The sequence below is a fragment of the Peribacillus sp. NPDC097264 genome (assembly GCF_050277925.1).
GTDB lineage: Bacteria > Bacillota > Bacilli > Bacillales > DSM-1321 > Peribacillus.
In genome coordinates this window covers 403,700-519,042 of record NZ_JBNNSR010000002.1, presented here as the reverse complement: position 1 = coordinate 519,042, position 115,343 = coordinate 403,700, and the positions used below count along the sequence as shown (strand labels likewise).

The following is a 115,343-nucleotide window of genomic DNA, read 5'->3' as shown; positions in this document are numbered from 1 at the left end:
TACGGAACAAATTAAGAAACATTTCCTTAGCAGTAAATTTGGTTTGACGGAAATATTGATCGTCCCGAACTCGGACTATGAAAATCAAACTCTTATTGATGTTCATTTTCGTGAAAAATACCAATGTAACGTGCTTGCAATCAATAGGAATGGTGAATATATCCAGGCGGATGTCGGAACAGAGCGTTTGAAACCTGGCGATGCGATATTGATTCACGGTGAGTGGGAGAATATCGAGAGAATTTCTTCCGATCTAGAGGATGTGATAGTGATAGGTACAACCTCAGAAGAAAGTTCCGCTGTGGATTCAAAATCCAAAACGTGGATTGCCTTGACCATAATGGGCATAATGATCGTTCTATTATCGATTGCTTCAATTCCTCCTGCTTTGTCGGTCCTTACCGCCGCCTTGCTGATGATCGTAACTGGCTGTGTCCGTTCCATGGAAGATGCCTATCAAAAGATAAATTGGGAACCTATCCTATTGATTGCGGCCATGCTGGGGCTGACCGCTGCTTTTGATGATACAGGTGGTGTCAGGATGATAAGTGATTGGATGGCTTTATTATTCAATAATATTGGTGCACATGGATTATTGGCGGTCTTTTATCTCTTGACCCTGATCCTGAGCCAATTCATCCCGTATGGGGCAGCTACAGTCGTTATGACGCCCCTGGCATTAACCTCGGCAGTCAATCAGGGAATCGATCCCGTTCCGGTTTTCCTCTCACTGGCGGTCGCAGGAAGCCTGGCCTTGGCGACACCAAGAGTGGCGACTACAAATGCGTTGGTCATGACTGCGGGCGATTATAAATATGAAGATTTCACCGTCATAGGCATTGCGACACAAATCTTCATCGGTGTCATCGTGGTCATAACGATTCCATTGTTCTTCCCATTTTAATCGTGCATTAAAAAGGCCATTGTTCGATTTTAGAACAATGGCCTTTTACTATATCCGAGTAAAATAATAGAGATTCCTTCCTATATTTTTACCCATATAAAGGGTGAAAAGGGAGGATTGCGAAAGTTAGTATTATCAACGCCAACAACTAATGGTATAATTTTTGCATATTGATGTTTCGTAATTAGGGGGAATACATCATGGATGCAGAAAAAATATTAAAGAATTTAGACAGGGTAACACCTTTTTTTCAACCCATTTTCAGTGCAGATCAACATCAGGTCATCGGGTATGAAATACTAGGGCGCTATGAGGAAAAGGGCGAATATGAAAGTCTTGGTACTTTTTTTCACGATTCTTCCGTGCCTGAAGAATATCGGATAGAAGTGGATAATTATGTGTTGGAAATAGCTCTCGAACGAATAAGGGATTATGGTGAGGATTTTCTCATTTTTATTAATCGCGATCCCAATTTGCTTATGCTCGATCATGGCGAAGAATTTATGGAAATTCTCCATCGTCACTTTCAACCGGAGGAAATGAATAGAATCGTTCTTGAACTATCGGATACGATCAGCCCGGAAAACTACGAACCATTACAACATGTACTCGCCTATTTTAAAACATACGGCATTAAAATAGCATTTGATCATCTTGGGGAAGATAGTCAACTCGATCATATTGCTCAGATTTCTCCGAATATTTTAAAAGTGAATTTGAATCAACTTCGAATATCAGGGGGAGACGCATACCAGGTCATTCTCTTCTCGCTCAGTATGCTAGCACGTAGGATAGGGGCCAATTTACTGTTTGAAAATATCGAGTCTGAGTACCAGCTCCGTTTCGCTTGGAAGAATGGGGGGCGTTATTATCAGGGGTATTTCTTAGCAAAACCTGACGGGGAATTTATTGATAAAGATTTACTTCGAGAAAAATTTCATCAGGAATGCCAATCTTTCATATCTCTGGAAACAAAAAAGATGGAAGCCGTTTATCAAAAAACCCTGCAGTTTAATGAAGGGATGCAAGATTTCATCAAACAACAAAAAGGAAAAGGTTCGCATGAGGAATTCCTCGGAATCCTGGCGAAAAAATTGGATTCAGTATGTTTTCGGTTATATATTTGTGATGAAGAAGGGTATCAGAAATCGCCTAATATTCTTCATAAAGACGGACAATGGGTGGTCCAACCTAAATATATGAATCATAATTGGAGCTGGCGCCCTTATTTCCTTGAAAATATCGTTAAAATGCGCAATGAAAAAAAAGGCATTTTATCTGATCTGTACAGTGATATCGAAACGGGGGAGACGATTAGAACCTTTTCATATCCGCTGAATAATAAAGAATATATTTTCTTTGATTTGTCCTATAGCTTCCTCTATGAAAACGAAGCCTTGTTATAAAAGCGGATGCAGGTATAATATTGTTCAAAATGTGTAACGATAAGCAAAAATAATGCTTGGAGGAGACATATTTTGAGTACATATATTTGGATTCTACTCATTGTCGTAATCATCATGTCGATATATTTACTCTTTTATACCTATTCTGTTGCAAAAGGGCAGAAAGCGGTCAAAGGGAAGTACGATTCGTCTCTCGATGATTCAGTAAAAGAGCATCCATATTTGTGGAATCCGATTTTTATTTCTTTATTGGTTGCAACGGTCTTGATTGCTGGTTTCATTTTTTATTATGCATTTAAATAATTCATAAGAAGGAAGATTTCGGAAAGTGTGAAATCTTCTTTTTTTATGGAATAGCGAGAAGAAAACTACCAATATTCGGGTAGTTTTCCAATATGGTATTTTTTTCAGTTTGGTCTTATCCATGGCGGGTAAGGAAAAGTATAGACAAAAACCGGTATGATTCGGATATTATACTACCTAGGAGATGAAACTATGAAAAAATATTTAGTTGCTTGCGTCGTTAGTGCTCTTCTTTTAATCGGAGGCTTACCTGTTACTGCAGAAGAAGGCATACATAGGGAACAAGTATTTTCGTTAATGCAGGAAGCATTAAATGATCAAGGTTCACTCAGTGAGGAAATAAGAACGGAGAAAGACATTAAAGGAAAACTGAATGATCACTTCACGGAAGAGTTCATAGATAAGTTTTATAAAGCCAATGTCGTGCAAGTCGAGGGAGGTTATATGGCCTTCGGTTCGGATTTCGCACCCTATTATATTCCTTTCTTTAGCTATGATGATCATACAGAAGTAATCTATGGGGAAAACTTGGACTACATGTATGTACAAGAGTCATTTGAGGCATCAGAAGGGGGCCCGAAACATGTAGAGACAGTTACCTTGAAAAAAGAAAATGACGTCTGGAAGGTTGCCGACGTTTCATATGAAAGCGCAAATCAAAAAGAACAGGCAGATAAGTAATATAGTTGATTGGATAATCGAATATCCAGCATGAAAAAAGTCTAAAGAAGGATGATCTTCTTTAGACTTTTTTAAAATTAAAGATTCAATTCCTTTTCAATGGCATCGATATTAAAACCAATGATGGCTTTTCCATCGATGACTACTGTAGGTGTGGAATATGATCCATATTTATTAGTTAATTCTTTGCGGGCATGCCCATCTGCTTTAATATCTTTTTCCTTATATTCGATATTGTTATCATCCAGAAACAATTTCGTTATCTTGCAGGGAGGGCATTCGGGTTGTGTATATAGGGTAATGTCTTTCATGATTTCCTCCAAATAATCTTTAATTGAGTTCTTATTCATTATAAAGAATGGCACTACTTTTGGATAGGATTATATCCTGGGTTATCACGTTTGACCAAATAGTCGATTAACCCCATGGAACAGACTTCCAGGTCCATCCTAATAATCTCGAACACGGGATGGTCCCCCGTTATGCCCATTGATGCAAGGTGGGTGGTGACTTTATCGAAAATCATTTCTATAGTTGCATCGACTTGTTCCTTGAACGTTTTGTATTCGTTGAAGGCAGTTTCAGCTGTTTGAACGAAAATGGGCAACCAGTAACGCAATTGTTTATATACTTCCGTTGGATTATCCGAAACGCCGTAATGGCCAAAATATATCCGATTCACATCCAAACTTTCATACAAATCCGCAGCGGCAAGCATCGCTATGGGATTAAATTGATTAGGTGATGTAGAAGGTAAATATAATTCGATGCCATCTGGTTCAAGTTCACGATAGTACACACCGACCGTATCACCGGAAAACATTCCTTTTGAAACTGAATCGTATATGCTGAGATGGTGGTTTGCGTGGCCTGGGGTATCATAAAAGGTCAAGGTACAGTTGTCGCTCGTTTCAAGGGATTCCTTGTTTCCCTTAATAATGATTTTTTCGTGCGGAACTGGAAGGATGGGGTTGAAAAGTTTGTCGAAATCCGCACCGTAGACCTCTTTTGCCCCTGCAACCAATCGCGTTGGATCTTCAAGATGGCGCGCACCTTTTGGATGGACAACCACTTTTGCGTTCGGGCAATGCTGTAAAAAAAGGCCAACCCCCCCTGCATGGTCCAAATGAATATGGGTTAGAATGATATATGTAATGTCTTCTAAAGCTATCCCCAGCGCTTGCAACCCCTTGAGTACATGAGGGATGGAGGGGCTGGCGGATGTCTCAACTAAAGTAATGACCCTATCGGCCATTACATACGTACCAGTTCGGTTCTCCCTACCTAGATCAAAACCGTCAATGAGAGAAACACGATAACCGAGATCACTAACCTTAACCAATAAAATGCACCTCCGGAAAATTTTTTGTGTACAAAATTCATTCCTTATTTTATTCTGATAATAGTAGCATGTAAAGAATGAAGGTTTTAATTATTCTGAATTTATTTCAGCGTGGCTACTGTATAGAAAAGTATGGTATAGTGAAACCTATCGAAAAGGTTTTATTCAGAAAGGAGAGGGAGTATGTCTCAATTACAGGGCATTCTTACCAGATTGAAAAGTCTTCAAGAGCAAGCAAAGGAATCTGAATCTGCTCAGCGTTTTTTTGAAATAGATGGTGTGAAAAAATGCCAGGTTACATATTTCAGCAAAACAGAAATGTTCGAGCTTGAAGTATACAGTGATAAAGGGAAATCATCAAAATATCAATTCGATAATGTTGATATGATTACCATTGAAATCTTTGATCTTCTTCAATCTTAATTTAATTTGTAAAAGCTGCATTCCATTAGGAAAGCAGCTTTTTTATTTTGTTTATTAGTGTGATTTAGGGAGCCAGGTGGTTTGAATGAATACAATGACTTTATGACACATTATAAAGAGGAGGGATGAAGATGAAAAAACCAAAAGCGATATGCCCTGTTTGTTCCGATGAGAGGATATTAGAGGATGTTTTAACCGCCCAGTCCAATCAAAATGTTATTTATCGATGCCCTGAATGTGGTTATGAAAAAGGTGATATCAAAACAAGCAAGGGGTAATCGACCTTTTAAAAGGTCCCTTTTTTTGGAATTGAAGGGGTGTTTGATTGGGCCTTTTCTGCGTGTTTATGTTAAACTAGAATAAGGGATATATATATAAAAACATATGGTAAGGGGTTTTAACATGATCGGTACTCATGATGGGGATTTATTGGAATCCAGCGTGAAAGACTTAATGATTTCTTCTGAACGCGTGGCCCACGTGCAGGTAACCAATAATTTAGAACATGCGCTTTTGGTATTAACGAAGAGCGGTTATACGGCCATTCCTGTGTTAGATCCAATGTACAAACTGCATGGCTTAATCAGCACACCAGTCATTCTCGACTCTATCTTGGGACTTGAGAGAATTGAATTTGATAATCTGGAGAATAAAAAAGTTTCCGAAATTATGAATATAGATATACCTCGTCTGAATATAGACGATCCATTGATAAAAGGGGTAGAAATGTTAATTGATCATCCATTTGTCTGTGTTGAGAATGACGAACATCTATTTGAAGGCATTCTTACGAGAAGGGCGATTTTGAAGAAAGTCTTTAAAGAACAATTGTTGCCTGAATGAGGAAATATCCATAGTAAATGAACAGTTTACCTCAGACTCGCCAAGTGGCGAGTTTTCTTATTCTACATAAATCACTAAAAATGGGTTAACCATAGATATCATATTAGTTGAGAGGATGCGTAACTTGGTACAAGCAATAAATACTTCGAACGGTCAAAACTTAAAATTAAAGCGGCCATTCATCCTTGCGGCGATCATGATGGCGATGTTCATGAATGCAATTGAAGGTACCATTGTGTCGACGGCCATGCCTGCCATTGTCAGTGACCTGGGTGGCTTTTCATTATATAGCTGGGTTTTTTCCGGCTATTTACTTATGAATGCCGTGACGGTCTTGATATATGGAAAGTTATCCGACATAGTCGGTCGAAAGCCTGTTCTTTTATTTGGCATTATCGTCTTCCTGATTGGTTCGGTTCTATGTGGCTTTGCTGACTCGATGACGGAGCTCATATTTTATCGATTTCTGCAGGGGTTTGGTGCCGGGGCGGTCGCGCCAGTAGCCTCAACCATTGTCGGGGACATTTATAAGAATGAAGAGAGGGCCCGCATCCAAGGATACCTCTCAAGCGTATGGGGTATTTCTGCTGTCATGGGACCGGCATTGGGCGGGTTGATTGTCGAGTCTCTTTCTTGGAGACTTGTATTCTGGATCAACATTCCCCTGGGTTTACTATCATTTGTTGGAATCTGGATGTTCCTTCATGAAAATATTGAAAAGAAAAAACGTGATATTGACTATATAGGGGCGGCATTGTTAACTTTATCGATATCAACCTTGATGGTGGTCCTTGTCCAAGGTGGAGTAAAATGGTCCTGGGCTTCTACTCCAGCCATTTCACTTGTTGGAATTGCCGTCGTTTCGTTTGTTTTATTCATCGTTCAGGAAAAAAGGGCTTCCGAGCCAATGATGCCATTTGAAATATGGAAAGAGCGCTCAATTTTAATAGCGAACCTTGTTTCCCTGACAACAGGGGTGATGATGATTGGGTTGTCGAGTTTCCTTCCAACGTTTGTTCAAGGGGTAATGGAACGCTCACCGACAGTTGCAGGTTTTACACTGACTGCCATGTCCATTGGTTGGCCAATTGCTTCGGTTTTTGCTGGTAGACTCTTGTTAAAAATAGGGTTTAAGGCTACATCACTCCTTGGTGGGGTTTCTTTGATTCTTGGAAGCGCGATTTTAGTTTTGATGAAGCCAGAAGCTGGTCCACTTATTGCAGCAATGGGATCTTTCTTTGTTGGGGTGGGGATGGGTTTGACATCGACATCTTTCATCGTCGTCATACAAAAGACGGTCAGTTGGGAACGCCGGGGGATTGCAACTGCCTCGAATATGTTCATGCGGAATCTTGGGAATACTGTGGGAGCCGCTTTACTCGGGGGAGTCATGAATACAAGGCTGCAAGCCTATTTGAATGAACATGCAGCAGTTGAATCAAAAGTGACGATTGACACAGCCAATAAATTATTGGATAGTGAAGAGCGTGCTATGCTGCCTAAAGATGTAGTAGAGGTATTACAGGAAGGACTTACGACGTCCCTGCACACCATTTATCTCATCGTCCTACTTTTTGCCGTTATCAGTCTAGTGACTCTGACAAGACTAAAGAGAAGGGAAAAGGGAACTGAATAGTTAGAAAGAAGAGGCAATCTACACATGGGTTGCCTCTTTTTTTGGATGCTCAAGGTCATGCCTACACGAGTGACAAGATGAATCACTGAGGCGTTGGTCACGCCATGTAAAATGAATTTGAACTGTTGGGTGGGGGGGTTCTTTCGAGAATTTAGATCATGGCACTCTAGACGCCGCAAACCCGATGATGAGCAATAAAACATCATCATGAGTATCATTCCATTTCTTTTCTCTTGTAATATAGGTGATCTTTGTTGATAATTAAATTTATATAAAATGAATCAATGTGATAAGAATTAATTATCAAGAGGTTGGTGTGTATGTCTTTTTCAGAATATCATTTATTATCCGTTTTGGCCCAGGAGATGAATATGAGGAAAGCTGCGGAGCGTTTATTCGTTTCCCAGCCTGCGCTTTCACAACGTCTGCAAACAATAGAGAAGGATTGGGGATCAAAGTTGTTCCTGCGTTCGCAAAAAGGGCTTTCCTTGACACCTGCTGGTGAAGCGGTCATTCGATTGGCTAATGATATATTGGCCAAGGAAGAAACGGTGAGGGAAAGTATCCAGGCAATGGATCATGAAGTATATGGTACCTTGAAAATTGCTTGTGCTTCAATAGTCGGACAGAACTGGTTACCACAAGTTTTGAAAAAGTTCGTACAAAAATATCCCTATGCCAAAATTTCTTTAATCACTGGCTGGAGCAGTGAAATTTTAAAGTCCTTATATGAGGGGCAGGTACATATCGGCATCATCCGTGGGGCACCAGATTGGAAAGGCGTAAAACAGCATTTGTTTACGGATATGCTTTACCTGGTGGACACAGAGATGAAGGAACTGGACCAGGTATTCGAAACGGATCGCCCTTTTATCCAGTTTAAAAGTGATTCGAATTATTATCAGGAAATACAGGATTGGTGGCATCGTCAATTCAAGACCACCCCTAAAAATACGATAGTCGTCGATCAAATTGAAACATGTAAGCAAATGGTATTCAATGGGATTGGCTATGCGATCCTACCTGCCATCACTTTACATGATAAAGACACGAATATCTTTAAGATTCCCCTCTTGGATGGACAAAACCATTCAATCGAACGGGATACATGGCTTTGTGGATATGAATCTGCTTTTCAGCTTAAACAGGTACAAGCCTTCACGGAAGTGGTCAAAGAACATATACGTGATCAAGGCATGTTGTGAGTCTTCGAAAGATGGTGTCACGCTAGTAAAAACCATTTATAAAAAGATATTCATTCCTTGTCTTGTAAGCTGTTGTCTGTTAAATTTAAAACGAGTAACGATACATAATTAGGAGGTTTTACCGAGCATGAACAAAATGGATGCAAATGAAATTATTTCTTTTATCTCCAATAGTAAAAAGTCAACACCAGTAAAGGTATATGTCAAAGGTGAATTAGATGGCGTAGATTTTGGCCCTGCTGCTAAAACTTTCATTACAGGCAACACCGGCGTTGTATTCGGTGAGTGGTCTGAAATTGAAACGGCTATCGAAACAGCTGGATCGAAGATTGAAGATTATGTGATTGAAAATGATCGTCGCAATTCTGCTATACCACTATTAGATTTAAAAGGCATCAAGGCCCGCATCGAGCCAGGTGCAGTGATTCGTGACCAAGTTTCAATTGGTGACAATGCGGTTATCATGATGGGAGCATCAATCAATATCGGTTCTGTTATTGGTGAAGGTACAATGATCGACATGAATGCAACTCTTGGAGGACGTGCAACAGTGGGCAAAAACTGTCATGTGGGGGCTGGAGCTGTCCTTGCTGGTGTCATTGAGCCACCTTCAGCAAAACCTGTCGTGTTGGAAGATGATGTGTTAATTGGTGCTAACGCAGTCGTTCTGGAAGGCGTTACAATCGGGAAAGGTTCAGTTGTTGCGGCAGGAGCCATCGTCACGAAAGATGTCCCTCCATACTCAGTGGCTGCTGGTATACCGGCTAAAGTCATTAAACAAATAGATGAAAAAACAAAATCAAAAACTGAAATCATGCAAGAGCTTCGTCAACTTTAATTCCAACCTGAAATATGTTCAAGAGCGTGGATACCTATATCCACGCTTTCTGTATAGGGAGTGAAAAAATATGGAACAGAGCCCGTTTGTTACGATACGGCGCGATTTACATCAAATACCGGAAATAGGTTTTCAAGAATTCAAGACGCAACAATATTTGCTTACATACATAATGAACTTGGCTTCAGAACGAATGGAAGTCGAAACTTGGAAAACAGGGATCTTCGTGAAAATCAAAGGAAATAATCCCAATAAGGTAATTGGCTACCGAGCTGATATCGATGGTTTGCCAATTATAGAAGAGACAGGATTGCCATTTGCCTCTACACATGACGACTATATGCATGCGTGTGGACATGATTTCCACATGAGCATAGGCCTCGGTCTACTGACACATTTTGTTGAATATCCAATCGATGATGACTTAGTATTCATTTTTCAACCGGCTGAGGAAGGGCCTGGCGGGGCTGAACCGATGTTGAAATCCGAGACTATGAAAAAATGGAAGCCTGACATGATACTTGCTCTCCATGTGGCACCTGAATACCCGGTTGGGACGATTGCGGTTAAAGAGGGGCTTTTATTTGCAAATACATCTGAACTATTCATCGATCTGGAAGGCAAGGGTGGACATGCAGCCTATCCGCACAATACTAATGATATGGTCATCACTGCCTGTTCACTTGTGGGACAATTGCAAACCATTGTTTCCCGTAATGTGAACCCATTGGATTCAGCGGTAATCACCATTGGAAAGATTACGGGAGGAACCGTTCAAAATATCATTGCGGAGAAGGCTCGTTTAGAAGGCACTATAAGGACCCTGGACCCTGAAACGATGGTTAAGGTTAAGTCACGGATCGAAGCCCTTGTAGAGGGCATTAAAGTAGGATATGAGTGTAAAACGACAATAGACTATGGCTGCATGTATCATCAAGTATATAATGATGAGAAGTTGACCAGTGAATTCATGGATTTCACCGAACAATCATCAGAGGTTCAATTGCATCGCTGTACAGAAGCGATGACGGGGGAAGACTTCGGTTATATGTTGAAGGAGATTCCGGGCTTCATGTTCTGGCTTGGTGTAGCATCCGATTATGGGTTGCATCATGCCAAGTTAATGCCCGATGAGAAAGCCATTCAACTTGCCATCGATCATTTAGCAAAGTATATAACGTATAAAGGTAAAAGAGCATAACAGTAGAGGGTATGACCATGGTAAATGATGATATATCCTGTAAGACGAATGGAAGAGTTTGGAGGGCTTACTGTGAAAAAGGAATTTGCAGTGATAGGGCTTGGCCGTTTTGGCGGCAGTATTGTTAGGACCTTGGCAGAAGAGGGAATGGGTGTGCTAGCCATCGATGTGGATGAAGACCGCGTTAATGAATATGCCAGAATAGCTTCGCATGCCGTCGTTGGAGATACGACTGATGAAAACGTACTTAGAAATATCGGTATCCGGAATTTTGAACACGTCATTGTCGCTATTGGGGAAAATATTCAGGCAAGCATTTTAACGACCCTCATGCTTAAAGAACTGGGTGTCAGCAATGTTACGGTCAAGGCCCAGAATGACTATCATGAGAAAGTGCTCCGAAAGATTGGAGCGGATTTCGTGGTTCATCCAGAACGGGATATGGGAAGGCGTATTGCCCATAACATCGGTTCTAATAACATCCTGGATTATCTTGAGCTTTCCGATGAACATTCCATTGTGGAAATCGTGGCAAGCCAAAAGATGAACGGAAAATCGATATTCGATCTAGACATCCGGGCCCACTACGGGTTGAATATTGTCGGGATTAAAAGAGAAAATGAAATTAATGTTTCGCCCCAGGCCAATGATTTGATCCATAAAGGGGATATCTTGATAGTCATTGGAGCCGATTCTGACATCAATCGGTTTGAAAAGAAAATCGTCGATTAAAAAAAGGAGGACCTGCCGATTTCTGCAGGTCCTCCTTTCCTTTAAACTAAAAAAAACCCCAGCCATTCGGCTGGGGTTTCTTAATTATTGTACCTCCATGATGATCGGAAGGATCATCGGGCGGCGTTTTGTTTTTTCATATAAGAATGGTGATAGAGTATCTGTAATCTCATTTTTGATTTCAGACCATTGAGTGGTCTTGCGCTCCATCACTTTATTCAGGTGCTTGGTGATGAGGGACTGAGCATCATTGATCAGGTCTCCAGATTCTCTCATGTAAACGAAACCACGTGAAATGATATCCGGACCGGAAGCGATTTTGAATTCCTTCATATTGATGCTGACAACGACAACAACAAGTCCTTCTTCGGAAAGGATTCTACGGTCACGTAAAACGATGTTCCCGATATCGCCGATGCCGCTTCCATCGATATAAACCGATCCAGAAGGGATTTTCCCGGCGATTTGAGCCGTATTTTCACTTAATGAAAGTACCTCACCATTATCCATGATAAAGCAATTTTCCTCAGGTACACCGCAATCCATTGCATGACCTGCATGAAGTTTTTGCATACGGTATTCACCATGAATCGGCATGAAGAATTTTGGCTTGATTAAACGAAGCATTAATTTTTGTTCCTGTTGACCGCCATGACCGGAAGTATGAATATTATTCAATGGACCGGAAATGACATCTGCGCCCGCACGATATAATTGGTTAATGGTTCTTGATACGCTGATCGTGTTACCTGGAATTGGTGAAGAAGAGAAAACGACAGTATCTCCAGGTATAATTTGAATTTGACGGTGAGTTCCGTTTGCAATTCTTGAAAGAGCTGCCATTGGTTCACCTTGGCTACCTGTACAAAGGATGGTCACCTTGTTTGCAGGCATCCGGTTCAATTGCTGTACATCGATAAATGTATCTTTAGGTGCAACGATATAACCAAGTTCTTGACCGATAGCGATAGCTGAATCCATACTACGTCCAAAGACGGCAATTTTACGGCCATTTTCAACAGCTGCTTCAACGACTTGTTGAAGGCGATGGATATTGGATGCAAAGGTTGCAAAGATGATTCGACCATCTACTTTACGGAAGATATCTTGAATCGTATCGCCTACGCGGCTCTCTGACATCGTAAAGTTCTGCACTTCACTATTCGTGCTGTCGGATAGTAAGCACAATACGCCTTCTTTTCCGATTTCGGCCATTTTTGTCAAATTGGCCGGTTCTCCTACAGGTGTAAAGTCGAATTTGAAATCACCAGTATGGACAATTTGTCCAGGAGGAGTTTTAACCACGATTCCGTAAGAATCCGGGATACTGTGAGTCGTACGGAAGAAAGAGACAGAAGTCTTCCGGAATTTGATGACTTCATCTTCACTGATTTCAATCATCGTTGTCTGGCGTAATAGACCATGTTCTTCCAATTTATTGCGAAGTAGTCCAAGTGCCAGCTTGCCGCCGTATACAGGGACATTCACTTTTCTTAGTAAATATGGAATTCCGCCAATGTGATCTTCATGACCATGTGTGATGAAGACACCTTTAATTTTATCTACATTTTTTTCTAAATAGCTGTAATCTGGTATCACATAGTCTATTCCGAGGAGTTCGTCTTCCGGGAATTTAATTCCCGCATCGATGACGATGATCTCATCTTGGAATTGAACAGCATATGTGTTCTTACCGATTTCGCCTAAACCGCCCAAGGCGAATACAGCAGTTTGATCGTTTTTCACAAATTTCATAAATTATCCTAGCTCCAATACTTTAAAATCTTCACTTTGTTTTTCGTATTCCAAATATGCGCCAGCTACTGGTGCTACTAACTCTACGTTATAAGGTTTTTCCTTTAGCTTTAAACGGACGTCGCGGACGGATTCACCTTCCACATACATCGTTTGCGTATTCTCCCTGATGGGAACCTCAGATATGGTTACTTGATAGTATACCTTAAAAACCATTTTAATCTCTCCTCACTTGTTTACATTGCTTTTTTCATTATATATAAAAACAACAATTTTTACATGTTTTTCAACATCATGGAAAAACAAACCCAACTTACCTTTTGGAAGAGGGGTTTTTATTTAACTTATTATACCAATACGGAATAGTATATAAAAATAAATAGCTGAATTCGTAGTTTAACCGACCTCTATCCTTTATCCTTTCCGTTTTTACTACATGTAAAACTTAATTGGATAAAGAAATGTTCCGGAATGGGCCTCTTTAAAAGGAACATCTATGTATTTAAAAAATAATCCTTCAATCAATGCTTGGTGAAATCGGTTTCTTGCTAAAAGAAAGGGGATCACCGATGTGTGAACCTGTGCAAAGATATGGATATTATAGTATGTACATGTAATCTTTCAAAGTAGGCTTAATAAGAACTGTACAACAAGGAAGAAGCCCTCCGCAAGTTTTTGAAGGGCTGTACAAAAAAATCTCGCAAATGGATGACGGCCATTGGCAGAATGAAAATGGCATCATGCGATTGATTTTTTTCTTAGAAGATCATTCCATTGTTTTACAAGCTTTTTACGAAGCTTCTTTAACATGGCGATCACGCTCCCTTAGTTATTATTGTATAGGATTATTCAATAAAGTAAATACGTCTTTACAGGTAAAAGGCTTATTTATGAAAAAAAGACCGTCATTTCTACCATATGCTTGGTTATCTTGGGAGAGGGCGAAGGGGGATTTAGATGTCTCATATATAATATATGCTGAACCACGAATGAAAAACCTGGATAAATGTGGTGTTTTGAAAAGGAGTTACTTGACTTATTTTAATGACAATTATTAAATGGGTACATATTAAAAAAAGGTAAACTGAATGAATTGGAAGTGAATAGTCAGTGAAAATCGTATTCTTTGATATTGATGGAACATTACTGGATCATGAAAAAAAATTACCGGCTTCAACAAAGAAAGCAGTGAAGCAACTGCAGGATAGCGGAGTCTTCGTAGCCATTGCGACGGGACGTGCACCATTCATGTTTGAAGACTTAAGAGAAGAACTTGGTATCGATACATTCGTTAGTTTTAATGGACAATATGTCGTTTTTGAAGGGGAAGTCATCTATAAGAACCCGTTGAATCTATCTGAAATCAGAAGGCTGCATAAGGCTGCGGAGGAAAATGAAGTGCCTATCGTATTCATGAATGAGGAAACGATGCAATCAAGCGTTCCGTATCATAATCGGATTGAAGAAGCCTTGAGCACTCTAAAATTCCCACATCCGGGGCATCAGGCGGATTTTTATGAAAATAATGACATTTATCAAGCCTTATTATTTTGCTCTGAGGATGAAGAATCGGAGTACGTGGGTATGTACGATAAATTTAACTTTATTAGATGGCATACCTATTCAACGGATGTTTTGCCTTTTGGGGGTTCAAAGGCTGAAGGGATAAAGACTTTGATGAAAAAGGTCGGATTTGACCTAGAGGATGTATATGCATTTGGAGATGGCTTAAATGATATAGAAATGCTTAAAGCTGTGGGGTATGGAGTGGCTATGGGCAACGCAGGACAGCTAGTCAAACAGGAAGCTGATTACGTGACAACGGACGTCGATAAGGACGGCATCCTCCATGGGCTAAAAGAACTTGAATTGATTTAATGTAAGGCAGGTAGCAAAGACCCCCACTTATATAAACAGTGGGGGTCTTTGCTGCCTTTACTGGGATGAAACTCATCTTTCAATTGGAATGTAAGTTTCTGGGACGTTGAAAGGATCATCATGATTGATGTGATCATAAAACATAATGCCATTTAAATGATCGATTTCATGTTGGAAGCAGATGGAGGCCAAACCTTTTAACCGGAGCTGAACATCTTCTCCTTCTATGTTTGTACCTGATACCTTTATACGGGCATAACGAGGTACATAACCAGAAATGGGCCGATTAACGGAGAGGCAGCCTTCGCCGGCGGTAAGATAGGACCTTTCAATGGAATGGCTTACGAGTTTTGGGTTGAATAGAGCATAGCTAATTAATTCGCCTTTTTCATTTTTAAGATGTACGGCGATCATGCGTTTGGATATATTCACCTGTGGTGCGGCCAAACCAATTCCTGCCCTCAAACCATATTTCAAAGCGATTTCAGTATCCTGGCTATTTTGTACATACTCCATTAAGTCGGCCAAGACCTTTTTGTCCTCTTCAGAAGCAGGTAGTAGAACTTCTTCAGCCACTTTCCTTAATATTGGATTGTCTTCTTCAACAAAATCATCCATTGTAAACAAGTTCTTTCACCCCACTAAGTTTCATAAATATATGTATGGGATTATTTTAACAAAAATATGCTCGGAAGTTAATATAAGAGACAATGATAGGGAAGAAGGACCATCCCTATCATTATATTATTTACGGCATTATAGTCTGTTTCTTTTTCATTTTCATTTATAATTTTCTTTAATAAGGGTATTTAGATGATATTTTGGGTAAAGGGAGAGGGTGATTATCTGTTTAGCATAAGCATGCGCCGACAATGATCAGTAGTATGAATAAGACTACGATTAAAGCGAAGCCGCCGCCGAAACCACAACCGCCACCGCCACCGCCGTAACCTCCATAACCATAACTTGGTGCAGCGGATACTGGATAACAACAATCTTGGGTGTAACCTCCATAATACATAATTATACCTCCGTTTTATATTTTGGGATTCAACCATCTTGATTTGAAATGGTTTAATACAGCCTATGCGGTAGGGGTTGAATCGTGTAGGCTCTAACCCAGACTTGAAAAATATCCTGTTTTCGGTAGTGGAACGCGTGTAGTGACTGCTATTAAATTCAGATGTGGGAATTTCTTAAAAACATCCTAATAGAAGGATCAGAGGGAGTGTTAGTTTTGAAGCTTTATCGTCTATACGTCGTTTTGTTAGTTTCTGTCATAATGATGACCGGATGTATGAATAGCGGTTCACCTGAGGAAAGAGTCGTTAAAATTCTAGACAAGACAGTTGAGAAAGAAAGTAATTTTACAGAGAAACAAGAGCCTTTAAATGATTTGGAAAAAGAAGAAAAAGAAATATATGAAAAGATCATCAAACTCGGGATGAAAGAGTATGACCAAATCGTGGAACTTTCCGACGAAGCATTAAAAAATATCGAAAAACGAGAAGAGTTAATTGAAAAAGAAAAAGATAGTATGGATGCCTCGAAAAAGCAATTCGACAAAATGGAAGGGCAAACTGATAAAATTGAAGATCAAAAGGTAAAAAAAGAAGCTGTCAAAATGGAAAAGACAATGAATGAACGATATGAAAAATATGAGGACGTATACAAAACCTATCAACAAAGCTTAGCGAATGATAAGCAACTATATGAACTATTCAAAAAAGAGGATTTAAAAATGGATGAACTCCAAAGTCAAATTGATAAAATTAATACAACATATGAAAAAGTTGTGAAAGCCAATGAGAAATTCAATGCAGTAACAACAAAATATAATCAAGAAAAAGATAGCTTTTATGAAACGGCAGGCATAAAAAAAACGGACTCTGACAAAGATTAAAGAAGAGGAATAAGGCTATGGGCATTGCTCATAGCCTTATGTGCGTTTGGGTAAGAAAATAAAATGATCAGATTTCCGTTAAAAAGTGAAAAAACTCAACGAAAATATTTACTGACCTGTACTAAGGGAAAATAAATAAAGAAATTCTAACAGTTGAGACGATTGAAAGCATATAAAGTTTTCTTACAATACTATTCAAAAGTTGGAAATGCCTTTAGATAAAGGTCATGATTGATTCTTTAGGAATAGGAGTTGAAGCGAAATACTATCCTTTGGCACCTTACGGGAGCTAAAAGTGGCAAAGCTTATAGTACAGATGTATAATGAAAACTATAACAGAGGGTCGATTAGTGGAAAATAAAACTAATAAAATTTTGAATGTAGGGAAGTATAAGTGATTGACTTGATGTTAATTCATCTTGTACACTAAATTTACCAAAGTTCTTGTATCATATTTCTTGATTATTTTATTGGTACAGCTTAAGATTAAGACATAAATACGATTCCCTTGTTTGAGAGATTATTCTTAAGGGGAAAATAAAACAATAAGTTCTTGAAGAAACTATAAGACAAATCATTTTGCTTTATAGAATAATAATTACTAACCTTTTTAATGAAAGGATGAGGTGCCAAATGGCTCAGAAAACTAAACAGGCTAAAATTAATGTTCAAGACCAGCTGAAAAAAGTTGAAGAACAATTTGAAATGTTTCAAATCTTAAATGAAGAGGGAGAAGTCGTGAACGAAGCGGCAATGCCTGACTTAAGTAATGAACAATTACAGGAATTGATGCGCCGTATGGTATATACACGGATATTGGATCAACGTTCTATTTCCCTTAACAGACAAGGAAGATTAGGTTTTTATGCGCCTACCGCAGGGCAGGAGGCCTCTCAGATAGCTTCTCAATTTGCTTTGGAGAAAGAGGACTTCATTCTTCCAGGGTATCGTGATGTTCCACAAATCGTTTGGCATGGCCTGCCACTTTGGCAAGCTTTCTTATTCTCAAGAGGACATTTTAAAGGGAATCAAATACCGGAAGATGTGAATGTCCTTTCACCACAGATCATTATCGGCGCCCAATATATTCAAGCTGCCGGCGTAGCACTTGGTCTTAAGAAGCGTGGTAAAAAAGCTGTCGCGATAACATATACGGGCGATGGAGGAACTTCACAAGGGGATTTCTATGAAGGAATCAACTTTGCCGGAGCATTTAAAGCGCCAGCTATATTCATTGTACAAAATAATAGGTTTGCAATCTCAACACCTGTCGATAAGCAGTCTGCAGCTAAAACATTGGCCCAAAAAGGGGTGGCTGCTGGTATTCCAGGCATTCAGGTAGACGGCATGGACGCATTAGCGGTTTATACTGCAGTGAAAGAAGCACGTGAGCGCGCCATAAATGGAGAAGGCCCAACACTGATTGAAACCTTGACTTACCGTTATGGACCTCACACTATGGCTGGGGATGATCCAACGCGTTACCGGACAACGGATTTGGATAATGAGTGGGAACAAAAGGATCCACTTGTTAGACTTCGGAAGTTCTTGGAAAATAAAGAGCTTTGGAATGAAGAATTAGAGAATGAAACGATAGAGAAAGCAAAAGAAGATATAAAAGAAGCAATCAAAAAGGCTGACGCAGAACCAAAACAAAAAGTGACAGACCTTATTTCAATCATGTTTGAAGAAATGCCTTACAACCTAAAAGAACAATATGAAATTTATAAAGAAAAGGAGTCGAAGTAAGCCATGGCTCAATTGACGATGATTCAAGCAATTACAGATGCATTACGTACAGAACTTAAAAATGATGAGAATGTACTCGTTTTTGGAGAAGATGTCGGCGTTAATGGAGGAGTGTTCCGGGCGACTGAAAATCTTCAAAAAGAGTTCGGTGAAGAACGTGTTTTCGATACACCCCTTGCAGAATCAGGCATCGGTGGATTGACAGTCGGTCTTTCCTTACAAGGTTTCCGCCCTGTTCCTGAATTACAATTCTTTGGATTCATTTATGAAGTAATGGATTCAGTCAGTGGACAGCTTGCTCGTATGCGTTACCGTTCAGGCGGTCGCTACAATGCACCGGTTACCATTCGTTCTCCATTTGGCGGTGGAGTTCATACTCCAGAAATGCATGCGGATAGTCTAGAAGGATTAATGGCTCAGCAACCTGGATTAAAGGTAGTTATTCCTTCCACTCCATACGATGCAAAAGGTTTGTTGATTTCAGCAATTCGCGACAACGATCCTGTCATCTTCCTTGAACACATGAAATTATATCGCTCTTTCCGTCAGGAAGTTCCTGAGGAAGAATATACGATTCCATTAGGAAAAGCAGATGTAAAACGAGAAGGAACGGACTTATCCATTATTACGTATGGTGCGATGGTGCAGGAATCCATCAAGGCTGCGGAAGAATTGGCTAAAGAAGGACATTCGGTAGAAGTGGTCGACCTTCGTACTGTTTCTCCATTGGATATTGATACGATTATTGCCTCTGTTGAAAAAACGGGACGGGCCATTGTCGTTCAAGAAGCCCAAAAACAAGCTGGTGTAGCAGCACATGTTGTAGCAGAAATTAACGAACGTGCTATTTTAAGTCTGGATGCTCCCGTTTTACGAGTGACGGCTGCCGATACAGTTTTCCCATTTTCTCAGGCTGAAACGGTATGGCTTCCAAATTATAAAGATATTATCGAAACAGCGACAAAAGTGTTGAAATTCTAATTACTTTTAATGAGAAGAATGAAAGTAAAGGCTTTGGAGAGTCTTTCTCATTAGTAGAAATACATGACAAAGGGCTTTATTCAAAGCCCTAAGTATGATTTAATATAGGAGGTTGAATTCAGTGGCATTCCAATTTAGACTCCCTGATATCGGAGAAGGTATACACGAAGGTGAAATAGTAAAATGGTTTGTTAAACCAGGAGATACGATTCAAGAAGATGACGTACTTTGTGAAGTTCAGAACGATAAAGCTGTAGTCGAAATTCCATCACCGGTGAAAGGTACCGTTGAAGAAATTCTTGTTCAAGAAGGAACGGTGGCTGTAGTCGGAGATGTACTTGTCACTTTTGATGCTCCTGGGTATGAAGATCTTCAGTTTAAAGGGGATCATGGGGAAGAAGCGAAAGCAGAAGGTGATAAAGATACTGAAGCTCAGGTTCAAGCTACTGCTGAAGGCGGACAGAAAGTCAATAAAGAAGCTGCACCGGTTCAGGAAAATAGTGAAGAAACGGGCGCAGGAGCTCAACCAAAGGCGGGATCTCAGCCACAGGTTGAAGCAGATCCTACACGACGTATCATTGCCATGCCTTCTGTTAGAAAGTATGCACGGGAACAAGGGGTAAATATTCGCGAGATTACTGGCTCAGGAGATAATGGCCGCGTCATGAAAGAAGATATAGATGCTTTCAAAAATGGCACATCCGCTTCAAAAGAACCAGCTCGTCAAAGTGATGATGCTTCACAACAAATAGATTCGGATACGAAAGAAGATAATACGAAAGTGGCAATTCCAGAAGGGCAATACCCTGAAACGCGCGAAAAAATGAGCGGCATGAGAAAAGCGATTGCCAAGGCAATGGTTAAGTCGAAACAGACGGCTCCTCATGTTACATTAATGGATGAAATTGATGTGACGATGCTAGTTGCCCATCGTAAGAAATTCAAGGATATTGCTGCAGAAAAAGGAATCAAGCTTACATTCCTACCTTATGTTGTTAAAGCCTTAACTAGTGCATTACGTGAATTTCCTATGCTTAATACATCATTTGATGATGAAACAAGTGAGATTATCCATAAACACTATTACAATATCGGAATTGCGGCAGATACAGAAAAAGGTCTGTTAGTTCCAGTTGTAAAAGATGCAGATCGAAAATCAACTTTTGCTATTTCACAAGAAATTAATGAATTAGCTGCGAAAGCTCGTGATGGTAAGTTGGCTTCCAATGAAATGAAAGGCGCTTCTTGCTCCATCACGAATATCGGTTCCGCAGGCGGTCAATGGTTCACACCTGTAATCAATCATCCAGAAGTTGCCATTCTAGGGATTGGACGCATTGCCGAAAAAGCAATTGTTCGCGACGGGGAAATTATCGCCGCTCCAGTTCTGGCATTATCACTTAGCTTTGATCACCGTATTATTGACGGGGCCACTGCTCAGCATGCATTAAATCACATCAAAAAGTTATTGAACGACCCAGAATTATTGTTAATGGAGGCGTAAACAATGGTAGTAGGAGATTTTCCGATCGAAACAGATACATTAGTAATAGGTTCAGGACCTGGGGGGTATGTTGCCGCAATTCGCGCAGCACAGCTTGGACAAAAAGTAACAGTTGTTGAAAAAGGATCAATTGGCGGAGTTTGTTTGAACGTAGGTTGTATCCCTTCAAAAGCGATGATCTCAGCAGGTCACCGTTTCCATAATGCTCAGCATTCAGAAGATATGGGGATCTTTGCGGAAAAGGTTTCTGTTGACTTTTCTAAAGTGCAAGCATGGAAACAATCTGTTGTAAATAAATTGACAGGTGGCGTAAGTAGCCTATTAAAAGGAAATAAAGTTGAGGTCGTGTCAGGAGAAGCTTACTTCGTAGATGAAAATAGCATCCGTGTCATGAATGAAGACTCAGCTCAAACATATACATTTAAAAACGCGATTATCGCAACTGGTTCTACACCAATCGAAATCCCGTCATTTAAATATACTAAACGTGTACTTAATTCTACTGGTGCTCTTGCTTTGGAAGAATTACCAGGTTCAATCGTCGTTATCGGCGGAGGGTACATTGGTACAGAGCTTAGCGGCGCATTAGCAAGCTTTGGAACGAAAGTAACGATCCTTGAAGGTACAGAAGAAATTCTTTCTGCAGGTTTTGAAAAACAAATGGCAGCCCTAGTTAAAAAGAACCTTAAAAACAAAGGTGCTGAAATTGTTACAAAAGCTCTTGCTAAAGGCGTGGAAGAAACTGAAACTGGCGTTACGGTTACTTATGAAGTAAAAGGCGAAGAGAAAAAAGTTGAAGCGGATTATGTGTTAGTGACAGTAGGTCGCCGTCCGAATACATCTGAAATCGGTCTTGAACAAGTCGGCATCAAAATGACGGACAGAGGCTTGATTGAAATTGATAAACAATGTCGTACAAATGTGAAAAACATTTACGCGATTGGTGATATCGTTTCTGGACCTCAATTAGCACATAAAGCTTCTTATGAAGGAAAAATCGCAGCGGAAGCTATCGCTGGCGAGTCTTCTGAAATTGACTACCTAGCGATTCCGGCTGTGGCATTCACTGAACCGGAACTTGCTTCTGTAGGTTATAATGAAAAAGACGCGAAAGAAGCAGGAATCGAAGCATTAGCTTCTAAATTCCCATTCGCTGCAAATGGACGTGCTCTTTCATTGAACAGCACGGACGGTTTTGTGAAGCTTATTACCCGTAAAGAAGACGGATTGGTAATTGGAGCACAAATCGCAGGACCAAACGCTTCTGATATGATTGCAGAACTTGGTTTAGCTATCGAGGCAGGAATGACTGCTGAAGATATCGCGATGACAATTCATGCGCATCCAACTTTAGGGGAAATCACAATGGAAGCTGCTGAAGTAGCCCTTGGAACTCCTATCCATATCATCAAATAATTGTTTTCCCAAAAAGCATACTGCCCTTCCTGGGCAGTGTGCTTTTTTTTCGTTATAAGTTAATGTTACCGATCCGAAATACTTAATGAAATGTGAAGACGGGCATATATTTATAAAGAACATGATCCGTTTTAATAGGGAAAAAGGTTTGAAATTTGTAGAATAGGATAAAAAAATAGCAGGAGCGGTGTGACTTGAGAACAAGTTTGCCGAAATAAAGCAACGGCCAATTGTTCATATAAATGGGGTGGATCACTTGAAAGATTATCTTGTCATCCTTTTTCAACTAATTGTTTGGAGTGGATATACGGTGGTTGAATGGCTGTCGGTCAATGATCGTTTTGTTTTTAAAGTATTCATGTTTTTGGTCTTTTCTTATTTAGCCATTTATATCGGAAAAATGATACTGAAATCCAATAGAAGGACGCTGCTTGTCACCGTTATCAGTTTACTCTGTTATGGTGTATTGCAAATCCTTTTAGAAACATTAGTACCTGTTTATTGAATGAGGTTTAAGCCGTGATGCGACTTATACCAATGGAGGAATTATGCTTAACAGACCCTTGTGCATGTTTGCGATGATATCACTTGTATTGATGGGGTGTAATGGAATGGATGTTACCCGTGTACAAAATCAAAAAACCGTCGAAACATCGAGCCATATCAAAGATGAACAAAAAGAAGTAGAGCTGAGTGAGAAACAGGAGAAACCAATTGAAAAAGGGAAGGCAGAAGGGGAGAAGGTTCAAGTCCAATATCGTTTGAATGAGGCAAATTGGTCATTTGAACCAATTAAAGATGCTGATCCGAAAGTTGTCCTTTTGACATTTGATGATGCACCTGATAAATATTCACTAGACATTGCTAAAACGCTCCATGAGCTTCAAGTGCCAGCTATATTTTTTGTGAATGGCCATTTTATTGAAGATGATGAAAAGAAAAAAATATTGAAGGAAATCCATGATATGGGCTTCCTAATTGGGAACCATACATATTCTCACGTTAACTTGAAGGAACAGACTGATGTGGTTCAAAAAAAAGAAATCGTTAAATTAAATGATTTGGTAGAAGAAATCGTTGGGGAGCGGCCCAAATTCATCCGGGCTCCGTTCGGGACGAATACCGAATATTCCAAAGGAATTGCGAAAAAAGAAAAAATGTTGGTTATGAACTGGACCTATGGCTATGATTGGAAAAAAGAGTATCAAAATGATAAGGCTTTAACGAATATCATGTTAAATAGTCCATATTTATCGAATGGAGCGAACTTATTGATGCATGATCGGAAATGGACGCATGACGCGATTGAAGATATCGTAAATGGTTTTCAAAAGAAAGGCTACACATTCCTTGATCCCAGATTAATAGAAACCCCTGCATAAAGTATCTATTAATCATTCGAAATCGGTCTCATTGATTATATTACTTTGCGATTAAAAAGGCACTCGGGAAATATTCCGAATGCCTTTTATGATGAACAACCAGCTCATCGGACTTTGCATTTATAGAATCTTATTCGCTTGTCTATAGCTGTCAATCATTGCACATATTATCACAATAGGGGCAAGAATGAACCCTATGGAAACGAACGCAAGTAAGCAAGACACTAAATATGCCAAAGCAAAAAATATACCTCTTTTAAATAGCTTTCTGTCTCTTGATGCCCATTCCCAACTAGGATGTAAACTTAAGAATAGATGCCCAGCACCAGGAACCCAAAAAGATATTATGAGTGTGATTAGTTTCTTCAAACCATTTCCTCCTAATAATACAACTAATACATCCATCAAGATTAAGTTAATTCACTTGATAGGTCAATAATCATGACTCATTATTATTGTAACCAAAAGAAAAAAGCATTCAAGGAGAATGCTTTTGGTTCCTTTTTCGAATAATCTACCCGTTTTGATAAGTTGAGATTCGAAATAATGCTCATAAATTATTATTGCAGAAGTATAACCATCCATTAAATAATGATTCTTTCACGTACCTTACCAAAGAAAAAATGATTGGAAATTGTGACTATTTTAGACTTATCCTTAATATAGATGTCTATATCCTTATACGAATGCCTTAAGTGGTGTTCATTACTTTCTGGGATAATAATACATGATTCGTTTATTAAAGAGGTGGAGTTGGCCTTGCAATTTTTTTGCGAGGAATTTACATAATTCATTAGCTTTGCCTTTATCCCCGAATGTAGCTGTTTCAGGAAGAGTGAATTGGATATATGATTGAATCCGTTCCATGCCGTCCTCATCTTGAATGATTTCTTGGTCGACCCCAATTAATATCATATGATAACGGTCGACATTGGACTGTAAATAAATCATGTTCCCCTTCATTTCATCCGGCTCTTTCATATCATAAGGAAAGGCTTTTTTATCATAGTCCCAATCCAGTTGCTTTCCTGTTTTTGAGGTGACCATTTGGTAATAGGTGAGTAATTCCTTCACGTCCTCAATCGTGACATTGGTTTTCACAGACTCCGGGACTAGTTTGATATAGGCATTTTCAATCATTATTCAGCCTCCTTTTCCTTGTTTTCTTTATAATAGATTAACATTAAATGGATATTTTATATACCTATCTATATGTAACTGTAATTGGGATAATTCCTTCCTCACATTCTCAAACCAGATACAGTTTTATGGTAAAATATGTAATAACAGGTTGACAAATAGCCTTTTTTATTTGTAAAATTTAAACAATTAATATTCTTCCAGGAGTGAGATGAATATGACTATACATGGTATCGATTCAATTGTAGTTGCTACAAAAAAAGGGGCTGTATCGCTTTATTTAAAGTGATGCAGCTCCTTTACTATGTTAAAGGGGTGTAGGGCATGATTCTTACTGGTGAGGATTTAACGGTAAATCTATCAAAAAAGGTCATATTTGAGAAGGAAAAGGTCACCCTCTCCCAAAATGCTCTGGAAAATGTTTTGAATAGCAGGAAAGCAGTCGAAAAAATTGTCTTGGATAAAAGCATAATATACGGGATTACGACTGGGTTTGGGAAATTCAGTGATGTATTTATCGATACCGAAGATGTAAAACAACTACAATATAACCTCATCCAATCTCATGCCTGTGGAGTAGGAAGCCCATTTCCCGAAAGTGTTTCCAGAGCTATGCTACTACTTCGGGCAAATGCTCTGGCTAAAGGCTTTTCAGGCGTGAGACTTGAAGTCATCTCTACTTTATTGGCCCTTTTACATGCAGAGATACATCCGGTTATCCCACAGCAGGGATCTCTTGGTGCAAGTGGGGATTTAGCTCCACTTTCACATTTAGCGCTTGCATTAGTGGGGGAGGGAGAGGTCTTTTATAAAGGAGAGATTGTGAATGCTTCCGTGGCCATGAAACTGGAAAGCATTTCACCAATCGAGTTGGAAGCCAAAGAAGGGCTCGCACTAATCAATGGTACGCAGGCCATGACGGCGATGGGGGTGGTGGCCTTTCTGGAAGCGGAAAAAATCGGATGGTTGTCTGAAGCGATTGCCGCGATGACTGTCGAAGCATTAAATGGGATTATAGACACGTTTGATGAAAGGATTCACCTAGCAAGAGGATACCCGGAACAGATCGCTGTTGCCAAGAGAATGAGGAAGTGGCTCGAAGGAAGCAGGCTTACTTCCAGGCAAGGGGAAGTTCGGGTGCAAGATGCATACTCGCTCCGGTGCATCCCCCAGGTCCTAGGGGCCTCCTGGCAGGTATTCGGATATGTAAAAGAAAAATTGCAAATTGAAATGAATGCAGCCACCGATAATCCGCTGATTTTTGATGAAGGTGACCATGTAATATCCGGGGGGAACTTTCATGGACAGCCGATTGCCTTTGCCATGGATTTCTTAAAGTTAGGGGTTGCGGAAGTTGCAAGCATATCGGAAAGAAGGATTGAGCGGCTCGTTAATCCCCAATTGAATGATCTCCCTCCCTTTTTAAGTGCCAGACCTGGACTGGAGTCAGGTGCGATGATCATGCAATATTGTGCAGCATCACTCGTCTCGGAAAACAAGACGCTAGCTCATCCTGCGAGTGTCGATTCCATTCCCTCATCAGCTAATCAAGAGGACCATGTGAGCATGGGGACCATCGCTGCTAGACATGCTTATGCAATAATCCAGAATACATGGAGGGTCTTGGCGATTGAATGCATTACGGCGATGCAAGGCGTTGAATATAGGGGTACAGAATATATGAGTCCAAAGACTTTTCAATTTTATGAAAAGGCCAGGGAAATTGTACCGACCATTAAGTCTGACCGAATGTTTTCCACTGATATTGAAGCCTGTACCACGTGGTTGAAAACGTATGACTTTACGGAATGGATGCATGACTTTTAGATAAGGGGTGAAAAACATGGGAGCTAAGGAACAAAGGGAAATTGTGAACTACAAAGGCTCTACTCTTCATGCGAAGGGATGGATTCAAGAAGCGGCGATAAGGATGCTGATGAACAATCTTGACCCTCAAGTAGCTGAAAATCCAGAAGAACTGGTTGTATACGGAGGGATAGGCAAAGCAGCTCGAAATTGGGAAAGCTATGACAAAATCATGAAAACGCTACATGAATTGGAGACGGATGAAACCTTATTGGTTCAATCAGGGAAACCTGTGGCCGTTTTCAGAACACACCCGGATGCGCCTCGAGTTTTGTTAGCTAATTCCAACCTCGTGCCGGCCTGGGCCAATTGGGATCACTTTCATGAACTCGATAAAAAAGGATTGATGATGTATGGACAAATGACTGCTGGCAGCTGGATTTATATTGGTAGCCAAGGAATCATTCAGGGGACGTATGAAACATTCTCGGAGCTTACCAGGCAACATTTCCAAGGGTCATTAAAACATACCATCACCTTGACTTCCGGCCTTGGTGGAATGGGAGGAGCGCAGCCGTTAGCGGTTACCATGAATCAGGGGGTCTGTCTCGCCATTGAAGTGGATGAAACCAAAATCGACCGGAGAATAAAAAATGGTTACCTCGATCGTAAAACATCCGATATGGATGAGGCGATTGCCATTGTGAAAAAAGCAAGGCAGGCGGGTGAACCTTTATCCATCGGTCTGCTTGGAAATGCAGCAGATATTTTGCCACTTCTGATTGAACGTGGATTCATCCCTGACGTATTGACGGACCAAACATCCGCCCATGACCCGTTACATGGCTATATCCCTTCAGGAATGACGGTAGCACAAGCCAGACGTTTTCGACAAGATAATCCGAAGGCATATGTTGTTGCCTCTAAACAAACGATAGCCAGCCATGTTAGATCCATGTTGAGTATGCAGGAAAAGGGGGCCATCACCTTTGATTATGGAAACAACATTCGTCAGATGGCAAAAGATGAAGGCGTGGATCAGGCATTTAGTTTTCCAGGCTTTGTTCCGGCTTATATTCGTCCGCTTTTTTGCGAAGGGAAGGGCCCATTCAGGTGGGCTGCCTTATCGGGAGATCCCGAGGATATTTATAAAATTGATGCAGTCTTGCTCGAAGAATTCAAAGAAAACCAGAATCTATGCAATTGGATAAAACTGGCGCAGGAGAAAATTCCCTTTCAAGGCCTTCCAGCCCGAATTTGTTGGCTTGGATATGGAGACAGGGCCAGGCTCGGGAAAATGATTAATGACCTGGTCAAAGCTGGGGAATTGAAAGCGCCGATTGTGATAGGAAGGGATCATTTGGATGCAGGTTCTGTTGCTTCGCCTAACCGTGAAACAGAAGCGATGATGGATGGCAGTGATGCCGTTTCCGACTGGCCAATCTTAAATGCATTAATCAATGCTGTTGGCGGGGCAAGTTGGGTCTCGGTTCATCATGGAGGCGGTGTCGGTATGGGCTATTCGATTCATGCTGGCATGGTGATAGTGGCGGACGGTACGAAGGAAGCGGAAGCAAGGCTTGAGCGGGTACTTACATCAGATCCTGGAATGGGTGTGGTGCGCCATGCTGATGCCGGTTACGAACTGGCGATTATGACAGCCAAGGAAAAGGGAATTCATATGCCGATGTTGGGAGAGAAGTAGATGAGTAGACCCATTTTCATAAAAAACGCGGCCCAATTGATCACACTCGACGGAAAGATGAAAGCCCCCAGGATTAAGGCAGAAATGTCAGACTTGCAAATCATCGAAAATGGAAGCGTCTGGCTCGAAGCCGGAATCGTTCAAGCGGTAGGTAGAACGAGTGATTTACTGGAAAAGTACACGCCTCGTCTAGCTCAAGCCGAGACCCTAGATGCAACGGGCAAGTTGGTTACGCCTGGTTTGGTAGATCCACATACCCATTTAGTATTTGCCGGAAGCAGGGAAAAGGAGTTTAATCAACGCCTGGAAGGTGCCACTTACATGGATATCATGAATCATGGCGGGGGCATATATGCGACGACCGAGGCTGTGAAAAAAGCGAGTCACACCCAGTTGCTTGAAGAGAGCTTGGAACGCATGAACGGATTTCTTCTACAAGGGGTGACGACAGTCGAGGCGAAAAGTGGCTATGGCTTGGATTGGAACACGGAGAGAAAACAGCTTGAAGTGGCAAAGTTACTTCATGAACAACATCCAATTGATGTTGTTTCAACCTTTATGGGTGCCCATGCCGTCCCCCTACATTTTAAAGAAAACCCTGAAGTTTTTGTTGATTTAATCATTAATGAAATGATCCCTGCAGTTGCACAAGCTAAATTGGCGGAGTTTAACGATGTATTTTGCGAAGAAGGCGTATTCACCCCTGAACAGGCAAAGAAAATCTTGGAGGCCGGAAAGAAATTCGGACTGAAGGCTAAAATTCATGCGGATGAAATCGAGCCGTATGAAGGAGCGGAGCTTGCGGCTGAATTAGGGGCCATTTCAGCAGATCATTTGCTAGAAGCATCGATTACGGGGATGAAGAAGATGGCAAAAGCGGGGGTGGTTGGTGTTTTACTACCGGGAACAGCCTATTTCTTAATGAAAAAATTCGCCGATGCCAGAAAGATGATTGATCTAGGTGTACCGGTCGCCCTTTCCACGGATTGTAATCCGGGTTCTTCGCCGACGGTATCTCTACCTTTCATGATGAATCTTGCTTGTATGAAGATGGGGATGAGTCCTGCTGAAGCGATAACGGCCGTCACAATCAATGCAGCCCATGCCATTGATCGTGCTGAGGAAATCGGGAGCATCGAAGTCGGCAAAAAGGCGGACATCACGATTTTTGACGTAGATCACTTTGCGAAACTTCAGTATTTTTATGGAGTCAATCACACACATACCGTCATAAAAAAAGGAAGAGTCGTTGTGAAAGGGGGAGCGCTTGTTGAGTGACGTTCATCTTCAACCGGCAACTTTTACTTGGAGGAAGGAAGCATTCCCGGCAGCCCACCCAGCAAAGGTCCACCAGTGGATTCGGACAATTGATGAGCAGAGAATGGCAGGAGATATGGATGAACCGGATTGTGTCTTTTTTGGGGCCCCACTATCCAGGTCATCCATCAGCCCATCGGGAGCATCGGAGTTCCCTGATTATTTTCGTCGTTCATGGAAAGGCTTTTCTACCTATAACATGGATTATGATGTGGATTTCTCTGGGATGCAGGTATGGGATTTAGGTGATGCACCCATGCATGGAACGGATATCAGCCTTTGTCATCAGTCGATTAGGGAGACATCCGCTGCTGTTCACGATATGTACCGGAATTCCTTGATTGGTGGAATTGGCGGTGATCATTCTACAACAGCCATGCTGGTGAAAGGAATGAAGCAAATCTATCCTGATAGTAAAATAGGTATCCTGCAATTCGATACGCATCTTGATTTGCGGGATCCTTCAGAAAACGGTCCTACTAATGGTACACCCATGCGTCAGTTGATTGAAGCGGGCATTGTCGAGGGAAAGCATATCCATAATATTGGCTTGCATGGGTTTTATAACACCAGGGATTTAATTGACTATGCAAAGAAGAAAGGAGTCAGGTATGTCCCTTTACGATTAGTCAGGAAGCAAGGTATTGAACAGGTGATAAAAGAGGCATTAGCTCATTTAAATGATCAAGTGGATATGATTTACGTGACGATTGATATGGATGTTCTCGACATGGCGTTTGCTCCTGGTGTTCCAGCAGCGACTACTGGTGGGATGCATCCAGGGGAATTGCTGGAAGCTGTATTTCTTGCCGGAAGCCATGACAAGGTGAGGGCTTTTGATATCGTATGTTTGGACCCGCTCAGGGATACGCTGAACCAGGCAACGGTACAGATTGGTACTTCTGTTTTTCTGACGATGATATGCGGTCTACAAATCAGGGGGGAATAGCAACGCTAATCAGGACTTGTTTTCCTGAAGCCAATGAAAACAATGGGGAATTTCTAATATTGGAATTTATGAAATAACGAATTGGAAAAATCTATATATGACATACTTTATAGCTTGAAATATTAAATGTGCTATATTATAATGGAATAAAGCGGTTACATTAATCGTTTCATGCATACAATATAGAGGAAGGGGTTGTAAAAATGGGAACTATCGTTTGTCAAACTTGCAACAGCACGATTGATCATTTTGAAGATGAAAAAGTAAGTGTACTTTATACACATAATCACAACTGCCACAGCTGTGATACAGCTGCCTCTAAGGAATAGGACATACAACATTGACTGATAATAGATTTTGAGGGTGTTCCAGAAAATATAACCTGGACGCCCTTTTTCCATGAGGGAAGACCCAATTAAGGAACGATTATGATTGTAAACGACGAGTAAAAACCAGAGCGTATGTCTGATTGCTCTGGTTTTTACCGTTTCTTTAATATTTAATGATCCGTAAGTATTTAATTTCTGGATCCTCAGGACCTTGGACGGGAAGGCCCACCTCGATATTTTTCTGGATATAGGCAATGTTGTCCTCGGTGATCAGTTCACCCGGTATGAAAATCGGGATCCCAGGGGGATAGACCATAATAAATTCTGCACTGATCTTTCCTACGGATTCCTCGATAGGCACCACCTCGGTTTCCGCATAGAAGGCCTCTCTTGGCGATAGGGCAAGTGGCGGAGTATCGGGAAGCAGGACTTCGATTCTTCCATGATCGGCAGCCCACTCCTTAAATTCTTCCGATAAGTCTTTAAGGGCATTGATTAATATATCCACTTCCGTTATGGAATCCCCTGGGGTGATCAAACAAAGGATATTATATAAATCAGAGAGCTCCACCTCGATATTATGTTTCTCACGCAACCACTTCTCCACGTCATATCCGGTAATGTCCAATTCTTTAATAGAAATGATTAATTTTGTCGGATCATAACTAAAGGCAGCCTTACTCGCCAATATTTCTTTCCCTACACAATATAAATAAGGAATTTCATTGATTGCGTTCCTTGCATATTCCGCAAGCCTTATTGCACCATCGATCATTTCCCTTCCGTTCGTTGCTAGTTGCCTTCTGGCTGTATCAAGTGATGCAAGAAGGATATAGGATGTCGAGGTCGTTGTGAGCATGCTTAAAATTGCCTGGACCCGATTTGCGGAAACCAGTCCGTCCTTTACATTTAAAACGGAACTGCCCGTCATCGAACCTCCAAGTTTATGAACACTCGTAGCTGCCATATCGGCTCCAGCTTGCATGGCGGATAGTGGCAGTTCTTCATGAAAATGAATATGGACCCCATGTGCTTCGTCAACGAGCACCGGCATATGGTAAGTATGTGCCAACTCCACTATACTCTGCAAGTCTGCCGAAATGCCGAAGTAAGTCGGGTTGATTACCAAAAGTCCTTTGGCATCGCTGTGTTCCTTTAGTGTTTTTTCAACGGCTTCTATAGTTATTCCATGGGAGATTCCCAGGTCTTTATCGATTTCAGGATTAATGAAAATGGGAACGGCACCGGAAAATACGATGGCTGACATAACGGATTTATGTACGTTCCTCGGAACGATGATTTTATCTCCGGGTCCGCAGACCGACATGACCATCGTCATGATTGCACCGCTTGTTCCTTGTACCGAAAAGAATGTATGGTCAGCCCCGAAAGCCTCAGCTGCTAGGTCTTGAGCTTTTTTGATTATTCCTTTTGGCTGATGGAGGTCATCAAGTGGGGAAATATTGATCAAATCTATCGATAAGGCATTTTCCCCGATGAAATCACGAAAATCGGGATCCATCCCTTTCCCCTTTTTATGACCTGGAATATGGAATTGAACAGGATTCTTTTTTGAGTGCTGTAACAAAGCAGTATATAAGGGTGTTTCATTCTGTGACAAATTCTTGTAGCCCCTTTTCAATATAATATATAAAAATACTCCATTTACTGCAGTATATTATTCTGCGTGTCAGCCTCTATTAAATCGGGCTGCGAATTATGGGTAGACATAAAACAAAAGAATTATAGCATGTCTAACAATAAATGCCTAGTTATACTTTTAAACCCTAAAATAGCAAGCTAAGGCGAAAGAATCTATGAAACTAGGCAAATGAAATGTATTAGCGATTGTTGAATGAACTTCCTGATATAGGTGAGTTTATGATTTGAATAAATAAACAGTATTTGCCATAATGATTCGTGTAGAGTATTAAAGAATGGACAAGGGGGAAGATGTTCTTGAAATGGAAAACTCGCGTGACTGATTTATTGGGGATACAGTATCCAATTGTGCAAGGGGGATTGGCACACCTTGCCTATGCGGAATTGGCTGCAGCGGTTTCGAATGCTGGGGGTTTGGGACAGGTAACGGCCATGTCGTTGAATGACCCGGATCAATTGGTTCAGGAAATCCGAAAGACAAAAGCTATGACGGATAAGCCTTTTGGCGTCAATTTCGCCATTGGTCAGCATGGCAGGCCCTATGAACATATGCTTGAGGCAGCGATGAAAGAAGGAATTGCCATTGTCTCGGTAACTGGTGGCAACCCTGCTCCATTTCTAGAATTTCTTAAAGATACGCCTGTAAAGAAGCTTGTGCTAGTTGCCGCAAAGAGGCAGGCCGTCAAAGCCGAACAATTGGGTGCGGATGCTGTGATGGTGGTCGGGCAGGAAGGCGGAGGTCATTTAGGAAGGGATGATATCGGTACATCCGTATTGATACCGCAAGTGGTTGACTCCGTGCGCATTCCCGTAATCGCTTCAGGTGGATTCGGGGATGGACGTGGGTTAATGGCTGCATTGGCCCTTGGAGCCGAAGGTATCGAGATGGGTACAAGATTCATTGCTGTCGAGGAATGCGTCCATGCCCATGAATTATATAAAAATGCCTTGGTTTCCGGAACAGAAAATGATACCGTTGTCATTAAGCGTTCAATTGGTGCTCCTGCCCGCGTCATTTCTAATAGCTGGACGGATAAGATTCTTGAAATTGAAAAAGAAAACGGTGGATACGAGCAATTGAAGGATTACATAAGCGGAGAAGCAAACCAAAGGTATATTCATGATGGAATCGAGGACGAAGGCTACGCTTGGGCAGGACAGGTCATGGGGATGATCCATGATGTACCAACGACGGCCCAGCTATTCAAACGTATCATCAGTGAGGCGGAGGCCATTCGCTCAAAGTGGGCTGAGTGAGAAAGTTACCCATTCAACAGGATTTAACTAGAAGGAGTGAATAAGTATGGATTATCAATATCCTATGGATCTTGATTGGTCAACGGAAGAAATCGTCGACGTCATTAAATTTTTTGAAGCAGTCGAGAAAGCTTATGAAAGTAAAATTGAAAAAGAAGCATTCATGAATGCCTATCGCCGTTTTAAGGTGATTGTCCCAGGTAAGGCGGATGAAAAGAGGTATACGGACGAATTCGAATCGGCCAGCACGTATTCTGCCTATCATGTTATTAAGAAAGCGAAAGCACTTGCAGATGGTGATTGGATTAAAATGAAATAAAATTTTCAATTGTTAGAAAACTTTATTGACTTCCTGCAAATTATGTTTTAACATAATAAACAAGAAAAGATAAAGGCAGTGACGAAGAATAGTACCTTAATATTGTTCTGTAGAGAGCCAGTGGTTGCTGAAAACTGGTGAACAAGTTTAAGCGAATGGACTTCCGAGCCCCAAACCGAAACGGATGACGGAGTAGGCTTTGGCGATTATCTCATCGTTAATGGAGACAGGCATGTAATGTTTTTTGTGCCGTAAAGTGAGCTATTATAGCTAATTAAGGTGGTACCACGGGTTCCTCGTCCTTTGGATGAGGGGCTTTTTTGCGTTTTTTTTAAAAAGGATAATTAAATCTTTGATTAAGAGTAGTAATCTTTCTTTAGCATCGTCACAGAGAGCCGGATCAGCTGAAAACCGGTACGAAGTAGGAAGATGAATGGACTTATGAGTGGTTTCTTGAAATGAAGTAGGGAAACCCGGTTGCCTCCGTTAAAGGGTGTGCAGGATTATATCCTGCTGTAAGAGGGAAAAAGAGTGATTTTTCCAACTTGAGGTGGCACCGCGGTATTCCGTCCTCTGCAAGCACAATATTTGTGTTTGCAGGGGATTTTTTTATATGTTCCATTTCTGACGATGTTATGACGAAGGATTAAAAAGATAAGCTCCACCTCCTATTCTGACGGCGGGAGAAAAAATAAACGTATAACGTAATTGACATAAAGGGAGGGATTGTTCATGAATTCTTTGAATGAGAAAAAGAAACTTCATTTTAAAATGGAAACAATAGAAGGGGATATTCACACACCAATCTCCATATTTCGCAAATTAAATGATAAGAAAAAATTTCTGCTCGAAAGCTCAAATTCACATCATGATAATGGTCGCTATTCCTATCTAGGGTCCAATCCTTATTTGGAGGTCACTTCATTAGCCAATCAAGTTCACGTCAAGGATTCTGTATCCGGGGAAGAGGAAGTGAAGGAAGCGAACATCATCGAGTTCCTGAAGGATCAACTGTTGGTTGAACTTGAGGGTATCCCGGTGAATATTCCCCCATTTAATGGGGGTGCAGTCGGGTACCTGGGGTATGATGTTATTCGTTTATTTGAAAAGATTGGTGATGTACCCCCTGATCCACTTCAGATGCCAGATGCCCATTTTCTATTTTTTAAGGAATTGTACATATTCGACCATGTCCTGCAAAAGATTCATCTTTTGACTGCCGAAGACGATGGAAAAAAAAGTTTAGCGGATATGAAGGAGAAAATCAATCAACCGAGTAAACCGTCACAAGAATTATCGTCGGAATTTTTGGAATTCGATTCGAACTTCAGTCAGGTGGAGTTCGAGAAAATGGTGCTTGAAGCGAAGGAAGCGATTGTAGCGGGTGAAGTGTTCCAAATCGTGTTATCACAAAGGTTCCAGGCTGACTTTGATGGAGAGCCGTTCGATGCATATCGACGACTTCGCTTAGCCAATCCATCACCATACATGTTCTATATTGAGTTTGGAGAATACACCGTTCTGGGTTCTTCGCCGGAAAGCTTAATCAGTGTTTCAGCCGGTATGGTGCATGTGAATCCCATCGCGGGTACACGACCTAGGGGAAAAACGGTTGAGGAAGATAAGGGGTTAGAAAAAAGCTTACTGATGGACGAGAAGGAATTGGCTGAACATAGGATGCTTGTAGACTTGGGAAGAAACGATCTCGGGCGGGTTTGTGAAATTGGTTCGATTCATCTTACGGAAGAAATGGAAATTCAGAGATATCAGCATGTGATGCATATTGCCTCCAAGATTAGCGGCAAGCTTAGGGAGGAATTTACGAGTTTAGATGCTTTAACGGTCTGTCAGCCTGCTGGGACTGTATCTGGTGCCCCAAAAATCAGGGCCATGGAATTGATCAATGGACTTGAAAACTGTAAGCGAGGCGTCTATTCAGGATCAATTGGATTTATTGGTTTCGGAGGTGACCTGGATATGGCCCTTGCCATACGGACGATGATTATCAAGGAGGGGCATGCCTACGTACAGGCCGGAGCGGGAATTGTATATGACTCGGATCCGAAAACCGAATATGAGGAAACACAGAATAAAGCTCGGGCGTTGATGGAGGTAAATAAAAAATGATTTTGTTGCTTGATAACTATGATTCATTTACTTACAACTTGTATCAATATTTAGGAGAAGTCGAGAAAGATTTGATTGTGAAAAGGAATGATGAAATCACCATTGCTGAAATTGAGGACATGAACCCAATGGCAATCATCATCTCCCCAGGTCCAGGACGACCTGAAGATGCGGGAATGAGTATGGAAATCATTCGTTCCTTTTATAAGAAGCTTCCTATCTTGGGAATCTGTCTTGGTCATCAGGCGATTGGCGCAACTTTTGGTGCGAAAGTGGTTGGAGCACAAGTAATCATGCATGGAAAGACATCGGTTATTGAGCATGATGGGACGGGGGTTTTTGTTAATCAGGAACATCGATTCCCAGTGATGCGTTACCATTCCCTGGTAGTTGAGAGGGAAAGCGTGCCTCCTGAGTTACTAGTTACGGCGAATGCGTTGGACGATGGAGAGATCATGGCATTGAAACACCGGGATTATCCGCTGTATGGTCTCCAATTTCACCCTGAATCAATTGGAACAAAGATTGGCAAAGAACTGTTACATGAATTTTATAAGATTGCGGATGCATATCAATTAGAGAAGGAACAATCCATTTTATAATTTTAAAACGAGTGGGGGAGTCAGTTGTGAAGGAGTATTTAGTGAAGTTAGCAGAGCGTCAAACATTGACGGAAGATGAGATGAGTAGAGCAGCCCAAGCGTTATTTTCTACAGATATTACAGAAAGCGAGATGGCGGCTTTTCTTATAGCATTAAAAGCAAAAGGAGAAACGGCGGGAGAAATCGCCAGTCTGGTCAGGGTCATGCGGAAAAAAGCAAGAAGTGTACATTCGACTAGTTTAAACGTGATGGATAATTGCGGGACAGGTGGAGATGGCTCACAAAGCTTCAACATCAGTACCACTTCTGCATTTGTTCTGGCCGGTGCCGGAGTAAAGGTTGCCAAACATGGAAATCGTAGCATTTCGAGTAAGACGGGAAGTGCGGATGTTTTGGAAGAGCTAGGGGTCAATTTATACCTTGAACCTGGAATGGTGAAAGAACTGCTGGAGGAAAACGGCATCACTTTCTTGTTTGCGCCGTCACTCCATCCAAACAGCGCCCGGATTATGAAAGTGAGAAAAGAATTGAAGATCCCAACTGTCTTTAATTATTTAGGTCCATTAACAAATCCAGTGCAACTCGAAACGCAACTATTGGGAATTAACCGTCGGGATATGCTTGAGCTATTTGCCGAGGTGCTCCACAAATTAGGCAGAAAACGTGCGGTTGTCATCCATGGAGCAGGTTCTATGGATGAAGCAAGTCTACAGGGAGAAAATTCTCTCGTCCTTTTGGAAGAAGGGGACATCATCCCCTTTACCCTGAATCCGGAAGAAGTGGATTTGCCCATCTACGGAAATGAGGAAATTCGTGGAGGAGACGCTAAGGAAAATGCTGATATTATGCTACGTGTCTTAAAAGGAGAGAAAGGGGCTTACCGGGATACCGTTTTGTTGAACGCAGGGCTGGGATTATTCGCCCATGGAACGGCGCCCACAATTAAAAAGGGCATTTCTCTGGCCAAAGATAGTCTGGACAGCGGTTCAGCTCTTGCGAAATTAGAAAATTTAATTGCCTATGGCAACCGTAATAAGGTGGTAATGTAAATGGAAAATATTTTAACGAAAATCATCGAAAGGAAAAAAGTGGAGGTTGCCCATTATAAAGAAGGAAGCGGCTTTCCACAGTCGGAGGCGGTCCGTTCAACAAGGCCATCGCTAGTGGAATCTTTGAAAACAGCCGCCTCCATTTCGGTTATAGCAGAAATAAAACGTGCTTCTCCGTCAAAGGGTACGATAAACATGGATGTTGACCCCATCAATCAAGCCCTATCTTATGAAAAAGGGGGAGCTGCTGCCATATCCGTTTTGACGGACGAGTCTTTCTTTAAAGGAACGATTGATGATTTACGAAACGTGAGCCAACTTGTCAAAATCCCTAGACTCTGTAAGGACTTCATCATTGATGAAATCCAGATTGACCGGGCCTACCATGCAGGTGCGACCATTATTCTTTTAATTGTGGCAGCTCTTTCGAAAGAGCGCCTACATGAGTTGTATCAATATGCAAAAAGTAAAGGGCTCGAAGTATTAACTGAAGTCCATGATGAATCAGAGCTAAAACAGGCGGTGGACCTCGGAGCAGAATTGATTGGGATCAACAATAGAAATTTAAAAACATTCGAAGTGGACCTGGCTGTAACGGAACGGCTTGCGAAACTGCTTGATCCGAACATTCATATGATTATCAGTGAAAGTGGAATCAAAACGAAAGCAGATGTCCTGCGTGTGAAAAAAGCGGGTGCCAGGGGGATTTTAGTGGGTGAAACCTTGATGACTTCCACCAACCTTTCGGAGACGATGAATGAACTTCAAGTGAACTTTTAAGAGGTAAGGAGATAAATATGTTCGTCAAAATTTGTGGATTGAAAACATTGGAGGATGTCCAATCGGCTGTAGGGGCAGGTGCTGATTTCATCGGGTTCATTTTTGCAGAAAGCAGCCGGAAAGTACAACCTGAGGTGGTGCGTGAAATTGGACGAAACCTCCCTGGACATGTGAAAAAAGTAGGGGTGTTTTCTAATCAGGCCGAACGGGATGTGATTAGGACGGCTGGCATCGCTGGATTGGATTATATTCAGCTGCACGGAAACGAGTCTACTAGTTTTGCCGAAAGGATGCCGCTACCTGTCATTAAGGCATTCGCCATACATTCAGAAGAGGACCTTGAAAACCTTAACGATTATCCAGCTGAGTATCTTCTGGTCGATTTGCCGAAAGGTTCCTCGGGAAAAGGAATGACATTAGATTGGGATATGCTCCAAAAAGCCAAGCTTCCACTGGACAAGGTTTTTCTTGCAGGTGGCTTAAATCCGGATAATGTGGATAAAGCGATTTTGGCCGTATCCCCATTCGGGGTTGATGTCGCTAGTGGTGTGGAGATAGATGGGGTGAAGGACGCAACAAAAATAAAGGCATTTATAAGGAAGGCAAAAAATATACAGGAGAAGAGGAATGAATAGATGAGTACGTATACACAACCTGACCAAACTGGGCACTTCGGGGCATATGGTGGCCGTTTTGTCCCTGAAACCTTGATGGCTGCAATCACTGAACTTGAAGAGGTCTATGAACAATCAAAAAATGATCCGGATTTCCAAAAGCAGCTATCCTATTACCTGACTCAATACGTTGGTCGGGAAACACCTCTTTATTTTGCTGAGAACCTGACGAAACTTGCAGGTGGTGCCGATATCTACCTGAAACGTGAGGATTTGAACCATACAGGTGCCCACAAAATAAATAATACGATAGGCCAGGCTTTATTGACTCAAAAAATGGGCAAAAAAAAGGTCATAGCCGAAACAGGTGCAGGACAGCATGGCGTAGCGACGGCGACAGTCTGTGCTTTATTGAAGCTCGAATGCATCATCTTCATGGGTGCAGAAGATATCAGAAGGCAGAAATTGAACGTATTCAGAATGGAATTGTTAGGAGCAAAGGTTGTTTCCGTTACACAAGGGAGCTCCACTTTGAAGGATGCAGTAAATGAAGCATTACGATACTGGGTTGCAAATGTAGAGGACACTCACTACATTATGGGCTCTGTTCTCGGTCCACATCCGTTTCCCGTCATTGTTCGCGATTATCAAAGCGTCATTGGCAATGAAACAAAGCGCCAGTATTCAGACTTGGTAAATGGGCTTCCTGATGCAGTGGTCGCTTGTATTGGGGGTGGCAGTAATGCAATGGGCATGTTTTACCCTTTCATAGAGGATGAAACGGTGAAGTTATATGGAGTGGAAGCTGCAGGTCATGGTCTCCATACACCATTACATGCTTCAAGTTTGACTAAGGGAAGGCCCGGCGTGCTTCACGGGGCATTCATGTATGTCTTGCAAAACGAAGACGGCCAAATCCAGGAGGCCCATTCGGTCTCAGCGGGGTTGGATTATCCCGGAGTAGGACCGGAACACAGTTACCTAAAGGATACGAATCGGGTCACATATACTTCCGTTACTGATCAGGAAGCCTTGGATGCCCTTGTATTGCTTTCAAGGGAAGAAGGGATTATTCCAGCTTTAGAAAGCTCTCATGCCCTTTCTTATGGGTTAAAACTGGCTAAAGAAATGGAAAAAGGGACAGGGTTGGTCATTTGTCTCTCTGGTCGTGGTGACAAAGATGTTGAACAAGTCCAATCCATTTTAGGGGGCAGCGATCATGAATAAGTTAACGAAAGTGATGCAAGATTGTGTGAACAAGGGAGAAAAGGCGTTCATCCCCTATATCATGGCAGGCGATGGAGGTTTGGATCGATTAAAAGGCCAGCTGATGTTCCTAGAAAAAAACGGGGCAACCGCTGTTGAATTGGGCATACCCTTTTCCGATCCAGTTGCTGATGGACCGGTTATTCAACAGGCAGGGATTCGTTCTTTGGAGAAGGGCACGACTTTGAAGGATATTTTGAAAAAGGTAACGGAAATCAAAAACGATGTGAATATCCCGATTATACTAATGGGGTACACCAATTCCATCATGGCATATGGTCTAAAGGAGTTTATAGAGGATTGCCTTCATGCTGGAATAGCAGGATGTATCATTCCTGATTTGCCGATTGAGGAAGAAACGGTGTTTTCATCCATCAAAACAGCGGGTATCACACTGATTCGACTTGTGACCCTCACGTCTTCAATGGATCGAATCACGGAGATTACAGCAGGAGCTGAAGGCTTTATCTACGCAGTTACGGTAAAGGGTATCACGGGTACCCGTGATACCTTCGGGGGCGATGTCGGTGAATATCTTAAACAGGTAAAAGAACTGAGCCCTGTCCCGGTTCTTGCCGGGTTTGGCATCTCAACGCCCGAGCATGTAAGGAATGCGATTCAATCCTGTGATGGGGTCATCGTCGGAAGCAAGATCATAGAATGCTTTGAAACGGGAAAAAAAGAACACATCACCGAGCTCATCAGCGCAAGTAAAATATTGGTTCAAAAATAAAAGCACGGAGGTACCTATAAAGGCACCTCCGTGCTTCCATCGTTTGGTCTATATTTTGTAGATATACGTCATATTACGACATAAGCGTTTATTTTAATTGATATAGGGGTAAAAGATGTTCAAACGCATCTTGAATGATTTGGATGAATTCATCTTCTTTTAATTGAATGGCCTCTTCGCGGGGGATTTGTATTCCGCAAAGGATCTCGGCCTTCTTGACCGTTTGCAAACGGGAAAACATGGAGTGTAAATCTTCACTAGAAAGCCCTTCATGTGGAATGACTTCAGGCTTTGTGTGGTCCATTGACCAAACGTAGTCAGAAGGGATATTTTCTTTTAACCGGTTAATGTTTTTCTCAAGATGCTGTCCTATTTCTACCTTATTGGGGGCCTCATAAATGACGGCGTACCATATGAACAAATGTGTCTCCCATATACCTATCTGAAAATGGGGCATCATTTTATAGCCCCGGCTATTAGCGGCAAAAGCAACCCATGTATCGTTAGGAGGGTTCACTTTCCGTCTGGCATGCCTTGCTACATGAGGAAACATTTCTTCACCAGTCATGATAGATAGCTGATGTGAAAAATGTTCGCCCAATGCATGAAGCTTAGGTTGTATCTTTTCTTTTAAAGCTTCCATTCGCGGTTCTAATCCATCAATTTTAAATACGTTAAAATCATCAGAAGTGAAACTTAATAATTTCATCATTTATCTCTCCTACCGTAAATATCTGCACATATTGTAGCATAAGTATAAGGTAATTTCGAAAATAGCGTTTTGTAACTTGATTTCAAATAAATTGATGGGTAAGAACACAAATTAGTTGCTATTTGTTGGTGGAAGACATATGATAAAATAAAATTAAATTCTGAAAATTAAGTTTATTGATGAAGGGAGAATGTTAATTATGAAACAAGTCATGAACCAAGCATTAAAAGCTAAAGAAGTAGAAAGACATAGAGCTGCAGTGTTAAGAATGGAAATGGACTATGAATTAGCAACCCTTTTTGAAGCGATCAGTGAAGAAAACGATCAGATGAGGTCACTATGCAAGCAAAGATTAGAGCGTATCCGTTTGGAGTTGCTAAAGCTTAAGGCTTTGTAAATGAATAGTTGTAAAGATCAATAAGGAGCATATGAATTAAATGGATAATGAAATCTATAATAGTTGAACGGACACTTATTTTTTTAGAAAATAATGTGTCCGTTTTTCATTATATACCTGAAGTGTTCCCAATAGCGGATTTGAATATTTCTATTGAGGAATAAAGGAAAGAAGTCTTGATGTGGTGGACTGTTCATTTAAGTGGATTGAATTTTAAATTTTTAAAAAGCTTAAAATATGAAGATGTTAAAAACTTGAAGTCATGGTATATTTGCATTACTCTTTAGAATATCTATTTAATGTAGTTTTGATGACAAAGGACGGGATATTATGATGGCATCGGTTAAAGAAATGGATACATATGCGAAGGTATGGATGAGGGAAGCGGGGGTCAAGCTTCGGGCGTCCTTTGAAACCAAGCTGAATATCGAGGAAAAAACGAATCCCAATGATTTGGTAACGAATATGGATAAGGCAATAGAAAAATTCTTTGTTGAACATATAAATGAAACATTTCCTGACCATCGTATTTTTGGAGAAGAGGGTATGGGGAATCAGATAAAGGATTTAAAGGGGACGGTGTGGATTATTGATCCCATCGATGGTACATTGAACTTTATCCACCAACAGCGGAATTTTGCCATTTCTCTCGGTGTATACCAGGATGGCATCGGGAAAATCGGCATGGTCTATGATGTTGTGCATGATGAATTATACCATGCTGTTAAAGGGCAGGGAGCTTTTATGAATGAACAAAGGCTTGCCCCGTTAGAAGAAGGTTCTGTCAGTACATCCATTCTATCGATGAATGCGAGTTGGGTAACGGAAAACCGCCGAATCGATCCAAACATCCTTGCCCCGCTTGTCCGTGATGTCAGGGGAACACGATCATACGGATCAGCTGCACTGGAACTTGCTTTCGTAGCTGCTGGACGCCTGGATGCTTATATAACGATGCGCCTTATGCCGTGGGACTTTGCTGGAGGGGCGTTACTTATTGAAGAGGTTGGTGGGGAAGTGACCAACATTAAAGGGGAGGAATTGAACTTCCTATCAGGAGATTCTCTTTTTGTTTCTAAACCTGGTCTACATAAGGAAGTGTTCGAACGATACTTGTCGGATAATTCAAGAAAGTAGTGAACGATATGCAGGAAAAACCTTTAATGGAAAATAAATTTTCGGAGTATAAAGTTATAAATAAAAAAACTCGCTATCAGCAGCGAGTTTTTTTATTTATAACTTTCCTGCTTCACGCAGTTTTTTCTTTTGAGAGAAGCCATACCCCATTATTCCGCATAGCACAACGATTGCAGCTACTATTCCGAGTATGCTCTTTATCGCGATAAAGATGCCAATGGAGCCAATACTTGCTGTAGCCAGTATCGCTAAAATTAAGAAATTCCATTTAATATTCATTAAAATCACCCCTAATAATTCTATTGTACATAATTTCGTTATTTGTTTCTACCATGTTTGTGATATAATATGTAAGTTAATACTAGTGATACGTTAAACACCAAATTTTTTTAGGAGTGAATTTTTTGAAATTAAGAGAAAATATTCGTAATATAGCCATCATTGCCCACGTCGATCATGGTAAAACAACTTTAGTGGATCAGTTGCTTAAGCAATCTGGTACTTTCCGTGAAAACGAACACGTTGAAGAACGTGCGATGGATTCTAATGCTATTGAAAAAGAACGCGGAATTACGATTCTTGCGAAAAATACAGCAGTTCAATATCAAGACACAAGAATTAATATCTTGGATACACCTGGTCATGCTGACTTTGGTGGTGAAGTAGAACGGATCATGAAAATGGTCGATGGCGTTTTACTTGTTGTCGATGCTTATGAAGGTTGTATGCCTCAAACACGTTTCGTGTTGAAAAAAGCTTTGGAACAAAAAATCACGCCTATCGTTGTCGTGAATAAAATTGATAAAGACTCTGCTCGTCCAGATGAAGTTGTCGACGAAGTTATCGACTTGTTCATCGAACTTGGCGCTGAAGAAGAACAATTAGACTTCCCAGTAGTCTTCACTTCAGGTATTGCTGGAACAGCAAGCTTGGATTCAGATCCTACTAAACAAGAAAAAGACATGACTCCATTATTCGAAACAATTATCGAAACGATTCCTGCTCCAGTCGATAACTCAGAAGAACCACTGCAATTCCAAGTGGCTTTACTTGATTACAACGACTATGTAGGACGTATCGGTGTTGGTCGTGTATTCCGCGGAAAAATGCACGTGGGACAACAAGTTTCATTGATGAAGCTTGATGGATCAGTTAAGCAATTCCGTGTAACGAAAATCTTTGGTTATATCGGCTTGAAAAAAGTTGAAATCCAAGAAGCTGTTGCTGGTGACCTAATCGCCGTTTCCGGTATGGAAGATATCAACGTCGGTGAAACGGTTTGCCCAGTAGAGCATCCTGATGCGCTTCCAATCCTACGTATCGATGAGCCAACATTACAAATGACTTTCCTTGTAAACAACAGCCCATTCGCAGGACGTGAAGGTAAATTCGTAACGGCTCGTAAAATCGAAGAGCGTTTGAAAAGCCAATTGCAAACAGATGTAAGCTTAAGAGTAGAAAATACTGATTCTCCGGACGTATGGATTGTTTCTGGTCGTGGAGAGCTTCACCTTTCTATCCTGATTGAAAACATGAGACGTGAAGGCTATGAGCTTCAAGTTTCGAAACCGGAAGTTATCGTTCGTCTTATTGATGGCGTACGTTGCGAGCCAGTTGAACGTGTTCAAATCGATGTTCCAGAAGAGCATACTGGTGCTATCATGGAATCCATGGGTGCACGTAAAGGCGAATTGTTAGACATGGTCAATAGCGGAAGCGGTCAAGTTCGTTTACTATTCACGATTCCAGCCCGTGGACTTATCGGTTATTCTACTGAGTTCTTAACAATCACTCGTGGTTACGGTATCATGAACCATTCATTTGACAGCTACCAACCAATGGCACAAGGCCAAGTTGGCGGAAGACGTCAAGGTGTATTAGTATCTATGGAATCAGGAAAAACAACACAATACGGTACTATGCAAGTAGAAGACCGTGGTGTCATTTTTGTTGAACCAGGTACTGACATTTATGAAGGTATGATTGTCGGCGAACATAATCGTGATGCAGATTTAACGGTTAATATCGTTAAAGCAAAACAAATGACAAACATGCGTTCAGCAAATAAGGATCAAACTTCTTCAATGAAGAAACCAAGAATTATGTCTCTTGAAGAAGCACTTGAGTATTTGAACGATGATGAGTATTGTGAAGTAACTCCTGAATCAATCCGTCTTCGTAAGAAAATTCTTGATAAAAACGAACGTGAAAGAGCAGCTAAAAGAAAAAAAGTGGCTGTTGAAGAAAAATAATTAGCTAGAGGAGGAGTAAAGATTGGATATCCAAGAGCGATTATCATTTTTTGCAGCGTTGTACAGAGTGGATGAGAACCCTGAAGCGGGAATGTGGTATTTGTATTTAACAATCTTTGGATTATGCATCCTTGTCTATCAGCTAGGTTTCGCCAAAAAGCTACCTTTGCTCAAAAATGTGATTATCTATGCGGTAATGGCACTTGGATGTACTCTTCTTTCTTTCTTCGCTGTGTTTCTCCCAATGGGGGAAGCGTTAGTCATAGCATCTCTTGTCCTTGGAATTTATAAGATTCGTCTTCATAATTCGAAAAAAGAAGAACAGGCTTGAGTGAGCTATGAAATCATTACAAGATGCTTTATACAATTGGCTGACGATAAGAGTTGTTTGTGATGAAAGGCCCGATGATACAGCCGCACGAGAAACAGAAATGTTTTTTATGCAGATGCTTCAGAACGACCACCAGGTGAGGATTGATTCCGTTACAAAAACAGAACCTTTTTATTTTGTTGAATATAAAGTAGGAGACGAAATGAAAAAGCAACGTTTCCCGATTGAATTAATTGATATCATGTTGGATCAGATACAACTTGAGCCAGATAAGTATAAAAATATCGAGTAATACAAAAATGACCGTGCGGTTTTCCGCACGGTTATTTTTGTATGGACAATGGAAGGAACAGAGAATAAATAAAATGTGCAAGTGCCCACAATAAGAATGTGAACAAGTCAAAAGAAGGAATAACCATGGTTTTAGAAAGGAAAGCCAATGGAAAATAAAGCAGGATGGCAGGAATGATGAATAAATTAGCAAAGGCAAATCGCTTCACAATCTTTCTTTTTTGAATCATATAGGCATAGCCATAAGTAAGGAAGATTGATATAAATAAATGAAAAGAAAATAGCCATGCTTCATTCCAAGGGATTTCCCCAAAAATAGGAATGAAATCCACGTTCAATAAAAGCTGATACACTTTTATTCCTGAGGACGCTTCAATCCATTTCGTTATAAAGCCAAGTAATAATCCATTGAACAGACCAATCAGGAGTATCCGATTGAACGATTTACCATTCATCATCTTTTTTTATCGTGCGGTAGAGATGGAAATTGCCTGTGGCAATCCGTTCATTCGTACGTTCTTCAATGCGTTGTTTACATATATCGCACATGTAGGTATGTATAGGACGGTTACGTAGCTTCTTAGCTTCTGGACTATCATCTGGTATGTCTTCGATTTGATCGCATATTACGCATTTTACCTTCATAATTATTGAACCTCACTTCGATTTCAGTATGTGTTTAAGTATACCAATAATTTCATGCCAAAACGAGGATAAAGTACAAGTCTCCCGTGTGGGATTTGCAATTGTACATAAGAAAAAACCCGAAGAAGATTCGACGGGGTGAAAAGGTTAATCTTTATGATGATTGGACTGTTCGTTTTGTTCTTTTTCTAATTGTTTTCTGTCATCTTGATTATGGGGCGAGTTCCCTTGATCATCCGTAACCTTTGCAGGGGTAGGTGTCAAGGTGTCACCAGGTACCTCAGGTATGACTCTACTTGTGATATCTGCCAACTCATTTAATATCCCCCTTACGGGTTCGCCATTTTTAATGTCTGCTGCAACTTCTTTGATTCGTGCATTTAAATCTGGATCGGCTACGACAATCGCATAGGCACCATGAGGATCATTCTTTAATGTCTCTCCAACCGAGTATTTAACGGTTCCGACTTGTGAGCGTTCGATGTCCGCGTCGATATCAATCCCCACCAGGGCGTATTTCCCAATTACAACTGCGGTGGCATCATTCACTTCAGGTACTGATTGAGCCAGATTCGTTAGCCTTTTGGATGTTTCTTGTCCGGTCCTGCGATCGCTTTCCTGAATGGTCGAGTTATGAACTTGGGTTAAGCCGTTTTTAGCCTGGTCTTTTGAATCGTCACTTGCATGATCCGTCGAACAACCTGACATCAGTAAGAGTGCAGCCAATGAAAAAATTTGTTTGCGCAAGAGTTCCATCTCCTTTTTACTCGTAGAATTCATTGATCATATTGTGTATTTCGCATCTTTATATCAAGGAAGATTTCTTTATAGTCTGTAATTGTTCTTCTATCTTTATACAAAGGGACATATATTTTATCAACAGTCTCGTCCGCTACATAACTGCTAAGAGCAGTCATTGTTAGGTATATCCGATAAAGAGCAGGCAGGAGGCGTCATATTGGACAAAATCTATGTTTTAGATACGAATGTCCTGTTGCAGGATCCGTATTCTATTTATTCATTCGGGGTTAATGAAATCGTCATTCCAGCAGTTGTATTAGAAGAATTGGATTCTAAGAAAAGGTATATGGATGAAATCGGAAGGAATGCAAGGCAGGTTTCGAAATTAATTGATCATTTTCGGGAAAAAGGGAAACTACACCAGAGTATCCCGCTTCATAATGGAGGAAGTTTACGAATAGAACTTAATCATCGTTCTTTTCATGAACTACAGGAAATTTTTGTCGAGAAAACAAATGATAATCGAATATTGGCGGTTGCTAAAAATTTGTCATTGGAAGAAGAGACGAAGGAAGAGGGGAAGACGGTCATCCTCGTTAGCAAAGATACACTAGTGCGTGTAAAGGCAGATGCTATCGGACTTGAGGCAGAAGACTTTTTAAATGACCGTGTCGTTGAATTGGACCATGTCTATGGTGGATATAAAGAGATATTTGTTTCAATTGACAACCTAAATAAATTTTATGAAAAAAGTTATTTAGAACTTGAAGAGTTGTCAGAAGATCAATACTATCCCAATCAATTTCTCCTCATGAAGGATACACTAGGAAGCTCAGCCTCGGCGATTGGGATCATCAATGAAAACTGTAAGACTGTTAAGAAGTTGATGTATGAAGGGGAACATATATGGGGAATTAAGCCTAGGAATGTTCAACAAACGATGGCTTTGGATTTGTTGCTTCGTTCAGATGTACAGCTTGTGACACTAATTGGTAAGGCGGGCACTGGGAAAACGTTACTTGCTTTGGCAACAGGCTTGTTGCAAACAGAGGATTTAGCCCATTATAAGAAGCTTCTTGTCGCAAGGCCAATTGTACCGGTCGGTAAAGATATTGGTTATCTGCCTGGAGAAAAGGAAGAAAAATTGAAGCCGTGGATGCAGCCTATATTCGATAATCTGCAATACTTGTTCAATACCAAGAAACCAGGAGAATTGGATGCCATTCTAGCAGGGATGAGTTCGATTGAAGTAGAAGCCCTGACGTATATCAGGGGAAGGAGCATACCGGATCAATTCATCATCATTGATGAAGCACAGAATCTGACGAAACATGAGGTAAAGACTATCTTAACAAGGGTAGGGGAACGAAGCAAAATCGTGTTGATGGGAGATCCAGAACAAATTGATCATCCATATTTAGATGAATATAATAATGGCTTGACGTATGTAGTCGAAAAATTCAAGACGGAGCGGATTGCTGGGCATGTCAAGCTGATAAAAGGGGAAAGATCTACATTGGCACAGCTTGCTGCAACGCTTTTATAAATAAAAAAATGGCACGGGGAAAATCCCCTGCCATTTTCTGGAGTATTGCTATTGGCGAGCTTATTTGACTGTAAAAGACGTGACATACTTGATTGGATTGTCGATATTACTTCCATCACCAAAATAAATTTCCATGGGACCACCTTCAGACACTTTAAGTGGTTGTCCATCCTTTGAAAACCCGATGAAAAATTTCATGGCATCTTCTAGCGGAAACGCCAATTCTTTGCCTTCTGAAGTAACGATAACTTCGGTTGCATCATCAGCGGGTTCGGCATTTTTTAAAAAAGGTTCAAACAGAATGCCAAAAGAACCTTCAAGCAATCGTTGTTTCTCGAATTTCCGTTCTGTTTTTATTGTAGGGGGTAGAACCGCTCCCTCTTGAATTTCTTTTTGCCAATGTCTAGAAGCTTTCTTAGTATAATCTTCTAGTTCATTGATCTGTACTCTTTCTTCACTGAAATATGTATCAATCTCAATTTTACGGTCATCGAAGATCCATACTCCAGGGTCTATTGTAAGAGGATATTTCACATTTCCGTTAATAAACACGATGGATTCCAAATATCTCATTCCTTCCTTTGCTCACATACATGTACAATTATAATCAATTACAGGAGAATTGTCACATTATCGAGCATGCATCGGCACAATTCTTCCAGGTTTCGTTATTCATTTAGTTTGTCAATATCCTTGCTTTTTAAGACAACTAAAGGTAGAATTTAAAGATAAGATTTAATCGCTCTGAGCGGGGGGATTTAACATGGCATCTGAAATGCTTGTCAATCATCGAGAAAAAGCTTTTGCTTTATTAAAGGCAGATGCTGACAAGATTCTAAAATTGATAAAAGTTCAAATGGAGAATCTCACTATGCCTCAATGTCCTTTATATGAAGAGGTACTGGATACTCAAATGTTTGGTCTATCACGGGAAATTGATTTTGCTGTACGATTAGACCTAATAGAGGAATTGGAAGGCAAATCTCTTTTAGAGACACTCGAAAGAGAATTGTCAGTATTACATGAAGCATCATTAAAAAAATAATATATAGCACATACTAACTCAAACAAATCTCGATGATTGTTTGAGTTTTTTATTTGTATACATAATCAAATGAATAGGTTATACTTATTTTAAAAGTGTTATACTAATAAGACGGAACATTCTTTGTTTAGTCCTTTTTATGTTTTTATATTAGTAATGATGTATCAAATTCATTCACAACATTTAATATTATACAAAACTTGAATACGGTTGCTGATCCAATGGCACTAAGACAAAAAGTGGATTGAAAAATACTTTTAAATATAAACGAAAGAATTTTTTATTTTTTTATTGTATTCAGTTTATTTTAGTATTATGGTTATATTAATTACTTATTAAAGTGAAAAGTACGAAAAGTTGGTATATCATAATAATAGTAATTATTTAAAAATTTCGCTTTATTCTTTTTCATTATTCACTTAATGAAATGGACGTTTAAGTTATCTCTATTAATGGAGAATGAAAAGTTGTGATATCTCTCACACTTTTTTTCTATATATTTATAAAAATACATATTGATTAGGGTGGTAGCAATGGTTAAACGTATAGAAAAGGTACTTGCGGCAAATCGCGGGGAAATTGCGATTCGAATTTTTCGGGCATGTACGGAATTAGACATTTGTACAGTTGCAATCTATTCCAAGGAAGATTACGGATCCTATCACCGCTATAAGGCTGATGAAGCATATCTGGTTGGTGAAGGTAAAAAGCCAATCGATGCATATTTGGATATTGAAGGGATTATTTCAATTGCCAAAATGAGTGGAGTTGACGCTATTCATCCTGGTTATGGCTTTCTTTCAGAAAATATAGATTTTGCTAAACGTTGCGAAGAAGAGGGAATTATCTTCATCGGACCTGAATCAAGGCATTTAGATATGTTTGGGGACAAGGTAAAAGCTAGAACACAAGCTGAACTGGCTGGTATTCCGGTCATTCCAGGCAGTGATGGACCAGTAACAAGCGTGGAAGAAGTAAAAGAATTCGGTAAGAAGTACGGCTTCCCCATTATTATAAAAGCCTCACTTGGTGGAGGCGGACGCGGCATGCGTATTGTCGAAAAACTTGAAGAAACCGAAGAAGCATACAATCGCTGTAAATCTGAAGCGAAAGCAGCCTTTGGGAATGATGAAGTATACGTAGAGAGATACATTAAAAATCCAAAGCATATCGAAGTTCAAATCTTGGCAGATTCTCATGGTAATACCGTTCATTTATATGAACGTGACTGCTCGGTGCAAAGACGTCATCAAAAAGTCGTTGAAGTTGCTCCTTCAGTTTCGCTTCCGGAGAGCCTTAGAGAAGAGATTTGCGAGGCTGCAGTCAAATTGGCCAAAAATATCGACTATGTTAATGCTGGGACAGTGGAGTTCCTTGTGGCAAATGGTGAATTTTATTTCATTGAAGTCAATCCAAGGGTTCAGGTAGAGCATACCATTACCGAAATGATTACAGGAATCGATATTGTTCAATCGCAAATCATGATTGCCGAAGGCCATGAACTACATGGTAAAAAGATCGCCATTCCAGAACAAGCGGGCATTAAAACAAATGGGTATGCAATCCAATCAAGGGTGACAACCGAAGATCCGTTGAATAATTTTATGCCTGACACTGGAAAAATGATGGTTTACCGTTCGGGTGGAGGATTTGGCGTACGTTTGGATGCAGGTAATGGATTCCAAGGTGCAGTGATTACCCCATATTATGATTCCTTGCTAGTCAAGCTTTCAACACATGCACTATCATTTGAGCAGGCTGCTTCCAAAATGGTGCGTAACCTGAAGGAATTTAGGATTCGTGGAATTAAAACAAACATCCCATTCCTTGAGAATGTTGTCAAACATAAGAATTTCATTACGGGCGAGTACGATACTTCATTTATCGATTCAACGCCTGAATTGTTTAACTTCCCAGTCAGAAAAGACCGTGGAACAAAAATGCTTTCATATATCGGCAATGTAACGGTGAATGGTTTTCCAGGTGTGGAAACGAAGAAAAAACCGGTCTTTGACCCAGCACCGATTCCGGATGTCAAGAATCTGCCGCTTACTCCAGGGACGAAGAATATTCTAGACGAACGAGGAGCAGAAGGCCTGGTTAACTGGATTAAGGAACAGAAAGAAGTATTAATTACGGATACGACTTTCCGTGATGCACATCAATCATTATTGGCTACAAGAATTAGATCAAAGGATATACTGGACATTGCAGAGCCTACGGCAAAATTACTTCCAAACCTATTTTCCATGGAAATGTGGGGCGGGGCAACGTTTGATGTAGCCTATCGCTTCTTGAAAGAAGATCCATGGGAGCGTTTGTTAAGTTTCAGGAAAAAAGCGCCTAATGTCCTGTTACAAATGCTTTTAAGAGCTTCCAATGCAGTGGGTTATAAAAACTATCCCGACAATGTCATACAGGAATTCGTTGAGAAATCAGCGGCGGCGGGTATTGATGTCTTCCGGATCTTCGACAGCTTAAACTGGGTAAAAGGGATGGAAGTGGCTATTGATGCTGTCCGCCAATCTGGTAAAATTGCCGAAGCGGCCATTTGTTACACAGGTGATTTGAATGATTCATCGCGCAGCAAATATAATATAGAATACTATAAAAACATGGCGAAGGAATTGGAGCATGCAGGTGCTCATATTCTAGCTATCAAAGATATGGCAGGTCTTTTGAAACCGGATGCGGCTTACCGTCTTGTATCGGAATTGAAGGAAACGACTTCTCTACCTATTCATTTGCATTCGCATGATACGAGCGGAAATGGTATCTTTACGTACTCAAAAGCCATTGAAGCAGGAGTGGATATTGTGGATACGGCGATTGGCTCGCTTGCAGGCTTAACTTCTCAGCCAAGTATTCAAACCCTTCATTATGCACTGGAGGGATCGGGTAGACAGCCTAAACTTGAAGTGGATTCACTTGAACGTCTAGGAGAGTATTGGGGAGAGGTACGGAAGTTCTATAAAGACTTCGAAAGTGGCATGAATGCACCCCACACGGAAGTTTATAAGCATGAAATGCCAGGTGGACAGTATAGTAATCTACAACAGCAGGCTAAAGCGGTAGGTCTTGGAGATCGTTGGCATGAAGTGAAGGAAATGTATCGACGCGTCAATGTCATGTTCGGAGATATCGTTAAAGTGACACCATCTTCAAAAGTTGTAGGCGACATGGCCTTATTCATGGTACAAAATAGCCTTTCGGAAGAGGATGTCCTTACAAAGGGTCAAGCCATTGATTTTCCTGATTCCGTTATTGAATTATTCGAGGGGTACTTGGGACAACCAACGGGAGGTTTTCCAAAGGAACTTCAGGAAGTTATCCTGAAAGGGAAAAAACCGATTACAGTTAGACCAGGTGAACTACTGGAAGCTGTAGATTTTGATGCATTAAGAGAAGAGTTGTTCCGAGAAGTGGGACGTCCTGTCACAGACTTCGATGTGCTTGCATATGCCCTATATCCTAAAGTATTCTTGGATTATAATAAAACGAAAGAGTTATTCGGCGATGTATCCAACCTAGACACAGCCACTTTCTTATATGGCATGAGATTAGGAGAAGAAATAGAAGTCGAAATAGAAAAGGGGAAAACCCTTATCGTTAAATTAGTGTCAATTGGGCAGCCATTGCCTGATGGCACACGGGTTGTGTATTTTGAATTGAATGGTCAATCTCGTGAAGTCATCATCAAGGATGAGAATATTAAATCGTCCGTGCAAACCAAAATCAAGGCTGACACCAAAAATAAAGAACATATTGGGGCTACGATGCCTGGTACGGTCATCCGCGTTGTCGTCGAAAAAGGCGATCAAGTCAAGCAGGGTGATCACCTGATCATTACAGAAGCCATGAAAATGGAAACAACTGTACAAGCACCTTTCTCTGGTACAATTAAAGACATTTATGTTAAAGACGGAGAAGCCATCAGTACAGGTGATCTATTGATTGAAATAACTAAGTAACTCTAAGAGAGTCAGAGACTAGCTTTGAAAGAGGGCGCACGGATGGGATAACGTCTGGAGTGCCCTCTTTCAGGCTATCCTTTTAACAGGTATACAAAAAGCCATCATTTTGAATGATGGCTTTTTGTATACCTGTTATTGTTTGAAAAGTCAGACGTCATCTGGCAGGAATGGTCGGTGATACAATTCCCTCATCTCGTTCATTAATAGAAGAAACTTGATTCTCCTTTTCAATAAGTAATGCGTTTTTCTTGCTTCTTGTAGTGAGAAGAAGCAAATAGCTCATCACCCCGAAAAAACAGGCTATAAATAAAGCATGTGCCAATGCAATGTATAAATTTTGTTTAGAAAAGATAATGAAAGCTCCGGCGGTTACTTGTAAAAAGACTAAAATGAATGCTGCATTCCAACCACCATATATGACCCGTTGATGTTTATAGTGTTTATGTGCCAAAAAGGTAGCGTAGGAAACCCATAAGAAAATCATCCCTGCTATCGCCCTATGACCCATTTGTATCCATTCATAGGTGTTAGTAGGTAGGAAGGTTCCATTCCCACATAGAGGCCAATCTTTACATATAAGACTAGATTCAGTATGTCTTACGAGAGCACCGGTATATACGACCAGTAAACAAAAAATCAAAATGCCGGTAATGTGAAATCCCATTCTTTTGTCAACAATCAGTTTATCAGCCTCAAACTTCTTGTCCACTTCGAAAATCAATAGGGTTAATAAAAATACGGAAGCAAAGGATATAAGGGAAATACCAAAGTGGAGAGCCAAAACAAAATCAGATTGAGACCAAAGAACTGCAGCAGCTCCGATTAATCCTTGAAGAACTAGGAAGCCGAATGAAAGAATCGATAGAAAGCGGGCTTCGCGAATATGACCTATTTTTCGCCAAGACATAACTGATAAAAGCAGGACCATGAATCCGCCTACACCTGAGACAACCCGGTGGGAGAGTTCAATAACCAATGCGAACGTAATTTTTTCGGGGATTAATTGACCATTACATAATGGCCATGATCTACCACAGCCCATGCCGGAATCGGTCTTTGTGACTAAGGCTCCCCCTATTAAGATAAAGAGCATTACAATCGTAGTTAAAACAGCAAACCATTTAAGTGACGATTTCACCAGTAGTCCCACCTTTTTCTTGGAGTCATATTAGTTAGTTTTATTAAATCCATACCATATTATCATATCATATTGTAATTGATAAATATTTGTAGAACCTCCTCGATATTACACAAAATAGTATGATTTTACAAGTTCGAAAAAAAGTGCATCCCTAAATGCTACCATCAATATGGATTGAAATTCAGAAGGGAATTTGATAAAAATTGAAGAAGTGGGGATGGTAAAAAAGAGTGAAATGGGGGAATATGTAGGATATTTCCATAATGATCGCCACATGGCGATTTAAGTGAAATTCATGATGTTTACAGTATTTTCATCGAAAAATAACTCGACACAATTTGGTCAAAAATTATTCGAAAAAATTTCACAAAAGCTTCCAAAAATGTGTTTTAATATATTGAAGAAATGATTTTACTAATTTTTACTGTTATGGATGAACACTATATAGTATAGTTGCTTTGAATGGTTTCTTAAATTGTCAATGATATAGGCAAAAAGTAAATTATTTACTTTTTGTTTGCGCTTCCTTGGTTACAAATATAGAAAAGTATGAAATAATGATTTATAGTTATGTACTAAGTGTGCTACCTTTTACTTTTGCATGTTTTTGAGTGATTCAAAGGAGGAAAACAAATGTCAGAAACAAGGGGTATGTCAGAAGCTGTCTTGAAGGACAGTAAAGCCACCCTTCAATCGGATATACCAAAAACTACAGCCTGGAAAGACTTTCTGGCACTTATTAAAGTGGGGATTGTCAATTCAAATATAATCACGGCTTTTACTGGGGTGTGGTTAGCGATTCACTTTGCAGGACTTAGCTTTTTTAGTAATCTTGATGTGGTGTTCTATACTCTTGCAGGCTCGGCTCTTATCATGGCTGGATCTTGCAGTTTTAATAATTACTATGATCGGGATATCGATCATTTGATGGAACGAACAAAAAACCGTCCTACTGTAACTGGAAAAGCACAACCTTCCAGGGTGTTGTTCCTAAGTTTTGGATTGATTATTACAGGACTTATTTTACTTGCCTTGACTAATATGACGACGCTATTGATTGGGGCGTTTGGCGTATTCGCCTATGTGGTTCTTTATACGATGATTTTCAAAAGAAGATTTGTTTCGAATACCATAATAGGCAGTATCTCGGGAGCGGTCCCACCCCTGATTGGATGGGCAGCGATCGATCCAAACCTTGATGTGATTGCGTGGGTTTTATTCGCTATCATGTTCCTTTGGCAGCCCCCACATTTTTACGCTCTTGCAATGAGGCGGGTTGAGGAATATCGGGCAGCTGGGGTTCCAATGCTTCCTGTTGTAAAAGGCTTTAAAAGGGCAAAAAAATCAATTATAGTATGGATCATTGCTTTAATGTTCATTCCATTCTTTTTAACTCCCTTAGGCACTCCATTAGTTGTCTTGGCCGCACTATTAAGTACCGGCTGGCTTATTTTGGGATTGAAGGGGTATAAAAAGAAAGATGATATTAAGTGGGCAACTTCCATGTTTGTATATTCGCTTAATTATATGACTATATTATTTGTAGCGATGGTTATCGTTACACTTATTTAAACTTAGTATATATCATAGGGTTGTAGCCCGTTTGTTAATGGGCTGCACCTTACTTGATAATAAATTGGACACTGACCGCTATACATATTATTCAGAAAAACATCATGAGATTCCATCCTTAGAGCGGTTTGATTCACTAGAGTAATCCTTAGTTTAGGGATTCTTTCTTTTAAAGAAATTGACATAGAGAGAATATTCGCAATAGCGCCCATTTTGAATTTTGTGAGAAAATTTTGATGAAAGAGGGGTTTCTGAAGCTATGAAAAAAAGGCTGCACAAATGGCGCCTAATTGCTTTGCTGGGTATAGTAGGACTTGTCCTTTCGGGCTGCGGTGAACCATTCCTATCCACGCTGAAGCCAGCTGGCGATGTTGCGCAAACACAGTTTGATTTACTGGTATTGAGCACATTAATCATGGTACTGGTGATTATTGTAGTAATCATTTTATTCGTTGTAGTTTTATTCCGCTTCCGCCGAAAGAAAGGCGACGAGACAATACCGAAACAAATTGAAGGAAGTCACAAACTCGAAATTATTTGGACTGTTATTCCTATCCTTCTTTTGATTGTTCTGGCTGTTCCGACTGTCGTTACCACTTTTGACTTAGCTGACACTAGTGCAATGGATAAGAAAGATAAAGATGGAAAAACGAAGGATGCTTTGGTGGTCAACGTTAGGGCAAACCTTTATTGGTGGGAATTTGAATATCCAGACCTAGGTGTAATTACCAGTCAGGATTTGGTCGTTCCGACTGATCAGAAAGTTTATTTCAATTTGACAGCTTCAGATGTTAAACATTCATTTTGGATTCCGGCTGCCGGAGGGAAAATGGATACGAACACTGATGGAGTCAATTCATTTTTCTTAGAATTCGATAGCGAAAAGGCAGAAAATTCTAACGATTTATTCTATGGGAAATGTGCTGAGCTTTGCGGGCCATCCCATGCATTGATGGATTTTAAGGTCGTTACGAAATCAAAAGCTGACTTCGAAGCTTGGACTAAAGATATGAAGACTGCAAAAGCACCTGTGGCAAAAGGGGATGTTGCTAAGCAAGGGGAAGAGGTCTTCAATAAAAGCTGTATCGGATGTCATGCGGTTACCCCAAATGACAGTAGACCTGAAGCAGCCCGTCAAGCTCCAAACCTGGCTACATTCGGCGAACGTGAACGAGTGGCGGGAGTATTGGATCACACGGAAGAAAACGTGAAAAAATGGATCAAAAATCCTGAAAAGTATAAACCGGGTAACACAATGACCGGTACTTACGGCGAGCTTTCTGATTCAGAAATTAATGCACTGACAGCTTACCTTTTAGAGCTCAAGGTGGAAGAAAAATAGAACATTGATTAAGGAGGTTAAATCGTGAGTACGCACGCTAATAAAAAAGGTTTTGGCGCTACGATTTGGGATTACCTAACTACGGTAGACCATAAGAAAATCGCCATTTTATATCTAATTGCAGGCGGATTATTCTTTGTGATCGGCGGTTTGGAAGCGATGTTCATCCGTATCCAGCTGGCAATCCCGAATAATGATTTTGTAAGTGCCGGGTTTTATAACGAAATATTGACCATGCACGGCACGACGATGATTTTCCTGGCGGCCATGCCGTTGGTATTTGCGGTAATGAATGCGGTTGTGCCGCTACAAATTGGGGCACGTGATGTTGCGTTCCCATTTTTAAACTCATTAGGTTTCTGGTTGTTTTTCTTCGGGGGTATCTTTTTAAATCTTTCATGGTTTTTAGGTGGAGCCCCTGATGCAGGCTGGACATCTTATGCATCTTTATCCCTTCACTCTGAAGGGCATGGTATTGATTTTTATGTACTGGGACTACAGATTTCCGGTTTGGGAACCTTAATTGCAGGGATTAACTTCCTTGTGACCATAATCAATATGCGTACGCCAGGAATGACCTATATGCGTATGCCACTATTTACATGGTCAACATTTGTTGTTTCTGCATTAATATTATTTGCCTTCCCACCACTTACTGTCGGGCTAGTATTAATGATGTTTGACAGGATGTTCGGAGCCAACTTCTTCGATGTCGCAGCCGGGGGTAATACGATTATTTGGGAGCATTTATTCTGGATATTCGGTCACCCGGAAGTGTATATCTTGATCTTGCCTGCTTTCGGTATATTCTCTGAAATCTTTGCAACTTTTTCGAGAAAAAGATTATTCGGTTATTCATCCATGGTGTTTGCAACCGTCTTAATTGGTTTCTTAGGTTTCATGGTATGGGCACATCATATGTTCACCACTGGTTTAGGACCTATTGCAAATGCAATCTTTGCCGTTGCCACTATGGCAATTGCGGTACCTACCGGTATTAAGATTTTCAACTGGATCTTCACGATGTGGGGCGGAAGTGTGAAATTCACGGTTCCAATGCTTTATGCCGTCGCCTTTATCCCTTCCTTCACAATGGGTGGCGTGACAGGTATCATGAATGCAGCTGCACCAGCTGATTACCAGTTTCATGATAGCTATTTCGTCGTTGCCCATTTCCACTATGTAATCGTCGGTGGGGTTGTATTGGGTTTATTGGCGGGGATTACGTTCTATTGGCCGAAAATGTTTGGAACGATGTTAAATGAAGGCTTAGGGAAAATCACTTTTTGGACTTTCTTGATTGGTTTCCATTTAACATTCTTTATTCAACATTTCCTTGGTCTAATGGGGATGCCACGTCGTGTATTCACATTCTTGGATAACCAAGGACTTAATACAGGAAATATGATTAGTACAGTAGGGGCTTTCCTAATGGCATTTGCTGTCATCGTTTTAGTCATAAATGTTATCATTACGTCTGTTAAAAACGTCAAGGTCGGCAATGATCCTTGGGGAGATGGCCGTACTCTTGAATGGGCCATCCCATCACCGCCGCCATTCTACAATTTCAAGCAACTTCCGCTTGTCCGCGGGTTAGATCCATATTGGGTCGAGAAAATGGAAGGTAAAAAGGAAATGACGCCAGCAGAGCCACTTGGTGATATTCATATGCCTAATAATTCTATCCTTCCTGTAGTAATTTCATTCGGTTTATTTGTAGCCGCATTTGGTGCTTTATATAATATGGATGATAAAAATTGGACCTTGCCTGTAATCATAATCGGGCTTTTGATTACATTTGGTTCCATGTTCATACGTTCTGTCAAAGACGACCATGGATATCATATTCATAAAGAAGACCTTATGGACGATGATGATAAGGAGGTTAAGGCATAATGCAAGCAGATGAAAAATTCACGGATGCTACTTGGCCTGCTTCTCCTGAGAAAGCGACTTTAGAAGGTAAAAATAAATATTTAGGATTCTGGTTGTTTCTTGGTGGAGAGACGGTATTATTCGCTTCACTTTTTGCTACGTATCTTGCATTAAAGGATAAAGTTCCTAATGAAAATGCAGCACTGGCAAAAGATCTATTCGAATTACCTCTTACGTTTGTTGCGACCATGCTTTTGCTGACTAGTTCATTAACAAGCGTGTACGCAATGTATCACATGAAAAATAATCATTTTAAACAAATGCAAGCTTGGATCGTTATCACTGTGGCATTAGGTTTTGGTTTCCTCGGTCTTGAGATTTATGAATTTAACCACTATGTTCATGAATTTAAGCATACTTTTACTAGTAGTGCATTCGGTTCGGCGTTCTATACGTTAGTCGGATTTCATGGAGGACACGTTGCCTTCGGTTTAATGTGGTTCATATCCCTGATGCTCCGAAATGCGAAAAGGGGATTGAATTTATATAATGCCCCTAAATTTTATGTGGCAAGTCTTTACTGGCATTTCATTGACGTTGTTTGGGTATTTATCTTTACAGTCGTATATTTAATGGGAATGGTGGGATAACTGATGGCGAATGAACAGTCAAATTCAGCAAACCCGAATGTCGATTTAAAATATCGTCGTAAGAAAAATGCTGAAGAGATGAAGCATCAAGTAATTACTTTTAGTCTTATGATTTTCTTAACTTTAGTGGCATTTGCCGCTGTAGGAATAGAAGGTTTTTCACATTGGTTCATTAAGCCAGTCATTTTATTGCTGGCAGTTATACAAGTCATTTTCCAGCTTTATTATTTTATGCATATGAAGCATAAAGGTCATGGCACTATTACATTGTTTCTCTTTTCCGGCCTTGCAGTCGGGTTGATTACAGTGCTAGCTTTTATCACGATTGTCTGGATATGATAGATAGGGACCGGCTATTTTTAAAATAGCCGGTTTTCTTATAATTATCGCCCAGTAAAATCCAGGTTTATCTATATTTGTTACTGCGGTTTATTTTAGGTATAATAGAAGGATAGTAATGGAAAAAAGTTTACGAACGAGGTGATTTTATGTCTATTGATATTTTTGGCTTTCGTGCTTTATGGAGTCCATTTTATTTTGCCGTCCTCGTACTTATTACCATTGGCTATTTTTTGATGGTGACAAAGTACAGGAATAGATTTGAGGATAGTTCACCGGTTCCCTTGAAACAGGTAGTCTATTTCTTAATGGCCATGATTCTTCTTTATGTGGTCAAGGGGTCGCCTATCGATTTGCTCAGTCATATCATGTTCAGTGCACATATGTTTCAAATGGCACTGCTTTACTTGGTGATACCTCCCTTATTTATCATTGCGATACCCACATGGGTGTGGAGATCTTTAATAGATATAAGGGGAATGAAGTCGCTGTTTCGCTTCTTCACGAAGCCTCTCTTTGCACTTATGCTATTTAATGTTCTTTTTTCGCTGTATCATATCCCATTGGTATTCGATTTCATCAAAACTGGCATGTTGGTCCATGCAGGCTATACGGTGATTTTATTTGTGACAGCTGTTTTGATGTGGTTTCCTTTGGTTAATCAGCTTCCTGAATATGAAAGCCTTTCGGGGGTTAAAAAAGTAGCATATATTTTTGGTAGTGGCATTTTAATGACCCCTGCGTGTGCATTGATCATTTTTGCCGATTATCCAATGTATGATACGTTCACTAATGCTGAATCTTGGGCTAGTGCCATGGAACTGTGCGTGCCTGCATCGGCATTGTCAGGCCTGACGCTCAGTGGTCCAGAAATGTTTAATGGGCTGCCTTTGCTTGAAGACCAACAGCTAGGTGGAGTATTGATGAAGGTCATTCAAGAAATCGTTTTAGGATATGTTCTAGGTGTCATTTTCTTTGCTTGGTTCAAGAAGGAGAATGGCGGTGAAAGCGAAATTGACCCTATTCCTACAGATTTCCAGACTGTAGAATGATCATTTCGTGAAAGACTTGTCTACTGAGTGGACAAGTCTTTCATTTGCCTTGTTAGGGGTTTCCGGTATTCTTACTTCAAAATATAGGCTAAACATGAAACCCAAGGAAAGGCTAGTTATTTGACTTGGTTTTTTGATAAAAGTGAGCATTGTGTTAAGTTTGCTTGCTTTTATTGAATTTTATGAATACCTCTTATAGAATAATAGATGATTAATAAATATAGAGAGGACTACATCTTATGTCTTTACCGATTCTTCCAACAATTAGCACAGCTTTCATTGTATTAAGTTCAATCACGGTTGCAATAGGCTGGTACCAAATTAAACAGCGCAGAACAGAGACACATAAAAAGACCATGATAGTGGCCGCGATTTTTGCGATAATTTTCTTCACTATCTACCTTTCTCGTACGATTTTCGTTGGTAATACATCTTTCGGAGGACCGGATGATATTAAAATTTATTACACGATCTTTTTGATTTTCCATATCACACTTGCGACTACCGGGGCAGTACTTGGAATCATTATGCTGACAACAGGTTTAAAAGGTAAGTATGCGATTCATAGAAAAATCGGTCCTACGACTAGCATTATTTGGTTTTTCACTGGAATCACTGGTTTGGCCGTTTATCTTTTACTATATGTCATTTATCACGGTGGAGAGACAACATCACTGATTAAAGCGATTCTTGGATCATAAAACTAAAAAAGGCCTGATGTGTAAAAACATCAGGCCTTTTTGATACAAGAAAAGAGGGGTGTTCAGAGATTCCTCTCTTCTGTTTGTTCAGTTTCCAGTCACTTTTACAGTCCATTAAATTGTGTAAGTTCCTCTTTAACCTGAGCCAGGATTTTTTCACACTGTTTCACTAATGAAGGGGGGAAGAACTCTCCTTCTCCATATTCAATGCCATGTGGATAATAGTGTTTTCCTAAAAGTGGAACCATTAGTTTCATTGTGGCCCTATGAGCCCCCACATCACCTTCGACGGCATAGCCTAGTATACGCAGATAAAAAGTGCCTTCTCTCAATTCGAATTTACGGTCATAACTTACTCTCTCATAGTCCCATTGTTCGGCACGTATTAAACCGTATTCCGGCATTAGGTCATCTAATCGGTTTAAGTCGGCTGTGATGTTCTCAATTCCAAAGCTTTCAAATTTCACGAGTAGTACCTCCTATTTTTGCATTTGGGAATTAAAATGACATACAAGGAAAATATTATGTAGTGAAAGTAACGAAAATTCCCCAAGCATATTTATAATATACCATTTTATCCTATATTTTATAATAGTATGAAATGATGGAAGTTGCAATGAACTCGACATTGTATTTTTATGATTCACAAAAGTTCCATTTTTGCAAAATTAAAAAATGATGTAATCTATCGTTAAATAGAAAATTATGATGGAACAATGTTATAATCAGGAAAGAAAGCTAGTATTAGATACATAAGCATAGAGAGAGGGTGTGTCCTCTGCGCAGGTTCGGAAAGGTGATGCTGTTAAGTATTGTTTTTTTCATAATCGGCATTTATACGAATATCGGTCTGGAGGAAAAGCTGAATCCTCTCATAGATGGAAACAAAGATGTTAATCCTAACGATACGATAAATGAAAAGAATCCGCATATGGAGAAAGATGAAGTAATGGCTAAAGAAGGATTAGCGATTACAATTGGGAAGAATATAAAAGAGGTCAAAAAGGAATTCGGTGAACCGGATCGAATTGATATGTCCGCATATGGATATGATTGGTGGATATATAATAAAGATTATAATGACTATTTTCAATTGGCCATGGAAAATGGGAAAGTCGTTTCTGCATACGGAATTGGGGACAATGTGAATATTTCCCCTTTTAAAATCGGCCAATCCATTGATGCTATCTATTCTAGCTTATATATAGAACCAACGGTTGATATAGAGGCTGGCGATAGCGTCTACCGTTTCGAATTGTCTGAAGAGGATATGAATATGAGACCATTGATAGAACTTGGGGATATTCATGTTCAGTTGTATTTAGATAAGTTTTCTGGAACCGTTTCGAGTGTCCGGTTTTTGGATGATTCCACTCTTTTAAAACAGCAGCCATATGAGCTGACCTATCATGGTTCGCTAGTGCCTGTTAAGGATCTTTCCGAAGAGGAATGGACTAATGTGAGAGTAGGGAATGAACGGCAAATATTTGATATTGCGAATATCATGCGTAGTAGGTTTGATTTGAAGCCATTAAATTGGAATGATTCAATTGCAAAGATTGCTTACCTTAATAGCCAAGAGATGAAAGGCACTCAGGAAGAAACACAAGTCTCTGAAACCAAAGGGGATTTAGCTGACCGATTAAAAGCGGGGAAGATCCAGTATAGTGCGGCAGGCGAAAATATTGCAGCAAATTATGTGGACGCAGCGGCTGTTATGGAAGGCTGGCTGAATAGCGAGGGTCATCGGGAAACGATGTTGAGTGAAGAGTTTACCGATTTAGGTGTAGGGGTTTATAAAAAGTATTACACACAGAACTTTATTGCGAAGAAATAAACGGATCCTTCTGGGATCCGTTTTATTGTCCTTTCATATTCACGATGAAAAAACTACCAGTGGAAACGGCACAAAGTAATCCGTCATCTCGATAAACCTTTCCTTCAAGAATGATGGTTTTATTGCCTGTATGCATAATGTTACACGTACAAGTCAACTGTTCACCGATAGCAGGTTTTACATATCGTACCTGAATGTCCGTTGTCAAAGTAGCATAACCCTCTGGGACTGTCGAGCCGGCAAGAGTGCCCATTGCTGAGTCAATTAGTGTGGCGATGATTCCTCCGTGAGTGATGTTCAATTCATTATGGGATAAAGGGGTGATAGGCATCACCATCGAAAGAGATGTGCCGTCGTGGCTAACCTGTTTGTTAAGCTTAAGGAGATTGGAGATATAGGAGTATTTTTCATTTTTTCTTTTCTCCTTCAGGCTGGAGATGATTCCTGATAATACGCGTAGATCTGCTTCATCGGCCGTGATTGCCAAGTTCTTGAAATCCTCGACAAGTGCTTCTATACTCATAAAAAACATCCTTTTTTCCAATATTATACTATATGTAGCCGGATGAATGAATAAGATCCATGCACTTTTTCATACATAGAGGCATATCGTAAAATAGGCGATGTCTTAGTGTGAGGTGAAGAGTAATGGCAAAAAAAAAACGCCCCTCCATTGATGGATTTAGGGAGTTTGTCAAGGTGCATCCATATTTAGTGAATGAAGTGAGAAATAAGCAAGCAACATGGCAGGAGCTTTTTGAAGAATGGTACCTACTCGGTGAAGATCATCCACGCTGGCAGGCTGAGGACAGTGTGCAAGCTTCTGTAGGAAAGACTGAACCGGTGGTAACCGCCACAGAAAAGGGAGAGCAGAGCTCTGAGTTACTGGGCACGGTCATGAGTGCCGTTAAAAACATGGATATCGGACAAATACAACAATATATTTCAAGTGCCAACCAAGCAATTGGAGCCATTCAAGGTGTGCTATCGGCTTTCCAGGGAAATAAATCGGGCGGGGACTCCACTCCTCCGCCAAAAGTACCTGAGCAGAGAAGTAATCCATTTTTATTTAACAAGGATTAAGTAGCGGGAGGGAGGAAGGATTCCATGCGTCAAAATGTGTATGACTTCATCCAGACTAATGAGGATATGAAAAAGTATTTAAGGATTCAGCCTGCTTGGTATAAAAGGTTAATGCGTAATCCCCATGAGTTGGATAAATTTGAAACAGAAGCAAAGTACTTTTTTGAAAAATCAATTCCCCATCGAATCTCTAAATTCTCCGATAGTGTTCAGGTTGCTTCGATGATGCTCCATATGTTCCAAGCGATGAATGTACCAAGCGAATGAAGAAAAAAAGAGTAAATTACTCCTTTTGGCAAATAATATTGACAAAAGGGGGACGATGTCATGAAGAGAATGATTATAGTTCTAACAGTGCTGATAGCAGCAACAGGTTGTGGAAAGAAAATCCCTGAACCCAAAAATGTCTCGGCTGCTAGTGTTTCTGACCTTAAGGCTGCCACCACTGTACAAAGCGCCCAAACGATGGATGAGGATTTTCAAGTGAAGACTTTTGTCAAAGGAAACTCTGTATATGTGGAATGTTACCTGAACGACTATAGTTTTTCAGGAGATACTTCAAAACAGTTGGCCACTGTTTCTGTCCTTTTAGATGATAAAAAGAGAATCAATAAGCATACGGCAGCCTTTATCCTAAAAGATATTCCACATGGCGCGCATAAGATCAGGCTGGAGATATTGAATGACTCGGGTCAAAAAACGGGTCTGAATAAAGAGATCGAAGTACATATCACGTCCACCATGTAATCATAGCAATGGCATATGAAAAGAATAAATGGTAAAATGATGGTGGAGGTGAGCTTATTTATGCTTGCTACTATGGAAATTGTTGATATTTTACAACATGCAGACGGATTAGCAGAAACGATCCTTCATTCTGATATAGGGGAAAATTATCTTCTTAGTTTATATAAATTACAAAGCGATAAAGAGGCGCAAACAAAAATCTCCAAGTTTACTTCTCTAAAGGATCTTTTTGAAGATGTACAAAGGTTCGGTAAGTATCATCCGGACTATAAGCGCATCAATATGGAGACCCGAGAGGCAAAACGGGATATGGATATGCACCCTACCATTGCTGAGTTCAAGATGGCAGAAACGGAATTGCAGAGTATCCTAGATGAAATTAGTGGCTTAATCGGCCATGCTGTTTCGGAACAAGTGAAAACACCTGCAGGAAATCCATTTTTCGTATCTTCAGGCGGCTGCTCGTCAGGAAGTTGCGGAACAGGTGGAAGCTGTGGTTGTTCTGCATAAGATGATGAAAGTCTGGACATTTCACCAGGCTTTTTTTTTCGGCAAATGTTCATTTCACTCACGAGCAAGATACAGTCTGGACAATCATTACTTCTTAGTCCCAATGGTTTTCATCCCCTTTTACTCATGACCCCGAAATGATTCATAATAGTAAGAGAATTTTGTTTATAATCATTTTTCTTGGTTGAAAGAAAGGATTCTGCTATGCTAAAATTAGTTAAAGCCTTTATAAAAGGGAGTTATTGATATGCTTGGAGCAAGACAAGGAATTATCGTCTATTTACATACATTAAAACAAGCCAAAATGCTTAGGAAGTTTGGAAATATCCATTACGTTTCAAAGAAGCTGAAATATGTCGTCCTTTATACGAACATGGATGAAGTTGAACCATTGGTTGAAAAGCTGAATAATTACTCCTTTGTCAAAAAGGTTGATCTTTCTTATAAACCTTTCCTTAAAATGGAATTCGAAAATTCTAAACCGGATAAGGCTAAGGAATACGATTATAAAATGGGTATCTAAAAAGTGCTGACTCGAGGAGTCAGCACTTTTTTTCAGTGAGCCTGGCATGGGTGCAATCTATGTTCTACACAAAACCCTCGACAATGCTTATTGGCATAATCAAGGGTTAGAAAGTTTAAATGAACGATATATAAAACTACATCAGACTTAAACTGAACCGTCGTATACCGAACGGTACGTACGGTGGTGTGAGAGGCCGGAGGCTAGGTGCCTCCCCCTACTCGATTCTCTTCAGCCCAATGGCGGTAGGTATCTATTCATACGCAAAATACCTATCAAGTGCTGATAGTACAATTCTATTTCGGCGAAAAGTTTTGAAGACTTCACATCTATTTCTATAATTGGTCTGTCTAGTTCTTTAGCCAGATCTTCAAATAGTTGATATCGTTTATTGGCGGTAAAATGAGGGTTTGGGATCCCCTCACGGCAAATATATAGAGGTTGGAATTTTCCCGGATCTGTTGGTTGCATGACGATAACCAATGAAGTTACCTTTTTATCATCAAGCGTAGTATGCATGGCCAGCATCCTAGCTACACGGTGTTGCTGATTGCGCCCTACCTCGATCAGTTCATATATATCTGAATAACCTTGTCCAAGTTCTATAAAACGTTGAATCAATTAAACCTCTCCTCACTAACTTATCTTTCATTACTTTATCATTTTATCCCGTAAAAGAGAAGAGCCAACTTAAAGCTGAATCGGTTCTAAAAAGCCCATGATAACGGCAGTTTCATAAAAAAAACCCTGCACTTTCATGCAGGGTCCTTCTATGTCTAATTAAGGACCAGAAGGCAAAGGGAGAGGAGAAACCGGAGGAAGACTTATGGGGAAACGTAAGCCTTCTCCGCGGTTGGCAACAACACTTAATAAGTCATGTTGTTATTTTCATTATGACCAAAATCAGCTTATCTATTCAAACTATTAGAGATTTTAATGAGGAGGATATGCCCTTTTTATTTAAAGGGGGAATGTATTTAAATTGTTCTCGCTTAAACGGGTGTATTTGGCTTTTGTTATTGGCTAGTAATTTCTAATATGTTAGGATAGGAAAGTAACAGAAATTTGTCATAAAATGTGGTGAGAATGATGAGGGTCGTTTCCGGAAGTTGCAAAGGAAGACCACTTAAGGCTGTACCGGGTACAGGAACCCGGCCGACTACGGATAAAGTCAAGGAATCCATTTTTAACATGATTGGTCCTTATTTTGAGGGCGGGATTGTTTTAGACTTGTTTGCCGGCAGTGGTGGATTGGGAATCGAGTCCTTGAGCAGGGGGATGGATCGAGCTATCTTTGTAGACCGCGATTTTAAAGCTAACCAAACTGTCAAGGCGAACTTGGAACTATGTAAATTCACGGACTGTGCTGAGGTTTATAAAAATGATTCAGAACGTGCATTAAAGGCGTTGGTGAAAAGAGAAATGATCTTTGATTTGATTTTTCTTGATCCACCTTATAAAAAGCAAAAGCTCGTGGATTTATTGGAAGAGATACATAAAAACCGCTTGCTCAGCGATATGGGGTATATTGTTTGTGAGCATGGCGATGATGTTTCGTTGCCAGAACAAATTGGCGACTTTACAATCAAGAGAAAAGAAGTATATGGGAGTATTGCGGTAACGATTTATCAGTGGGGGAACGTACACGAATAGGGGGAACGATGAATGTCGAAAATAGCGATTTGTCCGGGAAGTTTTGATCCGATTACTTTTGGCCATCTTGATATCATTCAAAGGGGAGCTAACGTATTTGATGAGGTCTATGTAGTTGTTGTGAACAATTCAGCAAAACATTCACTGTTTACTGTAGAAGAGAGATTGAAGTTAATCACTGAAGCAACGGCTCATATGCCGAATGTTAAGGTGGATTCCTACCAGGGATTGACGGTCGATTATGCTGAAAGCGTTTCCGCCAATGCAATTATCAGGGGCTTGAGGGCGACTTCAGATTTTGAATATGAGATGCAAGGAACCTCGATGAATAGATTTTTGAACAACAATATTGAGTCATTTTTCATCATGACGAAAAATCAATATTCATTCTTAAGTTCCAGTATCGTAAAAGAGGTAGCGAAATATGGTGGGGATATAACAGAATTAGTACCGCCTGTTGTTCAGAAAGCTTTGACACAAAAGTACGAAGAACAAAAATCATAGGAAAGAGAGCATGGCCCGCTTTGTGGACTGTGCTCTTTTTTATTTATGAAAGTCGCTGATGAGACGTTTAGCGAATAAGATGATGTAAATCATGAGAAAAGCGAGTGTGAGAAGCGGACCAAAATCCAACATGTATTGGTAAAGAGAATGTGCACGTTCTCCTGTAAATCCATTGACCGGGAAATCATTAATTACATTTCCATTGTAATCAGTGCCTCTATAGAAGGGTTCCCAGAGTATAACGGTAAAAATGGCGGCAAAGAAGCCATGTGCAATTCTGGCCAGGAAAAATGGCATAAAACGAATATCGGTCGTTGCGATGATACTGGCCACTTGGGCTTGAATGCTAAATCCATTGAAAGCAAGGATGAAACTAGTCATGATTGTCTGTTGCAGGAGGGTCGCATTTTCTATCTTGCTGGTTAATTTAGATCCAAGAGTCATTTCAAACATGCCTGAGATGAATGGAAGGCTTAAAGAATCGGGAAATTTCATGAGATGCAATATCCCTCCGATTCCTGTCGCAAGCAGGCTGGTTATATTCATATGAAATAAAAGTCGATTGACAACAGAAAATAGTATGATGAATCCACCTATCATAAGGAGCGTTTGAATGGAGGATAGAACGGCATCACCAAGCAACGTTCCAAACGGCCGGGTTTCTTTTAATCGTGTGCGGTGCATTTGACTAAAGGCTTGTCTGATGGAAGGCAGTTTAGCTGTGCTTTTGGGCTGGAATTTCCCCTTTTCCTCTTTTCTCCGATAAAAGCGCATCAAAATCCCTACACACAGATTGCCTAAATAATGGGCAAGTGCCAGGATGATGCCCAAGTGGGGATTGTGGAAAAATCCTACGGCAACTGCAACGAATAGGAACAGAGGGTTGGATGAATTAGTGAAGCAAACGAGTCTTTCCGCTTCAATTTGGCTGACTTGTTTCTCTTGACGGAGCCTTACCGTGAATTTGGCTCCTGCCGGAAAACCTGATGCAAGCCCCATAGCCCATACAAACCCTCCAACACCGGGTACGCGGAATAAGGGTCGCATGAAAGGTTCGAGTATCACACCGATGAACTTGACTACGCCAAAGCTAATTAATAACTCCGAAAAAATCAAGAAAGGAAGGAGGGAGGGAAAAACAATTTTCCACCACATATTTAATCCACCTTTAGAAGCGTCAAAGGATTCCTGGGGGAAGATGACTAAGCCAACTGCCATCATGGTAACCGTGATGGCTAATACTATTGTTTTAGATTTTGATTTAAGCAAGTTCTGAGCCTCCTCCTAAAAGGGTTACGAATAGCGTAGGGTCTACTGGTAAAACATGATAAAATGTAGATAATAGATACAGTGAAAGGCTATATGCTCGGGAAGTTATCTGAATCTTCTGTTGCTTGGCTTGTTTTACTGTCAATATAAACAATATGCTTCTATAAAACTGTTTAAGACCATAACTTTGTATGAGTACGATTTTGAAAAGAATTGAACTTTTATAGTGAGGGGAGATTTTTATGCCGCATCCAAAGATCGGGTTAGCACTCGGGTCGGGGGGAGCGAGAGGTTTTGCACATATTGGGGTAATTAAGGTGTTGCAAAAAGAAGGCATTCCAATAGATATGATCGCCGGAAGCAGCATGGGAGCGATGGTGGCTACCTTTTATGGCGCGGGTTCAGATATTGAGAGGCTTTATACACTTTCGCGAGCATTTAAACGTAAATATTACTTGGATTTTACGATACCAAAAATGGGCTTTATTTCAGGTAAACGAACGAAGGATTTAATCCGGGTTTTCACATACGGCAAGAATCTTGAAGATTTGGATATACCGGTGGCTGTTGTTGCCACGGATATCAGGACGGGGGAAAAGGTCGTATTTCGTGAAGGACCGCTAGCCCCTGCGGTAAGAGCCAGTATCTCGGTCCCGGGAATTTTCGTTCCTGAGAAAATTGGAGATCGACTCCTTGTCGATGGAGGGGTAATTGATAGGGTCCCGGTTTCGGTCGTAAAGGAAATGGGAGCGGATATTATCATTGCTGTGGATGTTGCACATGTGAAACAGGACGTAGAAATAAATTCGATATATGACGTTATCATGCAAAGTCTCGACATCTTGCAAATGGAATTGGTCGAAAGTAGAGTAGTTGCCTCGGATGTCATGATCCGACCGAGAGTGGAAAAATACAGTTCAAAGGCATTTACAAATATACAGGAAATAATTAGTATTGGAGAAGATGCTGCTAGGGATAAGGTAGATCAGATTAAGCAAAGTATTAGTGCTTGGAAGGAGTCTTATGTAGATGAATCGTAAAATGTTTGTACGCACTATCCTGGTGGCCGCTATACTCCTTATAGCCTCGGCGCTATATTCTCTCCCATATTATGTGACGAAACCAGGAATGGCTAAAGAATTGGAGCCGATTATTCAAGTATCGGGTGCGGACGAAGAGCAAGGGAGCTTCATGTTGACTACCGTAAGGATGGGGAAGGCGAATATTTACTCCTATTTATTAGCTAAGTGGAGTAAGTACCAGGAAATTTATCCGGAGACCTCGATTCGTAGTCAAGATGAAACAGACGAAGAATATAATGTCAGGCAGTTGCATTTAATGGACGGGTCTAAAAATAACGCAATTAAGATTGCTTATGATAAAGCGGGCAAAGAGGTAGATTATCAATACTTAGGTGTATATGTTCTGGATGTACTCGAAGAAATGCCGGCAGCGAAGGAATTGAAGGCGGGAGATCAGATTATACAAGTCGATCGTGTGAGATTCAAGTCAGCCCAAGAGTTCATGGACTATATCAATGGTAAGAAAGCTGGAGATGAGATTGATTTGGTGTTTAAAAGGGAAGGTGAAGAGAAAAAGGTCACGATTCCTTTAAAAACATTCAAGGATGATTCCAGTAGGGTAGGAATAGGCATCTCCCTTGATGATTATCGTAAGGTTATCACGAAGCCGACCGTTACGATCGATACGGATCAAATTGGTGGGCCCTCAGCTGGATTGATGTTCTCCCTTGAAATTTACAACCAATTAACAGAGGGGGATATTACAAAAGGCTACGATATAGCGGGGACAGGAACCATAACGGATGATGGGACGGTTGGTCCAATCGGCGGAATCCAGCAGAAGATTGTCGCAGCTGATAATTCCGGAGCCGAAATCTTTTTTGCCCCTAATGAAAATGGCGCGTCAGGGTCGAACTATGAAGAGGCGATGATAGCAGCGAAGGACATTAAAACGAAAATGAAAATCATCCCCGTGGATAGTTTTGATGACGCATTAGAGTATTTATCCAAGATCAAGGAAACGAAAAAATGAAAAAAAGCGCAAGCAGTCTAACTGTTTTGCGCTTTTTTGTGTGATAGGGAGAGGATTTGCCTTTCATGTGTCCAACGAATTGGTTTTTATGATTGGAGCTTCAAACTCCCTCTTCATTAACGCCGTTTGATAAGGTTCGCGTAGCCCCATTGCATATACCTGTGCAGCTCGCATGTCCGTATCGATATGACGATCTTGATAGGATGAAAGCCTGGATATGAGCGGGACCGGCAACTCTTTTTTTACTTTCCGAAGGTAAGCTTGCCCCCTATGATTCATGCCAAGCAACCTGATATAAGAAGGTTCCTCGGCATGAATCATGTCTTCTTTTAACGTATTGGTCAAAATATGGACACACATCCGTTGAATTCGGGTCCAGGTATAGCGTTTTGTTTTCATGGCGGTCATGAAGTCATGAAAGTTCATAGCTTCCTTTGCCATTTCCTTCATCCGATACTCGATTCCTTCCTCTATTTCATAGATGTCGGCCAACTCTGTCAGGGAGGATGCGAGAATCCGATACTTCAATAAAGGCCAATACATATTCCATTCATGTAAAGCATGATAGGTGGCTAGGTAATGTTGAAGCCCATGCAAGGTTGAAGGGGGGATATAATTCCCCACTGCCTCTAATTCCTGTTTTTGTTCTAGTAGCGCCTTGCGGATCCCTGTAGCGCTCGCGATGGGGCTTGAAGATAGCTGGACATCATGGTAGCCAGCGGCCACCCGTTGTATCGTATAGGGTTCAATCGAGAATCCATTGGATAGGGCCGTACTAACATACTCTTTACCAAGGATATTATTTGGCTTTGTTAAATCCAACATCTCCGTGTTCTTGCTTATCGCTTGGAATGCCTTTGATGCACTTGCAGGGTAACTGTTTCCCTTTTCCATCAAAGATTTAAGAGTTTCGTTATATGTTTCGGCATTTTCAGATAGAATGCCATGGGCCTCGATGAAGGGTTCGATTCGGCCATCTTCACTGCCGAAACAGAAGGAGTCACAGCCCAAATATTCGAGAAGGGATATGGAACCTTTCGCGAATAGTTCCGCTTTTTGGACAGCAAAGGAATAGGGAAGTTCAATGACAAGGTCTATGCCACCCAGTAGGGCCATTTCCGTTCGTGACCACTTACTGACAAGCGCCGGTTCACCTCGCTGTAAAAACGGTCCGCTCATCACAGCAACTACTATATCCGACTCTGTCTTTTTTCTGCTTTCTCTGGCATGGAGTGCATGGCCATTATGAAATGGATTATATTCGACTACTAAACCGCAAGATTTCATTCAATCACCTCAGAGAAAAACTTTGTATTTTTCCAACTTAGTGCTAAAATAGTATTTCAAGTAAGAGAACTAGAATGTTTCGTCCTGATTTTTTGTTTGAAATGATTTTAAACTTGGCAAATCAGTTAGGATGACTACATTATAGTGTAAAGAAAAAATATTGACAAACTTATAATTGAAAGCTATAATTATTTTTGTTGCCTTGAGGTGATTTCATATGAAATGGACAATTAGTCAACTTCAAAAAATTCGGGACAAAAATTTGCAGTTAGATGAATTGGTGGATGTCTTAGACATTAAGGAAAGAGACAAGCAAATACGCGACGTTTCTCCAATTAGAGTAACAGGAAGAGCTGATATCAACTCGACCGAGATTACTTTTCACTTACATCTTACAGGTGAATTAACATTACCTTGTTCCCGTACACTGGTAGACGTGAAATATCCGATTGATATTGATACAAAGGAAACCTTTCTTTTAAAAGCAGATGGCGATCATTTCTACGGAGAAGACGTTACTGTGGTGGAAGGCGATGTTGTAGATCTTATACCGGTAATTAAAGAAAATTTATTGCTAGAAATTCCGATGCAGGTTTTTTGTGAGGATGTCGATCCTAATGAAGCTGCTCCTCAATCCGGGAAAGACTGGGCTGTTATTTCTGAAGAAGAAACTAAACATAAGGTTGATCCTAGATTTGCAAAGCTTGCCGACTTTTTTGACAACAATAAAGAATCTTAATTGGAACGAAAAATCGCTAATCCGATTTTTCCAGCTTTTTTATATTTTTTAAGGAGGTGGGAATAATGGCTGTACCTTTTAGAAGAACGTCGAAAACTGCAAAAAGAAAACGTCGTACGCACTTCAAGCTTCAAGTACCTGGTATGGTAGAATGCCCGAGCTGTGGTGGAATGACTCTTTCACATCACGTGTGTAAAGAATGTGGAACATATAAAGGAAAAGAAGTTGTCGCAAAATAATTTCTTGACCTACTCGAAAGCATTGCTTTCTTGATTATGCAACACGCTAATCAAAGCGCAGAGATAAATCTCTGCGCTTTTTTTACAAATTAATTTAATTGAATATTTAGAATAAATAGAGACATGGAGAAGGTGTTCACGTGTATAACACATTAATCGTTGAAAAGAATGCAAAAGGATACTTGAAGATTTCATTTAATAGACCTGAGAAAAGAAATGCGGTTAATTTTCAGTTGATGGATGAACTAGGAATAGCTTTATCACAAGCGGCTAGTGATAAGGATGTCAAAGTATTACTCTTGACGGGAGAGGGCTCTCAGGCTTTCTGCTCGGGGGGCGATTTAAGTGAATTTCAAAATCTTTATACAGAGGAAGAGGCTTTTGCCATGCTATCGAGGATGGGGAAAATCCTGTATGAACTGGCGATCTTTCCGAAACCTACAATTGCCCTACTCAACGGAAGCGCTGTTGGAGGCGGGTGTGAAATTGCCACGGCTTGTGATTTCAGATTGGCGAAAAAGGGGATAAAGTTAGGGTTTGTTCAGGGAACGCTAGGGATAACAACAGGCTGGGGGGCAGCGTCACTCTTGTTTGAAAAACTTCCGGAACAAAAAGCGATGAAGTTACTGCTTGATGCTAAAGTACATAGCTCCGAGGATGCAAAGGAATTTGGTTTCATAGACGAGATAATTGATATGGAAGACGGGGAAGGATTTCCCCAACATTTCCTACGCCATGAACCCGGGGTTTTAATGGCTTATAAAAAAATACTGGTTAAGAAATGGGAAGATGGAGGCCTGAAAGAAAGAATGGATGCGGAAATCCGTGAATGTTCCAAACTATGGGCAACGGAAGCCCATCATGATGCGGTCAGCCGTTTTTTAAATAAAAAAAAATAAATCTTTATCGCTTCTATATTCCGTCTATCTTTCCTATCAAGTGCATATCATGAAGTAAAACTTGCTTGGAGGTAGAGAGATGACGATTGCGAGACAAGATGCATGGACACAGGACGAGGATTTATTGTTGGCTGAAGTGGTGCTAAGGCATATTAGGGAAGGCAGTACGCAGCTGAAGGCATTTGAAGAAGTGGGGAAACAGTTAACAAGAACGTCTGCAGCCTGCGGTTTTCGTTGGAATTCTTTTGTCAGAAAGCAATATAAGTCAGGAATTGAGTTGGCTAAAAAGCAGAGAAAAGAACAGGCCATTCGGGATAATGGTTTCGAAGGGGAAGCTGTTGAGAATGAAGAAGTCCCGAACGAACAAGAGGTAGCAGCTGAGTGGAAAAGGGAATTGCCATCATCGCCATCTACTCCTCTCCAAGACGTTATTTCATATTTAACGAAGGTGGATGAAACCTTTAAAATTGATAGGGAAGAAATGGAAAGGAATGCACGGCATTCTTATAATCTTGAACAGGAAAATGAAAGGCTTCGGGAAGAGAATGAGTTATTACGGGATAATTTAAGAGTAGTGGAAGAAGATTATCGGGCTCTCATGCAAATTATGGAGCGGGCTAGAAAACTCAGTGTCCTAGAAGATGAAAAGTTAAATCCAAAGGTGAGTTTTCAAATGGATAAGAACGGTAACTTGGAAAGGGTAAATAAATGAAAAATGCGGGTGGAAAAAATCCGCCCGCATTTTTCATTTATTCTTGCGTATCTATGATTTCATCTTGTTTTTCAATGGGGGTCCAAATCAAAGGATTTTCTCCGTAGTCACGATCCATTTCATAGGATGCGGGAGAGAAGCCCATCTTTTCCCAGAACGCTTGGGAGTGTACCCTGGAATTCGTTTTGATTGGCATATTAAAGCTTTTGGCGAAGTCGACTAAAGCTTTGCCGTATCCTTTGTTTTGGTAGTTGGGAAGAACTTCGAGCTTCCAGAGGACAAGAAAGTCTTTTGTTTTATCAAAATATCGGTCGAATTTAGCATCTTTTTTGTATAGGCTCATTCTAGCAACCAACATGTCACCATAAAAGATGCCGTAGAAAGGCGATTGACTGTCGTTCTCAATGATATTTCCCTCTAAATCATCGAGCATGGATAATTCTTGCATCCCATATTCCTTGAACTTCTTGAACTCCTCAAGCGTCTTAAAATTCACAAGTAACCGTTCCACCTTGTATTCCATATAAAACTCCCCCTCATTCTGATAAACTACTCCCGTCATGCTTTTAAATCAACAAGTAACCCTAACTACAGTCACCATTTAAAACCTTTCCTCACTAAATCGAGTCTAACAAGCCGTTTGATCATTATCCCTTTCCTTTTCTTTATATCGATCATCAAAGAATAAAGATAGGGTATCATTCGTTCATGTTTAAAAACTTTAAGGAATCCACGACTTTTCATATATAATATACCATTAATTTAGCTCGTGAAGAAGGAGTTATACCCATGGCTGGCGTATTTATACTTCTCTATGTTTTTGTGCAATTAGCTGTTGAAAGACGGAAATGTGATAACGATTTGTTTGTAGCATTTTGTTGGTCCACCTTGATATGGAAAATGCAAGGTAGTGAAAAAAGAAAATGTGTTAAAATAGTCAGTATATGAGAAAAGTTAGGAAGGGTAATATGAAAATCGGCGTAATTGGAGGCGGCTCCGTCGGATTGTTATTCGCCTCTTATTTAAGTGAGAGGCACATTGTAACGATTTATACACGTACAGAGGAACAGGCATCATGTATTAATAGTGAGGGTCTCCGTTGCATCGTGAATGGAGTGACCAGGAAAAGAAATATAACATCCAACGCAATCGAAAGTGGAATAAGGGGAGAAGAGATAATCCTAGTCGCGGTTAAACAGTATCATATACCGCAAGTCCTGCCAGTGATCGAGGGGATGGATGTACCTTTGTTGTTTTTGCAGAACGGCTATGGGCACATTTCTTATTTAAAGGAGTTGAAGTCAGCGACCGTTTGTGTTGGTGTGGTGGAACATGGGGCGTTGAAGCTCGACCCGAATACAGTGGAACATACCGGGTTTGGTATAACCAGAGTTGCGTCTTTCAGGGGGAACTTGAATGTACTTCCTTTTCTGGATGCGAACAACGACTATTTTCCATTCCGTAAGTGTGAGGACTACCATGCCATGCTAATGGATAAGTTAATCGTTAACGCTGTAATCAACCCTCTGACCGCGTTATTGGAAGTGGAAAATGGGCGTTTGATCAGTAATCCGTTTTATTACCGATTATTCCAGGAACTATTTGCTGAAATATCGTCTGTACTGGAATTACCAGATGCAGAGGAATCTTTTAACCACGTAAAATCCGTGTGTTCGAAGACCTCAGAAAATAGATCTTCCATGCTGAAAGATATTGAACTTGGAAGAAAAACGGAAATCGACGCAATCTTAGGTTATATCATTTCGGAGGCAATAAGAAAAGAGAAAAAGGCATGTTTAACGTCTTCTCTTTATGCAATGATCAAAGGAAAAGAGTTCCAAGGGGGATGAGGGTATGCCAAACTTTGTTTCAAGTCTTGCCGCGATTTTCATTACACTTCCATTTATAGGTTATGTCATATTTTTTATTAGTGCCAAGCAATTCACAAGGAACCATAAGCGTTCCGTTCAATTTGCCATGGATATGAGTACTTTGTTTTTTGTATTATCGGTCCATTATTTAATAGTGACAATTTGGGACATACATATTTTTTGGGTGATCATGCTCATCATGATAGCCAATGCATTCGTTGTTGTTCTTGTCCATTATCAAGTTAAAGGAGAAATCATTTTTCAAAAAGTATTGAAAGGATTTTGGAGAGTGAACTTCGCATTCTTTTTTTGCGCGTACCTTCTTTTATTTTCTATAGGATTTATTACGAGAATTACTAGAATCTTTACTGCATAATGAATGGCAAAGCATCAATTTTCTGCTCCTGGGCAACATTTTTTGTTTTCTTAAAACAGAATGTTATACTCTAAAAAGAATTGTAGTTGCAGAGAAAGGGAGAACATACATGGAGATGAAAGATCTCGCGTTACCATCATTAAACCGTTTCGCATCGGACTATTTACAGGGCGAGCTTGAAACGGAAGATTATTTTCACTATGACTTGTCCAACCCGGACATCTATCGCAATAGATATCAAGAGCTGATGAACAGGACTTTTTCACGAGAAGCATTATCGAATTACATACAGACATATATGTCTCGTTTTTCAAGCAGTGAGGCTGTTAATAAAAACATTGAAGAATTACGACGTGATGATTCGGTCGTTGTCGTTGGAGGACAGCAGGCGGGCTTGTTGTCTGGTCCCCTTTATACGATACATAAAGTGATTTCAATCATCAAGCTTGCACTAGAACAAAGGAAGTCACTGGGAAAACCGGTCATTCCTGTGTTTTGGATAGCTGGTGAAGATCATGACTTAGCTGAGGTCAACCATGTGTATGTCATGAAAAATGGTAAACCGGATAAAAAATCTTATCCTTCTTATCAGCCTTTCAAGACCATGATCACAGATATAGAAATCTATGAAAAAAAGATGGAGCAATGGTTCGAAGAAATCATTGAAACATATGGGGAAACCGCCTTTACGAATAAACTCCTTATTGATATGAAGGAAACCGTTAAGCAATCGAATACATTCGTCGACTTTTTTGCTCGTTTGATTCACGAATGGTTCCAAGATTATGGCCTCTTGCTTGTTGACGCAGGTGATCCAGCCCTTAGAAAATTAGAAACAGGCTTTTTTGAGTCGTTGATAGGAAAAAGCGAAAAGATTGCGGAAGAGGTTGGAAAGCAACAAACTTTCATGCAAGAACAAGGTTATTCCAAAATGATTGAAATGGGAGAACAGCCAGCCAATCTGTTTTATTACGATACTGCCAAAAAAGATCGCTGCTTACTTAAACGGTCGGAGGGCAGGTTCACTGCCAGAAATGGTGAGCTCTCTTTCTCGGAGCAGGAACTCTTGCAAATGGCGAAAACCCATCCAGAGCAATTAAGTAATAATGTCGTTACGCGCCCACTCATGCAGGAAATGCTCTTTCCCGTTCTAGCCTTCATTTCTGGACCGGGTGAAATTGCCTATTGGGCAGAATTGAAACGAGCATTTGAACTATTTGCTATGAAGATGCCACCCATCATCCCAAGATTGAATATAACTATCGTTGAGCGGGGTATCCAGACGGACTTGGATGAAACGGAAATAACGTTGAAGACAGTGCTAACCGAAGGGACGGGAAGAACCGTACAGCGTTATCTCGATTCTGTGAAAGATGAAACGGTCGATCACTTATTCCAGACGATGAAATCCCAACTTGAAGAGAACCATCAAAAGTTATCGATGCATGCTGTTTCATTGGATAAGGGGCTTGAACCGATTCTAAATAAAAATATTGAATTCATTCAGAAACAACTAGCATTCATGAACGGTAAGATTGGGGAACGGACGAAAGAACGTCACTCGTTCGTCTTGAAAAAATACGAACGTATCGCCAATTCGCTGTATCCTTTGGAATCTCCCCAAGAGAGAACCTGGAATGTTTTTTATTACTTGAATCAATATGGACCCGATTTTATAAAGGAAATCATGAAACTGGACTATCAGTTTAATAACCAGCATAAACTGATTTACTTGTAAGGTCTCCGCGGTGGAGAAAAGTGGAGGATATAAAGAAGATTAAAGACAGGTGATTCGCCTGTCTTCTTTTTGTTTTCCGAAAACTTTCGACAGGAAAAGAGGAACACTCTCTTAGTTTGTGACCATTCGAGAAGAAGAGAGGTTTTCGATAAGAATATTGGCTAAATAAACTTCTATGTAAAAGAAGGGGATTTTTACAATAAAGGCGAAAGTAAAAACAAGTGGAGAAAGGTGGGGGAATGTGGTACATTGAGATTAGAATGTGGGGGTAGTGGGTATGTTCATGGGAGAGTACCATCATAACATCGATATAAAAGGCCGTCTGATTGTCCCGGTGAAATTCAGGGACAACCTAGGGGAACAATTTGTGCTTACCCGCGGACTCGATCAATGCCTATTTGGTTATCCTATGAATGAGTGGAAGCTATTGGAAGAGAAGCTGAAAGCCCTGCCCATAACCAAAAAAGACGCTCGTGCCTTTACCCGTTTTTTCTTTTCCGCTGCAACAGAATGCGAAATTGATAAGCAAGGGCGAATTAATATTCCCACGCCGCTTACTTCATATGGCCAATTGGAAAAAGAATGTGTAATTCTTGGTGTTACCAATCGAATTGAGATTTGGAGCAAATCCCTTTGGGAAAACTATTTTTCAGCTTCAGAGGATTCTTTCGCTGAGATAGCAGAAAATATGATTGGCTTTGAAATTTAAGGCTGCCCTCGAATAGAGTGACTCAATTACCGATTGGAAGGATGTCTAACATGTTTCAACATACAACAGTGTTATTAAAAGAGACGGTTGATGGCTTGAACATCAAACCTGATGGAATTTATGTAGATTGTACTTTAGGAGGAGCAGGTCACAGCGAATACTTGCTGTCACAGCTCTCTGACAAAGGCAGATTGTATGCTTTTGATCAGGATGAAACGGCGATTCAGAATGCTAAAGCTAAATTAGAAAGCTATGGGGACCGTGTCGTACTTGTTCCTAATAATTTTAAATATCTTCAAGAAGAGTTGAATGCTCGTGGAGTCAATAAGGTAGATGGGATCCTTTATGATTTAGGTGTGTCCTCTCCACAACTAGATACACCTGAACGTGGATTCAGCTACAATCACGATGCTCCACTGGATATGAGGATGGATCAAAGTGCGGCGACTTCAGCTTATGATGTGGTGAATTCATGGTCTTACCATGACTTGCTCAGGATTTTCTTCCAGTATGGGGAAGAGAAATTCTCCAAGCAAATTGCCCGGAAAATAGAAGCGGCCCGTGAAATAAAACCGATTGAAACGACATTTGAGTTAGTGGAATTAATTAAAGAAGGAATTCCTGCCCCGGCCCGACGTAAAGGTGGACACCCTGCGAAACGAGTATTCCAGGCAATCAGAATCGCTGTAAATGATGAATTGGGCGTATTTGAGGATTCCCTTGAACAAGCGATATCCCTTTTGAATCCCGAGGGAAGAATATCTGTCATCACTTTCCATTCATTGGAAGATCGGATATGTAAGACGGTATTTAAAAAAGCCAGCGCTCTACCAGATCTTCCGCATGGCCTACCGATCATCCCTGATGAATTCAAACCGACTCTGAAATTAATTACAAGAAAACCGATTTTACCTTCGGAAGAAGAACTGGAAGGTAATAACCGATCACGCTCGGCGAAATTAAGGATTGCCGAAAAACAGTAAACTACAGAAAAAAACAGTAAGGGGGAGCATGAATGAGTGCCATAGCAAAAAAAATACAAGAAAAGCAATATGAAGATCAACAGCAACAATCCCAGCAAACTGTTGTCATCCGTAAAGCGAAAATATCGATTGGTGAAGTGTTATTACTATGCACCATTGCTATCATGATTACCTTTGCGTGTGTGAAGATAGTTTCCAATCAAGCTGCCATTTATGAAACGAATAAAGAAATCCAGCAGGTTGAAGCGACCATTGAAGAACAAGGTAAATTGAATGATGATTTAATGGTGCAGGTCGACGAACTTAGTAGATATGAGCGCATTTGGGCAATCGCTGCCAAATTAGGCCTTGGATTGGATGATAATAACGTGAAGGTTGTGCAGAACTGATGCAGAAACAAAAAAATATGAAGCTTGGAGCAGCTGGATTATTCTTCGTATTCAGCCTGCTCTTCTTTGTATTAATCTGCCGCTTTTTATATATTGGTGTGACGGGTACAGCCGGGGGAGAGGTACTTGCTTCAAAAATCGATAAGAAATATGAGAAAGAGCAGGTTATTGAAGCGAAACGTGGCAGTATTCTAGATACTAAGGGAGACGTCATCGCTGTGGATACTTCCTCCTATATCTTACGTGCCATCTTGAGCGAAAAAGAAAGCGAACGGGTGAAAGACCCAGAAATGACCGCGAGTAAGCTTGCTAAATATATAGATATGGATGAACAGGCCATTTATGAACGCCTATCAAAAAAAGGGGCGTATCAAGTGGAGTTTGGGAGTGCTGGAAAAGACTTGACGCAGGACACCAAACAGAAAATCGAAAAATTAGAGTTGCCAGGAATCACGTTTGGAAGAACGAACAAACGCTTCTATCCAAATGGGGTCTTTGCTTCTCATTTGATTGGATATGTAGAAAAGGATGAAGAAACAGAAGAGATGACAGGGAAATTCGGTATCGAAAAGTACCTTAATAAAGAATTGCAGGAAACGGATGGAAAGCTGACCTATGAAAGTGACTTTTGGGGATTGATTTTGCCAGGGGCGGAGGAAAAGGTATCAGCTCCCCATAATGGGAATAATGTTTCGCTCACAATCGATAAGAAAATACAAACATTCCTGGAAGATTCCATGAATAAAGTCCAGGGGAAATATAAACCGGAACAAATCATCGCCATCGTTTCCAATCCTAAAACAGGCGAAATATTGGCGATGGGCCAAAGGCCGACATTCCATCCGACGACGAAGGAAGGGCTTACGGATACTTGGCGCAACCTGGCTATTGAAGAAACCTATGAACCCGGATCCACCTTTAAAACATTTACTCTAGCAGCGGCTGTAGAAGAAGGGGTCTTTAATCCCAATGATAGTTTTACAACAGGTAGATACAAGGCTGCAACAGGTTCCATAGGCGACCATAGCGGGATCGAGCCAGGCAAGACCATGTCCTTTCTTGAAGGGGTTCAACGGTCTTCCAATGTCGCTTTTGCAACCTTAGCCATGGATAAAATAGGTGCGGATACATTCCGCGACTATTTGACGAAGTTTGGCTTTGATAAAAAGACGGGAATAGACCTGCCGAATGAGATTACAGGCAAGATTCAATATAAGTATAAAATGGAAAAAGTCACTACCGCGTTTGGGCAAGGGACAACGGTCACACCAATCCAACAGATACAAGCGGCTTCAGCGGTAGCTAATGACGGAAAGATGATGCAACCCTATGTCATTAAAAGTATTTCCAATCAAGATACCGGAAAAGTGTTGAAAACGACCAAACCGAAAGTGGCGGGGGAACCGATTTCGGCAGAGACGGCAAAACAAGTTCGTGAATATTTAGAAACGGTCGTCTCGGCAAAAAAAGGAACGGGCAAGAAGTACGCGATCGATGGGTATGACGTAGCCGGAAAAACGGGGACTGCGCAGATTCCTGGGCCGACTGGTCGATATCTTGAAGGTAAGGACAACTATTTCTTTTCCTTCTTGGGAATGGCTCCAGCCGATGACCCGCAACTTGTCGTATATGTGGCTGTCAAACAACCGAAATTAGGTGTTTCCTATGTAGGAGCTGATCCTCTTTCTGAAATATTTAACCCGGTCATGCAAAACAGCCTCATGTATTTAAACATAAAGCCATCCGATTTGAAAAAGCAGGAAACTAACAAGATTGAAGACTATACGGATCAACCTATTAATTCGTCCGTTAAAGAACTCGAGGAGTTAGGATATGAAGTGGAAGTAATCGGAACGGGACGGAAAGTTCTCGACCAATCCCCTAAATCGGGTAGTTCCCTTCTTCAAGGGGAAAAAATTATTCTCCGTTCTGAAGGGGCAATGAAGGTTCCGGACATGGCTGGTTGGTCACTGCGTGATGTTATGAAGGTAGCTAGCATTGCCAAGCTTAATCTGAATACGTCAGGCACAGGATATGTGGGTAAACAGAGTCCTAAAGGTGGCACAAAGGTTAAAGAAGGAGACTCTTTCAAAGTCGAATTAAGGCAGCCGGAAAAGCCACCGAAGGATTCGCCAACAAAAGAGACGACTGTAGAGTAAAATAAGCATGCAAGAAAAAGAGTGGCTCATATGGGTCACTCTTTTTCTTGCATGTTTTTATTCTACCACCAAGTAGACAAGCATATATATTGAGCATGTATGAAATGGAGGTGCCTGTTTTTGCGTGTTTCAAATGTTACCGTCCGAAAACGGCTCGCAATCGCATTGGCAATAGGATTAGTCGTCTTTTTTATCATTGACATTCGCCTAGGGATCGTTCAGTTTTATCTAGGAAATGATTTGACAAGCTTAGCTAAGGATTCGTGGAGTAGGAATATCCCCTTTGAAGCCAAACGTGGTGAAATATTGGATCGAAATGGAGTCGAGTTGGCAACGAACATCTCAGCACCGACAGTATATGTCATCCCACGACAAATAGAGAATCCAAGTGAAACTTCTGAACAGCTAGCTTCCATATTGAATATCACGAAGGAGAAAGCCTTTGAATGGTTAACCAAACCGGCGATGAGCGCCAGGATTCCCGAGGGGAGGAAAATTTCTCATGAAAAGGCAAAGGAAATCAAGGCCCTCGGCATAAAAGGTATATATATCGCGGAAGACTCCAAGCGGCATTACCCATTCGGTGAGTACTTATCACATGTACTGGGGTTCACAGGCTCGGATAACCAGGGATTGATGGGAATCGAACTATCATATGATAAGGAACTTAATGGAGAAAGAGGGTTTGTGAAATTTTATTCGGATGCAAAAGGGAAAAGACTTGAGAATATGGCAGATGATTTCAAGGCTCCAGTAGACGGAGATAATTTGAAACTGACGATTGATAGCCGAATTCAGACCATTGTGGAACGGGAACTGGATAATGCGGAGGCCACTTATGATCCAGATGGACTCATAGCCATTGCAATGGATCCGAAGACGGGCGAAATACTGGCCATGTCAAGCAGGCCCACCTTCGATCCAGCGAAATTCCAAGATGTACCTGCAGAAGTATATAACCGTAACTTGCCGGTATGGAGCATTTATGAGCCAGGTTCAACTTTTAAAATCATCACCCTTGCCGCTGCTCTAGAGGAAGGAAAGGTGAATCTACAAAACGACCATTTTTATGATCCCGGCCATGTGGAGGTTGCAGGTTCTACATTGCATTGCTGGAAAAGCGGAGGTCATGGTGACCAAACTTTTCTGGAAGTCGTAGAAAACTCATGCAACCCGGGTTTCGTTGAGCTAGGTAACCGGCTTGGTAAAGATAAATTGTTCCAATATATAAATGATTTTGGTTTCGGTCAAAAAACGGGCATTGATTTATCTGGGGAAGGTAGGGGGATCATGTTCAATATGGATCGTGTTGGTCCCGTTGAACAGGCAACCACGGCTTTTGGACAAGGTGTTGCCGTCACGCCCATCCAGCAGGTCACGGCTGTATCGGCAGCTGTGAATGGAGGGACACTATATACCCCTTATATTGCAAAAGAATTGGTCGACCCGAAAACGGGGGAAGTGGTCATGCGGAAAACCCCACAGGCGAAAAAAAAGGTGATTTCCGAAGAAACCTCGAAGAAAGTTCGGGAAGCACTTGAATCCGTTGTGGCAAAAGGAAGCGGTAAGGGAGCTTTCGTGGAATCGTATCGGGTCGGGGGGAAAACAGGAACAGCCCAAAAAGCCGAGAACGGGAGATATTTAGACAATAATTATATACTCTCATTTATTGGTGTCGCCCCAGCGGATGATCCCCAAATCGTCGTGTATATCGCTGTGGATAATCCGAAAGGGACCGTTCAATTTGGTGGTGTGGTCGCTGCCCCGATTGTTGGGAACATCATGGAGGATTCACTAAGGGCGATGGGTGTCAAACCGAGGAAAAACCAGATTGAAAAAGAAAAAGTCTGGACCGATCCGGTGATGATCGAGGTACCAAATGTTGTTGGAATGAGCAAAAAAGAGTTACAAACCCAACTTCTGGACCTTAAGATAGACATGGCCGGTAAGGGGGATAAAGTCATAAAACAAGCTCCTGATGCAGGAGTGAAATTAAAAGAAGGTTCAACAATTAGAATTTATCTTGGCGAACAAACAGAATAAGTATAAAATAAGAATAGTGAAAAGCGGCTGAAAAAAATCAGCCGCTTTGTTTACGGAGTCGATTAAACCCCGTATAATAAAAGCTGGTTTCTCGACAAGCCAAAACTAATCACATATAATTAATCCTCAAATTAAGTTGAGAGGGATGGAAAAATGAAGCTTCACGCATTACTAACTTATTTACACTCCTTGGATGCGCATGAAGGAGAAAATCCGGAGATTACCTCCATTGAAAATGATAACCGTAAAGTTAAAGACGGAAGTTTATTCGTTTGCATAAAAGGTTATACAGTGGATGGTCATGATTTTGCCCAATCAGCCGTAGAAAATGGCGCTGCAGCTGTCATTGCTGAACGACAGCTTAACTTAAATGTACCTGTGATTGTTGTCCGTGACTCAAGTAGGGCCATGGCCGTTCTCGCTGATGCATTTTACGGTCACCCAACCCAAAGGATGAACCTGATAGGAATCACCGGTACGAACGGAAAAACGACCACAAGCCATTTGCTTGAAAAGATTTACGAAGATCAAAAGAAAAAAACGGGCTTGATCGGTACGATGTATACAAAAATCGTCGATAAAGTATTTGAAACGAAGAATACGACGCCAGACAGTGTCACGCTTCAGAAGGCTTTTCATGATATGGCTGAAGCTGGTGTCTCAACGGCCATCATGGAGGTCTCTTCGCATGCTCTTGAACTTGGCCGTGTTCATGGATGTGACTATGATATAGCAGTATTCACTAACTTAACGCAAGATCATTTAGATTTCCATAAAACGATGGAGCGATATAAACATGCGAAATCATTGTTATTTTCCCAGCTGGGCAATGCGCAATTGGAAAATCGCCCTAAATATGCAGTCCTAAATGCGGATGATGAAGCAACAGCCGATTTTATTAAGGCGACTGCCGCTACAGTTGTTACATACGGAATTGATAAAGATGCTGACATTAGGGCGAGTGATATACAGATTGGCGCTCAAGGCACGACTTTCACTTTAACAGCTGGCAGGGATATACGTAACGTTAAGTTGCAGTTAATTGGGAAATTCAGCGTTTATAACGTCCTTGCTGCCATTGGCGCGGCTTTGTGTGGGGGAATTAACCTAGATGAGACCATAGCATCAATTGAATCAATAAAGGGTGTTACCGGTCGTTTTGAGCTTATTATGGCGAATCAGGATTTCCCCGTCATAGTTGATTATGCGCATACACCAGATAGTCTTGAAAATGTCTTGAAGACCGTAGGGGAGTTTGCAAAAAGTAAAATTTTCGTGATTGTAGGTTGTGGTGGGGATCGGGATAAGACAAAACGGCCCATCATGGCAGCGATTGCCTGCAGATTGGCAACTGACCCTATTTTCACTTCCGACAATCCGCGCAGCGAGGATGCACTGCAAATCCTTCGTGATATGGAAGCGGGAGTTGAAGGAGAAGAATATACGGTGATAGTGGACCGAAGAGAAGCGATTGAGTATGCCGTTTCAAAAGCCGAAGCGGGAGACGTCATTTTAATTGCAGGAAAAGGGCATGAAACTTACCAATTGGTCGGAGATGCCATCCTTCACTTTGATGATCGTGAAGAAGCAGAAAAAGCAATTCAAACAAAATTGGGTGCAAATTAATTCACGCCCGCCAAACAAAGAAATAGCAACAAGGATAATGTATATTTGAATTGTGTTAGGAATGAGGGAGTAGGAATGTTGGAACAAGTAATTTTTTATACAATTTTGATGGCATTTTTAGTAACGGTTCTTCTATCACCAATCTTCATACCGTTTTTAAGAAGGCTGAAATTTGGGCAAAGTATCAGGGAGGAAGGCCCACAATCCCATCTAAAGAAGACAGGAACGCCTACTATGGGCGGATTGGTGATTCTATTATCAGTCACCATCGCCACATTAGTTATGACATTTAAATTTTCAGAACCATCCACTGAAACGTACTTATTATTATTCGTTACCTTAGGATTTGGTTTACTAGGGTTCTTGGATGATTTTATCAAAGTCGTCATGAAACGGAACCTAGGCTTGACTTCAAAGCAAAAACTTCTAGGCCAAATCGTGATATCCGTCATTTTTTACTTCGTTTTCAAACAGACTGACGGCTTCAACCCTGAATTGACGATTCCAGGTACTGATTTTTCCATTAATTTTGGTTGGGCGTACCTAATTATCGTGATTTTCTGGTTGGTAGGTTTTTCTAATGCCGTCAATTTGACTGATGGATTGGATGGTCTCGTTTCAGGAACGTCCGCGATTGCTTTCGGTGCTTTTGCCATACTTGCTTGGAGCCAGTCACAATACGATGTGGCTATATTCTCAGTGGCAATCGTCGGCGCAGTCTTAGGCTTTCTAGTCTTTAATGCCCACCCAGCAAAGGTGTTTATGGGGGATACAGGATCGCTAGCCTTAGGGGGAGCGATTGCTACGATTGCTCTATTAACCAAACTTGAATTGCTGTTGGTCATTATTGGTGGAGTCTTCGTCATTGAAACTCTATCCGTCATTTTACAAGTAGGATCGTTTAAGCTTAGAGGTAAGCGTATTTTTAAAATGAGCCCGCTTCATCATCATTATGAGCTTTCTGGCTGGTCTGAATGGCGCGTGGTCGTGACGTTTTGGACAGTTGGATTATTGTGTGCGGTACTCGGAATCTATTTAGAGGTGTGGATATAAATTGAAAGAGACAGAAAAATACTCAGAGAAAAAAGTTTTGGTATTAGGTTTGGCAAAAAGCGGAGTCACGGCAGCTTCGCTTCTACATAAATTAGGTGCGTTCGTAACAGTCAATGATATGAAGCCACTATCGGAAAATCCGGAAGCACAAGGGCTTCTTGAACAAGGGATAAAAGTCATTTGTGGCAGCCACCCGATTGAGCTATTGGATGAGGGATTCGAATTCATTGTGAAGAACCCAGGCATTCCTTATAGCAACCCGCTTGTTAAGGGTGCATTGGAGAAAGGCATTCCGGTCATCACAGAGGTAGAACTCGCTTACCAAATCAGTGAAGCACCATTTTTGGGAATCACGGGTACAAATGGGAAAACGACCACTACTACGTTAATATTCGAAATGATGCAAGCTGGTAAGAAGTCACCACTTATTGCTGGAAATATTGGAACGGTAGCATCCGGTGTTGCTGAAAAGGCAACAGCTGCAGATACGATCGTCATTGAATTATCATCCTTCCAATTGATGGGAATTGAAGAATTCCGGCCAGAAATCTCAATCGTGACGAATTTGTATGATGCCCATTTGGATTATCATAGTTCCAAACAAGAATATGCTGAGGCGAAAGCGGCGATTGCAAGAAATCAAACGGCTTCTGATTTCATGATTTTCAATGCAGATCAAGTGGATGTTAAAAACATGACCAAGAAGACGAAGGCAGAACTTGTACCATTTTCTACAGAAGTGAAGTATGAGAATGGGGCCTATGTAGAAGACGGAGCGGTGTATTTTCGCGGTGAAAAAGTGATTGCCGTTTCGGATATTGCCCTCCCGGGAAAACACAACTTGGAAAATGTGCTGGCTGCTATTTCTGCAGTGAAGTTGAAGGGTGTGTCTAATGAGGCCATTCATACTGTTTTGACGACTTTCGGCGGTGTGGAGCACCGTCTGCAATATGTTGCAACGATTGAAAAACGTAAATTCTATAATGATTCCAAAGCGACGAATATCCTTGCAGCATCCAAGGCGCTTACTTCATTCACTGAACCGGTTATTTTGTTGGCTGGCGGATTGGACCGAGGTAATGAATTCGACGAGTTGAAACCGGCTATGAAACACGTCAAAGCGGTCATCACATTTGGTGAAACGGCAGAGAAAATTGAACGGATAGCTAAAGAATTAGGAATAACCCATATAAAACGTGTCGATAATGTAGTAAAGGCTGTACCTGTTGCTTTTGATTTATCGAATGAAGGCGACTGCATCCTCCTCTCTCCTGCTTGTGCAAGCTGGGATCAATATAAAACTTTTGAACAAAGAGGAGACATGTTTATGGAGGCTGTGCATAAACTTAAGTAAGAGCTTTCGCAGAAGGAAGTGAACCTGCTTCTACGTTGACACCTTGAAAAAAAAGCGATAATGAGCCGTTATCGCTTTTTTTGACTTAAGTGCCGCTAAAAAAGTGGCATATCAGGTAGTGTTTTATATTCGTACAGGCTCGAAAAACTTCCTAGAGGTGGATGTCCGTGCCATTAAAAAAATCCAATCCTGATCTTATTCTCATTATCGTCACCTTAAGCCTTTTGACAATAGGTTTAGTTATGGTTTACAGCGCCAGTGCAATTTGGGCAGACTATAAATTCGATGACTCCTTTTATTTTGCTAAAAGACAGTTGCTGTTTGCCTGTGTAGGTGTCGTAGCCATGTTTTTTATCATGAATGTCGATTACTGGACATGGCGTACTTGGGCCAAATTGCTAATTATTATCTGCTTCATCTTACTGGTGGCCGTTTTGGTACCAGGTATCGGGATGGCAAGAAACGGGTCCCGGAGTTGGATTGGTGTGGGAGCTTTCTCCGTACAGCCGTCCGAATTCATGAAGTTAGCGATGATTGCTTTTTTAGCTAAGTTCTTATCGGAAAGACAAAAACTGATCACTTCCTTTAAAAAAGGGATGATGCCATCGTTGGGCATTGTATTTTTAGCATTTGGGCTTATCATGTTACAGCCTGATCTCGGTACAGGAACAGTGATGGTGGGAACATGTATCGTGATGATTTTTATTTCAGGTGCGAGAATCAGCCATTTTGTTGGCCTAGCCCTACTCGGAGTAGCTGGTTTTGTCGGCCTTATTTTATCGGCCCCATATAGGATAAAACGGATTACCTCCTTCCTCGATCCTTGGGAAGACCCGCTCGGAAGTGGATTTCAAATGATCCAGTCGTTTTATGCAATCGGCCCCGGTGGGTTGTTCGGCCTCGGATTAGGACAAAGTCGTCAAAAGTTTTTCTATTTACCAGAACCGCAAACCGACTTTATATTCGCGATACTATCTGAAGAATTAGGGTTCATTGGAGGTTCACTTGTGATTTTATTATTCGCTCTCATGCTATGGCGTGGGATACGAATCGCCCTTGGTGCGCCAGACTTATACGGTAGCCTGGTAGCGGTCGGGATCATTGCAATGGTAGCTATTCAAGTCATGATCAATATTGGCGTGGTCACTGGTTTAATGCCGGTTACCGGTATCACCTTGCCGCTATTAAGTTATGGTGGCTCCTCCCTGACACTCATGTTGATGGCCATTGGCGTACTGCTGAATATCAGTCGGTATTCAAGGTTTTAAAGCAAGATGATATACATTTCTTAAAGAGGAAGCCCGTCATAAAATCGGGCTTCTTTTTTGGTGGAATGGATGGATTGGAATGGTTGCCGGTGATTTGCCCGGCCCCGTATGAGAAGATTTTGAAAAAAATGAAATGGTGCTTAAATATTACCAAAGAGGAATGTGGGGATATCTACAATAAATATTGGCAATACGGCCTTGTTTAGACTATAGTATAAGAGGGTTCGACCGAAGAGGCGCTTACTCTTGCTCATTTTCAAGTTAAACAAAATAGTGTTTTTGATATTGCATAATTAGAGGCCTCATTACGGTGGGGAAATGAAACTTATAATGTTAAAATCTAGGTGCACAAGGAGGTTAATCATGGATAAAGCGATACAACAATTAACCGACATGCAAATCGGCAAGATACTGGAACATGAGCCACTTGCTAATCATACGACAATGAAAATTGGTGGACCCGCGGATCTATTCATCGAGCCATCCTCCATTGAAAATATTGAAAAAGCGATGAAGGTCATCAAAGATAATAATTTGCCATGGAGAGCAATAGGAAGAGGTTCAAACCTCCTTGTCAGCGATGATGGAATCGAAGGTGTGGTACTGAAGTTAGGTAAAGGTCTGGATCATCTTGAAATCAATGGGACGGAAGTGAAGGCTGGAGCTGGTGTTTCCCTTGTAAGTTTATCAGTGAAGATTAGTAAAAAGGGATATGCCGGGCTGGAGTTTGCCAGTGGAATTCCAGGTTCCGTTGGTGGTGCTGTGTATATGAATGCAGGTGCACACGATTCGGATATGAGTGCCATCCTTAAGCAAGTGCATGTCCTATTTGAAGATGGAACCTTGGCTTGGCTTTCTAAGGAGGAAATGGAGTTTTCGTATCGAACATCTCTCCTTCAAAAGAAAAAACCTGGTATCGTGCTGGAGGCCATCTTCCAATTAGAAGAGGGTAACCGAAGTGAAATCGTCGAGAGAATGCAGAATAACAAAAACTATCGTAAAGATACCCAACCATATAACTTGCCATGTGCTGGAAGCATTTTCAGGAATCCACTGCCAAGACATGCAGGAAGGTTAGTGGAGGATGCTGGCCTTAAGGGTCATTCGATAGGCGGGGCCCAAATTTCCCCTATGCATGGAAACTTCATCGTCAACACTGGTAATGGAAGTGCGGCAGACGTGGAAGCTCTGATTCAACACGCGAAGGATACGGTATATAGCAAGTATGAAATTGAATTGGAAACAGAAGTAGAAATCATCGGGAGAAAACAATAGGATATTCATTCTTTATATCCAAATATTGTGGTATAATGTGTTACTTGAAAAATTCTATTTCTTATTTTTTGGTGAGTGTCACCAATCATCCATTTTAGGAAGAGGTGAAATAGGTGGAAAAGGGGAAAATCGTTTCCATTGAGGACCGCATTCCTAAGCTAAAGCAAATTAGAAAGAGCAAAGCAAATAGACGACTTGTTCTTTTGCTTTCCCTTTTCTTCATTTTGGTTGCTTGTGTATTATATTTTTTATCCCCGCTAAGCTATGTGAAGTCCATAAAGGTAGAGGGAAACCAGTATATTACTTCTAAGCAAATTGTTAAATTAAGTAACATCAAGAAAGACCGAAGCATCTGGAAAGTTGACACGGGAGAGACTGCCGCCAACATAAAAAAAAATCCGGATATAAAAAGTGCCAGTGTTGTACCTGTTTTTCCTAATTCCGTTAAAATAACGGTTTCTGAGCATACTAGAATTGCCTATTTATCCATGAATGGTAAATTTGCTCCGATATTGGAAAACGGTGACATCCTAAAAGAGTTAGAGAGTGGTGAAAATCCAGTATTTGCCCCTGTTTTAATTGGTTTCAAAGAGGGTAAAGCATTAAAGTTACTTTTGGAGGAACTGGACAAGCTTCCTGTGGCCATACAAAATGCTATTTCCGAAATTCACCATGACCCGACTAAAACGGATAAATACCATATTGTTATGTACATGAATGATGGATTTGAAGTTAGTGCGACAAGTCGTACTCTATCTGAGAAAATGATACACTATCCATCCATTATCAGCCAATTGGATCCCGAGGTAAAGGGAGTCATCGATCTAGAGGTCGGTTCCTACTTTAAAGCCTTTGATGAGTCTGAACAAAAGGAAGACGAGTCGGAGTGAATCCGTTGCTTTAACGACAATGATTGAACTAAAGTTAGCGTACATTTTCGGAAAAGAATAAGTGTTTGACCAACATAGAAAAGGCAAGTACAGGATGACCGAATGTAATCCGTTTTTAGCTAAAAATGGAAGTGGATAATGTGGGTCTGCACTGATTTTGCTGATAATGCCAGTAAAAATGAGACTCCAAGAACTATACATATATGGGTCCTTCTCCGCCTTTAATGGGATAGGGGACCATGCCCCAACTGGTTGATTCTCTTGAGTGCTAAAATCCATGGATTTTAGTTGGACCTTATATTCATTTTGTAGTCTTTGTTGCATGCGGAATTTTTAATGTGGGGAGTTGCGGGGTCGTATCAAACTTCCCATGAAGATGTGGTATTGGCCGTTGTATTCTTATTTAATAATAGTTTTATCTGCAAGTTTGACTTTTCTAGGTGTACATCTTGGTGTAGACTTGTATTTAGCTGGAATCTTTGTATTTACGTGTGAAACTTTCAAAATACGGGTGAAATTCAAAGGGCACAGTTGGATAAGAGATTTTTTTCTGAAAAAAATGGAAAAAATCTATATTATTAGAGGGAATTGCGGTATAAATGCCGAATAGATTAAGTCAGTATTAAGTTTAGGTAAGACATTTAGATACCAAGAGACGAACGATAACTATTATAAAGATTGTAAACCTACGAGTTTTCTCTTAATAATACGAGATGACATTTATTATAATATTAGCGAGTTGTAATTAGGTCTGTTATTCTAAAATGAATAGGTCTTTTGATAGGATAATGCTATTCTACTAATATATGTATAAACTGAAGGAGGTGCCATGGAATGAACAGCAACGAAATCTACGTAAGTCTTGACATCGGTACATCCAGTGTAAAAGTAATCATTGGGGAAATGGTCAATGACACATTAAATATCATAGGCGTAGGAAATGTAAAATCAGAAGGGCTAAAGAAAGGCTCCATCGTCGATATAGATGAAACAGTCCAATCCATTCAAAAGGCCGTAGAGCAAGCTGAACGAATGATAGGAATGGAAATCAAAAAAGTGATCGTCGGTATCAGCGGGAACCACGTAACGCTTCAGCCTTGCCATGGGGTAGTAGCCGTATCTAGTGAAAATAAAGAGATTAATGAACACGATGTATTCCGTGTTAGAGAAGCCGCTGAGTTAATTACCATACCATCGGACCGGGAAATTATCGATGTGGTGCCGATTCATTATAAAGTTGATGAGTTGGATGAAATTAGCGATCCAAGGGGCATGATTGGCGTCCGTCTGGAAATGAGAGGCATATTAATAACAGGTCTGCGGACAATTTTACATAATTCCTTGCGGTGTGTGGAACGAGCAGGGTTAGAAATAACGGATATTGCCCTTCAGCCATTGGCAGCAGGTGGGCTGGTTTTATCGAAGGATGAAAAGGAACTTGGAGTAGCGCTTGTCGATATTGGGGGAGGTTCTACCACTCTAGCGATTTTCGAGCAAGGCTATCTACAATATACTTCCGTGATTCCTATAGGCGGTGAGACGCTTACAAAGGATCTCTCCATTGTACTAAGGACTACCATGGAGGAAGCTGAAAAAATTAAAATTAAGCATGGCCATGCCTTTTATGATGATGCGTCAGAAGACGAAGTATTCCAGATACCAATCATCGGCAGCGACCAGCAACAACCATGTAACCAGCTGATGCTCTCAGATATAATTGAGGCGAGGTTGACCGAAATTTTCGAGTTAATACAAGATGATTTGAGAAGACTTGGTTTTCAGGAAGTACCGGGAGGGTTCGTATTGACCGGTGGGGCCGTTAAGATGCCAGGAGTACTGGAACTTGCTCAGTATGTATTCCAAAATCGTGTCAGGACAGCCGAACCAAATTATATTGGTGTCAGAGAACCGCAATATACGACAGCTGTCGGTCTAATTAAACATGCGTGCAAGAAAGAGAGAATGCAAAAGAACACCACAAATAAAACTCCTGTACCAGCTGGTCAGGCACAAGAGAATAATGACCAGCGGAGCCAGAAGTCCTCTCAGAAACATAAAGAGAACACGGCTAAAAAACAAGGTGAAAAAGGTGAATCGAAATTCAAAAAAATCTTGGGTTACTTTTTTGAATAAAAACAAAAAATCGGGAATTTCGTCAAAATAGGAGGATTGTCATGTTGGAGTTTGATTCTAATTTAGAACAATTAGCAACGATAAAGGTTATAGGTGTTGGCGGCGGCGGTAACAATGCGGTAAACAGAATGATCGAACATGGTGTACAAGGTGTCGAATTTATTTCTGTCAATACTGATGCGCAGGCACTTAATTTATCAAAAGCAGAAGTTAAAATGCAAATCGGCGGTAAGCTTACTAGAGGATTGGGTGCTGGTGCGAATCCTGAGGTAGGTAAAAAAGCGGCAGAAGAAAGTAAAGAACAAATCGAAGAAGCGCTAAAAGGCGCTGATATGGTTTTCGTAACGGCTGGAATGGGCGGCGGAACTGGTACGGGTGCTGCCCCAGTTATCGCGGGTATCGCTAAAGATCTTGGTGCACTGACAGTTGGTGTCGTTACACGTCCTTTCACGTTTGAAGGACGCAAACGTGCAACCCAGGCGCAAGGTGGCATTGCCTCTATGAAAGAATCGGTCGATACGCTTATCGTCATTCCGAATGACCGACTTCTTGAAATTGTTGATAAAAGCACACCTATGCTTGAAGCATTCCGTGAAGCGGATAATGTCCTTCGTCAAGGGGTACAGGGGATTTCAGATTTGATCGCTGTTCCTGGTCTTATTAATTTGGATTTTGCCGATGTTAAGACCATCATGTCAAATCGTGGATCGGCCCTGATGGGTATCGGGATCTCCTCTGGAGAAAACCGCGCCGCTGAAGCAGCTAAAAAAGCGATCTCCAGTCCGTTGCTTGAAACGTCCATCGATGGGGCTCAAGGGGTTCTATTGAATATTACTGGTGGAACGAACCTAAGTTTATTCGAGGTCCAAGAGGCAGCCGATATTGTGGCCACCGCTTCTGATCAAGAGGTAAATATGATTTTCGGTTCTGTCATCAATGAAAACTTAAAGGACGAAATTGTTGTTACAGTTATTGCGACGGGCTTTACCGAAGCTGAAACGTCCATGCGAGCTCCGGGTCGTTCTACACTTGGACAGCAACAACAGCAAACGAGACCTCAAACACAAGCGCCTACACCTAGTGTAAATCGTGAAGTGAAGAGAGAAGAAGTGAACGAACAGCCTACAAGGAATAATAATCAAGGACAAGGTGAGGAAGCTTTGGATATTCCAACCTTCCTACGCAATCGTAATAGAAGGCGTTAATCTGAAAGAGAAAAGGTCGTTCCCTATGGGAGCGGCCCTTTTTTTGCTTTTTTCGGAAAGATGTTTCGATTGATTATTACTGGTTAATCGCCATATGGACTTTTAAGGCCCTAAGAGCTGCTCTCCACCTGTTTGAACCGTTGGGCTATGCCCTGATCCATAAAATTCATGAAAGGACGTAAAGGCGGCTGGAATGGATAATGGATTTCCAACTTGAATTTGGAGATGGTCCTTTATAACAATGGAACTCTGAGAAGAGAAGCTGAAAGAAATTCTATCTTCTACAACCCATAAATCGACAGCTTTAAATGAGGGAGCGTAACTGGTATGAAGCAGTCTTGAAAAAATCAATAGCTGTTTTTCTACAAAAAGGCTAAAAAAGACTGAAAAACTCTTAAGTTTCCTGTACAAAAAGTGACACACTTTCTATTATCAGGTGCGTTATACTTTTTGCTAGTGGAAGGTTAGATTCTAAAAGGAGGGGTGAGTGTTTGACCTTATATTTAGATGTGATTTGGTTATTGAATTGGTTATTTGACTGCCTCCTCTTATATTGGACTGCAATCATTCTCAAACGGCGGGTCGCCCTTTGGCGGGTTTGTGCCGGCGGGCTGATAGGTTCTCTAATCATCGTATTGGCATTTACCCCTTTTTACGCAAGGGCTGACCAATTTTATATGAAAATCGCATTTTCTCTTTTTATGGTCCTGGCCACCTTTGGGTTCATCAGATTCAACCTTTTCCTGAAGTCATTAGCCACTTTATACTTTGTCACGTTTTTATCAGGTGGGATCCTCCTTGGCCTTCACTATCTATTCGAATATCAAATCGTTTCCAAAAACCCTGGTCAATATGCCGGAATCAATCGTTTTGGTGACCCCGTCAGCTGGATTTTTGTGATGGTGGGCTTCCCGCTTGCCTGGCAATTTTCCAAGCGTACTCTAGAAGGAATGGAGATGGCAAAACTAACGCATGAGCAACTGGTGTCAGTCACGGTGAAAGTATCAGAGTTTGAAGGGACTTTTCAGGGGCTTGTGGACAGTGGGAATCAATTATATGATCCAATAACCCGTTCGCCTGTTATGATCATTTCACTTTCTGGAGATGAAGCTGGAATTCCTTCGGATATGGTTGAATTGTTCAAGAATCCGGACATCCTGGTCCGACAGGAAGAACAGCCTGAATATACATGGACGGGCCGTATGCGCGTAATTCCATATAAAGTGGTGGGGCATGAACATCAATTGCTAACGGCCATCAAGCCGGACTTCATTAAAATATCCCAAGGGGAAAACGAGTATCAAGTCAAGCAGGGCCTTGTGTCGTTTACCTTTCAGCAACTTTCTGCGGACAATAGCTATCAATCTATCGTCCATCCAAAAATGTTAACCGGGATTCCGGTGAAAAATGCCTCATAACATTTTGCTCTTTCAATTTGGCTCCACAATTCGTCTATTTTAGAAGGGAGAATTATTTTGAAGAAATTTATTCTTCGGCTCACCTATTTTTGGTACAAACTCTTGTTCAAGCTCGGATTGAAGACGGACGAAATATTTTATATAGGAGGAAGTGAGGCGCTCCCGCCCCCACTTTCAAAAGAGGAAGAGGCAATATTGATCAATAAGTTACCAAAAGGCGATGAAGCTGCCCGCTCTATCTTAATCGAGAGGAATCTAAGGCTTGTCGTCTATATTGCAAGGAAATTTGAGAATACGGGAATCAATATCGAAGATTTAATTAGCATTGGGACCATTGGCTTGATTAAGGCAGTCAATACATTCAATCCCGAGAAAAAAATCAAACTTGCTACATATGCTTCGAGATGCATCGAGAATGAAATATTAATGTATTTAAGGAGAAATAATAAAATCCGTTCGGAAGTTTCTTTTGATGAGCCCTTGAATATCGATTGGGATGGAAATGAACTCCTGCTCTCAGATGTTCTGGGGACTGATGATGACATCATCACTAAGGATCTAGAGGCGAATGTGGATCGGAAGCTACTAACGAAAGCCCTGACGCAGCTCTCTGATCGGGAAAAACAAATAATGGAACTTCGATTTGGACTTGCTGGCGGAGAAGAAAAGACACAAAAGGATGTTGCGGATATGCTCGGGATTTCCCAATCCTATATTTCAAGGTTGGAGAAAAGAATTATTAAACGGCTAAGAAAAGAATTTAATAAAATGGTGTAAAAAAATATTTCGAGTATAAAGCTTTTGAGACCGTACTTTCTTGTGCTTGGATGAAGAGATGTTTTGATTTTTCAAAAATACCCTATGCATATTTTTCCCTCCCGCGGAAATACTGTTTTTTGTACAGCACTCCTGTGAGGAGGGAAGAATTTTGTCTCGTAACAAGGTTGAAATCTGCGGTGTGGATACATCGAAATTACCGGTTTTGAAAAATGATGAAATGAGAAAACTCTTTAAAGAATTGCAAGGTGGCGAGCTTTCAGCAAGAGAGAAACTGGTAAACGGGAATCTTCGACTCGTTTTGAGCGTCATTCAACGCTTTAACAATCGAGGAGAATATGTAGATGATCTATTTCAGGTAGGCTGTATAGGGTTGATGAAATCGATAGATAATTTTGACTTGGGTCAGAACGTAAAGTTTTCAACGTATGCTGTACCAATGATTATTGGAGAAATCAGAAGGTATCTTCGTGATAATAATCCAATACGTGTTTCCCGGTCTTTAAGGGACATTGCTTATAAAGCATTGCAGGTTAAGGAAAAACTTATCAGCCAGACTCTACGTGAGCCCACAGCTGAAGAAATCGCCAAAGTGTTAGGATTACCGCACGAAGAAATTGTTTTCGCGTTAGATGCAATCCAAGATCCAGTATCCCTTTTCGAACCGATTTATAATGATGGCGGGGATCCGATTTATGTACTCGACCAATTAAGTGATGAAAAAAATAAGGATAGTACCTGGATTGATGAGATAGCCATAAACGAAGGGATGAGACGGTTGAATGACCGTGAAAAAATGATCCTTCGTAAACGATTTTTCCAAGGGAAGACCCAAATGGAGGTAGCCGAGGAAATCGGCATTTCACAAGCGCAAGTCTCCCGCTTGGAAAAAGCGGCAATCAAGCAAATGAATAAAAACATTCAACAGTAAAAGCTGAGCACGAGTAACAGTTGACTGAAGCGGGTAAGGGGATGATTCTCTTGCCCGCCAATCAGCAACCTAGCCGTAGCGGCTTTTTTTTAGTTTGCTCAAGCCACTGCATAAAGACCTTTATTTCCCGATTCCTTCATTCTTGAACAAAACCAGTCATATACATAAAAAAAGGTTTTTTATCTGGGAAACACATTTCAGGAGGAGCTGAATGGCGTGACTAGAATTTCTGAATTCCAAATTAAGGATATCGTCAATATAGCGGATGGAAAGAAATTGGGGAATATGACAGACTTAGAAATCAATACGGGGACGGGGATGATTGAAGCAATCATCGTTTCGAATAGTACTAGGCTAATGGGCTTTTTTGGGAGGGAGCAAGATATCGTGATTCCTTGGCGAAAAATAAAAAAAATTGGGGCGGATGTCATCCTTGTCGAACATCAGACGATATTTCAAACAGAGCTGAAAGATGAACGGTTATAGGGGTACCTTTAGAGGGTATTGGAAGAATATTTATGATACACTAAACTAAAAATAAAGAGGAATGAAAGCATGAAAGAACCTTTTGTTTTAGTCGAAGATCAATATTTGCTTGTTGATAGCTGGAGACAACATAATCTCCAGCTTGTGGCGGGCTTTACAACGAAAAACGGAGGAGTCAGTTCTGGCTGCTTTACATCATTGAATACCGGCTTTCATGTTGGAGACAAAATAGGGGATGTACAGGCAAACCGCCGGATTCTTGCTGAAAAACTATCTTTTCCGCTTAATCATTGGGTAGGGGCCGAGCAGACTCATGAAACTCATATCCAGCAAGTAACGACTCGGGATTGTGGGAAAGGCGCCACTGACTATCCTTCTGGTTTTAGGGCGACAGACGGTTTTTATACGAGAGATAAAAATGTCCTACTGACCCTTTGTTATGCGGATTGTGTGCCTTTATATTTTTATGCTCCTACACATGGAATGGTTGGGGTGGCACATGCCGGCTGGAAGGGAACCGTTAATGCCATTGCGCACAATATGGTAGAGGCGTGGATACATGAAGGTATAAAACCATCAGACATATTTGCCGTAGTTGGGCCCTCTATTTGTTCGAAATGTTATGTTGTAGATGATAAAGTCATAGATTTAGTGCGGAATTTGCTGGAAGAAAATGACGAGAAGCCCTATAATTTAATTAGTGAAGGACAATATCAACTAAATCTTAAAGAACTGAACGCCATGATCATGGAGAAATCTGGAATCCCGAGGGAGCAGATTGCTGTGACTTCATATTGTACAAGCTGTGATGAGGATTTATTTTTTTCCCATCGCCGGGATAATGGGAAAAGTGGTAGGTTGATGAGCTTTATTGGTTGGAAGGAGGATCTTGAAAAGCGATGAAAGTTGCAGAAAATCTAAAAAACATCGAAGAAAAAATAAATGAAGCGTGTAAAAATAGTGGTAGGCATCGGGAAGATGTCAAATTAATCGGGGTTACAAAATATGTTTCCATCGAGAGGGCAAAAGAGGCATTGGAAGCCGGTGTCACTGATTTAGGTGAAAATCGCGATCAAGGTTTATTGAATAAATATGAAGTGTTGAAGGATATACCGAACTGGCATTATATCGGTTCCATGCAGACACGTAAGGTTAAGAATGTCATTGATAAAGTTGCTTATATTCATTCTTTGGATCGTATATCGTTGGCAGAAGAAATACAAAAACGTTCAAAAGAGCCGATAAACTGTTTAGTGCAGGTCAATGTTTCTGGTGAAGAGTCTAAACATGGTCTGAATCCAGAGTCGACGCTTGAATTTATTAAAGAACTAGGGGCTTTTGACAAGGTGAAGGTCGTTGGGTTGATGACAATGGCACCTTTTACAGAGGACGAACAGGTACTCCGAGGTTGCTTCCGTACATTAAAAAACCTCCAACTGGAAATTCAAAAAGCGGAATTGACTCATGCTCCATGCTCGGAATTATCCATGGGGATGTCCAATGATTTTATGATTGCCATCGAGGAAGGTTCTACCATGATTCGGATTGGTACTGCACTGGTAGGCGAAGAATTATAAGGAGGTACGTAAAAGATGTCATTCGTATCAAAGTTTAAATCCTATTTCGCGCTGGATGATGAGTATGAATATAAGGACGAAGTGGTGGAGGAAGAGGAGATGGAGCGTAAAGCGGTAAAGCCTGCAAAACAGCAGACCCCACCTGCTTCTACAGGAAATAATCCAAATCAAAATATAGTAAGTTTGCAAAGCGTGCAAAAATCTTCTAAAGTAGTATTATTGGAGCCTCGTGCTTATGCAGAAGCTCAGGATGTCGCTGACCATTTGAAAAACCGTCGTGCAGTCGTTGTAAATCTTCAGCGAATCCCGCATGACCAAGGAAAGCGGATTATCGACTTTTTAAGCGGCACTGTATATGCAATCAGTGGGGATATCCAAAAAATCGGTACAGACATATTCTTGTGTACTCCGGATAACGTTGATGTTTCCGGTAATATTACCGGTTTTGAAGTGGATAAGGAGTACGAAGAAGCGAGGTGGTAATGGTTAATGGCTCTAGTGCTTCAAGGTTTATATTATTTAGTTGAAATTTATTCAATGGCATTAATTGTTTACATATTAATGTCTTGGTTCCCTAATGCCCGGGAAACATCGATTGGCCAATTCCTGGTAAAGATTTGCGAACCATATTTAGAACCGTTCAGAAAATTCATCCCACCACTCGGCATGATCGACATATCACCACTTGTAGCCTTGTTGGTTTTAAATTTTGCGAAGAATTATGGGATTTTTTATCTACAAAGCTTATTCGGATGATTTGTAGTTCATACTAAAGACGTGAAATAATAGAATGGCCAGTAACTACACAGCTAGGTGAATTCTTGGCTGTGTAGTAGTAACGAAGGTGTATGTTACGATTCATTCTTGTGTACAACCATTTATCCATATGTAAGGAGCATGCATTCTACATGAGTATATATCAACATTTCAGGCCGGAGGAAAAGGAATTTATCGACCAGGCAATGAATTGGATTGACCAGGTTAGAGATTCTTATGCTCCTAAACTTTCTGACTTTCTGGATCCGCGTCAGCAGGAAATCCTCACATCCCTATTAGGAAACAAACAGGATGTGCTACTGCAATTTCACGGCGGGAGTGATTTCGTTGAACGGAAACGTGCCCTCATTTATCCTGATTACTACTCTCCTGAATCATCTGATTTCAATATCTCCTTATATGATATCTCCTATCCAAAAAAATTTGTTACACTTGAACACAGGCAAATACTTGGAACCTTGATGTCACTGGGGGTAAAACGTGAAAAATTCGGTGATATTATAGTGACAGAGGAGCAAGTCCAATTTATTGCAACAGGGGAAATGGATTCATACCTTACGGGAAACCTGGATAAGATAGGCAATGCTTCCGTAACCATTAAAAGGATTCCGATTGAGGATATCCTTGTGGTGAAGGACAACTGGGAAGAGCAGGTCAGTACCGTTAGCTCATTAAGGCTTGATAGCGTACTTTCTGCTGTTTTGAATATTTCCCGGCAAAAAGCCCAGACGTTGATATCGTCGGGGAAAACCAAGGTTAATTTCAAGCAAACGGAGAGCGTTTCTGAAGAATGCCGTGAGGGGGATACTCTATCCATCAGGGGTTTCGGTCGATGTAAAATCACTTCAATCGATGGGAAAACGAAAAAGGATAAGTGGAGAATCTCATTAGGTAGGAAAAAATAATTTAGTTGTTAGCAGGATTCACATATTTTTTGTCGAATATAGAGTTTTAATGTAATAGAGTAGAAATTGTTCTGGAGGTGCAACAATGCCCTTAACCCCGATAGATATACATAACAAGGAATTTAGTAAAGTATTTCGAGGGTATGATGAAGATGAGGTTAACGAATTTCTAGACCAAGTCATTAAAGATTATGAATTGATTCTAAGAGAAAAGAAAGAAATGGAAGAAAAATTGAACGAGACGTTCGATCGTTTAGGTCATTTCACGACTATCGAGGGCACGCTTAATAAGTCTATCATTGTCGCGCAGGAAGCTGCAGAAGAATTAAAGCGCAATGCCCAAAAAGAAGCCAAACTGATCATCAAGGAAGCAGAAAAGAATGCTGATCGGATTGTCAATGAGTCGCTTGTGAAAGCAAGAAAAATAGCGATGGATATAGAAGACTTGAAAAAACAATCGAAGGTTTTCCGTACTCGCTTTAAAATGCTTGTCGGAGCACAGCTCGATTTGTTGGATAATGACGACTGGGATCATCTGCTTGAATACGAAGTGGATGCATCTGAAATAGAATTAAATGATGGAGTAGATGAGGAAAATTAAACGTTTCCTTGACTTCAAGCACTTTTTTCGCATATAATTTTTTAACAATACTATTCATGATGACATTAGACGATGACAGGGACAGTAAATTCCTCATATCCTTATATGTAGCGACCCGGGGACGGTGTAAGCCCGGGATAAGAGAAGGAATTGAACATCACCCTTGAGTTCTGAATTGAACCTGCTTATGCAGCAAGTAAACGATGCGTATCATTCACGTTACGAATGCTCGAGAGGAAAGGATTCAGCCGTTTTGTGAATCTTTCTAACCAGGGTGGTACCGCGGGAAGCAAAGCTTTCTCGTCCCTTTTTCAGGGATGAGAAGGCTTTTTATTTTGTCTGCGAATTGGGTCAATCAACTCAAATGAAGTTATGGATAGATGGATGGAGGAATTTTATAATGGAATATAAAGATACTTTATTAATGCCTAAAACTGAATTTCCAATGAGGGGCAACCTTCCGAAGCGCGAGCCTGAAATTCAGGAAAAGTGGAAAGAGATGGACATCTATAAAAAAGTGCAAGAGCACACTGAAGGGCGACCGTTATTCATTTTACATGATGGACCTCCATATGCAAACGGTGATATCCATATGGGTCATGCCTTGAATAAAGTTTTAAAAGATTTCATCGTCCGTTTTAAGTCCATGAGTGGTTACCATGCACCGTATGTTCCAGGCTGGGATACGCACGGTCTCCCAATTGAAACGGCTTTGACTAAAAAAGGCGTGAACCGTAAAGAAATGAGCGTCGCTGAATTCAGAAAGCTATGTGAAGAATATGCATACGTACAGATTAACAATCAACGTGAGCAATTCAAGCGGATTGGTGTTCGCGGGGATTGGGATAATCCTTATATTACGTTAAAGCCTGAATATGAAGCACAACAGATCAAGGTTTTTGGTGAAATGGCGAAAAAAGGCTATATCTATAAAGGGAAGAAACCTGTTTACTGGTCCCCTTCGAGTGAATCGGCTCTTGCTGAAGCGGAGATTGAATACCAAGATAAACGTTCGGCTTCAATCTATGTAGCATTTGAAGTGACTGATGGTAAAGGTGTCATTGATGAAGGTGTAAAAATCATCATTTGGACGACAACACCATGGACGATTCCGGCCAACCTTGGAATTTCCCTACATCCACAATTGAATTATGTGGTCGTTGCAGTGGAAAATGAAAAATACTTAGTGGCAGAAGCCTTATTGGAATCTGTTAAAGAAACGCTTGGATGGGAAAACCCAACTATCGAGAAAACGGTAAAAGGCAGTGAGTTGGATCGTGCTGTAGCGAAACATCCTCTATATGATCGTGAATCACTAGTGATGTTAGGTGAGCATGTAACGACTGAAGCTGGAACAGGTTGTGTTCATACAGCTCCAGGACACGGGGAAGATGACTTTATCATCGGTCAGAAATATGGCTTGGATGTTCTTTGCCCAGTCGATGAAAAAGGTGTCATGACTGAAGAAGCAGGGGAGTTTGCTGGATTATTCTATGATAAAGCAAATAAAGCGATTTCCGAAAAATTAACTGAAGTGGGAGCCCTGTTGAATCTTACATTCATCACACATTCGTTCCCACATGACTGGCGGACGAAGAAGCCGACGATCTTCCGTGCAACTGCACAGTGGTTCGCTTCAATCAAGGACTTCCGTGATGATTTGCTGAAGGCAGTCGAAGAAACGAAATGGGTACCGGCATGGGGTGAAACACGCCTATTCAATATGGTCCGTGACCGAGGAGATTGGTGTATCTCCCGACAACGTGCATGGGGTGTGCCAATTCCAGTATTTTACGCAGAAAATGGCGAACCAATCATCACGGACGAAACCATCAATCATATTTCAGAATTATTCCGTGAGCACGGTTCAAATATCTGGTTTGAAAAAGAAGCAAAAGATCTTCTACCACAAGGCTTTACACATGAAGGAAGTCCAAACGGTATCTTCACTAAAGAAACGGATATCATGGATGTATGGTTCGACTCCGGTTCTTCCCATCAAGCGGTTCTTGAAGAAAGAGAAGAACTTCAACGTCCGGCTGACCTTTATCTTGAAGGGTCCGATCAATATCGCGGTTGGTTCAACTCATCACTTTCAACAGGTGTTGCCGTGACAGGAAAAGCACCATATAAAGGTGTACTTAGCCATGGGTTCGCATTAGACGGCGAAGGACGTAAAATGAGTAAATCTATTGGTAACGTGGTCCTTCCATCTAAAGTTATGAACCAGCTTGGTGCTGATATTTTACGTCTTTGGGTTGCTTCTGTTGATTATCAATCTGACGTTCGGGTGTCAGATCCTATCTTAAAACAAGTTTCCGAAGTGTATCGTAAAATCCGTAATACATTCCGCTTCCTACTAGGAAATCTGGATGGCTTTAATCCGGAAACGGATAAAGTGGCGGTAGAAGATTTGCGTGAAGTGGATCAATATATGCTGGTAAGATTGAATAAGCTGATCACTCAATCAAAACAAGGCTATGAAAATTATGAATTTGCTACCATTTATAATATGGTCAACAATTTCTGTACGCAGGATTTAAGTTCGTTCTATCTTGATTATGCTAAAGACATTCTGTATTGTGAAGCGCCAAACGGGAAAGACCGTTTAGCAATTCAAACTGTCCTTTATGAGTCCTTAATCAGCTTAACGAAATTAGTGTCTCCAATCCTGTCTCATACTGCGGATGAAGTATGGACGTTCATTCCGGGTGTAACGGAAGAAAGTGTACAGTTGACATTGATGCCTGAGGAAATCTCTGTGGATAATGCCGAAGCGATTGAGGAAAAATGGACGGCATTCATGCATGTTCGTGATAATGTCCTGAAAGCATTGGAAGAAGCACGTAACCAAAAAGTAATCGGGAAATCACTGAACGCAAAAGTGACCGTTTATGTAAACGAAGAGACAAGGAATCTTCTTGATAGTATCGAGGAGAGCTTTGAACAGTTATTCATCGTATCCGAATTTGATATCGCGGACGATGTGGCCAGTGCCCCATCCGAAGCTGTCAAACTTGAGGATATGGCCATCCTGGTAACTAAAGCAGAAGGAGAAACTTGTGAACGTTGCTGGAATGTTTCTCAAGATGTAGGTCAAGTGGAAGAACATCCAACACTTTGCCCACGCTGTGCAACAGTCGTGAAAGAGCATTATACGAATTAATCATTAGAACGACCGGTTCCCAGTTAATATGGGAGCCGGTTTTTTATTTGAAATGAGAGCGTATTTGAATAAAGACCGGAATAAAGTTCCTTTCTATTCTAATATTCTTGACCAACTGCCAGATGTAATGCTTTTGGTATTAGTCATTATTTCTAGTTTATGCTACAATTCAAAAGTGAAGATTTGATTAGTTTGGGGGAAGAAATGTGTTTTATTACTTAATTGCCCTTTTGGTCATAGCTTTCGATCAGCTGACAAAATGGATGATTGTGAAAAAAATGGAGTACGGAGAAAGCATTGAAATTATTGAAAACCTTCTATATATTACCTCGCATCGTAACCGTGGGGCAGCATGGGGAATTCTACAAGGTCAAATGTGGTTTTTCTACATCATCACCATCGCTGTCATTATTGGAGTCGTCTATTATATTCAGAAAATGGCGAAGAACAGCCGTCTGCTTGGAGTTTCCCTAGGTCTTATGCTAGGTGGGGCAATAGGAAACTTCATTGACCGTGTTGCTCGCCAGGAAGTAGTCGACTTTGTCCATACTTATATTTTCAGCTATAGTTTCCCGGTATTTAATATTGCCGATGCCGCCCTTTCGATTGGTGTCGTGCTGCTCGTGATTCACATGTTCTTGGAAGAAAAAAACGCTAAGGAGAAAGATAATGGATAAAAAGCTATACAGCATCGACGAAACACTAAAAGGTACAAGGATTGACAAGGCTCTATCTACTTTAAATGAGGAATGGTCACGCACTCAAGTTGCACAATGGATCAAAGATGATCATGTGTTAGTGAACGGGGCTGCCATTAAGTCCAATTATAAATGTAGCATAGGTGACGAAATTGAAGTGCTGATTCCGGAACTTGTGGAATTGGATGCAGTCGCAGAAGAAATGGATTTGGATATCTATTACGAAGATGAAGACGTACTGGTTGTCAATAAACCGAGTGGAATGGTTGTCCACCCTGCACCGGGGCATGTAACAGGTACTCTTGTTAATGGGTTGATGGCCCATTGTAAGGATCTTTCTGGAATCAATGGCGTTATGCGTCCAGGTATTGTCCACCGTATTGATAAGGATACATCAGGTTTATTGATGGTTGCGAAAAATGACATGGCACACGAGAAACTTGTTCAGCAACTTGTTGATAAAACAGTAACCCGTAAGTATCAAGCTGTGGTCCATGGAGTGATTCCCCATGATTTCGGAACGGTTGATGCCCCGATAGGCCGGGATAAAAAAGACCGTCAGAGCATGACGGTTACGGATTCAAACTCTAAAAATGCGGTAACTCATTTCCGTGTGGTTGAACGTTTCACCGCGTTTACATTAGTAGAGTGTCAGCTTGAAACAGGACGGACCCATCAAATCCGTGTTCATATGAAATATATCGGATTCCCTCTTGCGGGAGATCCTAAATATGGTCCTAAAAAGACGTTGAAATTGGACGGACAAGCGTTACACGCAGGTCTTCTTGGTTTTGTTCATCCACGGACGAATGAATATATGGAGTTTGAAGCGCCAGCTCCTAAAGAATTTACGGAGCTAATCGAACAACTTCGTAGAAGTAGTATTTGACAAGACCATTTTTATGAGATAGTATTATATTAACTTAATGAGAACCTTTAACACAGTCCAGAGAGACTGAGAAGGAAACGGATAGCAAAAGGGGAACATATACCCTTTTGTAGGAAAATCCTCACACCTTCTTGGTGTGAGGATTTTTTGTTGAAGGAGAGCTCTCACAGTTCAAAAGAAATTGAGGTGGTCCATTTGAATGAGAAAGCAATCGTGCTCGATGAAAAGGCCATCAGCAGAGCCTTGACGAGAATTGCACATGAGATTATTGAAAAGAATAAAGGGATTGAGGATTGTGTCTTAATCGGGATTAGGACCCGGGGGATCTTCCTTGCTGATCGACTTGCCAAGCGCATCGGTGAAATAGAAAATAAAGTAATTCAATTAGGTGAATTAGACATAACGCTTTATCGTGATGATTTATCGAAAAAGACGAACGATGGTGAACCGGTTGTAAAAGGCTCGGACATTCCGGTCCCAATAACTGATAAGAAAATCATCTTAGTGGACGATGTACTATTTACGGGAAGAACGGTAAGAGCTGCTATGGATGCTTTGGTGGATATGGGAAGACCTTCGCAAATTCAACTTGCTGTATTAGTTGATAGAGGCCATAGGGAACTTCCAATCCGTGCCGATTATGTCGGTAAAAATATTCCAACTTCACAATCCGAGAAGATTACGGTCACTTTAACGGAAGTTGACGAGCTCGATCAAGTCACCATACTAGCGAAATGATAAATTAAATATTGCCCTTTTAAAAACGGTCCAGAGAGGCCGGCAAAGGGAGTGAAATGGAAAGGGACCTTAGCCTGACTGGTATAGGGCAGGCCCATCCGTGAAACCCTCTTTGTATATGCTGCAAAGAGGGTTTTTTTTGTGGCTTAGATGCAATGTTCATAGGGGGAAAAGAAATGGAAGACGAAAGAAAAGACATCATCCTCGACGTGGAAGACGTACCAAGGTTTGGTCAATGGGTGACATTAAGCATCCAGCACCTGTTTGCGATGTTTGGTTCAACGGTGCTAGTGCCATTCCTGGTCGGTCTGAGCCCTGCAGTAGCATTGGTTTCCAGTGGGGTAGGGACATTATCATACTTATTAATTACGAGAGGCCAAATCCCTGCTTATCTTGGTTCATCATTTGCTTTCATAGCACCCATAATCGCGGCCAAGTCACTTGGTGGACCGGAAGCGGCCATGATCGGCTGTTTTGTAGCAGGACTCATATATGGAATAGTGGCGTTGGTCATTCATAAAGTCGGTTTACGCTGGTTGATGGTTCTATTGCCACCGGTGGTCGTCGGTCCCGTCATCATAGTAATCGGGCTGAGCCTCGCTGGGACAGCAGTTGACATGGCCATGTATGATCCGCAAGACAAGTACAGCGTTACTTACATCATCATAGCACTCATCACCTTGGCAGCTACGATTATCTGTAACGTGTTTTTTAAAGGCTTCCTTAACCTGATTCCAATATTGATGGGGATCATAGTCGGATATGGCTGTTCGGCAATTGCAGGCATTATCGATTATGGACCGATTGAAACGGCAAAATGGTGGGAAATGCCGGAATTCATGATTCCTGGAATAACCTATACACCCACCTTTTCATGGGAAGTCATCGCCATCATGGTCCCGGTCGCCATCGTCACCTTATCTGAACATATCGGACACCAAATGGTATTAAGTAAAGTGGTAGGTAGAAACTTTTTGGAAAAGCCGGGTTTACATCGATCCATCCTTGGTGACGGCGCAGGCATCATGATCGGTTCCATTATCGGGGGACCGCCACTTACATCGTATGGAGAAAATATCGGGGTCCTGACGATGACAAAGGCATTTAGCGTCTACATCATCGGTGGTGCGGCTTTGACTGCTATGATCTTCGGTTTCAACGGGAAGATTTCAGCGGTGATCGGATCAATACCAACGGCCGTCATGGGGGGGATTTCCATTCTTCTCTTTGGTATCATCGCTTCAAGCGGTTTAAGGATGTTGATTGATAATAAAGTGGATTTTGATAAAAAACGTAATTTGATGATTGCTTCGGTCATCTTAGTAATTGGGATTGGTGGAGCATTCGTACAATTATCCGCAAATGTTTCTTTATCCGGAATGGCGCTATCAGCAATAGTGGGGATTGTACTTAACTTGGTATTGCCGGACAGAGAAAAAGTGACCGGAAACATCTTTGAAAAATAAACATTAAATAAATCACCTTTTAAAAGAAGTCCAGAGAGACTTAGAAGGGTGTTGCAGTAAAGACGGAAGAGGAAAGGAATGGGGAATTTCCCGATTACTCCAAGTCTTTATGACCTTCACCCTGTCCTTAAATGACGGGGCTTTTTTTATGCCCCGCATCACAAAAAAAGATTGTGAAAGGAGCAGGAATGATGAAAAAATTATTGACGATGAATGAGCTATCTTTAACTGAAATCGAAACGATCTTATACGAGGCAGAGGGGTTTGCCAATGGAACGAACTGGATGCCTATGCAGCAGACGATGGTCGCCAATCTGTTCTTTGAGCCAAGCACGCGAACCAAATCAAGTTTTGAAATGGCTGAAAGGAAATTAGGACTTGAGGTCATTCCTTTTGATGCGGGGACATCATCCGTGTTAAAAGGAGAAACCTTATACGACACAGCGAAAACATTTGAATCGATTGGAGTCAAAGCCCTCATCATCCGTCATGAGCAGGACAACTACTTTGATGAGTTGAGAGGCAAATTACATATCCCCATCATCAATGCGGGTGATGGTTGCGGAAATCATCCGACACAGTCTCTGCTCGATTTATTGACGATAAAGCAAGAGTTTACTAGTTTTAAAGGTCTGAAAATTTCGATTATTGGAGATGTGAGGCATAGCCGTGTGGCTAAATCCAATGCAGACGCACTCACCCGCCTAGGTGCAGAAGTTGTATTCTCAGGTCCTCCCGAATGGTTTGACGTAAACAATGGATTGGCGAAATACGAAGATATCGATCAAGCTGTAGCGACAGCGGATGTGGTCATGTTGCTCCGAATCCAACATGAAAGGCATAGTGATAAATATGACGTGGGAAATGGGGAGTATTTGAAAAGGTTTGGCTTGAATAAGATTCGTGAAAAAACGATGAAACCATGTGCCATCATCATGCATCCAGCCCCCATTAACCGCGGAGTTGAGATTGACAGTGATTTGGTCGAATGCAGCCGCTCAAGAATCTTCAAACAAATGCAAAATGGCGTTTTTATCAGAATGGCTGTGTTAAAAAATGTGCTTGAAAAAAATAAGGGAGGAAACACTCATGAAAACTGTCATCAAAAATGGAGTATTGCTAGATAATCAAAATCAATTCAAGAAAGCAGATATAGAAATAGAGGGAAGGTTCATCACGAAAATAGGGGAGAACCTGGCTACGGAAGATAGTAAAGTAGTAGATGCTGATGGGCTGCTTGTTACAGCAGGATTCATAGATCTTCATGTACATTTACGTGAGCCGGGGGGAGAACATAAAGAAACCATTGAAACGGGAACCTTGGCGGCGGCCAGAGGTGGCTTTACGACAGTAGCAGCCATGCCCAATACAAGACCTGTACCTGATACTGTGGAGCACCTTGGGGCGTTGAATAAAAAAATTGAAGAAACGGCACATGTTCGCGTGTTGCCCTATGCTTCGATCACGATTAGAGAAGCTGGCAAGGAGCTGACTGATTTTTCAGCACTGAAGAAGACAGGGGCATTCGCCTTTACGGATGATGGTGTTGGCATTCAAGAGGCAGGAATGATGCTTGAAGCGATGAAGCGGGCAGCTGCCATTGATATGGCTGTGGTCGCCCATTGTGAAGATAATAGCTTAATCAATAAAGGCTCCGTTCATGAGGGGAGATTCTCCAAAGAAAATGGAATCAATGGAATTCCTTCTGTATGCGAAGCTGTACATATTGCCCGTGACATATTGCTTGCGGAAGCGGCAGGCTGCCATTACCACGTCTGCCATATATCAACGAAAGAATCGGTAAGAACCGTAAGGGACGCTAAACGTGCCGGTATCAAAGTCACTGCGGAAGTGACCCCACATCATCTATTACTTTCAGAAGATGATATACCAGGGCTTGATACGAATTATAAAATGAACCCTCCTTTAAGGGGACGCGAAGATCGTGATGCTTTAATCGAAGGCTTGCTTGATGGAACCATCGATTTCATCGCAACAGACCATGCCCCTCATAGCGTTGAGGAAAAAGAGCAAAGCATGCAGCTTGCTCCATTCGGAATTGTAGGTCTAGAAACGGCCTTCCCGCTGCTTTATACGGAATTGGTCAAAAAAGAAATCATCACTCTGAAACAGTTGGTAGACTTCCTGACCATCAAACCAGCTGATTGCTTCTCGCTTCCATTCGGCCAGCTAAAAGAAGGAGCTGTGGCGGATATCACGTTAATCGATTTGAATGCAGAACAGGCGATCAATAAAGAAGAATTCGCTTCAAAGGGAAAAAATACACCTTTCCATGACAAGAAAT

General features: G+C 40.9%; 119 protein-coding genes and 3 other annotated features (2 of these 122 running past the window's edge). Of the genes, 98 read left to right on the top strand and 21 right to left on the bottom strand.

Annotated features, from left to right (window positions below; all coding sequences use genetic code 11):
• The 4 genes from ACQKL0_RS05155 to ACQKL0_RS05140 form a co-directional block, all read left to right on the top strand.
• Nucleotides 1-904: the end of an SLC13 family permease gene (locus ACQKL0_RS05155; protein WP_427686509.1), read on the top strand. Its footprint begins 953 nt before the window's first position; only the last 904 of its 1,857 coding nucleotides appear in the window; its start codon lies beyond the left edge, outside the window; the stop codon is at nucleotides 902-904.
• 200 nt (nucleotides 905-1,104) lie between these two features.
• The gene (locus tag ACQKL0_RS05150; protein ID WP_402868016.1) at nucleotides 1,105-2,310 is read left to right on the top strand and encodes an EAL domain-containing protein; all 1,206 of its coding nucleotides are present in this window, start codon (nucleotides 1,105-1,107) and stop codon (nucleotides 2,308-2,310) included.
• Between the two features lie 72 nt (nucleotides 2,311-2,382).
• On the top strand, nucleotides 2,383-2,613 hold the full coding sequence (locus ACQKL0_RS05145; protein WP_402868018.1) for a hypothetical protein: 231 nt from the start codon (nucleotides 2,383-2,385) through the stop codon (nucleotides 2,611-2,613).
• A 192-nt stretch (nucleotides 2,614-2,805) separates the two neighbouring features.
• The gene (locus ACQKL0_RS05140) at nucleotides 2,806-3,294 is read left to right on the top strand and encodes a DUF3993 domain-containing protein (RefSeq protein ID WP_427686507.1); all 489 of its coding nucleotides are present in this window, start codon (nucleotides 2,806-2,808) and stop codon (nucleotides 3,292-3,294) included.
• Between the two features lie 77 nt (nucleotides 3,295-3,371).
• Here ACQKL0_RS05140 and ACQKL0_RS05135 read toward each other — a convergent pair whose 3' ends face one another.
• Nucleotides 3,372-3,605 carry a glutaredoxin family protein gene (locus ACQKL0_RS05135; protein WP_402868022.1) on the bottom strand — a complete coding sequence of 78 codons (234 nt, stop codon included), beginning with the start codon at nucleotides 3,603-3,605 and terminating at the stop codon, nucleotides 3,372-3,374.
• 53 nt (nucleotides 3,606-3,658) lie between these two features.
• Nucleotides 3,659-4,636 carry an MBL fold metallo-hydrolase gene (locus ACQKL0_RS05130; protein ID WP_402987720.1) on the bottom strand — a complete coding sequence of 326 codons (978 nt, stop codon included), beginning with the start codon at nucleotides 4,634-4,636 and terminating at the stop codon, nucleotides 3,659-3,661.
• A 183-nt stretch (nucleotides 4,637-4,819) separates the two neighbouring features.
• On the opposite strand from ACQKL0_RS05130, the gene ACQKL0_RS05125 reads away from it, so the two are divergent.
• From ACQKL0_RS05125 to ACQKL0_RS05090, 8 genes are all read left to right on the top strand, one after another.
• Nucleotides 4,820-5,059 carry a YkuJ family protein gene (locus ACQKL0_RS05125; RefSeq protein ID WP_402868027.1) on the top strand — a complete coding sequence of 80 codons (240 nt, stop codon included), beginning with the start codon at nucleotides 4,820-4,822 and terminating at the stop codon, nucleotides 5,057-5,059.
• Between the two features lie 131 nt (nucleotides 5,060-5,190).
• Nucleotides 5,191-5,337: a hypothetical protein gene (locus ACQKL0_RS05120; protein WP_402868029.1), complete on the top strand. Its 147-nt coding sequence runs from the start codon at nucleotides 5,191-5,193 to the stop codon at nucleotides 5,335-5,337.
• Between the two features lie 124 nt (nucleotides 5,338-5,461).
• Nucleotides 5,462-5,902, top strand: a complete 441-nt coding sequence (cbpB, locus tag ACQKL0_RS05115) for a cyclic-di-AMP-binding protein CbpB (protein WP_402868031.1) — start codon at nucleotides 5,462-5,464, stop codon at nucleotides 5,900-5,902.
• A gap of 91 nt (nucleotides 5,903-5,993) precedes the next feature.
• Nucleotides 5,994-7,538 carry an MDR family MFS transporter gene (locus ACQKL0_RS05110; protein ID WP_402988018.1) on the top strand — a complete coding sequence of 515 codons (1,545 nt, stop codon included), beginning with the start codon at nucleotides 5,994-5,996 and terminating at the stop codon, nucleotides 7,536-7,538.
• A gap of 320 nt (nucleotides 7,539-7,858) precedes the next feature.
• Nucleotides 7,859-8,743, top strand: coding sequence for a LysR family transcriptional regulator (locus tag ACQKL0_RS05105; RefSeq protein ID WP_402868033.1), 885 nt, complete (start codon nucleotides 7,859-7,861; stop codon nucleotides 8,741-8,743).
• Between the two features lie 127 nt (nucleotides 8,744-8,870).
• Nucleotides 8,871-9,581 carry a 2,3,4,5-tetrahydropyridine-2,6-dicarboxylate N-acetyltransferase gene (gene dapD, locus ACQKL0_RS05100; RefSeq protein ID WP_402868035.1) on the top strand — a complete coding sequence of 237 codons (711 nt, stop codon included), beginning with the start codon at nucleotides 8,871-8,873 and terminating at the stop codon, nucleotides 9,579-9,581.
• 70 nt (nucleotides 9,582-9,651) lie between these two features.
• Entirely contained in the window at nucleotides 9,652-10,782 is a 1,131-nt protein-coding gene (locus tag ACQKL0_RS05095) for an N-acetyldiaminopimelate deacetylase (RefSeq protein WP_427686504.1), read from the top strand.
• 72 nt (nucleotides 10,783-10,854) lie between these two features.
• Nucleotides 10,855-11,514: a potassium channel family protein gene (locus ACQKL0_RS05090; protein ID WP_402868561.1), complete on the top strand. Its 660-nt coding sequence runs from the start codon at nucleotides 10,855-10,857 to the stop codon at nucleotides 11,512-11,514.
• 84 nt (nucleotides 11,515-11,598) lie between these two features.
• On the opposite strand, the gene rnjA is transcribed toward ACQKL0_RS05090, so the two are convergent.
• On the bottom strand, nucleotides 11,599-13,269 hold the full coding sequence (gene rnjA, locus ACQKL0_RS05085) for a ribonuclease J1 (protein WP_402868038.1): 1,671 nt from the start codon (nucleotides 13,267-13,269) through the stop codon (nucleotides 11,599-11,601).
• A 3-nt stretch (nucleotides 13,270-13,272) separates the two neighbouring features.
• Complete coding sequence (locus ACQKL0_RS05080) at nucleotides 13,273-13,485, bottom strand: DNA-dependent RNA polymerase subunit epsilon (protein ID WP_402868040.1); 213 nt, start codon at nucleotides 13,483-13,485, stop codon at nucleotides 13,273-13,275.
• Between the two features lie 894 nt (nucleotides 13,486-14,379).
• Here ACQKL0_RS05080 and ACQKL0_RS05075 point away from each other — a divergent pair.
• On the top strand, nucleotides 14,380-15,147 hold the full coding sequence (locus ACQKL0_RS05075) for a Cof-type HAD-IIB family hydrolase (RefSeq protein WP_402868042.1): 768 nt from the start codon (nucleotides 14,380-14,382) through the stop codon (nucleotides 15,145-15,147).
• 72 nt (nucleotides 15,148-15,219) lie between these two features.
• On the opposite strand, the gene def is transcribed toward ACQKL0_RS05075, so the two are convergent.
• Together def and ACQKL0_RS05065 are read right to left on the bottom strand one after the other, a co-directional pair.
• Nucleotides 15,220-15,774, bottom strand: a complete 555-nt coding sequence (gene def, locus ACQKL0_RS05070) for a peptide deformylase (RefSeq protein WP_427686502.1) — start codon at nucleotides 15,772-15,774, stop codon at nucleotides 15,220-15,222.
• Between the two features lie 223 nt (nucleotides 15,775-15,997).
• Entirely contained in the window at nucleotides 15,998-16,168 is a 171-nt protein-coding gene (locus tag ACQKL0_RS05065) for a YjcZ family sporulation protein (protein ID WP_402956130.1), read from the bottom strand.
• A gap of 216 nt (nucleotides 16,169-16,384) precedes the next feature.
• On the opposite strand from ACQKL0_RS05065, the gene ACQKL0_RS05060 reads away from it, so the two are divergent.
• From ACQKL0_RS05060 to ACQKL0_RS05025, 8 genes are all read left to right on the top strand, one after another.
• Nucleotides 16,385-17,050 carry a YkyA family protein gene (locus ACQKL0_RS05060; protein WP_427686501.1) on the top strand — a complete coding sequence of 222 codons (666 nt, stop codon included), beginning with the start codon at nucleotides 16,385-16,387 and terminating at the stop codon, nucleotides 17,048-17,050.
• A 633-nt stretch (nucleotides 17,051-17,683) separates the two neighbouring features.
• Nucleotides 17,684-18,799, top strand: coding sequence for a pyruvate dehydrogenase (acetyl-transferring) E1 component subunit alpha (gene pdhA / locus ACQKL0_RS05055; RefSeq protein ID WP_402956135.1), 1,116 nt, complete (start codon nucleotides 17,684-17,686; stop codon nucleotides 18,797-18,799).
• A gap of 3 nt (nucleotides 18,800-18,802) precedes the next feature.
• Entirely contained in the window at nucleotides 18,803-19,780 is a 978-nt protein-coding gene (locus tag ACQKL0_RS05050) for an alpha-ketoacid dehydrogenase subunit beta (RefSeq protein ID WP_402956137.1), read from the top strand.
• A 121-nt stretch (nucleotides 19,781-19,901) separates the two neighbouring features.
• On the top strand, nucleotides 19,902-21,284 hold the full coding sequence (locus tag ACQKL0_RS05045; RefSeq protein ID WP_402956139.1) for a dihydrolipoamide acetyltransferase family protein: 1,383 nt from the start codon (nucleotides 19,902-19,904) through the stop codon (nucleotides 21,282-21,284).
• A gap of 3 nt (nucleotides 21,285-21,287) precedes the next feature.
• Nucleotides 21,288-22,700: a dihydrolipoyl dehydrogenase gene (gene lpdA / locus ACQKL0_RS05040; protein ID WP_402987728.1), complete on the top strand. Its 1,413-nt coding sequence runs from the start codon at nucleotides 21,288-21,290 to the stop codon at nucleotides 22,698-22,700.
• 247 nt (nucleotides 22,701-22,947) lie between these two features.
• The gene (locus ACQKL0_RS05035) at nucleotides 22,948-23,205 is read left to right on the top strand and encodes a hypothetical protein (protein ID WP_402868055.1); all 258 of its coding nucleotides are present in this window, start codon (nucleotides 22,948-22,950) and stop codon (nucleotides 23,203-23,205) included.
• A gap of 43 nt (nucleotides 23,206-23,248) precedes the next feature.
• Nucleotides 23,249-24,082: a polysaccharide deacetylase family protein gene (locus tag ACQKL0_RS05030; RefSeq protein WP_427686500.1), complete on the top strand. Its 834-nt coding sequence runs from the start codon at nucleotides 23,249-23,251 to the stop codon at nucleotides 24,080-24,082.
• 196 nt (nucleotides 24,083-24,278) lie between these two features.
• Nucleotides 24,279-24,521 carry a hypothetical protein gene (locus tag ACQKL0_RS05025; RefSeq protein WP_427686498.1) on the top strand — a complete coding sequence of 81 codons (243 nt, stop codon included), beginning with the start codon at nucleotides 24,279-24,281 and terminating at the stop codon, nucleotides 24,519-24,521.
• 266 nt (nucleotides 24,522-24,787) lie between these two features.
• Here ACQKL0_RS05025 and ACQKL0_RS05020 read toward each other — a convergent pair whose 3' ends face one another.
• Nucleotides 24,788-25,222: a DUF1885 family protein gene (locus tag ACQKL0_RS05020; RefSeq protein ID WP_402956145.1), complete on the bottom strand. Its 435-nt coding sequence runs from the start codon at nucleotides 25,220-25,222 to the stop codon at nucleotides 24,788-24,790.
• 324 nt (nucleotides 25,223-25,546) lie between these two features.
• Between ACQKL0_RS05020 and hutH the strand changes: the two genes are divergently transcribed.
• The 5 genes from hutH to ACQKL0_RS04995 all read left to right on the top strand — a co-directional run bounded on the left by hutH (nucleotide 25,547) and on the right by ACQKL0_RS04995 (nucleotide 31,328).
• Complete coding sequence (gene hutH, locus ACQKL0_RS05015) at nucleotides 25,547-27,049, top strand: histidine ammonia-lyase (protein WP_427686496.1); 1,503 nt, start codon at nucleotides 25,547-25,549, stop codon at nucleotides 27,047-27,049.
• A gap of 16 nt (nucleotides 27,050-27,065) precedes the next feature.
• Complete coding sequence (gene hutU, locus ACQKL0_RS05010; RefSeq protein WP_427686494.1) at nucleotides 27,066-28,733, top strand: urocanate hydratase; 1,668 nt, start codon at nucleotides 27,066-27,068, stop codon at nucleotides 28,731-28,733.
• Complete coding sequence (gene hutI, locus ACQKL0_RS05005; protein WP_427686493.1) at nucleotides 28,734-30,011, top strand: imidazolonepropionase; 1,278 nt, start codon at nucleotides 28,734-28,736, stop codon at nucleotides 30,009-30,011.
• A complete protein-coding gene (locus tag ACQKL0_RS05000; protein WP_427686491.1) occupies nucleotides 30,004-30,999 on the top strand; it encodes an agmatinase family protein in 996 nt (331 codons plus the stop codon). The genes hutI and ACQKL0_RS05000 overlap by 8 nt, the downstream gene beginning before the upstream one ends.
• Before the next feature lie 203 nt (nucleotides 31,000-31,202).
• Complete coding sequence (locus ACQKL0_RS04995; protein WP_402868072.1) at nucleotides 31,203-31,328, top strand: GapA-binding peptide SR1P; 126 nt, start codon at nucleotides 31,203-31,205, stop codon at nucleotides 31,326-31,328.
• Between the two features lie 163 nt (nucleotides 31,329-31,491).
• On the opposite strand, the gene ACQKL0_RS04990 is transcribed toward ACQKL0_RS04995, so the two are convergent.
• The gene (locus tag ACQKL0_RS04990; RefSeq protein ID WP_427686490.1) at nucleotides 31,492-32,949 is read right to left on the bottom strand and encodes an aminotransferase class I/II-fold pyridoxal phosphate-dependent enzyme; all 1,458 of its coding nucleotides are present in this window, start codon (nucleotides 32,947-32,949) and stop codon (nucleotides 31,492-31,494) included.
• Between the two features lie 338 nt (nucleotides 32,950-33,287).
• On the opposite strand from ACQKL0_RS04990, the gene ACQKL0_RS04985 reads away from it, so the two are divergent.
• The 9 genes from ACQKL0_RS04985 to trpA all read left to right on the top strand — a co-directional run bounded on the left by ACQKL0_RS04985 (nucleotide 33,288) and on the right by trpA (nucleotide 41,737).
• Entirely contained in the window at nucleotides 33,288-34,247 is a 960-nt protein-coding gene (locus tag ACQKL0_RS04985; RefSeq protein WP_402956155.1) for an NAD(P)H-dependent flavin oxidoreductase, read from the top strand.
• A 46-nt stretch (nucleotides 34,248-34,293) separates the two neighbouring features.
• Nucleotides 34,294-34,566, top strand: a complete 273-nt coding sequence (locus tag ACQKL0_RS04980) for a UPF0223 family protein (protein WP_402868078.1) — start codon at nucleotides 34,294-34,296, stop codon at nucleotides 34,564-34,566.
• 69 nt (nucleotides 34,567-34,635) lie between these two features.
• Nucleotides 34,636-34,873: a binding site (T-box leader), on the top strand.
• A 36-nt stretch (nucleotides 34,874-34,909) separates the two neighbouring features.
• Nucleotides 34,910-35,143 (top strand) — a binding site (T-box leader).
• A gap of 155 nt (nucleotides 35,144-35,298) precedes the next feature.
• On the top strand, nucleotides 35,299-36,693 hold the full coding sequence (gene trpE / locus ACQKL0_RS04975; RefSeq protein WP_402868080.1) for an anthranilate synthase component I: 1,395 nt from the start codon (nucleotides 35,299-35,301) through the stop codon (nucleotides 36,691-36,693).
• Nucleotides 36,690-37,295, top strand: coding sequence for an anthranilate synthase component II (locus ACQKL0_RS04970; protein WP_402987749.1), 606 nt, complete (start codon nucleotides 36,690-36,692; stop codon nucleotides 37,293-37,295). Before trpE ends, ACQKL0_RS04970 begins: the two co-directional genes overlap by 4 nt.
• A gap of 26 nt (nucleotides 37,296-37,321) precedes the next feature.
• A complete protein-coding gene (trpD, locus tag ACQKL0_RS04965) occupies nucleotides 37,322-38,344 on the top strand; it encodes an anthranilate phosphoribosyltransferase (RefSeq protein WP_402868083.1) in 1,023 nt (340 codons plus the stop codon).
• Complete coding sequence (gene trpC, locus ACQKL0_RS04960) at nucleotides 38,345-39,124, top strand: indole-3-glycerol phosphate synthase TrpC (RefSeq protein WP_427686488.1); 780 nt, start codon at nucleotides 38,345-38,347, stop codon at nucleotides 39,122-39,124.
• Between the two features lie 17 nt (nucleotides 39,125-39,141).
• Nucleotides 39,142-39,759: a phosphoribosylanthranilate isomerase gene (locus ACQKL0_RS04955; RefSeq protein WP_427686486.1), complete on the top strand. Its 618-nt coding sequence runs from the start codon at nucleotides 39,142-39,144 to the stop codon at nucleotides 39,757-39,759.
• A complete protein-coding gene (trpB, locus tag ACQKL0_RS04950; RefSeq protein ID WP_403080055.1) occupies nucleotides 39,760-40,965 on the top strand; it encodes a tryptophan synthase subunit beta in 1,206 nt (401 codons plus the stop codon).
• Nucleotides 40,958-41,737 (top strand): tryptophan synthase subunit alpha, encoded by a 780-nt coding sequence (gene trpA / locus ACQKL0_RS04945; protein WP_427686484.1) that lies wholly within the window; start codon nucleotides 40,958-40,960, stop codon nucleotides 41,735-41,737. Before trpB ends, trpA begins: the two co-directional genes overlap by 8 nt.
• Nucleotides 41,738-41,825: 88 nt before the next feature.
• Here trpA and ACQKL0_RS04940 read toward each other — a convergent pair whose 3' ends face one another.
• Nucleotides 41,826-42,446, bottom strand: coding sequence for a YktB family protein (locus ACQKL0_RS04940; protein ID WP_427686482.1), 621 nt, complete (start codon nucleotides 42,444-42,446; stop codon nucleotides 41,826-41,828).
• A 202-nt stretch (nucleotides 42,447-42,648) separates the two neighbouring features.
• Here ACQKL0_RS04940 and ACQKL0_RS04935 point away from each other — a divergent pair, with 202 nt between their 5' ends.
• Complete coding sequence (locus tag ACQKL0_RS04935) at nucleotides 42,649-42,846, top strand: hypothetical protein (protein WP_402868093.1); 198 nt, start codon at nucleotides 42,649-42,651, stop codon at nucleotides 42,844-42,846.
• A gap of 333 nt (nucleotides 42,847-43,179) precedes the next feature.
• Nucleotides 43,180-43,983 carry an inositol monophosphatase family protein gene (locus ACQKL0_RS04930; protein WP_427651003.1) on the top strand — a complete coding sequence of 268 codons (804 nt, stop codon included), beginning with the start codon at nucleotides 43,180-43,182 and terminating at the stop codon, nucleotides 43,981-43,983.
• Nucleotides 43,984-44,079: 96 nt separating this feature from the next.
• On the opposite strand, the gene ACQKL0_RS04925 is transcribed toward ACQKL0_RS04930, so the two are convergent.
• A complete protein-coding gene (locus ACQKL0_RS04925; RefSeq protein ID WP_402868097.1) occupies nucleotides 44,080-44,262 on the bottom strand; it encodes a YlaF family protein in 183 nt (60 codons plus the stop codon).
• A gap of 125 nt (nucleotides 44,263-44,387) precedes the next feature.
• On the opposite strand from ACQKL0_RS04925, the gene typA reads away from it, so the two are divergent.
• From typA to ACQKL0_RS04910, 3 genes are read left to right on the top strand one after another with little or no spacing between them, the layout of a single operon-like run.
• Entirely contained in the window at nucleotides 44,388-46,235 is a 1,848-nt protein-coding gene (gene typA / locus ACQKL0_RS04920) for a translational GTPase TypA (protein WP_402868099.1), read from the top strand.
• Between the two features lie 22 nt (nucleotides 46,236-46,257).
• Nucleotides 46,258-46,566, top strand: coding sequence for a YlaH-like family protein (locus tag ACQKL0_RS04915; protein ID WP_402868100.1), 309 nt, complete (start codon nucleotides 46,258-46,260; stop codon nucleotides 46,564-46,566).
• Nucleotides 46,567-46,573: 7 nt separating this feature from the next.
• Nucleotides 46,574-46,858, top strand: coding sequence for a hypothetical protein (locus tag ACQKL0_RS04910; protein ID WP_402868101.1), 285 nt, complete (start codon nucleotides 46,574-46,576; stop codon nucleotides 46,856-46,858).
• A 31-nt stretch (nucleotides 46,859-46,889) separates the two neighbouring features.
• On the opposite strand, the gene ACQKL0_RS04905 is transcribed toward ACQKL0_RS04910, so the two are convergent.
• The 3 genes from ACQKL0_RS04905 to ACQKL0_RS04895 all read right to left on the bottom strand — a co-directional run bounded on the left by ACQKL0_RS04905 (nucleotide 46,890) and on the right by ACQKL0_RS04895 (nucleotide 48,258).
• Nucleotides 46,890-47,315: a hypothetical protein gene (locus ACQKL0_RS04905; RefSeq protein ID WP_427686480.1), complete on the bottom strand. Its 426-nt coding sequence runs from the start codon at nucleotides 47,313-47,315 to the stop codon at nucleotides 46,890-46,892.
• Nucleotides 47,302-47,502 carry a YlaI family protein gene (locus ACQKL0_RS04900; protein ID WP_427686478.1) on the bottom strand — a complete coding sequence of 67 codons (201 nt, stop codon included), beginning with the start codon at nucleotides 47,500-47,502 and terminating at the stop codon, nucleotides 47,302-47,304. The genes ACQKL0_RS04905 and ACQKL0_RS04900 overlap by 14 nt, the downstream gene beginning before the upstream one ends.
• A gap of 147 nt (nucleotides 47,503-47,649) precedes the next feature.
• Complete coding sequence (locus ACQKL0_RS04895) at nucleotides 47,650-48,258, bottom strand: YhcN/YlaJ family sporulation lipoprotein (RefSeq protein WP_427686476.1); 609 nt, start codon at nucleotides 48,256-48,258, stop codon at nucleotides 47,650-47,652.
• Nucleotides 48,259-48,460: 202 nt separating this feature from the next.
• Here ACQKL0_RS04895 and ACQKL0_RS04890 point away from each other — a divergent pair, with 202 nt between their 5' ends.
• On the top strand, nucleotides 48,461-49,789 hold the full coding sequence (locus ACQKL0_RS04890; protein ID WP_402868106.1) for a PhoH family protein: 1,329 nt from the start codon (nucleotides 48,461-48,463) through the stop codon (nucleotides 49,787-49,789).
• 60 nt (nucleotides 49,790-49,849) lie between these two features.
• Here the strand turns inward: ACQKL0_RS04890 and ACQKL0_RS04885 are convergent, their stop codons facing one another.
• Nucleotides 49,850-50,353, bottom strand: coding sequence for a peptidyl-prolyl cis-trans isomerase (locus ACQKL0_RS04885; protein ID WP_402956166.1), 504 nt, complete (start codon nucleotides 50,351-50,353; stop codon nucleotides 49,850-49,852).
• A gap of 199 nt (nucleotides 50,354-50,552) precedes the next feature.
• Here ACQKL0_RS04885 and ACQKL0_RS04880 point away from each other — a divergent pair, with 199 nt between their 5' ends.
• Nucleotides 50,553-50,834, top strand: coding sequence for a YlaN family protein (locus ACQKL0_RS04880; RefSeq protein ID WP_402868108.1), 282 nt, complete (start codon nucleotides 50,553-50,555; stop codon nucleotides 50,832-50,834).
• Nucleotides 50,835-51,367: 533 nt separating this feature from the next.
• Nucleotides 51,368-54,805 (top strand): pyruvate carboxylase, encoded by a 3,438-nt coding sequence (pyc, locus tag ACQKL0_RS04875; protein WP_402868110.1) that lies wholly within the window; start codon nucleotides 51,368-51,370, stop codon nucleotides 54,803-54,805.
• A 157-nt stretch (nucleotides 54,806-54,962) separates the two neighbouring features.
• Here the strand turns inward: pyc and ACQKL0_RS04870 are convergent, their stop codons facing one another.
• Nucleotides 54,963-55,946, bottom strand: coding sequence for a COX15/CtaA family protein (locus tag ACQKL0_RS04870; protein ID WP_402868112.1), 984 nt, complete (start codon nucleotides 55,944-55,946; stop codon nucleotides 54,963-54,965).
• Nucleotides 55,947-56,582: 636 nt separating this feature from the next.
• Here ACQKL0_RS04870 and cyoE point away from each other — a divergent pair.
• The 7 genes from cyoE (at nucleotide 56,583) to ACQKL0_RS04835 (ending at nucleotide 63,480) form a co-directional block, all read left to right on the top strand.
• A complete protein-coding gene (gene cyoE, locus ACQKL0_RS04865; RefSeq protein WP_402987763.1) occupies nucleotides 56,583-57,521 on the top strand; it encodes a heme o synthase in 939 nt (312 codons plus the stop codon).
• Between the two features lie 259 nt (nucleotides 57,522-57,780).
• The gene (gene coxB / locus ACQKL0_RS04860) at nucleotides 57,781-58,863 is read left to right on the top strand and encodes a cytochrome c oxidase subunit II (protein ID WP_402868114.1); all 1,083 of its coding nucleotides are present in this window, start codon (nucleotides 57,781-57,783) and stop codon (nucleotides 58,861-58,863) included.
• A 24-nt stretch (nucleotides 58,864-58,887) separates the two neighbouring features.
• Complete coding sequence (gene ctaD, locus ACQKL0_RS04855; protein WP_402868116.1) at nucleotides 58,888-60,759, top strand: cytochrome c oxidase subunit I; 1,872 nt, start codon at nucleotides 58,888-58,890, stop codon at nucleotides 60,757-60,759.
• On the top strand, nucleotides 60,759-61,388 hold the full coding sequence (locus ACQKL0_RS04850) for a cytochrome (ubi)quinol oxidase subunit III (protein WP_402868118.1): 630 nt from the start codon (nucleotides 60,759-60,761) through the stop codon (nucleotides 61,386-61,388). The genes ctaD and ACQKL0_RS04850 overlap by 1 nt, the downstream gene beginning before the upstream one ends.
• A 3-nt stretch (nucleotides 61,389-61,391) precedes the next feature.
• Complete coding sequence (gene ctaF, locus ACQKL0_RS04845) at nucleotides 61,392-61,727, top strand: cytochrome c oxidase subunit IVB (RefSeq protein ID WP_402868119.1); 336 nt, start codon at nucleotides 61,392-61,394, stop codon at nucleotides 61,725-61,727.
• A gap of 149 nt (nucleotides 61,728-61,876) precedes the next feature.
• Nucleotides 61,877-62,779 carry a cytochrome c oxidase assembly factor CtaG gene (gene ctaG / locus ACQKL0_RS04840; protein WP_402956174.1) on the top strand — a complete coding sequence of 301 codons (903 nt, stop codon included), beginning with the start codon at nucleotides 61,877-61,879 and terminating at the stop codon, nucleotides 62,777-62,779.
• Nucleotides 62,780-63,018: 239 nt separating this feature from the next.
• A complete protein-coding gene (locus ACQKL0_RS04835; RefSeq protein ID WP_402868122.1) occupies nucleotides 63,019-63,480 on the top strand; it encodes a DUF420 domain-containing protein in 462 nt (153 codons plus the stop codon).
• 104 nt (nucleotides 63,481-63,584) lie between these two features.
• Here the strand turns inward: ACQKL0_RS04835 and ACQKL0_RS04830 are convergent, their stop codons facing one another.
• Nucleotides 63,585-63,947, bottom strand: coding sequence for a YugN family protein (locus ACQKL0_RS04830; protein ID WP_402868123.1), 363 nt, complete (start codon nucleotides 63,945-63,947; stop codon nucleotides 63,585-63,587).
• 332 nt (nucleotides 63,948-64,279) lie between these two features.
• Here ACQKL0_RS04830 and ACQKL0_RS04825 point away from each other — a divergent pair, with 332 nt between their 5' ends.
• Nucleotides 64,280-65,317: a CAP domain-containing protein gene (locus ACQKL0_RS04825; protein WP_427686525.1), complete on the top strand. Its 1,038-nt coding sequence runs from the start codon at nucleotides 64,280-64,282 to the stop codon at nucleotides 65,315-65,317.
• 22 nt (nucleotides 65,318-65,339) lie between these two features.
• Here the strand turns inward: ACQKL0_RS04825 and ACQKL0_RS04820 are convergent, their stop codons facing one another.
• Nucleotides 65,340-65,840, bottom strand: coding sequence for a PaaI family thioesterase (locus ACQKL0_RS04820; protein WP_427686473.1), 501 nt, complete (start codon nucleotides 65,838-65,840; stop codon nucleotides 65,340-65,342).
• A 125-nt stretch (nucleotides 65,841-65,965) separates the two neighbouring features.
• On the opposite strand from ACQKL0_RS04820, the gene ACQKL0_RS04815 reads away from it, so the two are divergent.
• The 5 genes from ACQKL0_RS04815 to ACQKL0_RS04795 all read left to right on the top strand — a co-directional run bounded on the left by ACQKL0_RS04815 (nucleotide 65,966) and on the right by ACQKL0_RS04795 (nucleotide 68,180).
• Nucleotides 65,966-66,400 carry a YlbD family protein gene (locus ACQKL0_RS04815; protein WP_427686471.1) on the top strand — a complete coding sequence of 145 codons (435 nt, stop codon included), beginning with the start codon at nucleotides 65,966-65,968 and terminating at the stop codon, nucleotides 66,398-66,400.
• Between the two features lie 24 nt (nucleotides 66,401-66,424).
• Nucleotides 66,425-66,667 carry a YlbE-like family protein gene (locus ACQKL0_RS04810; RefSeq protein ID WP_402868130.1) on the top strand — a complete coding sequence of 81 codons (243 nt, stop codon included), beginning with the start codon at nucleotides 66,425-66,427 and terminating at the stop codon, nucleotides 66,665-66,667.
• 60 nt (nucleotides 66,668-66,727) lie between these two features.
• Nucleotides 66,728-67,147 (top strand): hypothetical protein, encoded by a 420-nt coding sequence (locus tag ACQKL0_RS04805; RefSeq protein WP_427686469.1) that lies wholly within the window; start codon nucleotides 66,728-66,730, stop codon nucleotides 67,145-67,147.
• Nucleotides 67,148-67,207: 60 nt separating this feature from the next.
• Nucleotides 67,208-67,657 carry a YlbF family regulator gene (locus ACQKL0_RS04800; RefSeq protein WP_402868134.1) on the top strand — a complete coding sequence of 150 codons (450 nt, stop codon included), beginning with the start codon at nucleotides 67,208-67,210 and terminating at the stop codon, nucleotides 67,655-67,657.
• Nucleotides 67,658-67,904: 247 nt separating this feature from the next.
• Nucleotides 67,905-68,180 carry a YlbG family protein gene (locus ACQKL0_RS04795; RefSeq protein WP_402868136.1) on the top strand — a complete coding sequence of 92 codons (276 nt, stop codon included), beginning with the start codon at nucleotides 67,905-67,907 and terminating at the stop codon, nucleotides 68,178-68,180.
• Nucleotides 68,181-68,411: 231 nt separating this feature from the next.
• Here the strand turns inward: ACQKL0_RS04795 and ACQKL0_RS04790 are convergent, their stop codons facing one another.
• Nucleotides 68,412-68,801 (bottom strand): DUF7147 family protein, encoded by a 390-nt coding sequence (locus tag ACQKL0_RS04790; RefSeq protein WP_402868138.1) that lies wholly within the window; start codon nucleotides 68,799-68,801, stop codon nucleotides 68,412-68,414.
• 468 nt (nucleotides 68,802-69,269) lie between these two features.
• Here ACQKL0_RS04790 and rsmD point away from each other — a divergent pair, with 468 nt between their 5' ends.
• Nucleotides 69,270-69,833, top strand: a complete 564-nt coding sequence (gene rsmD / locus ACQKL0_RS04785; RefSeq protein ID WP_402868565.1) for a 16S rRNA (guanine(966)-N(2))-methyltransferase RsmD — start codon at nucleotides 69,270-69,272, stop codon at nucleotides 69,831-69,833.
• A 12-nt stretch (nucleotides 69,834-69,845) separates the two neighbouring features.
• Nucleotides 69,846-70,337, top strand: a complete 492-nt coding sequence (gene coaD, locus ACQKL0_RS04780) for a pantetheine-phosphate adenylyltransferase (RefSeq protein ID WP_427686467.1) — start codon at nucleotides 69,846-69,848, stop codon at nucleotides 70,335-70,337.
• A 39-nt stretch (nucleotides 70,338-70,376) separates the two neighbouring features.
• On the opposite strand, the gene ylbJ is transcribed toward coaD, so the two are convergent.
• Nucleotides 70,377-71,606 (bottom strand): sporulation integral membrane protein YlbJ, encoded by a 1,230-nt coding sequence (ylbJ, locus tag ACQKL0_RS04775; RefSeq protein WP_427686466.1) that lies wholly within the window; start codon nucleotides 71,604-71,606, stop codon nucleotides 70,377-70,379.
• Nucleotides 71,607-71,848: 242 nt separating this feature from the next.
• Between ylbJ and ACQKL0_RS04770 the strand changes: the two genes are divergently transcribed.
• Nucleotides 71,849-72,646: a patatin-like phospholipase family protein gene (locus tag ACQKL0_RS04770; protein ID WP_402956184.1), complete on the top strand. Its 798-nt coding sequence runs from the start codon at nucleotides 71,849-71,851 to the stop codon at nucleotides 72,644-72,646.
• A complete protein-coding gene (locus ACQKL0_RS04765; RefSeq protein ID WP_402868146.1) occupies nucleotides 72,636-73,661 on the top strand; it encodes a SepM family pheromone-processing serine protease in 1,026 nt (341 codons plus the stop codon). Before ACQKL0_RS04770 ends, ACQKL0_RS04765 begins: the two co-directional genes overlap by 11 nt.
• A gap of 63 nt (nucleotides 73,662-73,724) precedes the next feature.
• Here ACQKL0_RS04765 and ACQKL0_RS04760 read toward each other — a convergent pair whose 3' ends face one another.
• Entirely contained in the window at nucleotides 73,725-74,948 is a 1,224-nt protein-coding gene (locus ACQKL0_RS04760) for a nucleotidyltransferase (protein ID WP_427686464.1), read from the bottom strand.
• A gap of 217 nt (nucleotides 74,949-75,165) precedes the next feature.
• Between ACQKL0_RS04760 and ACQKL0_RS04755 the strand changes: the two genes are divergently transcribed.
• The 4 genes from ACQKL0_RS04755 (at nucleotide 75,166) to ACQKL0_RS04740 (ending at nucleotide 77,537) form a co-directional block, all read left to right on the top strand.
• Complete coding sequence (locus ACQKL0_RS04755; protein WP_402868149.1) at nucleotides 75,166-75,687, top strand: YceD family protein; 522 nt, start codon at nucleotides 75,166-75,168, stop codon at nucleotides 75,685-75,687.
• 65 nt (nucleotides 75,688-75,752) lie between these two features.
• Nucleotides 75,753-75,926 carry a 50S ribosomal protein L32 gene (rpmF, locus tag ACQKL0_RS04750; protein WP_402868151.1) on the top strand — a complete coding sequence of 58 codons (174 nt, stop codon included), beginning with the start codon at nucleotides 75,753-75,755 and terminating at the stop codon, nucleotides 75,924-75,926.
• Nucleotides 75,927-76,066: 140 nt separating this feature from the next.
• Nucleotides 76,067-76,825, top strand: a complete 759-nt coding sequence (locus tag ACQKL0_RS04745; protein ID WP_427686462.1) for an enoyl-CoA hydratase/isomerase family protein — start codon at nucleotides 76,067-76,069, stop codon at nucleotides 76,823-76,825.
• Between the two features lie 79 nt (nucleotides 76,826-76,904).
• Nucleotides 76,905-77,537, top strand: a complete 633-nt coding sequence (locus tag ACQKL0_RS04740) for an RsfA family transcriptional regulator (RefSeq protein WP_427686460.1) — start codon at nucleotides 76,905-76,907, stop codon at nucleotides 77,535-77,537.
• Between the two features lie 37 nt (nucleotides 77,538-77,574).
• Here the strand turns inward: ACQKL0_RS04740 and ACQKL0_RS04735 are convergent, their stop codons facing one another.
• Nucleotides 77,575-78,060 (bottom strand): N-acetyltransferase, encoded by a 486-nt coding sequence (locus ACQKL0_RS04735; RefSeq protein WP_402868156.1) that lies wholly within the window; start codon nucleotides 78,058-78,060, stop codon nucleotides 77,575-77,577.
• 445 nt (nucleotides 78,061-78,505) lie between these two features.
• Between ACQKL0_RS04735 and ACQKL0_RS04730 the strand changes: the two genes are divergently transcribed.
• The 34 genes from ACQKL0_RS04730 to ACQKL0_RS04565 form a co-directional block, all read left to right on the top strand.
• Nucleotides 78,506-79,387 carry a 2-dehydropantoate 2-reductase gene (locus tag ACQKL0_RS04730; protein ID WP_427591072.1) on the top strand — a complete coding sequence of 294 codons (882 nt, stop codon included), beginning with the start codon at nucleotides 78,506-78,508 and terminating at the stop codon, nucleotides 79,385-79,387.
• 4 nt (nucleotides 79,388-79,391) lie between these two features.
• A complete protein-coding gene (locus tag ACQKL0_RS04725) occupies nucleotides 79,392-79,784 on the top strand; it encodes a DUF3397 domain-containing protein (protein WP_402868159.1) in 393 nt (130 codons plus the stop codon).
• Nucleotides 79,785-79,893: 109 nt separating this feature from the next.
• On the top strand, nucleotides 79,894-81,522 hold the full coding sequence (bshC, locus tag ACQKL0_RS04720; protein ID WP_427686458.1) for a bacillithiol biosynthesis cysteine-adding enzyme BshC: 1,629 nt from the start codon (nucleotides 79,894-79,896) through the stop codon (nucleotides 81,520-81,522).
• 277 nt (nucleotides 81,523-81,799) lie between these two features.
• On the top strand, nucleotides 81,800-82,231 hold the full coding sequence (gene mraZ / locus ACQKL0_RS04715) for a division/cell wall cluster transcriptional repressor MraZ (RefSeq protein WP_402868162.1): 432 nt from the start codon (nucleotides 81,800-81,802) through the stop codon (nucleotides 82,229-82,231).
• A 50-nt stretch (nucleotides 82,232-82,281) separates the two neighbouring features.
• Entirely contained in the window at nucleotides 82,282-83,214 is a 933-nt protein-coding gene (gene rsmH / locus ACQKL0_RS04710; RefSeq protein WP_402868164.1) for a 16S rRNA (cytosine(1402)-N(4))-methyltransferase RsmH, read from the top strand.
• 32 nt (nucleotides 83,215-83,246) lie between these two features.
• The gene (ftsL, locus tag ACQKL0_RS04705; protein ID WP_427686455.1) at nucleotides 83,247-83,603 is read left to right on the top strand and encodes a cell division protein FtsL; all 357 of its coding nucleotides are present in this window, start codon (nucleotides 83,247-83,249) and stop codon (nucleotides 83,601-83,603) included.
• Nucleotides 83,603-85,762: a penicillin-binding protein gene (locus ACQKL0_RS04700; protein ID WP_402956196.1), complete on the top strand. Its 2,160-nt coding sequence runs from the start codon at nucleotides 83,603-83,605 to the stop codon at nucleotides 85,760-85,762. The genes ftsL and ACQKL0_RS04700 overlap by 1 nt, the downstream gene beginning before the upstream one ends.
• 120 nt (nucleotides 85,763-85,882) lie before the next feature.
• Complete coding sequence (locus ACQKL0_RS04695; protein ID WP_402868170.1) at nucleotides 85,883-87,805, top strand: stage V sporulation protein D; 1,923 nt, start codon at nucleotides 85,883-85,885, stop codon at nucleotides 87,803-87,805.
• 153 nt (nucleotides 87,806-87,958) lie between these two features.
• The gene (locus ACQKL0_RS04690; protein ID WP_427686453.1) at nucleotides 87,959-89,431 is read left to right on the top strand and encodes a UDP-N-acetylmuramoyl-L-alanyl-D-glutamate--2,6-diaminopimelate ligase; all 1,473 of its coding nucleotides are present in this window, start codon (nucleotides 87,959-87,961) and stop codon (nucleotides 89,429-89,431) included.
• A gap of 75 nt (nucleotides 89,432-89,506) precedes the next feature.
• On the top strand, nucleotides 89,507-90,484 hold the full coding sequence (mraY, locus tag ACQKL0_RS04685) for a phospho-N-acetylmuramoyl-pentapeptide-transferase (protein ID WP_402868174.1): 978 nt from the start codon (nucleotides 89,507-89,509) through the stop codon (nucleotides 90,482-90,484).
• A gap of 1 nt (nucleotide 90,485) precedes the next feature.
• Nucleotides 90,486-91,838, top strand: a complete 1,353-nt coding sequence (gene murD, locus ACQKL0_RS04680) for a UDP-N-acetylmuramoyl-L-alanine--D-glutamate ligase (protein ID WP_427686451.1) — start codon at nucleotides 90,486-90,488, stop codon at nucleotides 91,836-91,838.
• A 167-nt stretch (nucleotides 91,839-92,005) separates the two neighbouring features.
• Nucleotides 92,006-93,106: a stage V sporulation protein E gene (gene spoVE, locus ACQKL0_RS04675; protein ID WP_427686449.1), complete on the top strand. Its 1,101-nt coding sequence runs from the start codon at nucleotides 92,006-92,008 to the stop codon at nucleotides 93,104-93,106.
• Between the two features lie 363 nt (nucleotides 93,107-93,469).
• Nucleotides 93,470-94,381: a UDP-N-acetylmuramate dehydrogenase gene (murB, locus tag ACQKL0_RS04670; RefSeq protein WP_402956204.1), complete on the top strand. Its 912-nt coding sequence runs from the start codon at nucleotides 93,470-93,472 to the stop codon at nucleotides 94,379-94,381.
• 113 nt (nucleotides 94,382-94,494) lie between these two features.
• The gene (locus tag ACQKL0_RS04665) at nucleotides 94,495-95,271 is read left to right on the top strand and encodes a cell division protein FtsQ/DivIB (RefSeq protein ID WP_427686447.1); all 777 of its coding nucleotides are present in this window, start codon (nucleotides 94,495-94,497) and stop codon (nucleotides 95,269-95,271) included.
• Between the two features lie 370 nt (nucleotides 95,272-95,641).
• Nucleotides 95,642-95,881, top strand: coding sequence for a DUF1290 domain-containing protein (locus ACQKL0_RS04660; protein ID WP_427686445.1), 240 nt, complete (start codon nucleotides 95,642-95,644; stop codon nucleotides 95,879-95,881).
• 224 nt (nucleotides 95,882-96,105) lie between these two features.
• A complete protein-coding gene (ftsA, locus tag ACQKL0_RS04655) occupies nucleotides 96,106-97,404 on the top strand; it encodes a cell division protein FtsA (protein WP_402868185.1) in 1,299 nt (432 codons plus the stop codon).
• A 41-nt stretch (nucleotides 97,405-97,445) separates the two neighbouring features.
• Nucleotides 97,446-98,609, top strand: a complete 1,164-nt coding sequence (ftsZ, locus tag ACQKL0_RS04650; RefSeq protein WP_402868187.1) for a cell division protein FtsZ — start codon at nucleotides 97,446-97,448, stop codon at nucleotides 98,607-98,609.
• A gap of 491 nt (nucleotides 98,610-99,100) precedes the next feature.
• Entirely contained in the window at nucleotides 99,101-100,027 is a 927-nt protein-coding gene (gene spoIIGA / locus ACQKL0_RS04645; RefSeq protein WP_427686443.1) for a sigma-E processing peptidase SpoIIGA, read from the top strand.
• Between the two features lie 57 nt (nucleotides 100,028-100,084).
• The gene (gene sigE / locus ACQKL0_RS04640; RefSeq protein WP_230158218.1) at nucleotides 100,085-100,804 is read left to right on the top strand and encodes an RNA polymerase sporulation sigma factor SigE; all 720 of its coding nucleotides are present in this window, start codon (nucleotides 100,085-100,087) and stop codon (nucleotides 100,802-100,804) included.
• Between the two features lie 109 nt (nucleotides 100,805-100,913).
• Nucleotides 100,914-101,735: an RNA polymerase sporulation sigma factor SigG gene (sigG, locus tag ACQKL0_RS04635; RefSeq protein WP_402868568.1), complete on the top strand. Its 822-nt coding sequence runs from the start codon at nucleotides 100,914-100,916 to the stop codon at nucleotides 101,733-101,735.
• A gap of 216 nt (nucleotides 101,736-101,951) precedes the next feature.
• A complete protein-coding gene (locus tag ACQKL0_RS04630; protein ID WP_402868193.1) occupies nucleotides 101,952-102,221 on the top strand; it encodes a YlmC/YmxH family sporulation protein in 270 nt (89 codons plus the stop codon).
• 69 nt (nucleotides 102,222-102,290) lie between these two features.
• Entirely contained in the window at nucleotides 102,291-103,124 is an 834-nt protein-coding gene (gene pgeF, locus ACQKL0_RS04625; protein ID WP_427686442.1) for a peptidoglycan editing factor PgeF, read from the top strand.
• Nucleotides 103,121-103,798, top strand: a complete 678-nt coding sequence (locus ACQKL0_RS04620; RefSeq protein WP_407407289.1) for a YggS family pyridoxal phosphate-dependent enzyme — start codon at nucleotides 103,121-103,123, stop codon at nucleotides 103,796-103,798. Before pgeF ends, ACQKL0_RS04620 begins: the two co-directional genes overlap by 4 nt.
• Nucleotides 103,799-103,813: 15 nt before the next feature.
• A complete protein-coding gene (locus ACQKL0_RS04615) occupies nucleotides 103,814-104,281 on the top strand; it encodes a cell division protein SepF (RefSeq protein ID WP_402956212.1) in 468 nt (155 codons plus the stop codon).
• Between the two features lie 6 nt (nucleotides 104,282-104,287).
• On the top strand, nucleotides 104,288-104,554 hold the full coding sequence (locus ACQKL0_RS04610) for a YggT family protein (RefSeq protein WP_402868199.1): 267 nt from the start codon (nucleotides 104,288-104,290) through the stop codon (nucleotides 104,552-104,554).
• A gap of 152 nt (nucleotides 104,555-104,706) precedes the next feature.
• Nucleotides 104,707-105,480, top strand: a complete 774-nt coding sequence (locus ACQKL0_RS04605) for an RNA-binding protein (RefSeq protein ID WP_402956214.1) — start codon at nucleotides 104,707-104,709, stop codon at nucleotides 105,478-105,480.
• Nucleotides 105,481-105,565: 85 nt separating this feature from the next.
• On the top strand, nucleotides 105,566-106,081 hold the full coding sequence (locus ACQKL0_RS04600; protein WP_402868201.1) for a DivIVA domain-containing protein: 516 nt from the start codon (nucleotides 105,566-105,568) through the stop codon (nucleotides 106,079-106,081).
• Nucleotides 106,082-106,144: 63 nt separating this feature from the next.
• Nucleotides 106,145-106,392, top strand: a binding site (T-box leader).
• A gap of 89 nt (nucleotides 106,393-106,481) precedes the next feature.
• Nucleotides 106,482-109,247: an isoleucine--tRNA ligase gene (ileS, locus tag ACQKL0_RS04595; RefSeq protein WP_427686440.1), complete on the top strand. Its 2,766-nt coding sequence runs from the start codon at nucleotides 106,482-106,484 to the stop codon at nucleotides 109,245-109,247.
• A 206-nt stretch (nucleotides 109,248-109,453) separates the two neighbouring features.
• On the top strand, nucleotides 109,454-109,924 hold the full coding sequence (gene lspA, locus ACQKL0_RS04590; RefSeq protein ID WP_402868205.1) for a signal peptidase II: 471 nt from the start codon (nucleotides 109,454-109,456) through the stop codon (nucleotides 109,922-109,924).
• Nucleotides 109,917-110,834 carry an RluA family pseudouridine synthase gene (locus ACQKL0_RS04585; protein WP_402868207.1) on the top strand — a complete coding sequence of 306 codons (918 nt, stop codon included), beginning with the start codon at nucleotides 109,917-109,919 and terminating at the stop codon, nucleotides 110,832-110,834. Before lspA ends, ACQKL0_RS04585 begins: the two co-directional genes overlap by 8 nt.
• A 195-nt stretch (nucleotides 110,835-111,029) precedes the next feature.
• Complete coding sequence (pyrR, locus tag ACQKL0_RS04580; protein ID WP_402868570.1) at nucleotides 111,030-111,572, top strand: bifunctional pyr operon transcriptional regulator/uracil phosphoribosyltransferase PyrR; 543 nt, start codon at nucleotides 111,030-111,032, stop codon at nucleotides 111,570-111,572.
• A gap of 155 nt (nucleotides 111,573-111,727) precedes the next feature.
• On the top strand, nucleotides 111,728-113,038 hold the full coding sequence (locus tag ACQKL0_RS04575) for a solute carrier family 23 protein (RefSeq protein ID WP_402868208.1): 1,311 nt from the start codon (nucleotides 111,728-111,730) through the stop codon (nucleotides 113,036-113,038).
• Nucleotides 113,039-113,229: 191 nt separating this feature from the next.
• A complete protein-coding gene (locus tag ACQKL0_RS04570; RefSeq protein WP_427686438.1) occupies nucleotides 113,230-114,165 on the top strand; it encodes an aspartate carbamoyltransferase catalytic subunit in 936 nt (311 codons plus the stop codon).
• Nucleotides 114,128-115,343: the 5' portion of a dihydroorotase gene (locus ACQKL0_RS04565; RefSeq protein ID WP_427686436.1), read on the top strand. 71 nt of this gene lie beyond the right edge of the window; 1,216 of the gene's 1,287 nt are visible here — the first part of the coding sequence; its start codon is at nucleotides 114,128-114,130; its stop codon lies off the right edge, out of view. Before ACQKL0_RS04570 ends, ACQKL0_RS04565 begins: the two co-directional genes overlap by 38 nt.

What these genes read in the sequence shown, in the direction of transcription:
- ACQKL0_RS04740 (WP_427686460.1), top strand. Translation starts at nt 76,905, where the DNA reads ATGACGATTGCGAGACAAGATGCATGGACACAGGACGAGGATTTATTG.
- ACQKL0_RS04980 (WP_402868078.1), top strand. Translation starts at nt 34,294, where the DNA reads ATGGATTATCAATATCCTATGGATCTTGATTGGTCAACGGAAGAAATC.
- ACQKL0_RS04735 (WP_402868156.1), bottom strand. Translation starts at nt 78,060, where the DNA reads ATGGAATACAAGGTGGAACGGTTACTTGTGAATTTTAAGACGCTTGAG.
- ACQKL0_RS04995 (WP_402868072.1), top strand. Translation starts at nt 31,203, where the DNA reads ATGGGAACTATCGTTTGTCAAACTTGCAACAGCACGATTGATCATTTT.
- ACQKL0_RS04935 (WP_402868093.1), top strand. Translation starts at nt 42,649, where the DNA reads ATGAAACAAGTCATGAACCAAGCATTAAAAGCTAAAGAAGTAGAAAGA.
- ACQKL0_RS04700 (WP_402956196.1), top strand. Translation starts at nt 83,603, where the DNA reads ATGCAGAAACAAAAAAATATGAAGCTTGGAGCAGCTGGATTATTCTTC.
- lpdA (WP_402987728.1), top strand. Translation starts at nt 21,288, where the DNA reads ATGGTAGTAGGAGATTTTCCGATCGAAACAGATACATTAGTAATAGGT.
- ACQKL0_RS04730 (WP_427591072.1), top strand. Translation starts at nt 78,506, where the DNA reads ATGAAAATCGGCGTAATTGGAGGCGGCTCCGTCGGATTGTTATTCGCC.
- ctaG (WP_402956174.1), top strand. Translation starts at nt 61,877, where the DNA reads ATGTCTATTGATATTTTTGGCTTTCGTGCTTTATGGAGTCCATTTTAT.
- ctaF (WP_402868119.1), top strand. Translation starts at nt 61,392, where the DNA reads ATGGCGAATGAACAGTCAAATTCAGCAAACCCGAATGTCGATTTAAAA.
- ACQKL0_RS04690 (WP_427686453.1), top strand. Translation starts at nt 87,959, where the DNA reads ATGAAGCTTCACGCATTACTAACTTATTTACACTCCTTGGATGCGCAT.
- ACQKL0_RS04725 (WP_402868159.1), top strand. Translation starts at nt 79,392, where the DNA reads ATGCCAAACTTTGTTTCAAGTCTTGCCGCGATTTTCATTACACTTCCA.
- pdhA (WP_402956135.1), top strand. Translation starts at nt 17,684, where the DNA reads ATGGCTCAGAAAACTAAACAGGCTAAAATTAATGTTCAAGACCAGCTG.
- cyoE (WP_402987763.1), top strand. Translation starts at nt 56,583, where the DNA reads ATGTCAGAAACAAGGGGTATGTCAGAAGCTGTCTTGAAGGACAGTAAA.
- ACQKL0_RS05080 (WP_402868040.1), bottom strand. Translation starts at nt 13,485, where the DNA reads ATGGTTTTTAAGGTATACTATCAAGTAACCATATCTGAGGTTCCCATC.
- ACQKL0_RS04615 (WP_402956212.1), top strand. Translation starts at nt 103,814, where the DNA reads ATGTCATTCGTATCAAAGTTTAAATCCTATTTCGCGCTGGATGATGAG.
- ACQKL0_RS04910 (WP_402868101.1), top strand. Translation starts at nt 46,574, where the DNA reads ATGAAATCATTACAAGATGCTTTATACAATTGGCTGACGATAAGAGTT.
- trpA (WP_427686484.1), top strand. Translation starts at nt 40,958, where the DNA reads ATGAATAAGTTAACGAAAGTGATGCAAGATTGTGTGAACAAGGGAGAA.
- ACQKL0_RS04805 (WP_427686469.1), top strand. Translation starts at nt 66,728, where the DNA reads ATGAAGAGAATGATTATAGTTCTAACAGTGCTGATAGCAGCAACAGGT.
- coxB (WP_402868114.1), top strand. Translation starts at nt 57,781, where the DNA reads ATGAAAAAAAGGCTGCACAAATGGCGCCTAATTGCTTTGCTGGGTATA.
- ftsZ (WP_402868187.1), top strand. Translation starts at nt 97,446, where the DNA reads ATGTTGGAGTTTGATTCTAATTTAGAACAATTAGCAACGATAAAGGTT.
- ACQKL0_RS04835 (WP_402868122.1), top strand. Translation starts at nt 63,019, where the DNA reads ATGTCTTTACCGATTCTTCCAACAATTAGCACAGCTTTCATTGTATTA.
- ACQKL0_RS04880 (WP_402868108.1), top strand. Translation starts at nt 50,553, where the DNA reads ATGGCATCTGAAATGCTTGTCAATCATCGAGAAAAAGCTTTTGCTTTA.
- hutI (WP_427686493.1), top strand. Translation starts at nt 28,734, where the DNA reads ATGAGTAGACCCATTTTCATAAAAAACGCGGCCCAATTGATCACACTC.
- ACQKL0_RS04600 (WP_402868201.1), top strand. Translation starts at nt 105,566, where the DNA reads ATGCCCTTAACCCCGATAGATATACATAACAAGGAATTTAGTAAAGTA.
- dapD (WP_402868035.1), top strand. Translation starts at nt 8,871, where the DNA reads ATGAACAAAATGGATGCAAATGAAATTATTTCTTTTATCTCCAATAGT.
- ACQKL0_RS05050 (WP_402956137.1), top strand. Translation starts at nt 18,803, where the DNA reads ATGGCTCAATTGACGATGATTCAAGCAATTACAGATGCATTACGTACA.
- ACQKL0_RS05150 (WP_402868016.1), top strand. Translation starts at nt 1,105, where the DNA reads ATGGATGCAGAAAAAATATTAAAGAATTTAGACAGGGTAACACCTTTT.
- ACQKL0_RS04610 (WP_402868199.1), top strand. Translation starts at nt 104,288, where the DNA reads ATGGCTCTAGTGCTTCAAGGTTTATATTATTTAGTTGAAATTTATTCA.
- ACQKL0_RS04895 (WP_427686476.1), bottom strand. Translation starts at nt 48,258, where the DNA reads ATGGAACTCTTGCGCAAACAAATTTTTTCATTGGCTGCACTCTTACTG.
- ACQKL0_RS05120 (WP_402868029.1), top strand. Translation starts at nt 5,191, where the DNA reads ATGAAAAAACCAAAAGCGATATGCCCTGTTTGTTCCGATGAGAGGATA.
- ACQKL0_RS05095 (WP_427686504.1), top strand. Translation starts at nt 9,652, where the DNA reads ATGGAACAGAGCCCGTTTGTTACGATACGGCGCGATTTACATCAAATA.
- ACQKL0_RS04770 (WP_402956184.1), top strand. Translation starts at nt 71,849, where the DNA reads ATGCCGCATCCAAAGATCGGGTTAGCACTCGGGTCGGGGGGAGCGAGA.
- ACQKL0_RS04605 (WP_402956214.1), top strand. Translation starts at nt 104,707, where the DNA reads ATGAGTATATATCAACATTTCAGGCCGGAGGAAAAGGAATTTATCGAC.
- rpmF (WP_402868151.1), top strand. Translation starts at nt 75,753, where the DNA reads ATGGCTGTACCTTTTAGAAGAACGTCGAAAACTGCAAAAAGAAAACGT.
- murB (WP_402956204.1), top strand. Translation starts at nt 93,470, where the DNA reads ATGGATAAAGCGATACAACAATTAACCGACATGCAAATCGGCAAGATA.
- ACQKL0_RS04765 (WP_402868146.1), top strand. Translation starts at nt 72,636, where the DNA reads ATGAATCGTAAAATGTTTGTACGCACTATCCTGGTGGCCGCTATACTC.
- ACQKL0_RS04970 (WP_402987749.1), top strand. Translation starts at nt 36,690, where the DNA reads ATGATTTTGTTGCTTGATAACTATGATTCATTTACTTACAACTTGTAT.
- bshC (WP_427686458.1), top strand. Translation starts at nt 79,894, where the DNA reads ATGGAGATGAAAGATCTCGCGTTACCATCATTAAACCGTTTCGCATCG.
- ftsA (WP_402868185.1), top strand. Translation starts at nt 96,106, where the DNA reads ATGAACAGCAACGAAATCTACGTAAGTCTTGACATCGGTACATCCAGT.
- hutH (WP_427686496.1), top strand. Translation starts at nt 25,547, where the DNA reads ATGATTCTTACTGGTGAGGATTTAACGGTAAATCTATCAAAAAAGGTC.
- trpE (WP_402868080.1), top strand. Translation starts at nt 35,299, where the DNA reads ATGAATTCTTTGAATGAGAAAAAGAAACTTCATTTTAAAATGGAAACA.
- rnjA (WP_402868038.1), bottom strand. Translation starts at nt 13,269, where the DNA reads ATGAAATTTGTGAAAAACGATCAAACTGCTGTATTCGCCTTGGGCGGT.
- ACQKL0_RS05025 (WP_427686498.1), top strand. Translation starts at nt 24,279, where the DNA reads ATGGAAACGAACGCAAGTAAGCAAGACACTAAATATGCCAAAGCAAAA.
- ACQKL0_RS04575 (WP_402868208.1), top strand. Translation starts at nt 111,728, where the DNA reads ATGTTCATAGGGGGAAAAGAAATGGAAGACGAAAGAAAAGACATCATC.
- ACQKL0_RS04825 (WP_427686525.1), top strand. Translation starts at nt 64,280, where the DNA reads ATGCTGTTAAGTATTGTTTTTTTCATAATCGGCATTTATACGAATATC.
- ACQKL0_RS04900 (WP_427686478.1), bottom strand. Translation starts at nt 47,502, where the DNA reads ATGAAGGTAAAATGCGTAATATGCGATCAAATCGAAGACATACCAGAT.
- ACQKL0_RS04800 (WP_402868134.1), top strand. Translation starts at nt 67,208, where the DNA reads ATGCTTGCTACTATGGAAATTGTTGATATTTTACAACATGCAGACGGA.
- ACQKL0_RS04925 (WP_402868097.1), bottom strand. Translation starts at nt 44,262, where the DNA reads ATGAATATTAAATGGAATTTCTTAATTTTAGCGATACTGGCTACAGCA.
- ACQKL0_RS05105 (WP_402868033.1), top strand. Translation starts at nt 7,859, where the DNA reads ATGTCTTTTTCAGAATATCATTTATTATCCGTTTTGGCCCAGGAGATG.
- ftsL (WP_427686455.1), top strand. Translation starts at nt 83,247, where the DNA reads ATGAGTGCCATAGCAAAAAAAATACAAGAAAAGCAATATGAAGATCAA.
- rsmD (WP_402868565.1), top strand. Translation starts at nt 69,270, where the DNA reads ATGAGGGTCGTTTCCGGAAGTTGCAAAGGAAGACCACTTAAGGCTGTA.
- trpC (WP_427686488.1), top strand. Translation starts at nt 38,345, where the DNA reads ATGGAAAATATTTTAACGAAAATCATCGAAAGGAAAAAAGTGGAGGTT.
- hutU (WP_427686494.1), top strand. Translation starts at nt 27,066, where the DNA reads ATGGGAGCTAAGGAACAAAGGGAAATTGTGAACTACAAAGGCTCTACT.
- ACQKL0_RS04850 (WP_402868118.1), top strand. Translation starts at nt 60,759, where the DNA reads ATGCAAGCAGATGAAAAATTCACGGATGCTACTTGGCCTGCTTCTCCT.
- ACQKL0_RS04570 (WP_427686438.1), top strand. Translation starts at nt 113,230, where the DNA reads ATGAAAAAATTATTGACGATGAATGAGCTATCTTTAACTGAAATCGAA.
- ACQKL0_RS04905 (WP_427686480.1), bottom strand. Translation starts at nt 47,315, where the DNA reads ATGATGAATGGTAAATCGTTCAATCGGATACTCCTGATTGGTCTGTTC.
- coaD (WP_427686467.1), top strand. Translation starts at nt 69,846, where the DNA reads ATGTCGAAAATAGCGATTTGTCCGGGAAGTTTTGATCCGATTACTTTT.
- ACQKL0_RS05140 (WP_427686507.1), top strand. Translation starts at nt 2,806, where the DNA reads ATGAAAAAATATTTAGTTGCTTGCGTCGTTAGTGCTCTTCTTTTAATC.
- ACQKL0_RS04810 (WP_402868130.1), top strand. Translation starts at nt 66,425, where the DNA reads ATGCGTCAAAATGTGTATGACTTCATCCAGACTAATGAGGATATGAAA.
- ACQKL0_RS04955 (WP_427686486.1), top strand. Translation starts at nt 39,142, where the DNA reads ATGTTCGTCAAAATTTGTGGATTGAAAACATTGGAGGATGTCCAATCG.
- ACQKL0_RS04620 (WP_407407289.1), top strand. Translation starts at nt 103,121, where the DNA reads ATGAAAGTTGCAGAAAATCTAAAAAACATCGAAGAAAAAATAAATGAA.
- ACQKL0_RS05135 (WP_402868022.1), bottom strand. Translation starts at nt 3,605, where the DNA reads ATGAAAGACATTACCCTATATACACAACCCGAATGCCCTCCCTGCAAG.
- ACQKL0_RS04930 (WP_427651003.1), top strand. Translation starts at nt 43,180, where the DNA reads ATGGCATCGGTTAAAGAAATGGATACATATGCGAAGGTATGGATGAGG.
- ACQKL0_RS04820 (WP_427686473.1), bottom strand. Translation starts at nt 65,840, where the DNA reads ATGAGTATAGAAGCACTTGTCGAGGATTTCAAGAACTTGGCAATCACG.
- trpB (WP_403080055.1), top strand. Translation starts at nt 39,760, where the DNA reads ATGAGTACGTATACACAACCTGACCAAACTGGGCACTTCGGGGCATAT.
- cbpB (WP_402868031.1), top strand. Translation starts at nt 5,462, where the DNA reads ATGATCGGTACTCATGATGGGGATTTATTGGAATCCAGCGTGAAAGAC.
- ACQKL0_RS04795 (WP_402868136.1), top strand. Translation starts at nt 67,905, where the DNA reads ATGCTTGGAGCAAGACAAGGAATTATCGTCTATTTACATACATTAAAA.
- ACQKL0_RS04940 (WP_427686482.1), bottom strand. Translation starts at nt 42,446, where the DNA reads ATGAAATTATTAAGTTTCACTTCTGATGATTTTAACGTATTTAAAATT.
- ACQKL0_RS04585 (WP_402868207.1), top strand. Translation starts at nt 109,917, where the DNA reads ATGGATAAAAAGCTATACAGCATCGACGAAACACTAAAAGGTACAAGG.
- ACQKL0_RS04755 (WP_402868149.1), top strand. Translation starts at nt 75,166, where the DNA reads ATGAAATGGACAATTAGTCAACTTCAAAAAATTCGGGACAAAAATTTG.
- mraY (WP_402868174.1), top strand. Translation starts at nt 89,507, where the DNA reads ATGTTGGAACAAGTAATTTTTTATACAATTTTGATGGCATTTTTAGTA.
- ACQKL0_RS05020 (WP_402956145.1), bottom strand. Translation starts at nt 25,222, where the DNA reads ATGATTGAAAATGCCTATATCAAACTAGTCCCGGAGTCTGTGAAAACC.
- pyc (WP_402868110.1), top strand. Translation starts at nt 51,368, where the DNA reads ATGGTTAAACGTATAGAAAAGGTACTTGCGGCAAATCGCGGGGAAATT.
- ACQKL0_RS05065 (WP_402956130.1), bottom strand. Translation starts at nt 16,168, where the DNA reads ATGTATTATGGAGGTTACACCCAAGATTGTTGTTATCCAGTATCCGCT.
- ACQKL0_RS04760 (WP_427686464.1), bottom strand. Translation starts at nt 74,948, where the DNA reads ATGAAATCTTGCGGTTTAGTAGTCGAATATAATCCATTTCATAATGGC.
- ACQKL0_RS04660 (WP_427686445.1), top strand. Translation starts at nt 95,642, where the DNA reads ATGAAGATGTGGTATTGGCCGTTGTATTCTTATTTAATAATAGTTTTA.
- ACQKL0_RS04815 (WP_427686471.1), top strand. Translation starts at nt 65,966, where the DNA reads ATGGCAAAAAAAAAACGCCCCTCCATTGATGGATTTAGGGAGTTTGTC.
- rsmH (WP_402868164.1), top strand. Translation starts at nt 82,282, where the DNA reads ATGTTTCAACATACAACAGTGTTATTAAAAGAGACGGTTGATGGCTTG.
- ACQKL0_RS05125 (WP_402868027.1), top strand. Translation starts at nt 4,820, where the DNA reads ATGTCTCAATTACAGGGCATTCTTACCAGATTGAAAAGTCTTCAAGAG.
- ACQKL0_RS05030 (WP_427686500.1), top strand. Translation starts at nt 23,249, where the DNA reads ATGCTTAACAGACCCTTGTGCATGTTTGCGATGATATCACTTGTATTG.
- mraZ (WP_402868162.1), top strand. Translation starts at nt 81,800, where the DNA reads ATGTTCATGGGAGAGTACCATCATAACATCGATATAAAAGGCCGTCTG.
- ileS (WP_427686440.1), top strand. Translation starts at nt 106,482, where the DNA reads ATGGAATATAAAGATACTTTATTAATGCCTAAAACTGAATTTCCAATG.
- pgeF (WP_427686442.1), top strand. Translation starts at nt 102,291, where the DNA reads ATGAAAGAACCTTTTGTTTTAGTCGAAGATCAATATTTGCTTGTTGAT.